Here is a 109232-nt window from a genome sequence, read left to right on the forward strand (position 1 = left end):
AAGACTAGCTTGTCGCTGGCCGCGGGCTGAATGCCACTGGGCGCCTGCAATCCGGCGAGATCGTCGTGTTCATCATCTTAAGCGATGAAGACCACCGCACCCTAGGTCGGCAAGGCTCGCCTGCCGCGGGTCGTTTATTGGACCCGCATGAGTCTGCTTGTGGCCCATCGCGACATACTGCGCTGCCGCACGAACTTGGTCGCTATAGGAGCAAAGCGACGTAGTCACCAGTCACATGAGGCCCCGGGTTTATAGGTACACGACCTAGCCAAATCCGTAATCAGCTCGATACGGTCGTTAGTCCGAAGTCTAGGCTGACCAAGCCGATCAGGAAACACCCGGACAGCGACATGGGTTGAGCCGAAGTTCTGCGCGGACGTTCAGTACCGGGATATTACGTCCGAAGGGTTACTGCGGGCCAGCTCGTTCAAAGGTCTGTTGAAGCGTTAGTAGGAACCAGCTCTGGGACAGCGACGTTACTTCAGCGAAACTGTCACTTTTGCAAACCGTCCGGCCATAGCGCTACCTTCGGACCAAAGCACAAGCCGTAACATTTTTATTCTGGGATAGAGCCAATGCCGGACAACTTAACCAACCGCGTCCAGCCTGATCGCTCGAAAATTAACATGCACGAGCCATACGAGGTGAAGTATTGGACCCATGCACTTGGTGTGTCGAAGGATGACCTTCAGAAGGCCGTCGAAAAGGTCGGCAACTCCGCTGCTGCGGTCCGTAAGGAATTGGGACTGCCCGACAAAGCTCAAGAATGACCAAACCCAACCGTCCAATCAGCTTCGGCCTAGGTTGGGTTTGCGAAAACCATCCACATCTGTCGTGGATGGCAGATGCGCATGGCTGTCAGTGCGGTGCTGGCATGCCTTGCTAGTGCAATAGTGCGGATGGAATCGATGAGCTTGACGTGAGCAAGGTCATAGAGCAACCCGAGTAGAATTCGTCTCGGTCGTCAGGGCGATCAAAGAGCTACGCTGATATTCGGACTTACCGACGAGCTAGGAAGGCACCTAGCAAGAATGCAACAGCAAGGGACTGAAGTGGAGCTGCCCGGGTCGCTTCACTCAAAGAATGCACCCATCGATCATGCTGTGGCAACTGTTGTGACGCGTCGTCTTCGGCCATCCGCCGGACCGCTTGTGACGCTCGGTCTATTCGCTGTTCGGGCGTGGCAGTAGGTGCATCAGAGCTTTCGTCAGCCATGTGGCAAGCCTCCTCGGGTCGGTCGCACACCAAACGGACTTCTTGCATGGGTGCTAACGCCAGGTGAATGTCGACTGTTCCTAGGTTGCGCCGTCCGTTCGGGCTGATAACTCGAACGCGGCCCTGAGGAGGCTGTCGGATAAGGGCCGTTGGCGGAACGGCCAAGTCCGATGGTGATCGCCTGTACTGGTTCTGGCAATTGTTTAGCATGTGGCCACAACCCGCCAGAGAGATTAGGCTCGCCCAGTTTCACTTGTCCCGCTACAGAAGGCGGCCCCGACGGTGGTTAGCTAGTTCCTAAGCGACCACAAGCCAACTCACATAGATGATTTGATTTCGACGACGAACGATACCCGGGGCATCCCAAGAGCCTTTACTAGACACATCACTAGACACATCCCAATGACAAGAGAGCAGCGCCTTCGCGAGAATGACGCAAGCCGGCAAGGACCTGTTCGCCTTCGCTTCCCAGGGGACGGACCAACCATAACTTGCGGCACCGCCCAACTGCTGCGCGAAAAATCAGAACTGATCTATTAACATGCGATAATTCAAAAGCGACGAAGCCAGCCTGCCTGCGGTTGAGTAACGCACTTAGCAACCAATCGAATTGATGTTCATTTGTCCTCGGCAATTACCCAACCAGAGGACAAAAAGATGTTGCGAGTCTTTGCTATCATATCCACGGCAGTTCTGCTGAGCTCAGCGCCTGTCTCGGCACAAACGCCACCAGCGCAGAGCGGCCCAAACAATAGCGCCGTCAATCGTTCGGGTGAAAACAACTCGAATGCACGCGTGGCCGGCCGAAATAGCTTTACCGAGGGACAAGCGAAGTCACAAATCGAAGCTGCCGGTTATTCCGGCGTTTCCGACCTCAAGAAGGACGATAATGGCGTCTGGAGAGGAAAGGCCACCAAGGGAGGCAAGCAGACCGAAGTCAGCCTGGACTTCCAGGGCAATGTGAACCCGGCGAACTAGAAAGGAAGACCAGCATGACAACTACAATTTCTCGCCTCTATGACAACTATGGCGACGCTGAGCGTGTCGTCCAGCAACTCGAGCAGAGCGGGGTCCCCTCCTCCGACATCAGCGTCATCGCAAACAATGGGGAAGGCTGGCACGGCCGGGATAGTAAAGTTGATCGAGACCGCGACGGGGTTGACGACCGAGCAGAAGGAGCAGGCGCAGGTGCGGGCATCGGCGCAGGTCTGGGCGGAGCCGCAGGATTGCTCGCTGGCCTCGGCTTGCTCGCAATTCCTGGCCTCGGCCCGGTCGTCGCCGCTGGATGGCTCGTCTCCACCGCGGCCGGTGCTGCCGCAGGCGCCGCAACGGGCGGCATCATCGGCGCGTTGACTCAAGCGGGCGTTCCGGAAGAGGAAGCCTCGCGATATGCCGAGGGCGTGCGTCGCGGCGGAACACTCGTCTGTGCACGTGTCAACGAACAGGATCGTGCTCGAGCAGAGGCTGTGCTCGATCAATCGTCAGTCGACGTCAGCAAGCGCACAGCGGCATGGCAGCAGTCCGGATGGAAGGGCTTTGATCCTGCGGCACAGCCACTCAGCAGCGACCAGCTCCAACGCGAGCGCGAACTCTATGGCGAAGGAACCGGAATAGGTCGCTGACGCGCGAACCTCGTTTCCCAATTCGCCGACCGAAGGCCTCGACGTATGTCTCCTCAGCGTCGGGGCCTTTTCGCTGCAGTAGGAGGAAGGATCTCAAACATGTCCTGTTTTCCAGTCTGTTCTTTAAAAACGGGAGAAGGAAACGACCAAATGAAAATCGCAAAACTCGCCTTGGCCACCGCGTTCATGGCCGGCTCAATTGCTGCAGCCAGCGCAGGGCGGCGGTGGTGGTGGTGGCAGTGGCGGCGGAAATTCACCGGCCGCGACCACCGGTCAGGGGTAAGCGTCGTTCCGCTCCCACCTTCTCGCGGCACATGGGATAGGCGAGTTTCACGATCTCTTTGAAGGGATCGGCTTGTGTCTATGTTTGACCATACGCTTAAGTCGGACGTGACGGCGCGCCGGCTGGAAGTGATCACGGAGACGGGACGCCGTCGTTGGTTCTCCAAGGACGAGAAGGCCCGGATCGTCGAGGAGACGCTGGTACCAGGCGCGGTCGTTTCCGAGATTGCCCGGCGACACGGGCTGACCCCACAACAAGTGTTCACCTGGCGCCGGCAAGCACGCCGGTTGCCGACGCCGATGGCTGACGATCCGCCGTTTGTACCGGCGGTGGTAGACGCCATGGTACCGGCCGTGGCTGTTGGCCATGAGCGCAAGACAGCGCGACGCAAGGCCAAGCCGGATGTCGAGGGCATCGAGATCGAAGCCGAAGGCGTCACTATCCGGGTCGGCCGAGGCGCCGACGTGACGATGATTGCGGCCATCGTCCATGCGCTGAAGGCAAGCCGGTGATCGGCCCGTCCGGAACTGTCCGGGTGATGGTGGCAACCAAGCCGGTCGACTTCCGCAAGGGAATGGAGGGGCTTGCGATGTTGGTACGCGAGCACATGAAGGCCGATCCGTTCTCGGGTGCTGTTTATGTGTTCCGTGCCAAGCGGGCAGACCGGATCAAGCTGATCTTCTGGGATGGTACGGGTTTGTGCCTGTTCGCCAAGCGGCTCGAGGAAGGCGTCTTCCGCTGGCCGAAGATCGAGGATGGCGTGATGCGTTTGTCGGCGGCGGAATTGTCGGCGCTGCTCGAAGGACTTGATTGGCGGCGTGTCCACGCGGCACGGGAGACGGTCGTGCCGACGCAAGCCGGATAATTGTGGGCCGCGCTGCGGCGAAGTGAATCAGGGGCATCGAGCACGTCGTCAGGCGGGCGCGAATATGCTCTGATTTGCCTGTGAGCGATAACCTTCCTGATGATCCCGAGACGCTGAAGGCGATGCTGCTTGCCGAGCGGCACGAGAGCGAGCGGCTGCGCCAGATCATCAAGGAGTTGCAGCGTCATCGCTTTGGCCGGAAGGCAGAGTCGCTTCCCGAGGAGCAGATGCTGCTCGGTCTCGAGGACGTCGAGCAGGTTGCGGCCTGTACGGAAGCCAGCCAAGACGAGACAGCTCCGGAAGGCCGGGCGGAGCGCGCACGCAAGCGCCGCAACAATCGCGGAGCACTACCGGCGCATCTGCCGCGGATCGAGGTCGTGGTCGACCTCGATGCCAAGACCTGCCCCTGCTGCAAGGGCGACCTGCACCAGATCGGCGAAGACAAGAGCGAGCGGCTGGACATGGTGCCGGCGCAGTTCCGCGTTGTCGTCACCCGACGTCCCAAATACGCCTGCCGAGCCTGCGAAGATGGCGTCCTGCAGGCCGAGGCTCCGGCCCGGTTGATCGAGGGCGGACTGCCGACGGAGGCAACCGTCGCCCAGGTTCTGGTGTCCAAATATGCCGATCATCTGCCGCTCTACCGGCAGGCCCAGATCTATGCCCGCCAGGGCATCGCTCTCGATCGATCGACACTGGCGGACTGGGTTGGGCATGCCGCCTTCCATCTGCGCCCGCTGCATGAGCGCCTTCTCACGGTGCTTCGAGCGAGGTCCAAGCTGTTCGCCGACGAGACGACGGTGCCGGTGCTCGATCCCGGTCGAGGGCGTACCAAGACCGGCCAGCTCTGGGCCTATGCCGCCGACGACAGGCCCTGGGGCGGCCTTGATCCGCCCGGCATCGCCTATGTCTATGCACCCGACCGCAAAGCCGAGCGGCTGTTCAGCCATCTTGCCGGCTTCAAGGGCGTCCTGCAGGTCGATGGCTACAACGCCTACCCAAAGCTTGCCGGACGTGGCGAGGTCGAACTCGCCTTCTGCTGGGTGCACATGCGGCGCAACTTCTACGAACTCGCGACAGCCGGCCCCGCTCCGATCGCGAGCGAGGCGCTGAAGCACATCGCCGCATTCTATGCGATCGAGAAGGAGATCCGCGGCCGCAGCGCGGAGGAGCGTCGCCTCGTGCGGCAGCAGAAGAGCCGACCACTGGCCGATGCCTTCGAGGTATGGCTGCGCACCAAGCTGGCTCTCATCAGCCAGAAGATCAAGCTCGCCGAGGCCATCCGCTACGCCCTCTCGCGCTGGCAAGGCTTAACGCGCTTCATCGATGACGGCCGCATCGAACTCGACAACAATACTGTCGAACGATCAATCCGTGGTATCAAGCTCAGTCGCAAGAACGCGCTGTTTGCCGGATCCGACGGCGGTGCCGAACATTGGGCTGTGGTCGCGTCCCTGGTCGAGACTTGCAAGCTCAACGACGTCGATCCGCTCGCCTATCTCACCGACGTCCTGACCAAAATCATCAACGGGCATCCAAACCGCGACATCGACCAGCTACTGCCCTGGGCCTACCGCGCTCAAGCCCTCAAAGCCGTGGCCTGAGAACGACGCTTACGGTCAGGGCGCGTCCAGCACTCCCAGCGCTGCGAATCCCGGCGCGACCCAGAATGACCCGAAACTGAAGGAAGGTACGACGGACAAGAGTGGCGCGATGTCGAAGGATCACATGAAGAAATAAACCGCGGCTCGGAAGTAAAGCAGCGCTCCCAGCTGCCTTACTGGGCCGCTACTTTTGCTTCCTGACGACCGCGTCCGACGTGGCCGGTGGCGCCGATCCATCCCAGATTCTTCGCGAAGGCCGAGCCTTAAAGATGTCACTGAGGGTCGTCCTCTTCCTTAACGAGGGTTAGCAACCGGAGGGTCAGGAAGGTGAACAGCGCGATCGTCACCGCGACGTCGTAGCTGCCGAGCCCGACCGAGACTCCGGTCGCGCCGGTCGCCCACAGGCTGGCGGCGGTCGCGGTACCCTGTACCATATTGCCCTGCTTAAGGATCGCGCCGCCGCCGATGAAGCCGATGCCGGTGATTAGACCTTCGATGACCTTCGCCATCCCGTCGGGCGAGTGCGCCAGCAGGTGTTCGCTGGCCTGGACGAAGCCGCAGCTCGCCAGCGCGACCAGCGGAAAAGTGCGCAGCCCCGCACTACGCGCCCGCTTCTCCCGGTCCCATCCAATCGGCACAGCGAGCGCAAACGCTGCCGCCAGCGTGACGAAATGAATGCCTATCTCGAATCTGTTCAAGGCAGTGCCTGCATGAAAGCCAGGCGCCATTAGATCAAGCAGCCGGCACCTCGGCAATGCGGCGTAAGGTTTCAGCCCGTAGGCGTCAGGGGCTGAGAGACCAAGTGCGCTCCGCCCGCATATAGAACGGAGGCGCGCCGCCACTGGTCCGCTTCGATTTCCCTTTCACAGGATGCAGGTTCACCGTCTGGAGCAGGCTCAAAGCGAACGACGCATTGCTGAACAAGAGGAACGGATTGGGAGGATGGCCAGCCGGGGCCAGAACGCAACGGAACTTGAAGGACACTGGATAGCTTCTACGCAAGTCAGACGCTATTCATTCAGCACCGGAACGACATCCGAACAGCCGGGAGAGTGAGCCGCCAACGTTGGCGTCCTTCTCTAAACCCACCGTATGAACTAACGTCTTCCGGCGCCACATTCGAAACATCGAATTTTCGGTGCAGGAAAAGTCGACCATAGCTAAATGCCGTTCGGTTTCAGCTTTGGGCTACAAGTGAATACTAGTAATTTGGGCTCACAGGCGTGTCCGACCTGAATCTCTCCGTCCTTCCTGTGCTGAGGCTCGCGCCAAGGCAGCGCCGCCTCAACGCCTCCATCCAGGATTAGTTGCGCTTCGGCAATGGAAGGTGCACGGCCCGCGCAAGCTGGAGGGACCATGAGGCCGAAGATGTCCCCCGCGTGCTGGCGGGCCGCACTCGCTCGTAATCCTGGTGGACCGGGGCTGAGGGGCGATCCCCGGAAGTAACGCCGCGGAGGGACACCCATCCGCAGGGTCTTCGAGAAGGTCGTGTTCAGGTATCTGCGGATCGCGCCTTCGAGGTCGAGGCTCTTGAGTTGATCTTCCTCGAGGCAAAGCTGCTGGTCGCCCAGCGCTCTCGCCAACGCCTCGCGCACAAGCACGTTCTCGGACTCGAAGTGCGGAGAGAAGGCTCCTTTCATCAGGCCGAACTCGCCATAATCTCCGCAATCCCGTTGCGGAGATGACGTTCATAGGAACCCTGCCTACCGCGAAAAGTTGGCTCTCCAATCTAATGGGCAACCGCATGTCGCCGCGGATCCTCATACGTTCGGTGACCATTGCACCTGCCAACTTCTTCTCCGATGCCGTCTCCTACTTGAGGGGCGGATCGCTTTGGAACGGCTGCCAATCCCCGCCGTTCACTGCTCATATTCAATTTTCGGGATATGCACCGGGATATGCACGATGTCCAAGACCGTTGGCGATTTCGTAGTGCAGCGCCTCCAGGATTGGGGCGTGCGGCATCTCTTCGGTTATCCCGGCGATGGCATCAATGGCGTGTTCGGTGCGCTCAATCGCGCCGAAAGCAAGATCGATTTCATCCAGGCGCGCCACGAGGAGATGGCGGCGTTCATGGCGTGTGCCTATGCCAAATTTTCCGGCCGCCTTGGCGTCTGCGTCGCGACGTCGGGCCCCGGCGCCTCCCACCTGATCACCGGTCTGTATGACGCAATGCTCGACCATCAGCCGGTGCTCGCCATCGTGGGCCAGCAGGCGCGGAACGCGCTGGGCGGGCAGTATCAGCAGGAGCTCGACCTGGTCTCGATGTTCAAGGACGTCGCCGGCGCGTACGTCGCGCAGGCCTCCTCGCCCGCTCAGGTCCGCCATCTGATCGACCGTGCCGCGCGCATTGCCCTCGCCCAGCGTACCGTGACCGCGCTGATCCTGCCGAATGATCTGCAGGAACAGGATTACGAGGATCCGCCCCGCGCGCACGGCACGCTGCGATCCGGCGTCGGATACACTCCGCCGAGGATCGTTCCGGCGGAGGCCGAACTCGATCGCGCCGCCGACATTCTCAACGCCGGCAAGAAGGTCGCCATGCTCGTCGGCGCCGGCGCACTTGGCGCGACCAATGCGGTCGCCTCCGTCGCCGACCGGCTGTCGGCCGGATGCGCCAAGGCGTTGCTCGGCAAGGCCGTGTTGCCCGACGACCTGCCATGGGTGACGGGCTCGATCGGCTTGCTCGGCACCGAGCCGAGCTACGACCTGATGATGGAGTGCGACACGCTCTTGATGATCGGTTCAGCGTTTCCCTATTCCGAGTTCCTGCCCAAGGAGGTCCAGGCCCGCGGCGTCCAGATCGACATCGACGCCAGCATGCTCTCGATCCGCTTTCCGATGGAGATTGGCCTCGTGGGCGACGCCGCGGAGACGCTGCGCGCGCTGCTTCCGCGCCTGAAGCAGAACAGCGACGGCAGCTGGCGAAAGACGATCGAGGACAATGTCCGGGCCTGGTGGAAGACATTGCAGGATCGTGCACACCAGCCGGCCAAGCCGGTCAATCCTCAGCGCGTGACATGGGAGCTGTCGCCGCGCATTCCCGATCGCGCGATCATCACCAGCGATTCCGGCTCCTGCGCCAACTGGTTTGCCCGTGATCTGAAGATGCGTCCCGGCCTCAACGCCTCGCTGTCGGGCGGCCTGGCATCGATGGGCGCGGCCGTTCCCTACGCAATCGCCGCCAAATATGCAGCGCCCGATCGTCCCGTCATTGCGCTGGTTGGCGACGGCGCCATGCAGATGAACAACATGGCCGAGCTTATCACGGTCGCCAAATACTGGCGCGACTGGAGCGACCACCGCTGGATTGTCTGCGTCTTCAACAATGAAGATCTCAACCAAGTGACATGGGAACAGCGCATCATCAATGCCGATCCCAAGTTCGAGGCATCGCACCGCATCCCCAGCGTGTCTTATTCGCGTTTCGCCGACCTGAGCGGGCTGCGGGGGATTTATGTCGACGACCCCGCACAGCTCGGCTCGGCCTGGGAGCAGGCGCTCGCGAGCGACATTCCGGTGGTGCTGGAAGTCAAGACAGATCCGGAAGTGCCCCCGCTACCGCCGCATATCACGCTCGAGCAAGCCAAGAACTTCTCGATCGCGCTTGCCAAGGGCGACCCGAACGAAGTCGGCGTCATCCGCGGCGCAGCGCGTCAGCTGCTCGAGACGGTCTTGCCCGGCAAGGAGAAATGAAGGCCAGGAGCGATGCATCGCCAGTTGATGCTTGCCGTCTGTTTGGTCTGCGCAGCACTGGCGCCGGCGCGCGCCGAGTTGACCAGGTCCGATCTCGCCGGGGTCGAGGCATCGCCCCGGCCCGGCGCCGTGCTACCGCTGAGCGTCCGCTTGCGGGACGAAAACGGCGTCGCACGGCCGATCCGGCAATGGGTTGCCGGCGGGCCAAGCGTGTGGGTCTTCGCAGGTTTCACCTGCGATACGTTGTGCGGCCCGGTGGTCAGCACCATCTCCGATGCGCTCCGGCAGTCCGGCCTGCGTCCCGGTCAGGACTTCGATCTGAACGTCGTGAGCTTCGACCCGCAGGATACCGCGGAGAACGCGAAGGAGATGAAGCAGGCGCAAGTCGGCCTCGAAGCGCTGGGCGACGCCACCCACGTCCTGCGCGGAGATGCCGGCGATATCGCGGCACTGACACGAGCATTCGGATTTGAAGCCGTCTACGACCGCGACAAGGACCGCTACGCGCATCCCGCAGCCGCCTTTGTCGTCACGGCCGACGGTCGCATTGCGCGCGCCCTGCCCGGTCTCGGGCTCGATCCCGCCAATCTGCGCCTGGCGCTGGTCGAGGCCGGTCAAGGCCGCATTGGCGGATGGACCGATCATGTCAGGCTGATGTGCTACGGGTTTGATCCCGCAAGCGGTCTCTACACGCTCGCGGTCGGTCGCCTGCTCAAGGCGACCGGTCTTGCGACCTTGGTCTTGCTCGGCGTGCTCATCGTCGCTCTGCTTCGGCGCGAACGCGAGGTGGCGCGAAGTTGAGCCATCTGCCATGGCGCGGGCGGAACGCTACGCCCCAGGCCAATACCCCCATAAGCAGGGCGAGCGCGGTCACCAGCATGATGCCGGCGAGCCAGCCGTGGAGGCCATCAATGGCAGGGAATGCCAGGACCGAAGCCTCGCAAATCCGCATCGCGAGCGTGAGGGCGCATAGTCCGAGCAGCCAACGGATCGGCGCGGATGCGGTGACTGAGCAGCGCGAAGAACGGAAACACGAGCTGGCCGACGGCCAGGAGCGACAGGACGAACTGCCAGCCGTTCGACGAGCGATCGATGTACCAGGCCACCTCGTCCGGAATGTTGGCCGACCAGATGACGATGTATTGCATGGCGTGCAGATAGGCCCAGAGCAGGATCGTCGACAACAGCAGCGCGCTGTAGCCGCCGGCTCGCCTTATGCCGCACAGCAGAAGTCCAAGGCCGATGGCGCCGGCGACGCCGTCCAGTAGCACCATACCGAGATACAGCAGGCCATAAATCGATGAATGGAACTGCGGCTCCAGCGCTTCGATCCAATCCACACCGGCGAACGACACGGAGATCGCGTAGACGATCAGTCCACCGCACGCCGTCCTCGCCGTGCGATCCCGGTCCGGCCAGGCCGCCCGCAACTTCAGGGCAAGCCAGGTCCAGACGATGAAATAAACCACCGTTCGCGCCGCCACGAACCACGGAGCGAGATAGACCGCCTTGAAGGCCGGTAGCGCCGCGTGAGGTCCGGCCGCAGGATAGAGCGTAGCGAGGTCGAGCAGGACCGGCAGGAAGAGCACGCCGAAAATAGGAAGGGTGGCGCAGATCGCCGTCATTGCCGGCTGCAGTTCCTCCGTCCACGCCCGCCGCACCAGATAGCTCGTCATGAGCACGCCGAGCGTCCCGATCGGAACCGCACTGACTGCGATCCAGGCCACGAGATAGGCCGCGGCGGTCGAACGATGGTCCGCGAACGCACCAGCAACCAGCATGCCGGCCGCGCCGACCACGGCAATCATCAAACGGCGATCGCGCAGGTCGCGTCCGATCATGGTTGTTCCACAAGCTTGCCGCGCGGGCCGGCGGGCACATCGTCGATCGACGCATGACGACTGAACTGCAGCGCGCGAATATAGGCAACGATCGCCCAGCGATCCCGCGACGGCACGCGCGCGCCATAGGAATACATCGCGCCGTAGCCGTTGCTGACAACGTCGAAGAGATGCTGATCTTCGGCGTTCCGCAGCCGCTCGGCATGGTAATTGGTCGGCCGCGGCATGCCGCGCTCGACGATGATGCCGTTGCCGTCCCCATTGGCGCCGTGGCACGGCGAGCAGAAGATGTCGAAGCGCTGACGGCCCCGCTCCAGCAACGCCGCTGTCAATGGCGGCTTGGTCCGCACAGCGGCCTGTTCCGCCAGCGCGTCGCGGTCGACCGCGCCCGCTGGCGGTTTGCGCAATGCGCTGCCGCGAAACAGCGGCGCGCGGCTGTACTCACTGTAACGAGGCTGCGCGTCCATGTTTTGGTCGCACCCGGCGAGCAGCAAGGCCGACGCAAGAAGCCATGCGCCCTTCATGACGACACGAGCTCCACTGACAGCGCCCCAGCGCTCTGCAGGAAAGCCGCCGTCTTATCGGAATCGAACGCTGCGTCCTCGGCCAGCACGCACAGAAAGAACCGGTCCTTGCTGGCGCGGGCGACATGACGGGCGTTGAAGATCGGATGATTGAGCCGCGGCAGGCCGTTTTGCCAGAGCATGGCGATGATCATCGCGAGTGCCGACACCAGGATCGTCAGTTCGAACACCACGACGGCGAAAGCCGAGAGTGCGTAGAGTGGCCGCCCTCCGACATCGAGCGGATAGTCGTAATTCACATAGAGTTGCATCAGCAGCGCGATGGCAGCGCCCGCGAGACCGCCAACGAGACCAACGATGGAAAGCCGGGGCGTCGGCAGCCGCAGGACTCTCGCCAGCCCCTCGACGGGAAACGGCGTGAACGCATCGAGCTTGCGATAGCCCGCCTCGCGGGCCTTGCGCGCGGCCGCGAGCAGCGCCTCTGGGGTAGCGAACTCGCCGAGCAGGCCGAAGGAGTGCTCAGCCATGAGGCTCCTCCTGCTCCTTGTGCAACAGCTCCTCGGTCTCAAAGATCGAAATCATGGGAATGAAGCGGATCGCAAGCAGGAACGGCACCAGAAACAGACCGATCGTGCCGAGATAAGTCGACCAGTCCCAGAAGGTCGGGGTGAACGCGCCCCAGGACGACACCAGGAAGTCGCGGTAGAGGCTGGTGACGAGGATCATGTAACGCTCCAGCCACATTCCGATCACGGCCGAGATGGAGATCGACAGCAGCATCCAGCCTCTGCGCCGCACCGAACGCCACCACAGCCCCTGCAGCGGAATGAAATTGAAGACGACCGCGCCCCAATAAGTCCAGGCATAGGCACCGGTGAGCCGGTCCGACAGCGTCTGCATCTCGTGCGCTCCACCGGAGAAGAGCGCGTCGAAGACTTCGAAAAGGTAACCGTAGCCTGTCATCAGGCCGCACGCGAGCAGCACCTTGCCGAGTACATCGAGATGGTCATCGGTGACCAGATTGCCGAGACCGAACAGGGACCGCAGCGCGATCGCGATGATTGCGACCACCGCAAAGCCCGAGAAGGCCGCACCGAGCACGAAGTACGGCGGAAAGATCGTCGAGTGCCAGCCGGGGATCTGGCCGGCCGCGAACAGCAGCGAGACCTCGCTGTGCACGGACACGACGAGCGGCACCGCAAGCCCCGCTGTGAGGCGATAGGCCTGCGACCAGCGCTGCCAATGCGCGGCCGAGCCGCGCCAACCGAGCGACGTGATGCCAAAGAAGATCTGCCAGCCGCGCTTCCTCGACCGGTCGCGCGCGGCGGCGAGGTCTGGAATGAGGCCGGTGTACCAGAACGCCAGCGATACGGTCAGATAGGTCAAGACCGCCCAGATGTCCCATTCCAGCGGGCTGCGAAACTGCGGCCATACCCCCATCGTCGCGGGGTAGGGAAACATCCAGTACAGATACCAGGGACGGCCGAGATGCAGCACCGGATAGATGCCGGCGCAGATCACCGCGAACAGCGTCATGGTCTCGGCAAAACGATTGAGCGAATTACGCCATTCGCTGCCAGTCAGCAGCAGCAACGCCGAGATCAACGTTCCGGCGTGACCGATGCCCAGCCACCAGACGTAATTGTGAATCGCGAACGCCCAGTTGACGGGGATATTGATGCCCCAGATGCCGACGCCGCGGGTGAACAGCGCGGTTGTGGAGATCACAAGGAGGAGCAGCAGCGCCGATGCGATGATCATCGCAATCCACCAGCGCCGGCGCGCCGGGAAATGTAGGGGAATGCCGGTGAGCTGATCGCTGACCCGCCCGAGGCTCTGGTCGTGCGGCAGGATATCGGCGGTGCGATCGGTCATCCCTGGCCTTCCGGGGGTTTCCAGCGTGCCAGATAGGTCGTGCGCGGTCGCGTCCCCTGCTCTTCCAGCAACACGTAATGCCGTCCGTCACCGCGCAGGCGCGACACCTCGGAGTCGGGATTCCTGATATCCCCGAACACGATCGCCTTGGTCGGACACGCGCTCTGGCAGGCGGTCACCACCTCGCCGTCGCGGATCGGCCGGTTCTCCTTGTCGGCCGCGACATGCGCGGCCTCAATCCGCTGCGTGCAATAGGTGCACTTCTCCATCACGCCGCGCGAGCGCACCGTGACGTCCGGATTGTGTGCAGCATGTTCCGGCGCATCGGACGCAGGGCGATAGTCGAAGAAGTTGAAGCGGCGCACCTTGTAGGGGCAGTAGCTCGAGCAAGTCCGGGTGCCGATGCAGCGGTTGTAGACCATCTGGTTGACGCCCTCCGGACTGTGCGTCGTGGCGTGAACCGGACAGCCCATCTCGCAGGGGGCCTGCTCGCAATGCATGCAGGGCACCGGCTGGAAGAAACTGCGCGGCTCCTCGACGTCGCCGGCATAGTAGCGCGCAATCCGCAGCCAATGCATTTCGCGGCCGACCTTGACCTGCTCGCTGCCGACGACCGGCACGTTGTTCTCGGCCGTACAAGCGGCCACACACGCATTGCATCCGATGCAGACATCGAGGTCGATCACCATGCCCCAGGCGTTTTGCGCCGAAGGCTTTGGCGGATAGAGGCTCGGTTGCGACCTCTCGTGCTTGGGATGATCGGTGTCGGCTAGATTGACTTCACGGATGAAGTCGAAGCCCTCCATGCGGTGATGCAGTTGCGTGACGGCCAGCGTCTCGCGGGTTCCCAGCTTGTGCAGGCTGCCCTTGGTCTGCCAGGGCTGGTCGATCGGTTGGACCTCATAGGCATTGTAGCCGAGACCATCGCCAACCCGACCCGCTTTGCTCCGGCCGTAGCCGAGCGTGAGCGCGACCGTGTTCGGGGCCTGGCCCGGCAGGACCCACACAGGTCCCGTGATCGATCGATCCCGGACCCTAATCCTGACATGATCGCCATTGGTCAGATCCTTTCGCATGGCCAGCGCCGGACCGATTGAAATCACATTGCCCCAAGTCAGCGTGGTGAGCGGCTTCGGCAACTCCTGCAGCCAGGCATTGTTGGCGAAACTGCCGTCCCAGATCGTCGGATCGGGCCGAAAGACAGTATCCAGTCCGTCATCCGGCAGCGGCGGGACAATGGCGGTTGCCGCCGCGCGGATGTTCGGTGGGGCCGTCCTCTGCTCCGGGACATAGCCGTCATGCAGGCAACGCGTCCACTTCGTCTCGAAATCGTCGCCAAGCGCCGCGCGCCACGTGTCCCGAACCGGCGCTTCCGGCAACGGGTCCATATCTCCCAGCAGCAACGCAATGACGTGATGAACGGTGCGGACGTCGTAGAGGGGGGTAATCGTGGGCTGGATGATAGTGGCCGTTCCATCGATCGAGCGAGCATCGCTCCAACTCTCCAGCGTATGCGTCAATGGCAGATGCCATTCGCAAAGCGCCCCTGTCTCGTCCCGATGGATGCCGAGATGGACCGAGGATTTGACCTTCGCGATAGCGTCCCTGAAAGCCAGCCACGCCGACGCAGTATAGGCCGGGTTGGCGTCAATGATGACAAGCGTTTCTACAGCGCCGCCGCGAATGTCGCTCACCAAATCGCTCAACCTCTTGGCGTTCGCGACATTGGGGGCAGGCGCCGCAGCGCCGAGCAGCGCATTCGCGCCGAGCACCTCGTTAGTTCGCGCCACCCAGGACGCTGTCGCGTCGTCGCCGAAGCGGCTACAGGTCACGAGCGCTCGGCCACGCGCGGACCGGCACGCATGGACTGCGCGATCGAGCCATCGTTGCTCCTTCGCCGAAAGATCAGGTTTTGCCGCGCCGGCAACGCCATATGAATTGGCGAGTCCTTGGGCGATGAGCCAGGTGCGCGAGGCATCGACCGCCACCCTCGCCTCGGCCATCGCTCCTGTCGTGGACGGCAAGGCCTCCGCCATGTACAGCGCAAGTCCAGGCTTGTCGGCGGTGCGATGTCGCGCCGCCGACCAGGCGCGCGCGTTGGCGACCTGGTCAGGTCCCGCTCCCAAGAAATCATCATCGAGACTGACGACGACCTCGCAGTTCTCGAATTGTGGGCGAAGTTGCAGCGGCTGGCCATAGGCCGCTCTCGTGGAATCGAGCCATCGTCCGCCGCCAACCGCGGCGTGCTCATAGATCTGGGCCTTGGGAAACTCGCGAACCAGAGCTTCAATCTGGCGAATGAGCGTCGGCGAAGTCGAATGACCCAGCAACAATGCGAGCCCCTCGCCCTGGCTTTGCGCCCACTGCTGACGCAACAGGCCGATGTGATGCTGCACGTCGTTCCACGTCACCGGCTCGCCGCGGCGGTTAGGTGCTTGCGCGCGATCCGGATCGTAGAGATCGAGCACGGCGGCCTGCATGAATACGTCGCTGCGGCCCTGTGTCGCCGGATGGTCCGGATTGCCGTCCAGCTTGGTTGGCCGACCGGAATAGGTCGTCACAATGACCGGCTGGGCATAGCCATCCAGCGTCACCGCCGACGCCAAGGCGCTCGAAGGCGTGAAGGGTGACGCGGTGATCGACGGCGAGCTCGTCGCCATCGGAGAGGACGGCGTTTCGCACTTTCAACTTCTGCAGAATGCATTGCGTCATGAAGCGAAACTCCTGTATTGCGCATTCGACCTGATGTTCATGGGTGGCGAGGACCTGCGCAAATTGCCGCTGCTCGAACGCAAGAAGCGACTCAAGGCAATCCTTCCGCGCAACAAGCTGATCGCGTTTAGCAACCACCGCAAAGGCAGCGGAAAGAAGTTTTTCGCGGAGGCCGAACGTAAGCGCCTCGAAGGCATGATTGCCAAGCGCGCCGACAGTCCGTACGCGTCCGGCAGCCGGACCGCCGATTGGCTGAAGGTGAAGACCGCGCAGCGGCAGAAGGTCGTGATCGCAGGCTTCACGGCGCCCCGGCGGACACGGCCGTTCTTCGGCGCTCTCGTCCTTTCGGTGCGGGAAGACGGCGGATGGCGGTACATCGGGCACGTCGGCACCGGCTTCAGCCACCAGACCCTGGAAGAGCTCCATGGAAAGCTCGTGAAGTTAAAGGCGGCAAAGTCGCCCTTCCCTGTCAAGGTAAAAGACGAGCACGTCACGACCTGGGTTCGGCCGTCTCTGGTCGCCGAGGTCAAATTTGCGGAGTGGACCAGCAAGGGCGAACTGCGCCAGCCCGGGTACCTCGGCCTTCGCGCGAACGGCCGCGGGTGCGAGCGCGGTGATGATGCGTTTCCGTAGGCCGCTGGGAACCAAAACACCGATCGGACCTTTCCTGTCGGAGGCCTCGGATTCTCGGCTTACGGCAAGGACGAACGATGCTGCGGGAGAGTAAGGACGAAGAGCTACTGGCCCGTACGGCCGATGTCGCCGCTGCCATTGCGGAGGAAGGCTTGCGATACGTGAGCGACGCGACGCCGGGCTACCGCCGAAGGCGGACGGGGACTTCGTTCACTTACCACGACAAAGACGGCAAGCGAATCATCGACAAGGCGGTCATCCGCCGTATCAAATCGATCGGCATCCCTCCGGCGTATGAGTGCGTATGGATATGCCCATCTCCCAACGGCCACATCCAGGCGACCGGAGTGGACGCGCGCGGGCGTAAGCAGTACCGGTACCACCCGAAATGGCGGGAGCTTCGGGAGCAGAACAAGTACGAGCACATCATGCAGTTCGCGGCGGCGTTGCCGCCCCTGCGTGCCCGTGTCGTATCGGACATGAAGCTGGATGGCCTTCCCCGCGATAAGGTACTGGCGACTATCGTGAGTCTACTCGAAAAGACGCTCATCCGCGTCGGCAACGCCGAATACGCCGAGAAGAACAAATCGTACGGGCTCACCACAATGCGGCGTAAGCACGTGGCGATCGGCCCAGGCGTGCTGCGCTTCGACTTCACCGGCAAGTCGGGCAAGCAATGGAAGCTTCAGGTCGAGGACAGACGCATCGCTGCCATCGTGAAGCGTTGCGCAGAAATACCGGGGCACGAACTCTTCAAGTATCTCGATGACGGCGGGACCTCCCGAATGGTGGATTCCGGCGACGTCAACGGCTACATCAAGGAGATCACGGGACAGGATTTCAGCGCCAAGGACTTTCGGACCTGGGCCGGCACGGTGCTTGCGGCCCTCGCGCTGTCTGAGTTCAAGAAATACGACAGCCAGGCAGAGGCCAAGCGGAACGTCGTCGCAGCCATCGAGAAGGTGTCAAAGCAACTCGGCAATACGCCGGCCATTTGCCGCAAGAGCTATGTCCATCCGGAGATCCTGAGCGCCTACATGTCCGGCGACCTCGTCAAAATGATCGACGCCAAGATTGCGCAGAAGTTCAAGCGCCAATACGGCAAGCTCACTTCGGACGAGATCATGGTCCTCGCCTTCCTCCACAAGCGGCTTCGGACCCTCAAGTCCGCGGATCAGCCATAACGCTTGGTCTTGGCGTACCACGCGGCGTACGGGGTGTTCTTGACGGCGCATCGGTTGTAGTCGGGGGCGCCGTCGTCCCACCACACCGGCCCGCGCTCGCCCAAGCTGCGCTTCGCTTCGTCGACCCTGAGATGAGCTTCCAGTTCGGCGTCGCGATCTCCCGCGCTTTTCGAAACCTTGACGGCCCGCCGTGCATCCATAAGCGCCTTCACGAGACGCGCCTTCTCGCGCGGCCCGATGTCCGGATCGCTCAGGCGCCAGAGCTTTCCTTTCACGACGAAGTAGCGCCCATCCGGGGTGACGGGATGCTTGATGCCGGCCATCTCAGATGAAAGGCTTGCCCCCTGTGACCGCGACGGTCGTCCCCGACGTGTAGCTTGAGAGCGGGTCAGCCAGCATCACATAGGCCGTGGCAAGCTCCGCCGGTTGACCGGCGCGCTTCAGCGGCACCTGCTTGCCAAAGTTCTTCACCGCGTCGTCCGGCATCGTCGACGGGATGAGGGGCGTCCAGATCGGGCCCGGCGCCACGGCGTTCACGCGTATGCCTCTCTCGGCCAGCATCTGAGCCAGACCGCCGGTGAAATTCTGAATGGCGCCCTTCGTCGTGGCGTAGGCCAGCAGAATGGGGTTCGGCATGTCGGAGTTGACCGAAGCCGTATTGATGATGGCGCCGCCTGGCTTCATGTGCGGCACAGCCGCCTTCGCAAGGAAGAACATCGCGTGAATGTTGATCTCGAAGGTCATGCGCCATTCCTCGTCGCTGATGTCGCCGATGTCGGCGAAAGTCGCCTGGTGCGCGGCGTTGTTGACGAGGATGTCGACGCCGCCGAGGTCCCGTACGGCACGATCGACCACGGCGCGGCAATGGTCGGCCGAGCGCAAGTCGCCATCGACCAGGATGGCTTTGCGGCCCTCCTTCTCGACGAGCGCTGCGACTTCCTTGGCGTCATCGGTCTCGTCGAGGTAAGCGATCAGGACGTCGGCGCCCTCGCGGGCGAACGCGATTGTGATCGCGCGCCCGATGCCGCTATCGCCGCCAGTGATGATGGCACGTTTGCCTTGGAGTCGTCCCGATCCCTTATAGCTGGCTTCTCCGTGATCTGGACGCGGATCCATCTTCGCGGTCGTGCCCGGCATCGGCTGGTGCTGATTGGGAAAGGGGGGCTTGGGATAATCTGGCATGGGCCGACGCCTTAGTTCGTCCGGACGAGCTTGGCGCCGGCGCCCTTCAGAGCGTCGGCAACGCGCATCAGGTCGCCCTCGTGAAAGTCGACCGACGCCTCGATCGGACCTTTGAGCATTCCGCCCTGCTTCGGCATCGGGGCCGCCTTCGCGTCGGCGCCGGCCCGACGGTCGCCGGTAGATTTGGCAGCGCCTGCGGGCTGCACGAAGACATCTCCCCCCGGAACGCGGCACTCCTGCACGACGTGCTCGACCGCGAGCTCCGCCGCTCGCCGGGTATGGAATTCTGCGATGACGGTGCTTTCCATTCGAACTCCTTTCGGCAGGCGACTGCCGTCAACCGATCGCAGACGTGACAGTTCCTATATCCCGCCGCCTCCGCCGGCCCAGCAGCCAAGGAACGGCGCAGGGATCCGCTCGTTGCATTCGAAAACTCCGCCCGAATGCCGAGACTGACCGGATAATGACGGAAAAAGATCTACTGTGGACCGCCCGGGGACAACGCGATCCACCTCTGCGTCGACATGCAGCGAATGTTCACCGAGGACACGGAGTGGAGGACGCCATGGTTCGAGCGTGCTGCCCAACATCGTGGCCGTCACGGCAAGACGGCCCGAGCGGACGGTTTTCACCCGCTTCGTCCCGGCCCGAACGGCCAGCCAACGTGCGGGCATGTGGCGGCGGTATTATGAGCGCTGGAGCTCGATGACGGTCGAGCGCCTTGGCTCGGATATGGTGGATCTCGTCCCCGAGCTCGCGCACTTCTTCCTCCTGCGCGGATCTGCGACAAGCGCGTCTACTCGCCTTGGACAGGATCGGACCTCCATCTGCGGCTGCGGGAGAAATCGGTCGACACCATCGTGATCACGGGCGCCGAAACGGAGGTCTGCGTGCTCGCCACCGCACTCGGCGCGATCGACTGGGGTTTCCGCGTCATCCTTGTGACGGACGCCCTATGCAGTTCCGCGGACGAGACCCATGACGCGATGATGGCTGTCTACCTGAACCGGTTCGGCGAGCAGGTCGAGTGCGTGACGACCGAAACGTTGTTGGCTGCGTGGCTCGCTTAGCCATCGCCGGCCAGTTAGGAACGCTTCCTATTTGTCGTCGTTTGCCGTGCGGCAATTCAATAATGGGAGACATCCATGGGTTTCTTCACCAAGGACATCAAGACGCTGAACGACCTCTTCGTGCACACCCTGCAGGACATCTATTACGCCGAACAGCAGATTGCGAAGAATCTGCCGGATATGATCGAGAAGGCGAGCGACCAATCCTTGAAGAAGGGTTTCGAGACTCACCTCGCGGAGACCAAGAAGCAGATCACTCGGCTCGAAAAGGTCTTCAAGATGCACGGCGCCGAGGCCAAGGGCGTGGACTGCCCCGCGATTGACGGCATCCTCGAGGAAGCCAACGACGTAGCCGGCGACGTGGAGGACACGACGGTTCTCGACGCCGCCCTCATCGCAGCCGCGCAGGCCGTCGAGCACTACGAGATCACGCGCTACGGCTCGCTGATCGCGTGGGCGAAGAAGCTCGGGCGCGACGACTGCGCCTCCATTCTCCAGGAAAACCTCGACGAGGAGAAGGCAACGGACAAGAAGCTCAGCGACATGGCCGTCAACAGCGTGAACCAGCGCGCCGCATGATACTCGCTAATGCGAATGCCGGCTGCCGACAGAGGCGGCCGGCAGCCTTAGAGATCCAACGCCGGCGTGCCGGAACGCCGGTACACCGTGATGGGTGAACTCGCATCGTACGTCGGCGGCATCGCGGCCGTCCTGGCGTCGCTGTCCTACCTTCCGCAGGTTCGGAAAGCCTGGCCGCGCGGATCAACGCAAGATCTCTCTCTGGGCATGCTCGCGGCGCTTACTCTCGGCCTCTCGCTGTGGGTGGTCTACGGCCTGCTACGCTACGACTGGGTCGTCGTCGGCGCGAATGCCATCGGGGCCACCCTAGCCGCCATCGTGCTGGGTTGCAAAATCCGTGACCTCTAACCTAGATGCCTAGGCCGATCGACGGCATCACCACCTTCGGAGACCGCTTTGCTCAACTCCGTCGCCGCGGAGAGGCCGTGAGAGTCTCGGCACAGGCTACGCGCTGCGCGGCCAGTCCGACTGCCGCAATTCCGGGTCGCTCTCTCCGAAGAGCAGGCTTTCAAGAAGCGCTTTCAGATCGCGCGCCACGGCGAAAGAGCCGGCCGAAGCGGTACGGATAGTCCGTCAAGAACATGATGCGGTCGGTGCCGAGCACGTCGATGGCCCAACGCAGGTATCTCTTGCTTCCATGCCGCTCGGCGTCGCCGTGACGTTGCTTTGGAAGTATTCGGCGCTGGTCCTCTTGAGGCTAAAGTGCCTTCGCCAAATAGGTCGCTGTGCGGCTTCCGGAGGCGGCAACCTGCTTCGACGGCCCTGACGCCACGATACGGCCACCCTCATCGCCTGCTCCGGGCCCCACATCGAGGATCCAGTCGCTGTTCGCGGCGACCGACATGTCGTGTTCGACCAGGATCACGGTGTTGCCGGCGTCGACGAGGCCTTGAAGCTGCCTGCTCAACCTCCGAACGTCGGATGGGTGCAGGCCGGTCGTTGGTTCGTCGAGAACGTAGAGCGTCCCGCCGCGCTGCGCCCGCTGCAACTCAGTCGCAAGCTTGACGCGCTGCGCCTCACCTCCAGAGAGCTGGGTCGCCGACTGACCGAGCCTGATGTAGCCCAATCCCACCTCTCGGAGCACGCCCAGCGACCGGGAAAGCATTTCGTTTTCTCCGAAGAACGCGAATGCCACGTCGACCGTCATCGCCAGAACTTCAGCGATCGATTTGTCGCGAATTTTGATCTCGAGCGTCTTCGCGTTATAGCGAGAGCCCTTGCAGGTCGGGCACGGCGTGTAGACGCTCGGAAGGAAAAGAAGTTCGACGCAAACATATCCCTCACCCTCGCACGTCTCGCAGCGGCCTTTGGCGACGTTGAACGAGAACCGGCCGGCGTCGTATCGCCTGGCGCGTGCCTGCTTCGTCGCGGCGAATAGCTTGCGCACGTGATCGAGCAATCCGGTGTAGGTCGCCAGATTGGACCGCGGTGTTCGTCCGATCGGCTTCTGGTCGACAACGACGAGTCGCTTGACCCTATCGAGACCTTCGGCGATCTCGCCGCCCAGCGTGCGCACCCGCTCCTCGAGTTCGCCTTCGTCCGGATCCGCCTCCCGGCGTTGACCAAGCCGCTCGGCAACGGCCTCGACGAGAAACTGGCTGACCAGAGTGGACTTGCCCGAGCCCGAGACGCCGGTCACGCAGGTGAGGACGCCGAGAGGGAGATCGGCATCCAGGCCGCCGAGGTTGTTGCGCGTGACTCCCCGCAGCTTCAGCCAGCCAATCGGGTCGCGAACCTTTCGTGTCGGCTCAGCGGTTTCGCCGAAAAGGAAGGGCCGCGTCTGCGATGATTTCACTTCGGCCAAGCCCGCAAGTCGTCCGCTGTAGAGTATCTTACCGCCCTGCTCTCCGCGGCGGGCCCGACATCAACGATCCAGTCGGCCTGGCGCACCACGTCGAGCTCGTGTTCGACAACGAAGAGCGAGTTGCCCGAGGCTTTCAGACGCTCCAGCGCCCGCAGCAACGCTTCGGTGGCCGTCGGGTGCAGACCGGCCGATGGTTCGTCCAACACGTAGACGACGCCGAACAGGTTTGATCTGACCTGCGTCGCGAGACGAAGCCGCTGCAGTTCGCCCGGAGACAAGGTCGGCGTGCTTCGCTCGAGCGTCAGATACCCGAGGCCGAGATCCAGCAAAACCTCGAGACGCCCCGCAAGGTCTTTGACGATCCTTTGCACGACGAGCGCCTTTTCGGGATGGGACTCATTCGGCTCCGCTCGATCGATATACGGCTTGACGAGCGCGTCCAGCTTCTTCAACGGCAGGCGCGACATCTCAGCGATGTCCAGTCGGGCGAACTTGACGGAGAGAGCTTCCGGCTTGAGCCTCTTGCCCTTGCAGACCGGGCAGTCGTCGCTCGACAGAAATTGCGCCACGCGCCGCTTCATCATCGCACTCTGCGTATTGGCATACGTTTGAAGAACGTATTTGCGAGCCCCGGTGAAGGTGCCCATGTAGCTCGGTTCTTCCTTTTTCTTCAGGGCCCTGCGTGTTTCAGCGGGTGTGTATCCTGCGTAAACTGGAACGGTCGGCTGCTCCTCGGTGAAGAGGATCCAGTCGCGATCATTCTTAGGGAGTTCGCGCCACGGCCGGTCGACGTCGTAACCGAGCGTGACCAGGATGTCTCTGAGGTTCTGCCCCTGCCAGGCCGACGGCCAGGCCGCGACCGCCCGCTCACGAATGGTCAATTCGTCGTTGGGCACCAACGTCCGTTCGTCGACCCGATGGACACGCCCGATGCCGTGGCAATTGGGACAGGCGCCCTACGGCGTGTTGGGCGAGAAGGATTCCGCGTAAAGCAATGGTTGGCCGCGCGGATAGCTGCCGGCGCGTGAGTACAGCATCCTCAGCAAGTTGGACAACGTGGTGACGCTACCCACCGAGGACCTGGTCGTCGGCGATCCGCGCTGCTGCTGCAGCGCGACGGCCGGCGGCAATCCTTCGACGACGTCGACGTCGGGCACCTGCATTTGGTGAAACAGCCGACGCGCATATGGCGACACGGATTCGAGATACCGCCGCTGCGCCTCCGCATATAGGGTTCCGAACGCCAAAGAGGACTTTCCGGATCCGGAGACCCCGGTGAACACCACGAGCTCGTTGCGGGGAATGTCGAGCGAGACATCCTTGAGATTGTGCTCGCGCGCGCCTCTGACGCGAACGAAGCCGTCACGCGCCTCGGGCGGCGGTTCTTCCGGTCTTTTTACCTTGGCATCCATCCGGAAAGAAGCTCTGTCGGGGCGCAGGGTTCCGAGATTTTCAGATGCGCTTCGACAAGCCCACGCGGAGTGGATCCAAGCCACAGGCTCAGTGAGATAGCGCTTACGACAATCGGGCGCCGCACGGAACGTTTTCTATAAGCCTTCCATAGGAACGTTCCCTCTCTCCTCCCCGTTGTGTCGCGGACGAGGACCATTCTGGGATCGATGGCCGGCGAACGCGAAACTTCACGACCGACTTCGCCAGACGCGATTGGCGCCCGGCCTCTCGCGGCGGCGGGCGCGTTCGGTTGCACGTTCAGCATCAATCCCGACGCACATTCCATTCCGGAGCTCGACCACATGCACTGGGGCGTAGAGATGGCCCGCAAAGGCGGCGTCCTCGCGGACCGCGTCCTGAACGCGATGCCTCTCGCCGAAATCATGCGACACCTGAAGCGCAAGCGCCGTTTAGCGTCGCGCGCCGCCTGACGCCGGTAGCCATGGCGCTCGAAGGAATAGTCTTCGCCGTCTCGATCGACAGCAAGCACCGGTTCAGCAAAGTACCCCGACTGTCGGTGACGCTCGTCGCCGGTCATGGCATCGAGGGCGACGCGCACTATGGTCAATTCGTCAAGCATCGGTACTTGGCCCGCCGCCATCCTCGATCGCCCAATCTCCGTCAGATCCACCTTATTCCGAGCGAAACGCTCAATGCCCTGCGCGTCGCAGGCTACGATGTCGGTCCTGGTGAACTCGGCGAGAACATCACGACGACCGGTCTCGATCTCGAGACCTTTCCGCTCGACACCAGGCTCCGAATTGGCGCCTCGGCATGTATCCTTCTTACCGGCTTGCGGAGCCCATGCGTCCTGATCGATCGATTTCGACCCGGCTTGAAGAGTCGGCTCGTGAGCGACGAGCCCGGGCTGCCTTTCACGGCCGGCGTCATGGCAATCGTGACCAAAAGCGGCGACGTCTCGCCCGGCGACGCTATCCGGGTCATCCTTCCGGCGACGCCTCACCGGCTGCTTCCGCCGCTTTGATGCGTTGCCGCAGGGCGTCAGGCGGCTTCAAGATCGTGGATGAGAGGCCGGATCCCATCCGGCGTCACATCCAGCGTCGCAAGGGTGATCGGCAGCTTGAAGCGGCGCCGGCCGGCGCTTCCGGGATTCACTTTCAGAACCCCGCCGACCGTTTGTATCTTCGGTACATGGGAATGGCTCGATACGACAATGTCGATGCCCTGGGCGACGGGATCGATGGACATGGCCTCTAGGTCATGGAGCACGTAGACCGTCTTACCGGCGAGGCTCACTGTCTCGATTTCAGCGTAGTCGCGACCCCCAGTCAGCGGTGTCCTCGTTGCCGCGGATTGCGGAAATAGGCGCGATCCGGCGCAACGCCGCGATGATGCCGGGATCGCCGATGTCGCCGGCGTGGATGATGTAGTCGGCGTCGGCTAGCGCCTGCAGCGCCTTTGTTCTTAGAAGCCCGTGCGTGTCCGAGATGATGCCTATCCTAAAGAGCATTTTATACCATGAGCGAGTTGCAGGAATATTCTAACCTGTGCAGTGCATCTCGTCTCTTCGCATGCGATCTACGGCGGCCTCGGCTGGCTCTCGAGCGCCCTCGCGCTCACGTGATCGTGCACTTTTCGTTCGGCGATAGTTCGATGCAGCAGGAGCTCAATTAAGCCTCTACAGCGCAAAGCAGACGGCTTCCGAAGCCGACGACGGCCACATCGTAGTGGCTCGCCCTAGAGCTGCCCCCTTCGGCAGTATCGCGGTATCCACCAATAGCTAGAATGCTGACCATCCTAAACTCCGAGCAACAGGACAAATGTCCGCAGGTGCCCTGGTTCCTCCTGCCGCGGGAAGTGGCCTCCGCATACCGATGACCAATGCGGCGATCCGATCTATGCGGCCGAGGTGCGGCATCGGCGGCGAGGAACAAAGCCCGATCGATGCCGTTCCATCGCTTTGAACTAGAGGAGTAACGTCATGGGACTGTTCACAAAAGACATCAAAACCATGGATGATCTGCTGCTGCACGGGTTGCAGGACATTTATTATGCCGAGCAGCGGATCCTCAAGGCGTTGCCGAAAATGATCGGCAAGGCCACCAACCGGGATCTGGTCTCGGGGCTCAAGAACCATCTCGAAGAGACGAACAAGCAGGTCGAGCGCCTCGAAAAGGCCTTTGAGAAACTGGGCCAGTCGCCGAGCGGCACGCAATGCCCCGCCATCGACGGCATCATCAAGGAAGCGGATGAGACGGCCGGCGAAATCGAGGACAAGGCGGTGCTGGATGCGGCGATCGTCGCCAACGCACAGGCCGTCGAACATTACGAGATCTGCCGATATGGCACGCTGATCGCCTGGGCCGAGGCGCTCGGCCACGACGACATCGTGCGTTTTCTGAACACGAACCTGAACGAAGAAAAGGCAGCGAACACCAAGCTCAACACTGTGGCGTTGCGCAAGGGCGTCAATAAAAAGGCTTCCACCGCCGCCTGATCGCCAGCGCCGGATCTGGCGAATGATTTCGCCAGACCGGCTCCCGCCCGATGCCTAATGAGTAGTTGACTGTCGCTATGACCAATCTGACAAAATTGCCGAGCTGGGCTGACAAAGACAATATCTTTGCTGTTGTCGAAACGCCGCGCGGCAGTTCGTGCAAACTCGATTTCGATCCAAAGCTCGGCATTTTTGCCTTGGCGAAGCCCCTTATGGCGGGCCTGACCTATCCTTACGATTGGGGTTTCATTCCGTCGACCAAGGCCGAGGACGGCGATCCGCTAGATGTTCTGATCCTGCACGACGCACAGACTTATCCGGGCGTCGTGCTGCGCTGTCGTCCGGTTGGAATTCTCGAAGTCGAGCAGAAGAAAAAGGGCAAGACGGAACGAAACGACCGCATTTTTGCGGTCCCTGATCGGTCGCCGCTCGAAACGAATCTCAAGGATATCCGCGATCTTCCCTCCCATGCGCGCGACGATCTCGAACAGTTCTTTCGAGCGACCAACGCGCTGGAGAACAAGGAGCTGAAGTTTCTCGGATGGCATGGTCCCAATCGAGCGACCAAGGCCATCAAACGGCTGGCCCGCTGAGCCGAGCTTATGTCCGAATCGAACTAGAACTTCAGGGTCGTTCGTAGGCCAAGCACCGTTGCATTATGAAGAACCCTGCCGGGCACAGCACTTGACGGGCTGGTGGCACCTCCGCCCGGATGGAGGATATATTGAAAATTGGGCTGCAACGTCCACCCGTCCCTGATCTGGTATTGGTACACGGCGGTCAGGAGTCCTTCGAAACTTCGCATCGGCCAATTCGGATTAACGAGCGCACGATAATCGGCATCCAGCGCTTGTGCTCGTTTCGACACATGCGCGTAGCCGGCCGCAATGCCGAACTTGTCGTCGGGACGCTGGTCGCTGAGTCCAATGAATTCGATGCCGCTGTCCGCATAGAGATCGATGAGATTGCGGTCGGCGGGCGCGCCCGAGACGCGCGTAAAAATCCCGATGCCTCGATCATCGCTCTTCGGGACGCGATAGATCTTCCGCTCGAAGACCATCCAGCCGCCGATATCGCCGGATAGGAGCAAGGGTTCGCCGCTACTGGTTGGCGACGCGAGCGAAACACCATTGGAGTCTAGTCTCTGATCGGCGAAAGACCCAAAATGCCGCCAGCCGCCCAACTTGATTTGGCCAGCCGGGTTCGGATCGCCCTTCTTGTTGTTCCAGGCATATTGGATCTGCCCGAGCAGCAAGGGCGGATCATTGACGCGAAAGTTGACGCCATAGCGGTTGCGCTCTTGCGGATCGCCTAGGCCGGGGCCGGCCTGGTCGCCGTCGAATAAGCCGCCAAGAACAGATAACTGCTCGGTGACGTTGACAAGAAGCCGGGCGCCCATCGCAGCCAAGGGGGGCGATGGTCCGCCGCTCGGCAGATCAAGTGAGGTGATGGCGGGCCAGCCCATTGAGGCGTTTGTCAGCACGTCAGTGTATCTGGTGTTGAAGAACTCGCTGTCAGCGGCAAGCTGACCGGCCTTCAGCGAGATTTTCTTATCGCCCCACTGTTTTTCGAAATAGGCCTCATAGAGACGCGTGGATGGCAAAGCCTCGATGCCACTGACCACGAAATAATTCTGCAGACTGCCGCGCGATAATCCGCCGCCATGGATCTGGAACATGTTGGCGTGAAATGTCAGTTGATCGAGACCGGCGAGCTTCTGCAGGTCCAAATCAACGGCGAGATTGAGGCGCCCTTCATACACAGATCCTTGTTTCAGTCCGCCAGAGGGATTGCCTAGCACTTCGCCGATATAGGTGGCTGCGAATTTGACGCCGTATTTTTGTAAGGGATTGGGAAGGAGACCGAGCGTTTTTTCCTCTACGGTGCTTTCGCCCGTGTCCGGATCGGCTGGTTTGTCATCGTCAGTCTTCTTGTCCTCCTGGGCGCCCGCTGTCCCGGCCGCAAGCAGCATGGCAGCGAAAAGCAAACGACCAAGACGCTTTTTGGCATGGCTCACAGTTTTCGATCCTGCTCGGCGTGATGCAAGCATATCGGGCCATGTGATTGCTCGGAATTCAAGCCCGTTGATGGAGTTCGTCTTGCAGAGTCTAACTCGTGTTAATCTAGACTGCGGAACACGCGTGCGCTCGGTAACCCACCAACTTGCCAGAATAAGGGCAACGGGCGCCACCTCGATCTGCAAGCTGAACCGTTTAGTGGGAGATCGATTAAAGCATCAGGACTTTAATCGAACGAACTGTAGATCGCGTCTTCGGCGAGGATCACGCGGTAACCGATAGAGTCACCCCGTCTCCAATCGATTGCCTCGAAAACCGTTCCCGGCGAGGAACTGCGCGCCGGACGGACGCGTTGGGAAGCCGGGACAGACGATGGAGGAGAAAGCCATGGGCTTTGGACGAGGTGCCTTGTTGTGGCTGCTGGGCGTACCGCTGCCGATCATTCTGCTGCTGGCGATCTTCTGGCACCATTAGGCCAGTGAGCCGCGGCTCACGCGGTGCAGTCGTGCCGCATCGCTTTGAACCCTGACCGGTGAAGCCCTCATGGCTTCCTAACGTGGCGAGCGGGATGCGCCGCGGACAGCCCCCATTCCGAGGAGCACATGGCTAGGCCCGACGCCAAAAGGCCAGATCGAGGTACGGGCCTTCTCAAACGGCTTGGACCCGGCCTCATCACGGGCGCGTCGGACGATGATCCTTCTGGTATCGGCACTTACAGCCAGGCGGGCGCGCAACTTGGTTTTGGCATCGGCTGGACGATGCTCTTGAGCTATCCTCTGATGGTGGCGATCCAGGAGATTTCAGGCCGGATCGGCCGGGTGACCGGCCACGGCATCGCCGGCAATGTCTGTCGCAATTATCCCGGCTGGGTCATCTGGTCGCTGATAAGTCTTCTCTTTATCGCCAACACGATCAATGTCGCGGCCGATCTTGGAGCCATGGCGGATGCGGCAAAACTGGTGATCGGCGGATCGGCAATCGTCTACGTCGTTGCCTTTGCAGTCATCTCGGTCTTGGCGCAGATTTTCATTGCCTACAAACGGTATGTGGCGCTCCTCAAATGGCTGACTTTAGTGCTGTTTGCCTATGTCATCGCTCTGGCGGTTGTCAAAGTACCCTGGGCTGATGCGCTCAAGGGATTGTTCGTGCCGAAGATCGAATGGAGCGGCACCTTTCTGACGACGCTTGTTGCCATTCTCGGAACCACCATCTCGCCTTACCTTTTCATCTGGCAATCCTCGCAAGAGGCGGAGGAGCAGCGCATTCATCCTGACAAGAAGCCCCTCAAGGAGGACACGGGTTCCCACGAGCGCGAATTCTGGCGCATTCGCATCGATACGATGATCGGCATGGCCTTTTCGAACCTTATTGCGATCGCCATCATCATTACGACGGCAGCCACCTTGCACCAGCAGGGGGTGACCGATGTGCAATCATCGGCGCAGGCCGCTGCGGCGTTGAAGCCGATTGCGGGCCCGCTTGCTGAACTTATTTTTGCGCTCGGCATCATAGGCACGGGCTTGCTCGCCGTTCCGGTACTGGCCGGATCGACGGCTTATGCCATAGGCGAAGGCCGCAAATGGCCGGTCGGTCTTGCCCGCAAGCCGAAGCAGGCGGTCGCCTTCTATGTGGTGCTTGCCCTCTCCGTCGGCCTTGGGGTGGCGCTCAATTTCACGCCGATCGATCCGATCAAGGCGCTTTACTGGAGCGCGGTCATCAACGGGGTTCTGGCGGCACCGGTGATGACCATGCTTATGCTGCTCGTCAAACGGCGCGATGTGATGGGTAGGCTCGTTGTCGAAGGCTGGCTGTACTGGCTCGGCTGGGCATCGACGGCCGCGATGGGCCTCTGCATCGTCGGCATGACGGTCAGTATGCTGATGCCCGGATCATCCTAGGAATGGCGGGAGGCGTGGTGGATACGCATTGCGCTTTCTGATTGAGGGCTTGGTCTCTCCCTGTTCGCTATCCTCGGTGACGTGCTGCGACCCAAGAGTTTAGCTGGAATGTTTGGCGCTAGCCCTCGGTCGCGCTCGCAACGCTCGGCCTCGCTTTCTACAAGCATGGCGGCGACTATGTTGCAATCGAAGGACGCGCGATGATCCTCGGCTCGATCCCGCTCGCGGCCTGCAGTGTTGTTGTCTGTCAGTTGCTGATGCGGGCCGACTGGTCGGCGCTGAGGTACGCATCCGACGGGGGCCGTCTTGCGTGACGGATGGTAATTCGCGAAGCGTGTGGCCTTAAGTCTAGCTTTAAGGTCATCAGGCGATGCGGGTCGAGGTTTTGGGCGGGCTGGAGCGGCGGCGGCGCTGGTCGCAGGACGACAAGGCACGGATTGTCGAGGAGACGTTGGCGCCGGGCGCGAAGGTGACTGAGGTTGCGCGTCGCAACGGAGTAGCGGCCAGCCTGGTATTTACCTGGCGTCGACAAGCACGGACATCGGAACAAGTTGCACCATCTTTTACGCCGGTGCAGATCGCCGCCGTAGCGGCATCGGCTGAGGAAACTCCGAAGCTTTTGCCTACGGTTGATGGCCGAGTTCGCTCCGTAGCAGCCGCGCGTACTGGATTGATAGAGATCGATCTTGGCAACCGACGGTGCATCCGGGTGGATGCGCACGTCGATCCGGAGGCTCTGGCGCGGGTCCTCGATGTGCTTGGACGCCGATGATTGCTATACCGGGGAATGTGCGAGTGTGGCTCGCGACAGGCTACACAGATATGCGCAGAGGCTTTCCGTCGCTGGCACTCCAAGTGCAGGAGGTGCTGCACAAAGACCCGCTCAGCGGTCATCTGTTCGTCTTCCGCGGTCGCCGCAGCGATTTTGTGAAGGCGATCTGGCACGATGGCCAGGGAGCCTGCTTGTTCACAAAAAGACTCGAGAGAGGAAAGTTCATCTGGCCATCGGTTGCCGGTGAATCGGTAACGATTTCGCCGGCGCAGTTGAGCTATCTGTTGTCCGGGATCGATTGGCGTAACCCTCAAGAAACCCATCGGCCGACGCGGGTCCCCGAGCGGGCCTTTTTTGCGGAGCGTTCGCCAAGGCGAGGCGTGAACCCACCCCCGCCTTCAAGTTTAAGAAATCACAGACTGGTCGACCGGATGCTCGATTGCTTCTCGCTTACTTCTCGGGAACCCAAGTCGTGCTGGCCTTATCGTATTTGAAGCCCGGCGCGGCTTTCAAACCATCCTTCGTTTCGTCCAACGTGAGCCACCACTTGTCATCCTTCTTTTCGGTCCTGACCGCAGTGAACGGCACAATCACGTCCTTCTCGCCGGCCCCCAAGAATCCACCGACGCCGATGACAAACCCGGTCACCTTGCCGGATTTATCGACCAACACGTCGTCGATCGTGCCGATCTTGGACTCCTTAGGATCGTAAATGTTCTGCTTGTAGTAGTTGGTCACCGTCCAACTTTCAGGCGGAGCAGCCGTCATCGTGTCCGCGGCGAAAGCGGCTGAACCAGATGCGATGATCGCGGATGCTGCCAGGATAGTCCTTAGCTTCATGTTCTCTTCTCCGATAAGCCCTGAGACGGGCTCCGGAAACGACAGGCGCGATAGGCATTCGCAGGACCGGGCTGAGCGAGACTTCGTTCGCTCATCAACGGTGACGAGAGGTCAGCCGGATAGCTTAAGCGCAGCCGGGAGCATCCTCATTAGGACGGGTCAGCTTCGGCCTCCGTCACCTTGGATTCAATCTCGAGCATTTTGTGTGCTAACCATCCGACGCTACCCGGCGCTCTGCTCGGTATCATCAGTTTCGACCTTCCGATCTGCCGCGGCCTCGGCTGGTCTCGAAAACCATCGCGCTTGGCGTGCACTTTTCGTTTGGCGATAGTCTGATTGCACTAGGGAGCTCAGTTAAGGGTACAAAGCAAAGTTTAAAAGCGATGTGAACGCCACCCACCCGCGTACGGGATGAATAAGAGAGCCGCTGCCCGATTGGCTTGCCATTGCAGGCCTATGAAAAAAACAATCAAACCCAGCATCAGGAGGATGACCGAAAGGCCCATAGCCAAGTTGTGCAATCGGAAAACGATGGGAGACCAAAGAAAATTAAGCACCATCTGTCCGAGCCAAACTTGCAAGGCCAGGCCATTGATCTCCTGTAGGTACGTTCGCCATCCAGCGATTGCGATCAGTACATACAGGACCGTCCAGGTTGGCGCGAAAACCCAGTTTGGGGGATTGAATGACGGCTTCTGCAATGCGGCGTACCACTCACCAGGCAAGTTGGTTGCGCCGATCGGCCAACCAATACCCACTACAGCAATAAGAAATATTAGCAGACTTCGATTTCGGGTTTTCATGATCTGACATTGGACGTTAAGCGAGAGCCAGGACGAGCTATAAAGGCACTAACTGTCCTAGTGGTGCTACCCGTGGCCTCCTGCCGGACAAGAAATCAAGTTACGACCAGGCGAAGATTACACTAGGAACCATCGAGTACGATGTCTGTTTTGCTCCCATGAACGAGCCGTTGCCAATCCTAGTGGAGAAGTCGATCCATATAGCCTGGGACTTCCTCGAGCGCTCCGGCGAGATCGCAGATCCTGGCGACGCGAGCCGTTTCCTTCTGAGAAGCATCGACGACACGGCGCGGGCTGGTGAACATCGGCAACTCATGCTAGTGAACAGTGCCATTGAGGCCTACCGGCGCTACAAACGCTTGCTCGCGGCGTGATCAATCTGAATTGCCCGACCTGCCGCGGCCTCGGATGGGTTCGCGAGAATCATCCGCACTTGGCGAAACTCTACAAGGGCTGATCACGGAAGGCCGTTGCGCTATCGACATTGCCGTCGAGGTGAGCCGCAACGAAGCAGCGGTACGGCTCAGAGCCTCGGTTCTAGGTCGGAATTTTGCCGCCGCACCGCGTGGCCAAAGGCTAAGATGACGATGGTCATTGGACTTTCCGCGCCCGTCGCCATTCTTCCAAAACATGGCCGCCAAGCCTGGCAGATTTTTTCCCCCGCGATGGCATTTTGCAAGGATTCAAAGTAGCCGATAGAGGTCCACAAGCGGTCCTCCACGCGGATGGCGCGTCGTCGCATGTGCCATCCGCGCCTGCAATCGATCTCTTGCGAAGAAAAGAGCCTTAGGCCTTCAGGTCCGTGATCCGCATGATCGCGACCACATTCCCATCGTTGTACGCCTGCTCTTTTGTCTCCTTGTTACAGGTCCAGACAAAATTCTTCTTGCCCGTAAAGGTCTTTCCATCCTGCTCAAGCCGAAGCTCCCCTTCGGTGATATGGCAGATCATGGCATTCATCATCGGGGGGCCCATGGTCTTCGATCCCGGCTGCATGATGACATCGCGCATCGAGACCGTCTTGAATCCCGGGATCAGGGATGGTGTCTCGCCTTCATATTCACGCACCACGACACCTGGCCAAGGTGCCGTATCCTTGTAGCCCGTGGCCTGAGCCTCGGCGGGCTTGATCATGGCAGTCGAAACCGCTGCCAACGCGATTCCCAGTGCGGACCTTCGATCGACCTTCCTCATCGCTTTTCTCCCGACGTTACCGAACGAGCCGCCGCAAATGCGGCGCGCAAGGTTCGTGGTGAACGGTGGTGCGAAACCGAAAAAAGAACGGCCTCTAGGAGAGCGTGCCTGCCGATAGCACCAGTGCTGCTCGTTTGCCCGGACGGTAATTTCGGCACGTCCCGCTTCAAGGGCCGTGACATTCTACGTCACCCGACGCATCCGGGGAACAGTGGGCGTGACGCGAAGACAGCGTTTCGGGACGGCCGACTTTTGCTGAGAAGACCGCAAGTTCGCTTTCGGGAGGCGAGCCGACTAAGGTCAAACGGGCCGCCGTGGTCTGCTTGTGGCCGATTCTGTTGAAAAAGGCGGCTGTTGCGACGCAGAGATATCAGTGATTCAGTCTGTCTAGTGGGCAGGACTGAAGGTCATGATGGGGCATCGGTAAGTCGAACAGGCTCGTTGTTCTACGAGTTCTCGTTCGAAAGGCATATCCCGACTGATCACTTACTGCGGTTACAACGAATGCTGCCGGCCTTTTCAACGGAATCGGCCCAATGCGGTAGCGGGGTATTAGCAGTTCTCTAGGGCTGTATTCCTGACTCTATGGCTTTGGACCTGGCGAAGCGGGCGCCTGAGGCACCGGCGCTTGATTCAGAGATGTGATTGGCTGATCCGTCCCCGCATGCGGAATACAGGTCCCGGCATTCGCAACTTTTCCGGTCGTGTCCCCTCGAGTTCGGCGGTAGTGGCGGCTACGGCGCCTCTCCAACTGGTCGTCCTCCATCGAGCGTTGACTCAAAGTGGTGTAGGCGTTCGCATAAGTTTGCTGCAACTGCGCTTCAGCGGTCAGGCAATCCGACAGTTTCTCGAACACTAGATCGGTTTGAACTGGGGCTACGCCACCAACCAATACGACCAGAATCCATTTCATGTCTTGGCGATCCAAACTTCCGAGCCTAACTGCAAACGCCGGGCAGATGGGGGAGTTCCGTTTTACGTTATGCAGTTTGTGCCATACGACAACGGCGACAGCCGGCGCGCTCGAGAATCATTTCTTGCCTGAAGGTAGGACCAAAATTCGATCCGAATGGATGAATTTTGATGCTGAACGAAGCGGGCGGCGATAGCGTACTACGGCACGTACTCGATTGACGAGCAGGCCAAGGTGAACCTCGCATTGGACGGCTGAGATAAGCTAACCTGATCGCAATCTCCGTCCTCACTCCAGACTGCTTTCGCCATCTGGATAACAAAAAACAGCGTTTGGATGTACCGCTATCTAGCGATCGTTCGTCGAAAAGGGGTTCCTGTTGATGCGATCATGTTAGGAAGCGATCTAGGTCTAGCACTGCTTGCGCACTAACCGGATTTATAGCGTGGACACTCCTTCTAGTTTTGATGGAGACAATCCGAACCTACCTTGTGCTAACGGGGGCGGTTGCGGCAAACGGCTTTACTCCGGACAACGCCGGACTATCGCCGTTCATGAGACGTCTCGCGCGGGCGCACGCCAACTGCATTGAAGGTCTGCCGCTATTCGGTGGGTTGCTGGCGGTCGCGGTCATGACGTCAAGAACTTCAGTCACGGACACCATGGCGCTTTGGTTGCTTGGCGCCCGTATCGGACAATCGATAGTTCATCTTATCTCGACGAGCCCTATGGCGGTAGGCTTGCGCTTCATCGCTTTCGCCGTTCAGATAGTGATCGCAGTATACTGGTGCTGGCGATTGCTTAGCAGTTAGCCTGCGGCGGCGCGATCAGAAGGCTAACTGGCGCGGAATGGGATCGGGCCGATGATCGGTCGGTAAGGCGCAAACCGATTTGGGCAGTCTCACCGATAATCCTATGCAACTCGGGCGCGGCGTCGTCGGGGACCGCGCGCTTCTACCATCCGCGTTGAATGATCCTAGACCTGCCCGGTGACGGTCAGCAAAGCACGTGCCTGGTTATGTGTCATCAAGACCGTCGAACCCGCCTAGTTCGACAATCTTCTCGATGTCCTTAAGCGTGACGACCTTACGCTTGAGATCAAGGATGCCTTCGGTTCGGAATGATTGGAGGACTCGATTGACGTGGACGATGCTGAGGCCAAGCGCATCGGCCAGCTTGGATTGGGTAATCGGGAACTCAAACTGCTCATTGACGACCAGTCCCATTGCCGCCAACCGCTGTCGCAGCTCGCCAATCAAATAAGCCATCCGCCCCGAGGCCGATCGCGTTCCGAGATTCACGATCCACTGGCGAAACAGCATCGCGTCAACGAGCGTTTCGCGCTAGAGTGCTCGCGTCAGGACCGGCCGCGTTTCTAGGACGCGTTCGAGCGCGTCGTGATTTATGAAGCCCACCCGCGTTTCCGAAAGCGTCGTCAGATCATGATCCATACGTTTTAGCGGCAGGCCTTGCAGATCGGGTATGTCGCCCGCTATGTGGAACGACAGGATCTGCCGCTTGCCGTTTTCCGCAGTCTTGGACCGGTAAGCGAAGCCGCTCAGGATCACACAGCATTGCGTGCTGAGGTTCCTTCGCGCACAATGAAAGAATCTTCCGGCAATGTCTTGACGGGCGCCATGATCGACCGCAGCGCCTCGATATTCTCATCAGGCAACTCGGAGTGCAGTCGCAACTTGCGGACCATCATCTCGATCGGCATCTGAAGCTCCTTGAGGTTGCGTACTCCACCTTGCATGGCCCTGACCGGGGACCCGGAGGATAGAACTGATTCCACCAGCTTAAGCGCAACCTCTGAGTCTCAACGACGCGCATGCCTCGATATTTTTTCCATATCCAGCATGGCTTGCCAGCCCGGTGAGACCGGCGTGGACCTTCCCGCAAGGCCTGGGAAAGAGGCCGCTCTTACCGCCGCCCAACTTATTCAAGGCCTCGATGGTGCACTGCAACCTGGTCGGAAATAGCGATGAAGTGATCAATGAGGTGGCACCTCCTGCCCCCTGAACGCTTGAATCACCTCGCCAGTTCCGAGTACGAACGCGGCGCTGGGCTCCCGTTAAAAAAAGGACGCTGCCTGCCGAGTTAGAATGCTCGGACCATGAGCTTGGTATCGAAAGAGGAAATTTGTAAGCCCATCGAAAGCATCGGCAACTCTGCGGCAGCGGTCCGAAAAGAGCGGAGACCGAGTTATGACTAGAGAACAGGAAGTCAGCGCAGAATGCGCAAGAGAAGCTCGCAAGCAAGCCGAGCTCCTCCCTCCAGGTCCGGTTCGAGATGCGCTGTTGGAGAAGGCTCGCCAATACGAGTTGCTCCTTCAGGTTCACAATGTAGGAACCCAAGCCAAGTAGGGCGCGGTGGCACATTAACTTGCGACGAAACGGAGATATGATGACCATAACTTCAGAGTCGCTAGTAGCACCTGCCCCGATGGACCATGTTATTGCAGATTGGGCTGTGACGTCTCTCCAATTTGGTATCGATACACGGCGGTCAGCAGTCCCTAGAGACGCCGCATTGGCCAAGAGACGAACGTGCGATAGTCCGCATCGAGCGCCTGAGCAAGTTTCGACACCTGCGCGGAGCCGGCCGCAATCAGGACGAACTGGCCAAGAGGGCGGCCTTATCGAAGGTGAGTCACTCGAAGAGGGCGGTATACGCTTTGATTTCAAAAGTAACGTGCTCGCCTTCCGGGGACCGGCTCAGCCGTCGCCGGCGCTCGGCGACGCGCTCAACGCCGACTACCTATCTCGAGGTGAAGCGCCTCGGCTGCGGACCCATCGTATCTCTTCGGCGAAGGCCGCCTTGTGTAGTTTGCGAGGCGGCTGAGGATTTGACCCTTAATGTATGGTCCGGCCGTGCGTTGCGAGAAGATTCGTCGAATTGGCTGCGGCGGTCTTGCATCAATGTATCCGTCTTTTGATTGGAGCGCATTTATGCTCCGGGCCATCATGGATATCAGCGCGCGTGCGTTCTGATCAGTCTATAGGCCTCGAACGGGCAATGTGCGTGTTTCGGCAATTTCCGGACAGCAATTTCGGTAATTCGCGGACAGCGATTTCAGTAATTCCGGGACAGGGATTCCGCTAAAACGCGGACAGTTGCGGGAGGTTGGTTTTCGGGAGCGCCGTTCAGGCAATGTTCTCTCTCAAGCTGAGTTTGAGAGGGGCAATGCCGAGACGGAAGCAAGCGAAACGAACCACTGTGAAGGACCTACGATCGATCCTGAGAGGCTGACGTACGAGCAGGACCTGTCGGTTCGGGAGATCTCGGAACGGCTGCAGATCAGCAAGAGTTCGGTTGCCACTTACCTGCTGCGAGCGCGTGAAGCGGGTTTGAGCTGGCCGCTGCCGCCGATTTACGAGAGCGAGGCGGCCTTGCAGCGAGCCTTGTTCCGGCGGGTCGGGCGGCCCCGCAGGACTTGAGCGAGCCTGAGTGGCCACGGGTGGCGCAGGAGCTCAAGCGCAAGGGCGTGACGCTGACGCTGCTGTGGCAGGAATACCGGACGGCGCATCCCGACGGCTATGGTTACACGTGATTCTGCGAGAAGTTTGACGCCTATCGACGCCGGGCGAACCCGACCTTCCGTCATCGCCACGCGGCGGGTGCAGTGATGCAGACCGACTATGCCGGTCCGACGGTAGAGGTGATCGATCCGCAAACCGGCGAGATCCGTCAGGCGCAGATATTTGTCGCGGTGCTCGGGGCCTCGTCGCTGACCTTCGCTATGGGGAGCTTCGGTCTGCGACTACCAGATTGGATCGAAGGCCAGACCCGGGCCTTGTCGTACTTCGGCGGAGTTCCCAGGGCGGTCGTCTGCGACAATCTGAAGGCCGGGGTCGTCAAGGCATTGTGGTTCGAGCCGACGCTCAACCAAACCTTTGCCGCCATGGCCGAGCACTACGACACGACGATTTTGCCGACCCGCAACCGCAAGCCGCGCGACAAGGGCAAGGTTGAAGGCGCGGTGCTGATTGTTGAGCGCTGGATTCTGGCACGGCTGCGGCCCTTGGATTGCTCGATGCGAATGATCTTCTGCGCACTGTCGGTATGTTTGACCTTCAGCCGGACCACCTCGCCGGCGCGCAACCCGCAGCCATAGCCGAGACTGAGCAGAAGGCGAGCCTTGAGGCTGCGGGCGACCGCGAGCAGGCGCTTCGTCTCATCCGTGCTCATCACCAGCGGAATCTTCTGAGGCTCGCCGAGGTGATAGATCTCGGCCGCAAGGTCCAACCGCCGCAGCGTCACGCGGAACAAGAACCGCAGCCCGGTCATGATGCGGTTGCGGTTGCAGATGCTCGCGCCCATCTCGGCCAAGTGCAGCTGGAAACGGCGGATGTCCTCAAGTGTGGCCGTGTCTGGGGAGCGCTTGAGAAACGCAGCGAACCGCTTGCAACTGCTGATGTGGCCCCTCCGCGTGCCCCCGCGCACAGCTTGCGCGCGTTCATGTCCTCGATCATGCGCTGGCCAAGCGGACTGATAGTATCGGTGGTCATAGACGACTCCTGTCTGGAATGAGGTGGATCACACCTCGATCTTCAAGACAGGGCGTCACGCCCGCCACCGACGATCTTTCCTCTGGAAGCAGTGCTCGCGGTTAGGCCACCCGCGTCAGCGGGTTATCGCGCAGCGATTTAGTGCTTTGGCTCTTGGCCGACCTTTTCTCAGAATTCCGCTATGTCTGCTGCCGGGAGGGAAGCCGACGAGGGTCGAGCGGGGAGTCGTGGTCGCCTTGTGGCCCGAAGCAGAAGTCGCAGATCCCACCGAGACTTTTCTAGGTCAATTCGGTGAGGAGCGCAGCGGCTTCCTTGAGGTCGGGGGTATCGAAGCCTTCGGTGAAGGAGGCGTAGATCGGTGCCAGCAGCGCGCGGGCGTCGATGCACTTGGCTTGATCGCGCCAAAGGCGCGCCATGCTGGCAGCGGCACGCAATTCCCAATGCTTCGCGCCCTGTTTGCGCGCTGTTTGAAGGGCGCGGCGAAGCCAGCGTTCGGCATCGTTTCGATCTGAGCCGATGATTAATGTCTCGCCCATGAGCCGATACAGCTCCGCCTCGTACCATCGCTCGTCGGTGCGCTCCACCAGCTCAAGAGCTTCATTTAACAGGCTCATCCCGTCCGCGATCCGGTTTGCTCGGCGGTGTGCTTCGGCCAGGAGGCCAAGATAGTACGGCACCTTGATCTCCGCACCCGTCGCCCGCTTCGCCGCCAGTCCGCACCGCATCCGGTTGATGGTTTCCTCGATTGATCCTCCCATCTCGAGCATGGCCCATGCCCGAAAGCAGGCTCCCGTTCCCACGAAGTGCGGGAAGCGATGCTCGGTCGCGATTTCCACCAATTCATCGGCTCGTTCTTGGAGAATAGCCCCGTCGCGGCGAAGTTGGCGGAAAACACAGTTGACGTGCAGCGCAAATGCCAACGTGTAGGGATGTGACAGCTCTCGTGCCCAATCCAGCGCGCTCCGGCTTTGCTCAAGCGCCTGATCCGATTGTCCGAGCAGCAGATGTGTCCAGGCAACGAAGCTCTCGCAGGTGACGCGGACGTCGTGCGGCGTCAGCTTCGGAGGTCGATGCCTGGCCTGGTCATAAAAGTGTATTGACCGTCGCAGGTGGGCTAGCGCGCGGCTGAACTCGGCCCGGAACAGAAGGCTGATGCCCACATTCCGGTGCGCTATCAGCTTGGTCTCGCTGTCATTTCGGCGTTCAGAAAGCTGAAGCAGTTCGTTTGCCAGCTCGTGACTGCCACGGATATCTGCGCTGTTGTGCAGGTACGAGAGAGCGCCGGCCCAGGCTGTCGCCACCTGCGCTCCATCCGGCGCGTCGCGGCACAGCTCGCGGGCACGGGCATAGGCTTCACCGGCCTCGGGCGAGGCCCACCCTTTGGCCGCGGTAAGGGCCCCGGCGAGTGCGAGCTGCAGCGAACGTTCAATGGAGCGTTCCTCCGGACTCTTCGGCAGGCTGCCGAGCAACTCGAGGGCCTTGCGAAAGTGCGTGGCGGCCTCGGCCATCGTCGAACGCTGGACGGCCAAGCGTCCTGCTTTGTCCCAATACTCAACTGCCTTTTCGACCATGCCGGCGCTAGTGCAATGCTGCGCCACAAGTTCGGGCTGGGCCGCTGCAATCTCCGGAAACTTGCGTTCGAGCGTCGCTGCAATACGGCCGTGCAGTTGCTGGCGCCGGCTGCGCAGCAAGGTGCTATAGGCGGCGTCTTGCACCAGCGCGTGTTTGAACGTGTACGTCGCGTCAGGCGGCGTGCCGCGCCGGAACACAAGTTCGGCGCGGGTCAATTGCTCCAACGCGTTCTCCAGCCTGGCTGACGGCATGTCGGCGACCGCATTGATCAGCTCGTGGGAAAACTGGCGCCCCAGCGTCGCTGCGATTTGAGCCACTTCTCGCGTGGGCGCCAAGCGGTCGAGTCGAGCGAGAAGCGAGGCTTGGAGCGTGCTCGGGATCGCGAGATGCTCTCCCGCTCCGGTAATGCATCCGCTTTCGACGACAGACTTGGTCAGCTCCTCGATGAACAATGGAACGCCATCCGTGCGATCGATAATCTGATCAGCAATCTCCGTTGGCAATGTCTTGCCCCCGGTTACGTGAGCGATCATCTCGGCGCGGTGCCGAGGGGGCAGGCGGTTGAGACTGAGCAATGTCACATGCGGACGGCCGACCCAAGGCGGCGTGAAATCCGGTCGAAAGGTCAGAACCATCAGGAGCCGCAGCGTCGCGGCCCGATCGATCAGCAAATCCAGCGACTCCAGCGTGGTGGGATCGCTCCAGTGGATGTCTTCCCATAGCATCAGAAGCGGCTGCTGCGCCGCGAGCCCCTCGACCTGCGCCACCTGCATGCAAAGTGTTTTCTCCTTGCGTTTCTGCGGCGTGAGATTGAGCGGCGGGTAGCGGCCGCTGGTCGGTATCGACAGCAAGTCCGCCAACAGAGGAACAGCTTCGCCCAGCTCCTGATTTGCCACAGCCAGCACCGCCACAAGCTTGTCCAAGCGGGTCTCGGCCGTATCCTCGCGTCGAAATCCGGCCGCCTGCTCGAGTTGGGTGATGCTGGGATAAAGCGCACTGTGCTGATGATGCGGCGAGCAGAAATATCGTAAGCGCGTGTGCGGCTCGTTCCGCAACTCCTCCAGTAGGGTTTGCGCGATGCGCGACTTGCCGATGCCCGGCTCGCCGACGATTAGGACTACGGAACCATCGCCGGCCTTGGCTCGCTCCCAGCGCCGTCTCAACAATGCGATCTCTTCCTCGCGGCCAACCAACGGCGTGCTGGCGGCGCGCAGGGCCTCGAATCGACTGCCAACCTGGCCCGCGCCCAAGACCCGCCAGACCTGAACCGGATGGTCCATGCCCGCGATCGCCGATGGGCCGAGATCGCGATAGTCGAACAGGCCGCCCAGCAGGCGGCGCGTATTATCCGCAATGACAAGCGTGTTCGGCTCTGCAAGCCCCTGGAGCCGGGCGGCGAGATTGGGGGTCGCACCAATGACTGCTTGTTCTTGGGCCGCGCCCTCACCGAGCAGATCGCCGACGACGACGAGGCCTGTGGCAATACCGACACGCACCTGCAGCAGGGTTGACCCACCAGCGTTGAGCCTAGTCACTGCCTCGATCAGAGCAAGGCCTGTGCGAACCGCCTGTTCGGCATCCTCCTCATGCGCCTTCGGATAGCCGAAATAAGCCAGCAACCCGTCACCGAGATATTTTGCAACAAAGCCGCCCGAGCTGGTGATCACCTCGGCGCACCGCTGGTGATAGGCGCCAATGATGTCGCGCAGCTCCTCAGGGTCAAGCCGCCCGGACAAGGCGGTGGAGCCGACGAGGTCGACGAACATGACCGTGAGCTGGCGGCGTTCCGCGGCGTCGGTCTTTTGCGACGGCATGGAAGCAGCAGAGGGTTCGAATGCGGCCTGCCCCGCGGAAGAGGTCCCTCTGATGGCTGCAAGGATTTTCCGTCGGTGCCCGATCGGAATACCAATGTCTTTGAGGTCTTGCTCAGTCAGATGGGGGAGTACCGAGACATCAATTTCATTCTCGGCAAAGCGCTGCGCGTATTGCTCGAAACCAAGTGCATGAAGCCAGTGCGCAATCGACTGCATCCCGGCCACCTATTCTTTCGGTGTGGCCTTAAGCCAACCAGCACTATATCCAGATCTTTTCTCGATGACACTTCATCTGTCCCGTCATTGGGCTGTCCTGACGACCAAAATACCGCCATGCAAGTTCGACCCATCAGGGGCGTTTACGGCGGCGATGTCCGGTGTTGGCCCGAACGGGCGGTTCGACGACGGGCAGAGCGCGTCCGCCCCGCCCGGGTATTTCAGACATCAACTTGTTCCGCAATGGCGAGGGCGTCGACCTCAATGCCAAGGTATCGGACCGCGCTTTCGATCTTGGTATGCCCAAGTAAGAGCCGGACAGCCCTCAGATTGCCCGTTCGCCGATAGATTAAGGTCGCTTTTGTTCGCCGCAAAGAATGCGTCCCGAACAGCCTCGGGTCCAGCCCCACGCTCCCGATCCACTCAGACACGAGCCGAGCATATTGGCGCGTTGTTATGCTGCGGTAGGGTCCGCGACGGCCGGTGAACAAAAACTCGCCCTGCCGCTTTCTGGAGACCCTCAGGACGCGGCGGTGGCTTTGCGCCTAATCGACGCAGAGAAACGCCCCAGCACTCTTAGAGGGTGATGTTGGGGCCCCGGGCGCTTTGGACGTTCGGTTTGATAGGCTATTCGGGCTACGTGCATCCGGCACAAATTGCGCTTTCAGCGGGAGGCGACCTAGCTTAGTCTGCAATAAATGCCGCACGATCGAGGTGTGCCATGGCCGAAATATTGGTCCGCGTAGGCATCGTCTTTTTAGGTATCTGCCCTGTCGCGATCGCTGCGATTGCGATGTTCCTGTAAGGCTGGCAGCCTTTCATTGCGACTCGGCTGGCGTTGGACTGGCCGCATAGAGGGCCCCGGCGACCGCCTCCTTGGCCCCGAAAAATTGCCGGGGCTCTCGCCAATTCGTAGATTGAGCGAGGAAATACGTCGGCGACCGCCCCTACTCCGCCCCCAAGAAAGCCGCCCGCAAGCTCTTGGAGCATGCCCCCGCGCGTTCGAACCGATCCAGGACGGCCGGATCTAACATCGAGAAGATCAACGGCCCGATGATCTACCAAGGACAAGGCGACGCCCACCGAATACTGGCTGAACGGAGTTCCGCATTCCGGAACAAACCCGCTAGCAATGCGTTATCAATCATCATCGACCGAGGCTCTGTCCGTAGGCGTCGGTGGCTGAGACCGAGCGCGCTCCCGTCTGCAAGCCAGGGAGCCAGCCTGTTCGTCGGGTTCACGATGAGGCCGCCCAAATCGTCAAGCAGATCGCATTTGTCCGCAAACTCATCGAAGTGGCGGCCGAACTATTAAAACTGCCGCGGCCTGACACCTTCCTCGGCCGCAACACGCGGGAGCCTTTCCCGCAAGAGCAGAGCCAGTACGGGAACCCAAAATCCTAACCTCGGTTAAGTTGCCCGTCGGTGCTTTTTGGCGGAGAAAAAAGCATGTTGGACGACTACTGGTTTCGGCTCGCCAAGTTCGAGGCCATGAAGCGTCGAATTGAAGCGGGCGACGATCTCATCGATCGACAACTGGCTAAGTCTTACGCGCTGCTACGCGCATCGTACCAACTATTGAAGAAGCCCGAACCCGACCGATCCCAAGGCGACGCGGGAGAGTAAAGCCGTTTCAGTGAGTGTCTTGCATGGCTCCATTCCTGCAGCGGGACAATTTCCCGTAGCATCCCGGTGCAAGGACCGCACATCGATTTGCTATCACCTGCCTATGCCGAGCACCTTCACCCACAGGGGCGTCACGTTCGACGTAAAACGCCTATATGATGATCAGTTCGAGATCGTCATTGAGATCGGCGGAGAAACGACCCGCCATACTGTGCGCACGCGATTGGCAGAACTAGCAAAGCGCCGGGCCGAGACGCTGATCGATCGCAAGCTGAAGACGAAAATTAGGCCTGTGTAGGCCGCCCCAGTTGGCGGCCTCATAACAGAAATCGGCCCCAGCACCTATGGGGGCCTAGAGGCCGGTGCCAGTCGTCCTATGATGAATCGGGACGTGACCCGAGGCTTCAAAATTAACACCGGTGTCAGAAATTGCTACTCCTTCCCGAAGCGAGTGGATGCTTGGTTTGTCGCAGCAAAGTGTCTAGCTGGACGCCGAAATAAGAAGGGCTGCCATTCTTTCCTGATCGCCGGCGGTAAGGAACAAATGCGCGAAACGAACGTCAGTCAATACCTCTGGTCAGCCACCATGCCCCCCGACTGCTGGAGGAAAACCCGAATCTCCGTCGGGTTGGCGGCCCCCGGTTGGGGCCGTTTAATTCTTGAGGCATGAGAACCTTCAACTCATGATGCCGATTCACATAGTGAAATGACGGCGGCCGCGATGCGTGACCCAATTGCCGGGTTAATTTCACAGGTGGTGGTTACAATGGAATTTATTGGACGCCCGATGCGAGGACGGTTCCTCGTTCGGCAGGGTGGCAATGGATGGATGGTCTACGACAGCGAACTCAAAGGACCAGCCCAGATAGAGAAGAACGGTGCATTCGCCGAGAACCTGACAAAAGAACACGCTGAGATTCTGGCGGAGCGGCTGGCGCTCGAGCGGCATTTGAAGAATGGCCCCAGCGTCCGGGGAGAACGCTGAGGCCATCAAAGGTTGCGTATGTGCGACTGCAGAGCAAGCAGGCCTACGCGTCCAGCCTGCCTTCATCCCTCGTTTGTCGCGCCCTGCATCACCCTCGCTATTGCGCACCGAGTCCCTGTGTTGCCAATCGTTCGCCTGATCGCGCGAGACTTCCCCCTTCTCGACGGGCTCATCGGGATTTTTAACCTTGGCCATTTAGATCGCCTTCTGGATTCGGCTTCAGCTTCCGGGCAACGTGCACTTTTTCGATTGCTTTAGGCGGCTGCAGGCCGGGCGACATCAGCCAGTCGTTGATATGGGCTGCTGTCTCAGCCTGACGGGCTCGACGAAGATAGAGGTCGCGCTGTGTGCAGGGCTGGAGTTGCGCGGCGGCGTCCCTGAAGCGGGCAGCTTCCTCGGCCAGTCTCTCTTCGAACGTCTTGGTATGTTTGGTCCGGTTGCGACGCTTGATGACCATAGCGCGCTCCTTTCCGTTGGAGGAAGGCGGGAGCGCGGTGACAGCGATCTCATCACCGATAGATACCCGGGACTGAGCGGTGATGAGGATTAACTACGCCGGGCGGTGACGGGATTCCATATCCCACGTTAATCTCGTAAATAATTGTTTTCATTATAAAAATACTCAAGCGGCTCATAATACTAACTCCCCTCCTAATGACATTTCGCTATCTGGAATTGTAAGTCCCGGCCCCACAGCTGACGCTGCGACTCGTTTGAGGCCTCAGACATCACGCAGAGCTGGCTGTTAGAGAACCGAAACAAAAAGTCAGGCTAAGCAAGCATCTATTCGTTGGGCGGCGCTTCTAGAAACGCTCTAATCTCACCTCTTTACGGCATGTAGGTGGGGAATATGTCCTTTGACCCGATGGCCGCTGCGGTGGACTGGCTAGACGCCTACCGCGCTGGCGATATCGAAACCATCCTGGGCATGTATGCCGATGATGCAATGATCCATTGCTGTTGCGGTGGCGCGAAAACCCTTACAGGCAGAGAGGCGCTCCGCGCCTATTGGGTTGATCGCCTTAGACGTTATCCAGCCTTCGAACTGTCGGATGTCCAGCCATCACGCGACGAAACGCTTGTCTCGTATTTTACCAGTACAGGTTTGGTCAACGCGATACTGGCCTTCAACGCGATAGGTCAGATCCGGGTGCTAGACTGCGGCCCTTCCAACTGACGGGCCGCCTTCGCGAATGTGCCCCGGGCCTTCGGGCAAGAGCCGGGGGCACCTTCATTTCCACTTCCGCTCTGCCGAGGAGCGGCGATTCCCTGCTTACGGCCGCGCGCGGTCTGCTTCTTCGCTTTCTGTGCCATTCACGCCTCCCAATACGCCGCAGTTGCTTTGCGGCATCGGGAACAACGACTCATCATTCCGGTTCCTAACCATCATAGCGGGCAAAAGTGCTGGCATGAGGACGGGACCGTTTACGCTACTGGCGGTGTCGATTGATGCGAGACCACATCATGAAGAGCAATGGATCAGCCTAGTGTTGAGATCCATCAAGTGCGGACCGTACAGCAGCCGCAAATTCGGCCGGCCTAAACGGCTTATACAGCAACATGGCTTTCCCGACGGCTTCCTCGATTGCAGACGTATCAGAGTAACCACTGACGAAGAGAATTTTTAGGCCAGCACTTAACTGCCGGGCGTGTATCGCCACTCTGCACCATTCGCGCCAGGCATACCAAAATCCAGCACGAGCAAATCCGGTCGATAATCTCTCAAGAGCTGCAGTGCCGCCTCCCCATTTGCAACGTCTCTCACGCGGTAACCAAGGTCGGACAGAACGCCGGCCATGATCTCACGGACATCGGAAATCGTCATCCACGATTAAAACCGACTCGGAGCCTCACGGCACATTGCTCGGACCGGCATTCTCGCCTTGGGCTTCCGCGAGAGCGATAGGTAAAGCGATGCTGATGCGCGTCCCCTTGCCCACGGTTGTATCGATGGTAACGTCCCCGCCGATTTGCCGAACGATACCGTATACCTGAGATAATCCCAGCCCCGTCCCCTTGCCCGGCGCTTGGTCGTGAAGAATGGGTCGAATGCCCGAGCAACCACTTCCGGTGGCATGCCGGTTCCCGTGTCAGCCACGCAAACGACCACTCGCTGCGGATTGGTCGCATCTGATTTGGTCGATATCGTCAGTGTCCCACCACCGGGCATGGCGTCGCGCGCGTTGATCGACAGATTGAGGATAGCAAGCTCAAGCTGATTTGTATCAGCCAGCGCGTGCGGCAACCCTTCGAACAGGTCGGTTTCGACCGTAATTTCTGCACCCAGCGTCTGATTAACAAGCGCCCCCATGCCTGAAATCAAGGCACTCAGATCAACCGGCGCGGTCGCCAATTTCTGTGTTCGGGAGAAAGCCAATAATTGCGCCGTAAGCTTTGATCCTCGTTCCGCTGCCTTGAACGCGTGCTCCGCCTGGCGAACGATGCGAGGATCGGTTGCGCGCATACGGATCATGTCAAGATTTCCGACGACTGCGGTGAGGAGATTGTTGAAGTCGTGCGCTAGGCCGCCGGTCAATTGACCGATCGCCTCCATCTTCTGCGATTGCACAAGTGCAGCTTCAGCACGTTCGCGCGCTTCGATTTCGCCTCTCAGTTTGAGGTTTGCTGCTTCCAGATCGGCTACGCGATCCTTAATGCGTTGCTCTAAGCTCGCGTTGAGAGCGCGCATTGAATCTTCGGCGGAGCGTATCCGTGGCAGCGCATTAACGGCGGCAGCTAGTTCGAGGGGTTCTGCCGGCTGCACAAGATAGGTATCCGCGCCTGAATCAAGATCGCGCGTCCGGTGGACCGACGTCGTAAAGGTGGATGACGTCATCAACACCATTACATCCGGCCACTTCTTCTTGATGAAGGAGCAGACGTCATAGCCGGTAATTTCAGGAAGCTCGACGTCCAATAAAACTATTGGCGGCCGTTCGGCCTCAATCACCCGAAGCGCTTCCGCGCCGGTTCGCGCTTCAATGACAGTAAAGCCATGTTCCTGAAGATCGCGCGTCTTGACGTAGCGAGGTGCATCTTGGTCATCGACGTTAACAACGACAATGTTTCCGCGCTCGGTCACGATGCCCCCCTGCGTTGCGTCGCGAAGGAAGAGAGAAACGTTTTCGCGAGAAATGGTGTCCTTGGAAATCACGCGGGTGCCCGCCGGAAGTCGCGCCTTCAGCTCGGCATTCACATTAAGAGACGTCGATACAATTACCGGAGTTACACTCGTCCGGCTATCGCGCCAAGCTCCTGGAGGACGGTGAATCCGTCCACGGTCGGCATCTGCAGATCGAGAATGATGACGTCAGGTCGCTGCTCACGCGCGACTTTGAGGCCTTCGTCCCCGTCAGAGGCCTCAATAAACTCATAGCGAGGTTCATTGCTGATGATCTGACGCATTACGTAGCGAAACGTCTCATCATCGTCTATGAGCAGGACGCGTTTGCGAACGTTGTCGCCAGCGCGTTGACCTCGCAAAATATCGCCGCGCTCGGGTGGGATCGAGAGGGTGAAGACCGCCCCCTGCCCAAGCACACTTTCAAGGAGCAACTCGCCTCCCAGCAATTCGGCTAGCGACCTGGACAGCGGCAAACCTAGACCAGTTCCCTTGACGCGCTTCTGGATCTTCGTATCGACCTGAGAAAACTCCTCAAAAATACGACCATGATCCTTTGGCGCGATGCCAATTCCAGTATCTCGGACTGAGAGATTGACGCGCTTCGCATCGGCATCGAAGGATGCGGTTAGTCGAAGGCCTGAATCTTACGCACGTTGTGACCGGCCGTACCCGGCATCGAAACCATGCGCCGTAGCTCGCCATTAGCGGAAATGACTCCGGCGACGTTTCCTACTCCCGAATAGATTACCTTGCCCGCTGCAGGCTGATAGCGCGCCACCGAAACTGCCGCCCCACGGGTAGCCCTGAGGCCGCCGTGGATATAATCGAGCAGCACCGGGGCTCGGTGCCCGTTGAACCGACGAAACAGCCGGACCGCCTCGACAGAGGCCTCGGCGGCCTCCGGACCATCCTCAGGAATCGCCGCACACCCCTTCGCCGGGCTTCGCCACTGACACCGCGCCAATTCGACTTGCATCGATCGATCCGTCCGGTTGCCCGGGCTTAAGGCGCGCCAAAACCGCCGTACCTGCGCCGGGCCATGAAGCCACTTCGACGAAATGAGATTGACGGGACACGGCGCCGAGGCCTTTCCCCGCCGTTCCGGCGGTGGAATATCCATCCGCCATGCTGGCAGCCACGTTCGAAATTCCAGGGCCCTTGTCTAACGCAATCAGTTCGATGCCGCTATCCGGTCCCTCGCCGTACGGGCCGACGAGGGTTTCGCCACCTTTTCCGTGCTTGAGAATATTGGTTGCGAGCTCGGTTGCGACCAGCGCCACCCGTCCCGCATCGGAATCGCCGAACCTCTGGCGCTGCGCCATCTCTGTCGCCTTGCCGTGCTTCCGATACTTGGCTTTGGTCCTGCACGGCGAGAGCGATCATGAGGCTACTTCCAACGCGCAATGGCGACTTTGGTGCCCTCGCCCGGCTTAGAATGAATGAAAAATTCATTGGAGAGTCTTCGGGCACCCCCCCAGGCCGAGGCCCATACCCTTGCCGGACGTAAAGCCGTCCTTCAACGCCGCCTCGACGTCGGGGATACCGGGACCCTGGTCCTCAAAGGTCAGCCGAACGCCGCGGCGGCCGGCTCCTTCGATCAGCTCTGCAAGCACAAATCCGCCCCGCCATAGTCCAAGGTATTGCGCGCCAGCTCACTCGCCGCTGTGATGACTTTGGTCTGATCGACCAGGCTCAGACCAGCCTCCAGGGCCAACGTGCGAGTCAATTGACGAACGCGCACGGATGCGCATGATTTCGCGGGACTACGCTGCGAAGGCGGCAAAGCACCGTCCGAAGTCGGCGATCCGGTCGGCATCTCGGACGAACAATGGCGCAGCTCAAGGCGACGGATGCCGACTGAATATCTTCGGCTGCCGGCCGGCTTTATCCATCTCTCGAAATCTATAGTTCGATCGTGAATACTGCTTCGGTCTCCGGTACGGTAGCGATTGTGCGATGAGCCCTTACAAAGCCGCCAAGGGCCACCGCGCGCCTTTTGGCCAGCCCTCTCGCAAAAAAGGCCCGCTAGGGGAAAGCGGGCCTTTCGCTTACACAGCTTGCAGCTCAATGCATCTGACGACATGGTTAGCGCTCCAGGCCGTCTCAGAGCGAACCTACTGCTCGGTACAGATCTTGGTGGTCTTCACGGCAGACTCGGCTTCGGTCTTGGTCTTGTAGACACCGTCACCCACGACCGTCGTTGTGGTGGTCGTCGGCTTGGTGTCGACAACGGTGCACTTCTTTGTCGACGCGTCGCGCACAATGTAAAATTCGGCGGCGCTGGCGGCCTGGGTGCCGAGAGCAAATACGGCAAGAACGCCGCATACGATCAACTTCTTCATAATGTCCTCCTCCAGTGGATGCTCGTAGTGCGTCCCAACGGCGGATTTCGAGGGAAGTTCCACTTTTTCCCGATGCAATAGTTCTGGCGAACTTGAAGTCGAATTCAGCGTGCCTGCATCAGTAGTTTATTTTTCGAACAAGCTGCAGCTATTGCCAAAATATCCCGAGTTGGAACTAGCCGCGTCAAGCATTGTTGTTGGCCACCACATTCACGGAGTTTTCGGATGAACAGGCGTTTACTATTGGCCACTACTGCGGCGGCCGCGATCGCGACATCGGCTTTCGCGCAGACCCCTCCAGGCACTTCGAACTCGAATCCGCCAGCCGCGCAGCGTCAGCAGGATTCCACATCGACGACGACGCCCTCCTCGAGCACGACGCCGTCGTCGTCTGCCACGACGTCTTCGGGACACGCTCAGGGCAACGCCACTTCGACAAATTCTGCTCAAACTCAATCGTCCCCTTCCGCGGCCCAGAGTACGACTGGTCAATCATCCCAGACCGGCGCCAACACTGCGCAGACACCGGCCTCGGGCAACCCGCCAAGCCAGGCGCAGACCAGCCAGCCGTCAAACCAGGCCAACCCGCCGTCAAACCAGGCGCAGACCAACTCGCCTTCGACCGGTCAGACTCAGAGCGCAAATCCGCCGGCGTCGAACAACAGCAATCAGGCCCAGTCGCCGACCGGTAGCAGCTCGACTAACACGGCCCAGCAGCCGAACAGCCAGCGGGAATCGGCCGACCGTTCGTCGAATACCAACGTGAACGCTGCCGTCAACATCAACGACCGACAGCGTACCCGCATCAGCACGTCGATCTCGCACCTCAACCTCCAGCCGCTGACGAACGTGAACTTCTCGCTATCGGTCGGCACCGCCGTGCCTCGGGACGTGCGCCTGCAGCCGCTACCAACCGAGGTCGCCGAAATTGTTCCGCAGTATCGCGGCTACGACTTCGTTTTGGTGAAGGACGAGATCGTGATCGTAGAGCCGTCCAGCTACAAGATCGTTGCGGTCATGCCGTATTCGGGCCGCTCAACGGCGGCGGCACCGGCGCACTCCGAGCAGCGCAAGACGACCTTTAGCGATCGCGATCGCGAAGTGATCCGAAAGAACGCCAAGGCGCGCCCAGTTGAGCGCGAGCGGCGCACCACCGGCAGCACGGTTCGCACCGAAATCCGAACCGGCGAGCGCGTGCCGGACGACGTTGAGATCGAAGCATTCCCCGACGAAGTCTACCGAGACGCGCCGACCTTGCGAGAATATCGGTACATCAATCGCGACAGCCGTACCTACATCGTCGAACCGCACGAACGTCGCATCATCGAAGAGATCGACTGATCTCAGCAGAAGAGGAGACAATCATGAAGATCATCGCCATGGGCGTCCTCGGCGCCGCCCTTTTGGGATCGGCTGCGACCGCAGCTCCCCTCAGCCCCTCCGCCGTGAGCTCGCCCGAACTCTCCGGCATTCGCCAGGTCCGGCTCGTCTGCAACGAGTACGGTCGCTGCTTCCGCAGCCATGGTCCCCGCTACGTCCAGCGCTATTACGGCGATGACGGCTATGTGGTGCGCCGGAGCTACGGTTCCTACGGCGGACCCGCCTACTATGATCGCGGCTATGGTTATTACGGCAGCGGCCCGGGCGTTGGCTTCAGCTTTGGCGCCCGCGGCGTAGTTACTACAGAGGGGCCGCTCCTTTGGGGCGGCCCATCCTTTGCAGTAGCGGTGTGGCGGTCCGACCTCGACAAGAGATGACGTCTTGAGGAAGCAGCGCGATTCTTCGTCGGCCTGAATCCTAACCACACGGTCGGCATCCTGGGGAGCACTCGAGGTCTGCGCCACAGAGCGTCCGACTAAGTTACTAGGCGCGCGTGTCAGGAAAAACTGGAAACATCGGCCCGAGCGCGAGTTGCCTTCACGGTAGTTTTCTTGTTGGAGCCGATGCATGGTCGACGACGTCCCGCTCAGAAGCGTGGTGGATACGGTTTGGTGCCTCTATCGGGCAAAACATCGCGATGTCGACATTGCGGACAGTCGTCGTTGTCTGCTCGAGCGTCACCTTCAAGGGAGATGGGAAGCGAACGTGAGCGAAGCCGATGAACTCACTGGATTCGGCCTGCCTTATCTCGACCGTCTTCCCAAGGACGAATGTTGAGGCTGATGGAGGAGCTCGTCAGGCACGCGGTGATCGGCAGCGCACGACCGGAGTGGACGCTGCTGGTCATTGCTGAACTCGCTTCAGCGGCCATCGTCTTACTCCTCGGAGCGATGCTTCCTATCTAACGGATCCATTGATGCGCATCGCTCAACTTGCTCCCCTCGCTGAAAGCGTGCCCCCGAAGCTCTACGGAGGCACCGAGCGCGTGGTGGCGTGGTTGGTTGACGAGCTGGTCGGGCTCGGACACGACGTCACGCTGTTTGCAAGCGGAGATTCCAGGACGAACGGCAAGTTGCATCCCGTATGGCCGCGCGCCCTGCGGCTGGGACGTAAGGGCGTCGATCCCAGCGCAGCCTGTGCCATGCTCCTGGAATCCGTTGCGCGACGCGCGAAGGACTTTGATGTGATCCACGCTCACATCGATTGGCTGCCGCTTCCGCTGCTTGGCCGGCTCTCCGTGCCCTTCCTGACCACCATGCATGGCAGATTGGACCTCCCGGGCCTTCCTGACGTTGTGCGGCAATTTCCGGACGCGGGATTCGTCTCGATCTCTGAGCATCAGCGGCTGCCGCTTCCGGGGGCGAACTGGATCGCGACAATTCAGCACGGGCTGCCGCCGCATCTCTTCAACCCGTCGAATGAGCAGGGATCCTATCTCGCGTTTCTCGGTCGCTTCACCGCGGAGAAAGGTCCCGAAGATGCAATCCGAATCGCACAGGCGGCTGGAAAGCCGCTGCGAATCGCGGCCAAGATTCCTCGCGGTGAGACCCGATACTTCAAGAAAACCATTGAGCCGCTGATCGATGGCCGAGCGGTTCACCTGGTGGGGGAAGTCGATGAGGCAAAAAAGCAACCTTTTCTGGCCAACGCGGCGGCCCTCCTGTTTCCGATTGATTGGCCCGAGCCGTTTGGTCTCGTTATGATCGAGGCCATGGCTTGCGGAACGCCCGTGATCGCCTACCGATCCGGCTCCGTGCCGGAAGTTGTAGAGGACGGTGTAACGGGCTTCATCGTCGAGAATGTAGACCAGGCGACAAGAGCGGTGGCCGAGCTCGGTCGGTTGGATCGGAAGAGGATACGCGCCCGGTTCGAGGCGCGCTTCTCCGCGAGCCGGATGGCGAGAGAGTACGAGCAAGCCTACCGCGGCCTAATCGCCACCTGAAGGGCCCCCCCCTTTCACCTGCCCTGAGTGCGGTTAAGCGGCCACTTCCACCGGCGGCGCCGGGGTCTCCTCGGCGCGCTTCCGATTTATCAGGTTCAGTAGCCTGGCAGCGGCGCGGGCGTCGCACAGCGCGCGATGGTGATCCTCGAGCTCGATGCCGTAGATCGCGCAGAGCTTGCCGAGACCATAGGACTTATGGCCGGGATATCTGCGACGCATGCCAGCGCAAGTACAAAGCTTCGGAAAGCGGAAGCGCCGCTCCAGCCGTTCATATTCGTATGATAGAAAGCCATAATCAAAGTTCACGTTGTGGGCGACGAAGATGCCGTCGCCCATGAACGTCATGAAGCGGTCCGCGATTTCGGAGAATACGGGCGCGTCTCGAACCATCTCGTTCGTGATGCCGGTCAGTTGGACAATCCTAGCCGGAATCGACCGCTGCGGGTTCACCAGTGAATGCCACTCGTCGACGACTTCGTGATTCTGGACCTTCACTGCGCCTATTTCGATGATGCGATCGCCCGATGACCACGCGCCGGTAGTCTCAATGTCGACGATGACATAGTCCTGCTCCGGATCGAACCGGTAGTCCACGCGGCCGATTTCGGTCGGGATCCCGGCATGTGCGAGTTGGCGAAGGCGCGCGAGCTGGTTTCGCCGTATGGCGTCGCCTTCGGCCTTCACCTCCACGAACGTGACCTTGCCGTCGCGGACGTGCATCAGGTCGGGAAACCCGTCCCGCATGCCACGAAAGTCGTCACACATCGTTCGGAGGATTTCGGCAAGGCCGGACGCGCTTGTGCCCTCGATCAGGACCCGCAGCGCCGCCATCTGGACGTGGTCCCAGGAGAAGATGCCGTTGAGACGCCCCCATCTAGCGGCAACGGTGCGCAGAACGATCGGCATCCCACGGCCGGATCCGAGCGCCATGAGCTTAGCATCGATCTGCGTGGCAAACCGCTTGCGGAACGTGCGATCGCGCAGGCAGTGCGGGATCCAGTCGAATCCGCTGATCATCTGGCCGGACTCGAAAAGCTCGTCCCAAAAAAGAAGTCCAAACAGCGAAAGCCAGAGCGTGTTCTCGGCAAAGAACACCTGTCCGCCCTGACGCCGCAGCACTCCGGCCACGCCCGCCTCGGGATTTCCGCGATGCGTGTCGTCAACCGTGATCGTGCGTCCCGTCCGCAAAAGGTCGGTGCACAGCCCGGTCCGTCGTCCCCCGAACTTGCGGGCGTAGAAGTCGGCGGCGAACAGATGCTCGTCGTCGCTCTCCGGATCGTCAATCATCCGCCGCAGCAGATCCTCCGTCGCAGACTTATCGCCCCGCGCATGCAGGAGCCGGACGAGGCGCTCTCGGCACTCGGCGGAGCCGCCAAAGCGGTAGAGCCGCTCTGCGAGGTCCTTGTCGCCCTGCCTTTCAAAGAACTGCCCAACCTGGCAGGCCGCACGGCCCGCAAGATCCACGGCATATTCGGTCGTCCGTTCCGGTCCCTCCAGGATGTCTACAGCGGCCTTCTCGCATATCTCGGCGGAGCGGATTTCGATGCGGTCCAGCACCTGACTGTAGTGGAAGCACGCATGCGCCTCTTTGGCATCGGCGAAGCGTGCGCCAAACGAAGTTTCCCGATTGGTCCGCAGCACACCGAGGTCGCGAAGCGCAAAGTTCTTCAGATTCTCGGCGGTCTTCCCGAAATACAAGTACAGCAGGAACTCGATCGGCCGGGTATCGGCCAGCGCAACGAAGCTCTCGCCGCCGCAATGCTCGACCGCTGCGTCAAAGGGAATCCGAGCGACGAAGAAGTCGACGAGGACCGGCTTCGACCATGACGCCCGGACCTCGGACCCGAAGCCGGCAGCGCGGGCCCCGTCAAGAAGCGCAACCTTCGTGAGGCACGCGACGAAAGCCGAATAGTCCTGGCTTGCCAGGGCGCGGACGTGGCCGCAGTCCATGAGCGCATCGGTCGCGGCCTGAATGTCGGAGATCTCGGCGTATCTGAACAGCGCGCGGTTAAAAATCGCGCCGCGTCGGTTGACCATACGGATCAGAAGGCATTGCGCGTCGTGCGATAGGCCATGGAAGCACGCGACAAATGCGCGATGCTCCTCAGTCAAGATTTCGCCGTAAGTCCTCTCTGCAAACTGCATCATCTCGACGAAATGATCGCGATAGTAATACGTCGGCAGGACGGAAAGCGTCATCCGGGGACCTAATCTTCTGGCTCCGCATCGTCGCTATCGCGTGCAGGCACCGTTCCTTTTTTGTTCTAGCGCGCGAATTTGTCAAGTGGGCCGCGGTCTGGAAGCGTTCAACGGGTTCCACCAATGCGTGCACGCTTGAGGGTGGCCTCCAAGCGCGAGCTCTCCTTTTCCAGCGCTCGTCGTCGACCCGAAGCTTATTTTCCAGCACGTCGATCTGAGCGCGCACCTTGGCTACGCGCCGCTCGTGTCGTTCGCGCGCTACATCCAAAGTCCGCTGCGCTTTCTCCATCGCGACCCTGCGCTTGCGCAATCGGTCGCGCGCGGCCTGCTCCTTTGCTCGCTGGCGATCTCGGTGCCGCTCCCCACGCCATGACCCGGCGCGAACACGACCCTGGCGTTCTTGTGCTCGCCCGGGCCGAGCGGCAGCGGCTTCCGTGTCTCAGCCCGAGCGGTCACAGCTTTGGATTTCTTCGCGCCTGCTTTCGTAGCATCCACCATGGGCGGCGCATCTAACGCGGACCTTTAGCGCGGCGCGGCGGACGGTCGGCCGAAGAAACGGGCGATGACACCGAGCGCTTGCGCCGGCGAATGCGGACCACGAGGACTTCGCCGGCAATGGCCACGGGCCTACCGCCGCGCTTGCTGCGCCAAGCAGCCGCGTCGGCCTCCAGGCTGGGGGATCCGGCGGCCTCCCCGCCGCGGTCTTCGATGGTGGCGTGCATCTCGTCTTCCTTCCGCATTGCCCGCCGCATAAAACCGGCAGAAGCGCCCTATGTTCCAGCGTCCGGAACGTCCGTACGTCGTCGCAGTTAGCTCGGCAAGGAGACGTCCGCGCATGAGCCTGAGACGGTCGATCGAAGGTCTTGGACCCTACCCTTCGCTGCTGCTCTTGGCGCTTCCGATCGCGACGGTCGAGCCGCTGAAGCTTGCTGCCGTGGTGGGTCACTGGATCACCGGCACGGCGATGATTGCAGCCTGCTACGCCTTCAGCCTCCTGATCGTCGAGAGGCTGTTTGTCATCGTGAAGCCGAAGCTCTTGAGCATTTCCTGGTTCGCAAGGCTGTGGGAAGGATTCGTCTTCGCCCGGGCCCGCTTGTGGCAGGTCCTCAAGCATTGGATCGGACTTCGCCCTGACCGAGGTTCTTCCGCGCCCTCCCCACGGCCCAAGCACACCCAGCCGTTCTCCGACCGACGGTCTCCCCGGAGATGAGCCGCAAGTCGACACTGCCAAAGCGCCTACAGCCGATGCTGGCCAGTTTGACCGACGCGCCCTTTGACGATCCCGGCTGGGTGTTCGAGGACAAGTATGACGGCTTCCGGATGGTCTCGGATACCCGCGGCAACGCTGCGCTATCTACCGCCGCGCCCGCGCCATCCTCATCCCACCCTGGTCGCCGCCCTCACTGACCTCGACAACAGCGTCGTCGGCGCTCGGCTCGAAGGCGATAAATCGAGGCCGCGCCCACCCTTCTCGCCGTGGTGGATCATTAACCGCATCCTGGCGGCTGGCGCACTGGAGACGATGAACGAGGAAGAGCGGGCGGTCGTCATGGTGATGATTAATACCGGCGCCCGGCCGAGCGAGATCATCAATCTACGCCGCAAGCACATCATGCTCGATGCGCCGATCCGTTCATCCGCGTCCGGCCGGGCGATCGCGTTCTGAAGACCGCCTTCTCCGATCGCGACATCCCGCTGGTCGGGATCTCGCTCGAGGCCATGCGGCAATTCCCCGATGGCTTCCCGCATTACCGAGATAAGGGCGATACACTCTCGGCCGCCGTGAATGCTTATTTTTCCGATCATGGACTGCGCGAGACGGACAGCCACACGCTCTATTCGCTGCGGCATGGTTTTAAGGACAAGCTGCGCAGCGTCGAAACGCCTGACGAGCTCAAGGACGAGCTGATGGGCCATGACACCAAAAATCCGAAGTACGGCGACGGTCATGGGGTCGATCTGAAGTGGAAGTATATTCAGCTAAGTCCCCGCTCCGCTGCCGCTGGCGGCGGCAGCAAGTTAAGCCGCTCTTATGTCAATGCCAGACCGCGCCGTCTTGAGCCCGATGCCCCGTCTCTCTCAGGCCGGCGGCCGAACTGCTGCAAGGCTGGCAGCCGCCCTCTTGGCAGAGGCGACCGAGCTCACCCGGGGTGCACAAGCGAGGCCGAAGTTTACGTGTCAGCCGATCAGCAGCCACCCAATGGCGAGAGCAAATGCAATGAATGACACTCCGACTAATCCGAGAAAGCTATAGTCTAATGCGTCCAAATGGCTCGGCTTGAGCATGGGCTCCCCCACTTCCGGAGAAACCGGCCCCAGCGCCCCGGGGAGAGCGCTTAGGCCGATAGGTTGGTCCCACTCCTCATCGTACCGAACTAAACTACGTTACTTGCAAGTTGTTCCCGAACGGAGACGGCCCCAGCGCTTGGGAGCACGCTGGGACCATCGGTCTTCCGCTCACACTGTCCGAATGCGGTTTGGTCGGGGGGGATGGTGAGAGCTGCATTCGGATGACAGACGAACAAAGCTCTGCCACGTTCGTTCCTAGCTGCCATAGAAAACAAATGCTTAACGGGCGCGCCCGCAGGCTCGCCCTGCGGCGAACTGTGATCGGCGACAACTCAAGAACGACTTCGTGGTTATCCATCGGGGAGAGCACGATGGGATGTTCGACGTGCCGGACGTCTGCGACAGTCCTCAAGACAAAAACTACCTATGCCCGGTTTGCGGTGAGATTGCTGTGACCGTCTCTGCTCAGGGGGCCGCGTTTTTGTCTCGTGCGCTATCTGACCTCACCTGCCCCAATGGACACAGACTTATAATTACACCAGGGGGCAAGGTCGTGGCTGCCCGAAGCTCGAGAACAGATCAATGGCAGACCGCAATGCAGAACGGCGCGCCTGATGAAGGTAACGGAGGCAATCGTCGCTGAGCTGGCGCGCCAAGGGGCGGCAGAGGCTGTGGCCGACCTCGGCTTCAACCCGCTCGAGCTGGCCCGGGTTGTCATCCGCGCAGCCGACGGTTACGTGGTGCCATTTCGGAAGCGGAGATGGATCTGTTTCTCCGCCCCACCGTAATAGTCAGCGAGACGATCCCGACGACTTCGTGGCGATCCACGAGGGCCGGAAAGTCGGCAGGATCAGGCTGCCGACCGGGCGCAGTCCGCCGTTCTGGACCTACAGCATTACGGTCTCGCTGCCCGTCCCTCCCTACGCGACCGGCGGCGCACCCGACTTAGAGGCACCAAGGCCCGCTTCCGGTAAGCCTCGGAGCGGTTCTACTCCGGCTTGAGCCTGAAGAGCATCGAGCACTGGCACCACACCCACGACGCGGCTAAGGGGCGGTTTGGACGAACCGAGGAACACTAAGCAGGCTTGATTGTTGTGCTGCCATTATGGCGCCAACCGTCACTGTTCATTTCACCTGTCCCGGCTGCCGCATCGTCTATTCGGCGATCCAGGAACGCAGCGCAACCCATACGAATACTTCTGGGGCCTTCGATTGCCGGCAATGCGGAATGCTTGTTCACCACTGGGCCGGGCTCTACGACTATAACGAATGGAGAATCGTTTCCCTGCCGACGAAGCAACCCAAGATGAGAAATGAAATACATGGGTGATCGCCCCTACTCCGACCCCGAGAAAGCCGCCCGCCGGATCATGGAACACGCCCGGGCGTTTGAGCCGATCCGGGATGGCCGGATCTACATCGAGAAGATCAACTATCCGATGGTCAACCAGGACAAAGCGACGCCTGCGGAATACTGGGCTGGCCTAAAGTACGCCAAGGATCAGGGCTGGCTCGAGTACCACGAGAGCGGGACGTTCGTGAGGATGCTGCCGGCTGGAAACGATCTGTTCGCGTGATATTGTAGGCGGATTGAGCCAAGGCTTTGTGGCAGCTAATGCCTGCCCTAGATGAACAGATAGCAATTGCCCAAAAGCATGTTCAGGAGATCGTGGCGAAACAGCGCGAGCGGATTGCGAGTGGCACGGTTTATATCGAGGCATGAGGCTCGGCAATTGCTCGAAATGTTCGAGCTAGCGCAGGTATTATTCGAGAGCGAACTGAAGCGGCTCTTGGCGCTGCGAAATTCAAGCCGAGACCTGATCGCACCGCCGCATCAGTTCCTAATGGATGAAAAAATTTCGAGCGCCCGAGATTTCCTAGGACAATGCAGGTCCATTCGTCTGGTGTTCTGACGGTCGGCAGTTGGAATATCAGGCGAAACTGTCATGGCAAAGACACGGCGCAAACGGACGATACAAACGATATCGCTCACCGCTCGGCTTGGTCGGCTTGCTCAGGACTCGAGGGCGAAGGCGGCGGGTCTTCCCCCCGGAGCAGAGCGCGAGCATTTGCCGAGAAAAGCGCGCGAAGCCCGGCGGGCCATTGAGATCGAAGACCTGCTCAAGCGGCGAGGTGTCGAACTGCCGGTTTGATCTTCGGCGGCGGGATAGCACCGGTCTATAGAGAAATAGGACGCGCCCCAAAGAAACGGCCCCAGCGAGGGTACACGCTGAGGCCAAGGCGGTTGATCAATCCATGAGATGACAGGCTCACCTGCAAACAGAGCGCCGATGCCTACGATGAGCGCTACGAACGATGTCGCCGCCAACGCCATGAAGCTGTACTCGACGCCGCGTGGTGGCTGAGCCTGAACATGCAAAGAGGATGCAGTCCGGCCTCGATGTCTGCATTTTCTTAAGCGCGTCAGGAATATTGCCCCATTAGGTTCCAGCCCTATCGTATGTGAAGGTCCTTGAAAAAATTCCCGCGGCGCTGCTTTTATTGCTCATGAAACAGGCGACCGAAATTCATCTAGTCCGCGTGACGACCGATGACGGCGAGGTCCAAATTTGGCTCGCTGCGACCTTGCGCGAAGAAGCTGTTGGCCGAGTGCTGGAGCAGATCCCGGAAGGGTGGGCTGTTAGCCTCATTCAGCGACAGCTTGCCGCCGAGCACATCCCGGCGCTCAATATGGCCACCGGAGAAGTGCGTAGGCACTTGGTGTCCTAAAGAAACGGCCCCAGCACCCTTGGAGGTGATGCTGAGGCCGTTCCTCATTCCAGCCTTGCCGAGCCGCCGATGCAATGATTAGGCGCCCCTCTGGGCTCAGTAAATTGTCCTTGATGAAACCGCCGTGCCCAGTGTTCGCATCATCGAATCAAAGCGTGAGCCAGTCAGTTAACTTGGGTGAATCAAAGCGTAACCAAATCGTCCGCATACTTAACCTTGGGTGTCCTCATTCCCGTCTGCGAGTGCCATACCTAGGAGAGCACCAAGGACAGTCCCCCCAACCGAGGCGGCCTTTCTCTAAAACGCGACAAAGAAAAAACCCAAGAGCAATAGGGTGAGCAAAACGGACACTCCAGCTGCCATCTTTAGAGCGATGCTGGGCTCTGCGGATCGGTTCATGTCGTGGACCGCTGTCCGGGAGAGCGCAGCCATTCCGCCATACGCGCTCCCATGTCCGCCTGTCGCGCCAGCTTCAATAGGGCTTCCTTCTGCGCTCCTGGGTTCGATGCGCTTGCCCGCTCGCGTAGCTCTTTGGCCCGTTTTTCAAGCCGCGCTTCAAGTGTCTCCGTTTGCTTTACGCGGTGTCGAATTGATCCCATGCCGACTCCCTCAGGTTCCTTGACCGGAACGGGGACTCTAACGTCGGCCTAGCGTAACGTTCCTATTTCGAGTCAATCATTGCGCGCTCGACTTCGTCAGCGAGCGCTCGGTGATGCGCTGCCAGTTTGGCGAACAGCGCTTTCTTTGCCGCGTTGGTCGCGAGCTTGCTGATTCCAGCGACAATCTGCGGCCACACTCGCTCGCGGGCCCGACATCGGGTCAATCGCGCCTACCGGCGCCTAGATCGAGCCCCCATAGGTCCGCGCTCACAAGACGCGGCTTCGTTCAATCCAGCTTCAAATAGGTCCCGCGCTGGACTTGCGGCGAGATCTGCGACGCGGGACCTATTTGAACCCTCCAGTATTCCGAGATGATCTCGCCCACCGTTCCGATTTGAAGTCGGCCACCCATTCCGAGATGATGTCGCCCACCGTTCCGGGATGATGTCGCCCGGGTGACGAGGCCTCTTCTGGCTCCGACACGGTCCCACCTTTCGGCTTTGCGAAGGGGGACCTGGATGCCGACGGAGAGGCTTGCGATGCGCCGTGTGCGCGATGTGATCAGATTGAAGGCGGCCGGGATGCCGACCCGCGAGGTTGCGCGGCGGGTGGGGACTGCGCCTTCGACGGTGCGGTTGACGATCCGGCGGTTCGAGGCGTCGGGGCGACAGAAACCGAAAATGATCGCAGCCTCAAGTTCGTTGAAGGATCGAAGACTAGCGCCGCGCGTTGATTAGCCAGCCCAAATGGGAGGTCAACAATCATTAAAGACCGAGACCGACGGGCGCCGACGGCCGCGGAACGCAAAGCCAAACAAGGCATTCAAAACGGTCAGGTCGAAGGATGCTATGACGGATTACGCCAAAGCGCAAAAAGCGATCCACGATAATCGAGAGCGCCTAAAGGCCGAACGGCTGGCGCGGGAGGCGGACGCGGCCAACCGCACAAGAGCGGGCTAAGCGTCCCATCTGGATGATCACGGAGGACCAAAGTTTGTGGAGGGTGAAATGGCCCTGCACTTCCGCCGAGTCGATACTGAACTGGAGATATGGATCGCAAGCAGCGAAGACTATTCATTCGTCATCAGCAACGAGAGCCGGAGTGGACCTGGATTGCATGGAGAGCCGGGCTTTGTTGCATCATATCGCCCCGACTTTCTGAATATGCCAGCGGCTCACGTATCCGGGTCTCCCTTCAGTTCGTTCGCTGAAGCCGAGCGGGCCTGCAATGCGTTCCTGGGGCGCCTCATCATTGAGGGATGACTACCGCCATCCGCCCTCTGCGCGGCGGCAAGGACGACGCGATCGGTGGGCTAGGAACATGGCCGCGTCTTCGGAGTTGCCATTGGCGTGAATAAATAAGGAGGGAAGCGAGATGGGACGAGGCGTTTTGCTTTGGCTTTTGGGCGTGCCAATTCCTGTGATCATCCTGCTGTGGTTGTTCTTTGGGCACTGACTACGGCGTAATTGCCGGGCGACGTACACCAACGCAGTCTGCCGGCGCAGCTAACTAGGATCCATTTCGGGCGGCACGTCGAGCGATCGAATGATCGAGCCTGCCTTTCAAGGCCGTGCAGTTAAACTGTCTGGATCTAAACGGACGCGGCCAAGAAAATCGGCGACGAGGACCACATCAAGGTCTTCGCTTCGATCGTCCAGGGCGAAGCAACCACAGAGCCAAGTTCCGAGCCGCGCCCCCAGTTGTCACCGCGGCCGGATCTTCTTGCCTCACGACCACGAAAGGATCGGCGTGACATTTAATTTAAGGGTCGCACGAGCAAAAAAGATGGAGGTGTGGCAGGATCACTGGCTTGTAGCTAGCCACCGTCGGCGCATAGTCAACAAATGATCGAGCAGCGACCAGCTTTCTTGGCTTGTAAAAATCCCGGCACCGGCTGGAGGATCGACATTCTGTGGCCCGATGGCGAAACGGAAGTGATCAAGGGTTTTACTACTGAACACGACGCCGCGAAGTGGATTTCAGAGCACTCGAAGACGTGGCAAGAAATCCCGGACCAACCGCGCTAAGCGGTTCGCTGGCGTCCACTCATCGCGACTCCTAGCGGCTTCTCAGCGTGCGATCGGCCCGATTGATCGAGGCACGCCCTGGCGTCCGTCATTTCGCGGTCGCGGCTTTGGCTTCAAAAGAGCGGACACTGCTTTAGCGTCGGAATGAAGCCTCGTCCGCGTGGGTATGAGGTTTCTCGCTCGGGCCTCCCTCCCTTATTGAGCAAGCCGGCGTTCGCGGGCTCGGCGGCGCATCCGTAAATCCACGGGTCGCGACCTTAACGTTAAACCGAAAAACGATGAGCGCGCCCGGCGTGGCAGTCTCTGAGATACTCTCTTCGTCAAAAGCCAATTTGCCAATTTCAAAGTTCAGCGATTTGAATCGATGATCCTTGAATTCGGTATCGTGACCACGATCGTGGGATCTACGCTGGCCTTGTATGCAAGTCGACGTCGTTCGATCATCCTGGAGGCGTGCGCAGGCATGCTACTGATTGCTGGCCTTAGCTGCATTGGCGCCGGACTCCCGCGTGTTTGACCGCTTCGCAGACTGGAGCGCGCCGCGCTCCAACCGTCGGATATGCCTTCGTGGCCTGGGCCCGAGCGCTAGATGCTCTGCGAATTCCGATGGAGGTATTTCTTTGACGCAAGACCATATTTCGCAATCCGAACAACTAGCGAGCGTCGCAGCTCTGACGCCGAAGGCCGTTGACTTGCTAAATCTTCAAAAAGAGGCTTTCCGCTGTCCGTTCGGTTAGGATCGCGGTGTCACTCGATGGCTGCGAGGCGGATACCTTCGACGAGAAGCGCATAATCGTCTGGCCGCATCCACGGTCGCTTTTCCCGGCCAACGCTCAAGCTGCTCAAAAGACTGGGCGCGCCTCGTCAAACGCCAAGATAGGCGGCGCGGCAATGGATTGGAAGGTAACTACATAACCCGGATGCAGGCGAGCAACTTGGCGCAATGCCTGCAGCGCAGGCCGTGACATCGCGTGGAAGGAACTTGTAAGAGCCAACGCCAGATCAACCAAAGCCACATCAGCGGATCGTGCGGGCTGGCACGCATCGCCTGCTACAACCTTTCGAATGCTCTCTCTCGATATCCGCCGCCCCCGAGCAACCTCTATTACTTTCGGCGCGTGGAACAAAAACATCGGCAGCAGAAACGGCCCCAGCGAGGATACCGAGCTTGCCGCTTTCCCGGATTCCTACGGACGCGTTAACCACTTGCTGTTCGCAGCTAAACAACTCGTTAACAGGGAGGTGCGATTATGCGGTCTTTGAGCGGAGAAATAGTGAAATGCCCAAGGGCATGGTCAAGCTGTTCAAGGAAGACAAAGGCTTTGGATTCATAAAGCCGGATACCGGTGGGGAAGATATCTTCTTCCATGTCACGTCCCTTCTGCCTGGAGTAACACCTAGGCCAGGTGATCGTGTTACTTTCGAACTCGGGGTTGATCGAAGAACCGGACGTAGCCGGGCTGATAAGGTTATGATGGGCTAAGACGCTCCAACGCGAACAACCGACCTTTGCAAAAAATCGCAAGCCTCTACCATAAGTTACCGTGCCCGTTTCACGACTCGGGGATGCGCCCATGAGTGCGCATGGGCAGCCCCGCCCGCACAAGACATTGATTTCATTTCGGATAACACGCCCCCTAGAAACGCAAAATTTGGCAGTTCGGACCACATTAAGCTGACGATCGGCTGTCCTTCGAACGCGCAATGAGACCGCGCCTGCGAAGTCGCGCGGTGAGCGCCCGTCAAGAGGGGCGGGTTTGAAGTTCGGTCACTCAGCGCCGCTCGGATCGTGACTGATCACGAGTTCATAACCCCACAGGGTCGGCCGGCTGACGACATGGCGCAGGTCGTACGCAAACTGTTTGAACAGCGAGAGCAGCCATTCTTCGTCGGCGACTGCTATTCCTAGCAGCTGGATGGACCGGTTGTGGCCGAGACATTTCCGCAGTTCGCGTAGAAGCCGGTCGAGGTGAAGCAGAGTTCGTGAGCCGCTAGCGCTCGCGCCAAGCGCGCATCAGCCGATCGGAGAACGGCTTGAAGAGGTAAGACATCACTGTGCGCTGCCCGGTCTGACCGGCATGCCAGCGATCAGTTTCACATTGCCGAGGCGGGCCATCTCGGCCTCCGTCACCGCAATGCGGGTGACATAGAAGCTGGTTCCAGTCTTTTGGTCGTTCGTGACATCAGCGGACACGTGGTTCATTTCACCGTTGAGCTGCGGCGTTGTCCGTTGAAGGCGGTGAAGCGCAGCAGAACCGGCTGGCCGACAGACACGCGATCGATCTCGTGTGGGGCGATGCGCACCTCAACGACGAGCAAGTCGTGAGCGGGGACGATCAGCATGATCGGCTCGCCGGCGGTGACGACGCCGCCTATCGTGTGCAGCGCGAGCTGCTGCACGGTGCCGTCCTGCGGCGCGCGGATATCGATGCGCTTGAGCTGATCCTCGGCGGCTACCCGCTTCTCGACCAGTTCCGAGGTCTTCGCGAGAATCTCGGCAAGCTCCTTCCCACCTCGGTACGGAGATCCTGATCGATCTGCATGATTTGCAGCGCGGTCTCGGTGATCTGGCCTCGGCGATGGAGGCGACCAGCGCGCCGCGTTCGCCGTGCAGGCGCACCGCATCGCGCTCAAGTGTGGTCACGCGCGTGATCTGGACCAGATTCTTGCGCCACAGATCGCGCACGCCGACGAACTCCTGGTCGACAAACCTCGTCTCGCAGTCTTTCGCCGCGATCTGCTCTTCCAAGCCGCCGATCTGCTCTCGCAATTGGCCGATGCGCTCGTTGAGCTGGGCCTTCTTGCCTGCTCGGGCGGTGCCGCGCAGCTCGAACAGCTTGTGCTCGCCGACGAGCACGCGCGCCACGTCCGTGTCGGAGATACGCGCGATAAGGTCCGCCGGAAAGTCGACGCGCTTTTGGTCGTCGCGTTCCGCCTCGAGCCGGGCCTGGCGCGCCGATAGCTCGTCGAGGCTCTTGAGAATGACCAGAAGGTTGGCCCGCGTCACCGTCTCGTCGAGGCGCAGCAGCACGTCTTCGGCCTTCACCCTCGAGCCCTCTCGGACATTGAGTTCGCCCACCACGCCGCCGGTCGGGTGCTGCGCCTTCTTGCTGTAGCTGTCGACCATCAGCGTACCTGCGCCGATGACGGCGCCCGCGAGTTCCGTCGTGGCAGCCCAGCCGCCGGCGGCGCCGGCGAGAAGGATGACACCCACCAGTCCCGCGCCAAGGTGCCGGCGGATCGAGAGCGGCACGACGTTGACCGGCTCGCGGTTCATGGGCTCGCTCCCTCGCTCACGACCTTGAGCGGCACCGGCGCCGGCCGCGGCTGCATCATCTGGGCCAGCAGCGCGCCCTTCGGCCCGAGCACACGTCCCTGCGACATCACCATCAACTGGTCGACGCCGGCAAGCGCGCTGGTTCGGTGCGCAACGACGATGACAATGCCGCCGCGTGCGCGGACGCCCAGATGGCTTGCGTCAGGGCCTGGTCGCCCTCCATGTCCAGGTTGGAGTTGGGCTCTTCGAGAACCACCAGGAAAGGATCGCGGTAAAGATTGCGGGCGAGCGCGATGCGCTGGCGCTGCCCGGCCGAGAGCGCCGCTCCGGCCTCGCCGATCTGCGTGTCGTAACCATCCGGCCGTTGCAGGATTGTCTCATGCACACCGGCTGCTGTCGCGGCGGCGGTGGTCGCCGGCACGTCGGGTTCGGGATCAAATCGGGCGATGTTCTGGGCCACCGTGCCGGTTTCAGAACGGACCTCTAAGCTGGAATCGGCGTTCGAATTTTGGACGCCGATCCCCCGGCTTAGGAGGGCAATATTGCCCGCCTGGGATAGAGTAACGAGATGAACTTCGCCCCCGTCAGCACGCTTACCAACCTCGAGTCGCTCGACGAGGAACAGATCGTCGAAGACTATCTTTCGGCCGAGCGCGGCAATCCCGAGCCCGGACCGAACCGCGGCCGTTCCTATTGGTGGCCGGCGGAACAGGATGATTGATTTGGGGCGACGAGGCGTCCAGGTCTTTGGCCCTCGAATATTTGTCTGCTCAGCGGCAGCAGCGGGCATCGGAGGAAATGATAAAAATAGCCCGCGAAGTCGCGCGGGAGAAACACGCGCAACAGCTGCGCAACTACTCGAAGAGCCGTATGGCCAAGCAAACGGCTCCCGACTTGAGCCGAGAGCCTTGCACACCTAATGATGCCAGAACAGTGCGAGCAGCAAGATAATCGGTAGCGGAACGCCAAGCAGCCACAACAGCGCGCCTCTTCCAATTCCCACGTTCTCCTCCTCTCAGCAGTCGTCGGATATTCAACGCTGAGGATCACTTTGCGGTTCCGCTCAGTGGCGCGTCTTCCGGGCTCGCCCTTAATCTCTTCGATGATACCCTCTACGTCCGGATGTGTTCGCCGACGATTCTGCTGCATTCGCAAGCCATGCCAGCGCCACACCGGCACCGAGGCCGGACCGCTCGCCGGTCGACGTACTCTGATGACACCCAAACCGATAGGATTCGCTAGCGGTTCTGCAAACGAAGTGGATGGAACTGGTCGCCTTCATCGGAGTTCCTTAGCACCACTTTTTGCCGTTTGGGAGCCCAGATTTGACGGAGTGTGGAGACGGGCCAAAGGGATTTAGGATCGCCTATGTCAACTGAAGACCGTGAACCCAACGATCTACCGAGAACTTCAACTGGCAGCGATGGCCTGGATGACATCCTGGGCGGCGGTTTTGATGCCAACCGGATGTATCTCTATGAAGGAAGGCCAGGCACTGGCAAGACAACCATCGCCTTGCAGTTCCTCCTCAAAGGCGTGCGCGACGGAGAACGCGGGCTCTATATCTCCCTCTCAGAAACCAAGCGCGAGCTGGACGTCGTGGCCCAGCGGCACGGTTGGTCTCTGGAGGGCGTCGATATTTTCGAGCTGGTTCCGCCGGAGACGAGCCTCGATCCGGACCGCGAACTCACGGTCTTCCATCCCGCCGAAATGGAGCTGAGCGAAACAACCAACCTAATATTCAAGGAGGTCGAGCGAGTGAACCCCACTCGCGTCGTCGTCGACAGCTTGTCCGAACTGCGCCTCCTTGCCCAAAATTCTCTTCGGTACAGACGCCAGGTTTTGGCTCTGAAGCATTTCTTCACTCACCGCAATTGCACGGTAGTTCTCCTGGATGATCTTTCATCGTCCCAGGACGACCTGCAACTGCATTCGATAGCGCACGGTGTCGTTATGCTAGAGCAGCTCGCTCTGGAATATGGCGCCGAGCGGCGACGGCTCCGCGTGATCAAGATGCGCGGTATCCGATTTCGCGGCGGCTTTCACGACTTCACGATCGAGAAAGGCGGCGTGCGAATCTTCCCGCGTCTTGTAGCAGCTGAACATCACAGGCCTTTTTTTGGTGAGTTTACGCTTAGCGGCAACTCCGAGCTCGATCAGCTTCTGGGAGGCGGCCTCGAGCGCGGCACAAATGCACTCCTCATCGGCGCGGCCGGGGTGGGTAAGTCTTCCCTTGCACTGACCTATGCGATAGCCGCTGCTAAACGGGGCGAGCACGCGGTGTTCTTCGCGTTTGACGAAGGGCGCAGCACGATCGAAGCTCGCGCTAAGACTCTGGGCCTGCCGCTTGAAAGATATATCGAATCGGGAAACCTTCGTTTTCAACAGATCGATCCGGCCGAGCTCTCGCCTGGCGAGTTCGCCGCGAATGTGAGGAAGAGCGTCGAGAGCGACAATGCGCGTATCATCATCATCGACAGTCTGAATGGGTATCTGAAAGCGATGCCGGACGAGCGGTTTCTCGTCTTGCAAATGCACGAACTCCTGACCTATCTGGCGCAGCAAGGTGTCCTGACCATCCTGGTCCTCGCGCAACACGGACTGGTTGGTCCGATGGATACGCCGCTCGACATAAGCTATTTGAGCGACGCAGTGGTTATGCTGCGCTATTTCGAAGTAGCAGGAACGGTGCGGCGCGCCTTATCTGTCGTGAAGAAGCGCAGTGGCCACCATGAGCATACCATTCGTGAATTTCGTCTCACCAGCGCCGGTATAACGCTCGGTCCTCCTCTCACGGAATTTAGTGGTATTTTTTCCGGCAATCCGCGCTATCTCGGCACGGCAACGCCCGAAGGATCGGCTGAATGAGCGCTGAACGGGATCACTGTGTTCTCGTCTTCGCTCCTATTGGACGTGACGGATTGGCTGCGACGGAGCTTTTCCGTGGCTCGGGTCTGCAAGCGATTAATTGCCGAAGCCTGTCTGAACTCGTCGTCGAGATGGCCGCTGGCGTAGGCGCAGTTTTCCTCGCGGAAGAAGGTTTGTTCGGAAAAGACACCGCGCAGCTGGCGCAGTGGATAGAGAACCAGCCGCCATGGTCGGATCTTCCCTTCGTCGTGCTCACAAGCCATCGCGAGCAGCCGGCTGTGGTTGCCTGGCGGCGCAGCATCGTCGCTCTCCTCCGTAACGTTTCGCTCCTCGAACGGCCGGTCCAACCGATGACGCTAACCAGCGCCATTCAATCGGCAATGCGGGCACGTCGGCGTCAATACGAGATTCGGGCCTTGCTCCAGGCGCGCGAGCAGACCGCGCAGCAACTCGAACAATTGGTGGTCGAACGCACGCAGGCTCTGGAAGAAGCGAACGAGCAGCTTCGCCTCGAGATGGAGGAGCGAGCGCGAGTCGAGGAAACGCTTCGTCAAGCGCAGAAGATTGAGGCCATCGGCCAGTTGACCGGCGGAGTGGCGCACGATTTCAACAATCTACTGATGGTTATTTCGGGCGGTCTGAATATGCTCGATCGTCAGGCCGACGCCAACCGCCGTCGCCGCTTGATGGACGGAATGATCCAAGCCGCACAACGCGGCGCCAGCTTGACCAGGCAGCTTCTCGCGTTCTCTCGCCGACAGACACTTCGGCCAGAGCCGGTAGACGTTGCTTCGCAAATGGGCGGCATGCGCGAACTGCTCGATCGAAGCCTGAGAGGGGACGTCCACGTTGAGTTTGATTTTCCAGAGTCACTGTGGCCTGTAGAAGTCGATCCGGGTGAGCTCGAACTCGTCATCCTTAATTTGGCTGTCAATGCCCGCGACGCCATGCCCAATGGCGGCACGATCCTCGTCCAAGGGGAAAACCTGCCCAATCTGAATGACGAAACGATCTCTGGAGACTACGTTCGCCTTTCCGTTGTCGACACCGGAGTCGGCATGGGGCCCGAGGTTCTGTCGCGGGTTTTCGAGCCGTTCTTCACGACAAAGGACGTCGGCAAAGGCTCAGGGCTCGGCCTTGCCCAAGTCCATGGATTCGCGACCCAATCGCGCGGTACCGTGCGTATCAAGTCGGGGATTGAAAAAGGAACGAGAGTTGAGTTGTACCTCCCACGGTCCCGGAAAGTCCCTTCGAAAGAGCTCCATCTTATCGATTTGCACAAGGCTCGGCCGAAGGAAAGAAACCATGGCCGAGTTCTTCTGGTCGAAGATGATGACGAGGTCGCCGCCCTGGTGAGTGAGATGCTCGACCAGCTTGGCTACGAAGTCACGCGCGCCTCCAGCGCCGCAGCCGCGCTAGGCGCTCTCGCCGACGGTCGCTCCGTCGACCTAATTTTTTCCGATATCATGATGCCGGGTGGCATGAATGGCATGGAGCTCGCGCGCGAGATCAAGAGAAGACGAAGTGACATTCCGGTACTGCTGACGAGCGGATACTCGGAAGCCGCCGTTCATGAGGCGCAAGTTGAAGGTCTTCGGATTTTGGCGAAGCCATACCACATCGACGAACTCGCCACGGCGCTTAACGCGACCAAGGCGAAACTCCAAAACGATACGGACTCAAAGCGCTCGCATACTTGCTGAGCTGCCGCAGCCAGGCGTCTGAGGGCTTGGGTTTTTGCTACGCGGTACTTAAACGCGCTGTTCCACGCCCTCAGTCAGTCAGGATTGGTTCGGTCCAATATTTCGCGAACCCGCAATGCCAGTTTTGCCGGCGTGATTGGCTTTTCCAGAAGATCGACACCTTCGTCGAGCTGCCCTTGGTGGACAACCGCATTTCGGGAATAGCCGGTCATGTACAATATCCGCAGGTTGGGTCGAATTTGCTGCGCGCGCCTACCCCAGCTCGCGACCGTTGATTCCAGGCATCACTACGTCAGTCAAAAGCCGATCAACCTGTTGCTCTTCCTGCAACATGATCGTCAGCGCAGCCTGAGCGCTGCTTGCTGATACCACTCGACAGTTTAGATCACGCAGAACATCTGCAACATAAGCTCGAAGATCCGCGTCGTCCTCGACGACGAGAATGGTCTCTACTGATTCCCCTTCGGCAATAGTCTCTTCTGGTGTCATTCGGCCTGCAATATTGCCCCCTAAGCCGGGGGATCGGCGTCCAAAATTGCCCCCCTGTAGGTTGGTCTGTTGCGCTGCCTGCTTTGGAATGAAGCACGTGGTCGGGGATGCTGGTCGTGGAGACGATTGCGCGGATTCGGCGCGAGCACTTCATCAAGGGCAACACGATCAAGGAGATCGCCCGCGACCTGAAGGTGTCGCGGAACACGGTCCGGAAGGTGCTGAGGTCCGGAGAGACCTCCTTCGAGTACGAGCGGCAGGTGCAGCCACGACCAAAGCTGGGGCGGTGGGCATCGGAGCTCGATAGGCTGCTGGCGGCGAACGCGACCAAACCGGCTCGTGAACAGCTGACGTTGATCCGGATCTTCGAAGAGCTGCGCGGGGGCGGCTACGACGGCGGTTACGATGCCGTGCGGCGTTACGCCAGACGGTGGAGCAACGCGGGCAATCGCCGCTTATGTCCCGCTGAGCTTTGCCCCCGGCGAAGCCTACCAGTTCGACTGGAGCCACGAGGTGGTCTTGCTGAGCGGCACCACGGTGATGGTGAAGGCCGCCCATGTCCGGCTCTGTCACAGCCGCATGCTGTTCGTGCGGGCCTATCCGCGGGAGGCGCAGGAGATGGTGTTCGACGCCCACGACCGGGCGTTCGCCCTGTTCAAAGGCACCTGCACCCGCGGCATCTACGACAACATGAAGACCGCCGTAGAGACGATCTTCGTCGGCAAGGGGCGTCTCTATAATCGCCGCTTCCTGCAGATTTGCAGCCACTACCTGGTCGACCCAGTGGCCTGCACGCCGGCCTCGGGCTGGGAGAAGGGCCAGGTCGAGAACCAGGTCGGGCTGGTCCGGGAGCGCTTCTTCACCCCACGGCTGCGGTTCAAAAACCTGGAAGAGTTGAACGCCTGGCTGCTCGACAAATGCATCGCCTACGCCAAGGCACATCGCCATCCGGAGTTGGTCGATCAGACGATATGGGAAGTGTTCGAAGCCGAACGCCCCAAAACTCGTTCCCTATACCGGCCGCTTCGACGGCTTCCATGCGGTGACGGCATCGGTCTCGAAGACCTGCCTGGTGCGCTTCGACAATAACAAATAAACGATGCGTCCGTCCTGACGGATCACAATGCGATCGGCATAGGCTTGAACTTCGACCGGTCGTCCGACTGCGCTGGCTGCGACCGAGTCGTCAATCCGCGCCTTGCCCGGAGCCAATGCACCGGCGGCATGGTCGGCGGCATCGGCATGGCGCTGATGGAGCGCACTGTACTCGATGCTCGAGACGGCCGCCCGGTCAACGCTCACATGGCCGACTACCTGATGCCCGTCAATCTCGACATTCCACGGCTCGAGGCGCACTTCGTCGACGAGACGGATCCGCACGTCAATGCACTCGGGGTCAAGGGTCTGGGCGAAATCGCCCTGGTGGGTATCGCCCCCGCGATCGCCAACGCCGTCTTTCATGCGACCGGCAAGCGCGTCCGCACCCTGCCGATTCGGATCGAAGACGTGCTGACCGCTTAGAGCTGCAAGAGGGTGGCATGCGCCGCCCTCCTGGATATGTGGTTGCGCTTCATCGAAGCGAACGAAAGCTAACTCGGGATTGTGAAACGTCAGCTTCGGGTCGATCGCTACAATTTGGTCCGACCTCGGTGAGGTCCGGTCTGCATCTCAGAGCAGACGAGTAGGTGGTCGGGCGCATTGGTCGCGATGGGCCAGCTGTATGCGCCGCAGCATAACACGATTCCTCACGGCACGGCGGAGTAGCGAAGAAGCCTCTAAGGAGCGCCAGATCTCACGTTGGATGTTCTACTTGTAAGCCACCGCTGCACTTGCAGGTCCTGCCAAGCGAATAATCTCACAACGGCTAAACCCTGCCTCTTTGCACCACTCGGTGAATTGGGCGCCGGTGAAGTCAAACGCTTCGCCAAATTCGATCAGCATGTTCAGCGACATCATGAGACCGAAATCGTTTTGCCTACGCTCATCGTCGATGATGTTCTCGATGGCGATCAGCGCGCCGCCGACCGGCAACGCGCGGTAGGCCTTCGCGATCAGCATCTTCTTGTTCTCGAGGTTCCAGTCGTGAAGAATCATCCCCATCGTGATGATGTCTGCTTTGGGAAACTCGTCAGCAAAGAAGTCGATCGTTTCGGCAGTGACTCGGTCGCCAAGATTGCGCTCCCTGATCCGCCGCTCGGCGATCGGCCGCACATCGGCTAGATCGCACGTCCGGCATCGCATATGCGGATGCCGCGCCGCGACGGTGGCCGAAAGCTGCCCGGTGGCGCCGCCGATATCCGCCAGGGTCTTGTATCTGGAAAAGTCGAATTTCTCCGCGAACGCCATGAAATTGCCCATGGAGATGCCGCTCATCGCGTCCATGAACTGCTCCAGGCGCGCCGGGTCTGAATAGAGCGCGTCGAACATGGACTTGCCTGTCTCCTTGATCTCGTTTTGAGGCTTTCCGGTTTGCAGCGCCGGCGTGAGATCGCCCCAGAACCGATACAGACGCGCGTTCGCCATTTCGAGTATCCCGCCGATGTATTGGGGACTCTGCTTGACCAGGAACAGCGCGGTCGAAGGGGTATTGCTGTATTTGCCGGTTTCACCGGCGCCATCCCTTTGCAGCAATCCGAGCGCGACCAGGGTGTCAAGAAAATCATACGTCCCACGCGGATGCAGCCCCATGGCGTCTTGCAGTTCAAGGCCAGTTTTGGGACCGTCGGCAAGCCGCGAGAAGAGCTCCAGTTCCACGGCGCTCAGTAACGTCTTGGATGGCCAGAATCCAAAGCCAATTTGCAGTATGTGATCTGGAGTGATTTCGCCTTGCAATTGGGCCTCCCGCCACTGCCCCGATATGCCCCAGCGAGCAGTATCACCAATACTAAATTACGTAATTGAACCATAAAAACGCTGCGCTTTTACGAGAGAAAAGTCCATCAAAAAATTGCCAGGGGCTACGGCGGTCGGCAATTCGAGCATCGAGAGCTTCGCAGTAGTTCGTCCGCTGTGGGTCTTGGTCGTGTAAAAACACCTTCCCCTGGAGGGCGGTGGGAAGCCAGGACGGTTTGGTCTCAGGCAGCGATCGCGGCCATCAGCGGCTTGGTCCCGACGATGTTCATGACCCGTGTCAGATTATAGGCCTGGACCGAGAGGGCCATCTCGGCGGCTACCTTTGGGAGAGTTTTGGTCAGGAAGTGCGTCGCTCCCATGCGTGCCTTCATCGTGCCGAACGGATGCTCGACAGTCTCGCGACGCACGCGCATGGCTTGTGCGTTTGCATCGAGGCGCTGCTGCACGGCTTCGAGCAGATGCTCATGCTCCCATCGTGGAATCCGTCGCTCCGGCCCTGTCGTGCATCGCGATTTGAGCGAACAATTTTGACAGGCTGTGGTCCAGTAGCGCCTTAACCGCTTGCCATCTTCCTCGTTCGTAAAGCGATACGGCAGTTGCTCACCAGCCGGACAGCGATAGGCGTCCTCCTCCGGCAAATAGACAAAGTCCTGCTTGCCGAAGCGGCCATCTGACTTGGCACCCGACGTCTGCGGCTTGGGCAGAGTTACGGTGATGCCGGCCTCATGGCACGCGAGGATCTCCAGGCTGCTGAAGTAGCCGCGATCGGCAACGGCCTCGAGCGTCTCGGTTTTTAGAACAGCCTTCGCCTGCTTGGCCACATTGGCCAGTTGAGCCCGATCCGAGCCGCTGTTCGTCACCTCATGCGTCACAATCAGATGGTGCTCGGTATCGACGGCGACCTGCACATTGTAGCCAACGACGCCGGAACCGCGCCCGCTCGTCGCCATCGAGCGGCTGTCGGGATCGGTCAGCGAGATCTGCTGGTCAGCCGAAGCAAGCATCTGCTTCTCGTAAGCGGCAAGCTTGCCCATTTCCTCCTTCAGCTTCGTCAGTTTTTCGGTAAGCCTCGTCGCCTTCGCGGCCAGTGCCTCCGTCGGCTCTTGCCGGTCGGCCGTGTCAAGTTGGCTCAGATAGCGCGAGACGCTCTCTTCCAGTTGGGCACGCCGCCGTTCCACCTTCGCCCGTGTGAAGTTCTTGTCGCGGTTGTTCACGGCTTTGAACTTGCTGCCATCGATGGCAACACTCGCCGTCGCGAGGAGGCCCATCTCACGGCAGAGTTCGACGAAGCGCGCACATACCCTGCGCAGCGCCAGGCCATTGTCCTTTCGGAAGTCCGCGATCGTCTTGTGATCTGGTGCGAGCCGACCCAGCAGCCACATGACCTCGACATTGCGTCCGGCCTCTCGTTCGAGCCGCCGGCTCGACTGAACCCGGTTCAGATAGCCGTAAATGTAAAGCTTGAGGAGAACCGAGGGGTGGTACGATGGCCGACCAGTAGCCGCTGGCTCCACCCCCTCAAATCTCATCTCGGCCAAATCGAGCGCATCGACAAACACGTCGATCACGCGAACAGGGTTACTCTCGTCAATGAAATCATCGAGGCACCCGGGCAATAGCGTCCACTGCCCACGATCCGCCTGATTAACGAAGCGCCTCATCTGCTTCCCCCCGCAGAATCACGAGGGAATCATAGCAAAGCAGCAGCGTTTTCACACAGCCAGGGTCATTCTCGACGGGTCGTAGCCCCACCCAGGCCGGCAATATCCGCCATGCCCCCAAAAGCGGAAGTGAATTCTGAGCATTGCCGCCTCCGCGACGGGCCGTTGTGGGTTGATGTACCGCCGCGACTCCCGAACCCCAGCCCTCGGATTATGCGCTTCCGAAACTTAGTGACTAACCATGGGACAGGCTAAACAGATTCGCGTTGCGCCGATCGCCAAGAAGGACGCCGACGCGCTGATCATTCGGATGCACTACAGCCACAAGACCGTCAACAATGCGTTCCTCGCGCTGGGCGTCTTTATCGGCGGGCGCCTCGAAGGCGCGATGACGTTCGGCCCATCGATGGACAAGGGGAACATCCTCGGGCTGGTGCGCGATACGAAATGGAACGGTTTTCTCGAGTTGAACCGGCTCGCCTTCTCGGAGGCGTTGCCGCGCAACAGTGAAAGCCGCGCGCTCTCGATCGCGCTGCGCATGATCCGCAAGCGGTATCCGCACGTCGAGTGGGTGATCTCGTTCGCCGATGGATGCTAGTGCGGTGACGGCACGATCTATCGCGCATCGGGCTTCGTGCTGACCGGGCTCAAGTTGAACAAGAGTCTGCTGCGGCTCCCGGACGGCCGTCCCGCACAAGATGACGCCAGTCACCGGCAAGAACTGCGCTGCGCATTTCGCCAAGACCGGCGGTTCATGGTCAGGCCAAGGCGTGCCACTGGATGGCTACCAGATGCGTTATATCTATTTTCTCAATCCCGGGGCGCGTGCGCGGTTGGTGCCGAAAGAAATCCCGTATGCGGAAATCGAGCGGCGCGGCGCCGGCATGTATCGCGGAATTGCGCGTGGTAAGCAGGCGATGACCGATCACCAACCGGAACAACGGCGCGGCAGCGGCGACCACCACGCTCCGGTTTGAGCCGACCGCGAACCCGAGGAAGCGCTTGGTCCAGTCAGCGCATAGCCCTGTGGGAAACTTGGAGCGAACAGCCTCTCATGGAACCCGGGAAGCCCGACGATCGTACCGGCCAGTCATGCTTCCAACGCCGAAATTGCACTACATATTCTCGCCACGCTTCGTGCAGGCTATATGTTGGTCAATAGAATGTAAGTTACAAATTTACGCTTGTACCCGCCTTGCATCGGTGGATAACTACTCCAGCTGAACGACAATAAAAACCAAGCGACAATAACAATTCAGCGCAACGATGCTGTGCAATGCAGCGAGAATGCGCGATGGGAGGAATTCGACATGGTCAAGCAAGAACCATCACTTCAACCTTCCTGACACATGGACCACAACGGCGTGGCTAACGCGCAAAACCCAATATCGAAGCCAAGCCCATAGGTTTCCTGCCTTGCGAGGCGGGCTGAGCGCTTGCGCGTCAGGGCGCCAGCAGGGAAGCCTTTGCCCAAGCGAAAGACGGCCGCCGGTTGGGGGCCGCCCCGATGAAGTGTGATCCATAGCCCGGGAGACAAGCATGGCCCGTGAATTCAGCCCCTCGCACATCGGCAGCATGCGCCGCAATTTCATCATCGGTCGCAGCTGTGACGGCAGTTGGGTCGTCCGCGCGATCGACGGCTTCGTCGAAGCCACCTTCCCCAATCGCAGCGAGGCGATCCGCTTCGCCCATTGCGAGAGCGGCCGCCCGCATGGCGCAGTCGTCTTGATGACTTTCACCGGAGACCAGGCTGGGGAGTTCGAGGCGCGGCGGAGCGTGAATCGTCCTGACCAGCCGCAATCCAACTGAGAGGAGACCAGGCCAGAATGACGCGCGCGCCATGACATTCTTAAAACGCGATGGGCTGCAATGACCGCCAGCGGTACCGAAACAAAGACCGATGGGGACGCGATCTATCAATCGATCCGGCTCCTCATGGCATTCATGAAAATCAAAAGCATGACCGCACGAAACGAAGTGATCGCACTTGCCGTGCAGTACGCCGAAGCCGAAGCGAAGACGCGGCGACAAAAGGAAGACTGCTGATTGACGTAAACGTCGTATTTTTCAACATTAATCGGTGATCACCATGAAACCGCACACAGTGGAAATGCTGCAGGCGACGTTTGTCTCACTGATTTCGGAGGTGGTGGTTGTCGTCGTAATCGTCTTATTCGTCGGCATGATTATGGCACCAAGTTGAAAGACCTCTAGCCGAACAGCAGGCCAGCCGTGCCCTAGCCCATCGCGTTCGTTAGAGAACGTCGCTATTTTGTCGCTTGTGGGTGTTGAGCGGACATCCCTACGATTTGAGGGAAAGCAGTTTTGCAGTGAGCGCGGGGGTCTGCAGCTTGGCGTGACCGGCGGTCGCGATGGCGTAACTCATCGGGACGTGCGCTTGACCTTTCCTAGGCGGTCGTGGAAAGGACGGCTCACATGGGATCACCTACTGCATCATGGGCAAAACACACGATCGGGTCGTGCCACTTGAGAAATATCTCCTCGAGTTCGTGACGCAACGTCTGTGACATTCGCACGCCATCGCCGCGAGCCGCGATCGGTCGATCTCGATCAGGCCGCGTCGATCAGATCTAATCCCTCCGGACGCACGCAGATTGCGCATCAGGAGCGTCACCGTCGTTCGTCGCACACCGAGCATTTGCGACAGCGCCTCCTGCGTGAGCGGGAGCATGTCGTGATCGATGTGGTCGCGAAAATGGAGCAGCCAGCGTGCCAGGCGGGCTTCGACCAGATGCAGTGCATTGCAGGCGGTGGCGACCTGAAACTGCATCAGCAACACCCTGAGGTGAATCTGGACCGCGTGCCGGATCGCGGGGCTCTGGGTGAAAGCGGCGTGAAATCGCAATGCAGGGATGCGCGCGGCGGTGCCCGCCGCGCGCACAACTGCTGTCGCTGTAACGGCCGAAGGTGATGGCCCGAGCAGCGAAAGAATGCCGACCGCCCCCTCGCGCCCGACTACGGCGCTTGCGACCGTCTCCCCATTCGCCATCTCGAACATTAGCGTGATGGCGCCGCACGAAGAAGACATGCTCGATCTGGTCACCCCCTTGCGCGAGGACCGCGTCTTGATCGAGCGCTACCGTTTTCAGCTCGGACGCCAAAATGTCGAAGTCCGCCGCCGGCAGGGCTGCTATAAGACAGTTACTTCTTGCGCCAGGACGCGTCAGTGGGTAACCCGCTGTGAGGCGCAGCGGACGTGCATGCGCGTAAAGCGCGGCATTAGCCGCACGGCGGCTTCGCGACAGCGATCATGACCCGCTGGGCGGAGACGGCGCGGGCGGCTCCGTCGCCGCAGGAGATAGAGCGCGGCGACCGCGCAGCGGGCGGTTGCCAGAACATCATTCCGTACTGGCGGCCGCGCCGCAATTTGACATTTTATGAATTTTGTTTGGGATAGCCGGATTCCCAGCCGGCCCAGGGGACAACGACTGTCCGCAGGTCGCGTTCAGCATTCCGTCGAAGTCGACGCCTCACGTCATACCGGGCCGCATGCTCACTCAGTGCGGCGCGCCATCGACGGCATAGCGGAGACCCAGATGGGCCTCGATTACCTCGGCCCCATCGAGGCATAACTCATCCTGGAAGCGCCCTGCCACGACCTGGACACCGATCGGCAATCCCTCACAGAGTCCGGTAGGCACTGAGGCAGACGGGAGGCCGAGCGCGGACAGGGGCGAGCAACGGCGCCTGAGCATCGATGAGCTTCCGCATGGAATCGAGGTCGCGAATGTCCTCGTCGAGCCTGAAAGGAGGCTGTGCCGAGACTGGCATGACAGCAATCGGCCAGTCGGCCAGGAATAGCTGCCACTCGCGCAGCAATCCGATCCGGTCCTCGAGCGCCTGGAGCGTGTCGGTTGGGGTTGTCGCAGGAAGGCAACTACGTAGCAGCTCCAGGGAACGTATGGCATCTGCATCACCACATTGCGTGACGTACGGGGCCACACGAGCCAGGATATCTGTTGCGGCCAGCCGATGCCAAAGGTCCGCCACATCCTTCGGCTTGGGAGGAGCGACCTCGTCCACTTCGTAACCAGCTCTAGCCAATACACGACCTGCCGACCGTACCGCCTCCTGTATTGCCGGATGCGTCGGGTGATCGGCCGGAGAAGTGCTGCGCGCTTTGGCCGCTTGGGTGTCAGCGCCCTCGAGCCGATGGTCAGGCGTGGATCGCGCAGATCGTCCACGGACAGAGGATGGCGCATACTTTCACGACCGAAAGGGAAGCGGTTGCGTTGTTCCTCAATCTGCTTTGCCAGAAGCGCAAGCGTGGCTATCGGCCGACGGGACTGCCGGCACGCGAACCTTCTTTTACCGTTGACTGCGAATCGCGTTTGCGCTCGCCGTTTGCGGACGCCGCCCCCGACTTCGATTGAGAGGATCTCACCAATTGACAGCCACTGCTGGCGGTCACCGGGCTGACTTCGATCGAAAGTGCGAGCGTTATCACCCAGACCAAGCTTGAGCTTTCGCGGAAGTTGCAGCCTGCCTGGCGCCGGCTCCGGGGCCGGCGTGCAGCTCGCGACCGCCGAATTCATGCGGGAGGGTCACTATATTCGCCATCTCCGCCGCACGAAGCGCGCTTATGTCGCAAGGCGCGAGGCGTTGATCGAGCAGCAGGCGAGACCGGACTCGGGGACATGGTGAGCGCGATGGGAAACGTCTGGGACATCAACGCCTCCAGCGCTGAGCTCTCCTCCGACAGGCGCAGCTCGATGAACTGGCGCCGGATGTCCGACAGCCGTGTCGCCAGCAGGCTGCGATAGCGGTGGATGTTGTTGCGGTGCACGGATGCGGGCAAGTTTCTCATCAAGCATCTTCGTCACTCGTTCGTCTCCTAGGCCGCGGTCCGCTCGAGCGGCCGCAGCCGCATCGGCTTGCCGCCAGGGGGATTCCGCGGTCCTTCATCCAGCGCGCAGAGCGCCTGCAGGATCTCGTCGATGGTGACCGGCGCCTTCAGCCCGTCGGGTGCCCGCAGCGAGGGCACGACGCGATCGCGGAAGCGTCGGAAGCCCATGACGCCAGGACGGCGCGCTTCTCGGAAAGACTGAGGGTCGGATCGGAGACCACGTCCCGGGGATGTTCTGAATACAATGCCGGGATGAAGCAGAGCATCGAGATCGACTATGTTGTCGAGAAGAGCAGTCGTCGGCCGCATGGCTGCCTCCATCCATTTCGAAGACGAGTTGAAGGATTGCCGCGCGGGATTTCCCGCGCGGCTCGGATCGATCCTGGCCGTCTAGTCCGGTTCAGGCGGCCTTGGCTTCGATCTGGGTCACGTTGCTCGGGGCGGCGCCGTTGATCTCGATGCGGCGCGGCTTCATCGCCTCGGGGATCTCCCGCTGCAGGTCGATGACGAGCAGGCCGTTCTCGAAGCGGGCGCCCTTGACCTCGACGTGGTCGGCGAGCGTGAACTGGCGCTTGAAGTTGCGCGCCGAGATGCCGCGATGCAGGAAGGTCCTCTTCTCCTTCTCGCTCTTGCGACCTTCGAGCGTGAGCACGTTCTGCTCGACCGTCAGCGCGACCTCTTCCGGCATGAAGCCGGCGAGCGCGACCGAGATCTGGAAGCGGTTCTCGTCGAGACGTTCGATGTTGTAGGGGGGATAGGTCTCGTCGGCGGTCCGCTGGACCTCATCGAGAACGTCGAAAAGGCGGTCGAACCCGATGGTCGACCTCCAGAGGGGAGTCCAATCATACCTCATATCCAAATCCTCCTTGGAGCAAGATGGGTACGAGCAGGCTCCGGACACCGTCCGGCGCCCGACTCAAGTCGCGGGACCCGAAGGCGTCCCGGCCGCCGCGATGGCGACGCCGAAAAAATTTGGAAGCCCGGAAAAGTTTCAAGACCCCGGCGCGATTTTTTTGCGCAAGGAATCGGGATGGTTAATGCAGCCTTGCCTGATTCAGTCCCCCGGATAGCGGCCTGCAGTCGTTCTCTTCCCTTTCCGGCCCTCACGCTCATGTGTCCGTGCGCCTGTTGCAGTACGATCGTAATTTAATATTATGCCCGTAATTACATTCGATCGCTCTGGGGCGACGAGATGCCCCCTCTCCGCTCTTTTGGAGGATTCCATGGACCACACGACCGCCGCTTTACGCCGACCCGCTCTCCGGGAAACCGCCGACCTGACCTCGCTCGGGCTTGCAGCGGCTGCCGCCGCAGTCCGCAACGGCGACATCACGTCGGAGGCCTACACCGCGGCACTTTTGCAGCGCGCCAGGACCCTTGCTGACTTAAATGCCTTCATCACCATCGACGAGGCCACCCTGCTCGCGTCCGCGCGGGAAGCAGATAAGGCGCGTGCCGCCGGGTCGGCGGCCCCGCTTCTGGGCGTGCCGATCGGAGTAAAGGACAGCTATCTAACGAGAGGGCTTTCAACAAGTCTTGGTCTGGAAGGGCTCGCGAACTTCGTGCCCCACGAAGACGCGGACGCCGTTCTCGCCATCAAGGACGCGGGCGCCCTGGTCTTCGGCAAGAACAACCTGGTTGAGATGTCCTATGGCTTGACCGGCCACAACGCGCGCTTTGGCCAAGTGAAGAACCCGCACGCCCGCGATTGCGTCTCGGGTGGATCGTCGAGTGGCTCCGCCACCTCCGTCGCCGCCAACATCGTACCCGCATCCCTCGGGGGCGATACTGTCGGATCAATTCGGGTGCCCGCATCGTTCTGCGGCGTGGTGGGGTTCAAGCCGACGACCGGGCGATGGCCGCGCGGCGGAGTCGCGCCGATCTCCCATACGCTCGATACCACGGGCGTGTTCGCGCGCAGCGTCGAGGACTGCGCTCTCGTCGATCAGGTCGTGACCGATGAACAGGCCGCGGAGCTCTCGAACGGCGGCTACGACCTGAAGGGAGCCCGGCTGGCCTTCGCGCCGCGACAGTTTCTCGATCTGGTGGACGCGGAAGTCGAGGCCCGCTTCCGCGAGGTGGTTCGGCGGCTGCAGGACGCCGGCGCCGAAGTCGTTGAGGTCGATCTCGGCGACGATTTCAATGCCCTCATCCAAACCGCGACATGGGGCATCTTCGCTCATGAGACGATGGGTACGATTTCGGAATTCCTGCGCCACTACGACATTCCGACCACTTTCGAGGCGATCTACACGGGTCTAAAGCCACAGCTTCATCAAGTGTGGGGGCACATCGTATTGCCAGGCGGTGCGGGCGCTACGTCGGCAGAAGCCTACCAGACCGCGCTCAACGTGAGCCGCCCGGAAATCCGGCGCCGCCTCGACAAGGCGTTCGTCGCCCAAGGGGCGCAGGCGATCCTGCAGCCGACGACGCCGTGCCCGGCACCTTTGATCGAGGAGCAGGCGACAGTCCATATTGCGGGACAGGAAGTCAGCTACCTCGCTTTGGCGAATCACACCGTGTCGGCGAGCAGCGTGGGACTGCCGGGTATCAGCCTTCCTGTTGGCTTGTCTCGCGGTGGGCTGCCGATCGGCCTTGAGCTGGACGCCCCCTTAGGAGGCGACCGTGCGCTTTTGAATCTCGCGAGCCGAGTCGAAGGCGTTTGGAGAGACTAGCGCTTAGGGCCGATAAACTGGAACAACCAATGCGTTTCGAGAAAGGTCACAAGGCGGCGACGCGACGGCATATCGTCGATGTAGCATCAAAGTGCATTCGCCGAGACGGCGTCGCTGCCGCCGGGATCGGCGGGATCATGAGCGAGGCCGGTCTGACCAAAGGGGCGTTCTCTCCCCATTTCGAGTCCAAGGAGGCGCTCGTCCGCGAAGCGCTGGCGAGCGCACTCGCCGACCAGCAGGATCGTCTCGACGGAGATCGACAGCGCGGCGCGGACCTTGAGGCTTTGATCCGGAGCTACCTCAAGCGCGTCCACCTCGGAAATCCGGCGGAAGGGTGCCCCTCGGCGGCGTTGCTTCCGGAAATCGCCCGGCAACCCCTGCCTACTCGAAAGGCCTATGAGAAGGGACTGCGGAGCTACGTCTCGGCGCTGGCCGCGCTGCTTCCGATTACGGATGCCGAGACGAACCGTCGCCGCGCGACGGCCATCTTCGGGCTCATGGTCGGAACCCTTCAGTTCGCACGGGCGGTGCCAGATGCTGCCTATGCGGAGCAGATCCTGGAAGGCGGCATTGACGCCGCGCTGCACCTCGCGCGAGCTCCATATTCCAAAGATTGAGCGCCCCTTGGCAGGCTACTCGCGCCCGCGCCGCAGCGCGGCGTGCAGCCGTTCTCTTTCCTTTTCTCACCGGTCGTCCTCGGCCCGCGAACGCTTCTCGAGAGCCTCGACCTCGGCCTGGATGGCCGCGGCGGTCTCCGCGTACTTACGCTCGGCCCTGTCCAGCGCGGCCTGCGCTTTCGCCGTCGACTTCTCGCGCCGTTCGCGATCCTTTTCTCGTGCGGCGTCCTCGCGCCGGCGCTCGGCTTCGCGGCGCTTCTGCTCCTTCTCGAAATCGGCGGCGGCCCTCCGGGCGTCCCGTTCGCGGATCTTGGGAGCGGCCTTGGGAGTGGGTCGCTTCGCCGGCTTCACCCGACGCCTCTCCCGCCGAGCCCCTCCTCCTCGCCGGACCCGAGATCGGACGGCAGGTCCGAGTGCTCGCCGAAGCGCCCGTTCGATCCGGCCGGTCGCTTCAGCACCACGCCAGGCTTGGAGATGGTCGCGGCGACCACGTCCGGATCGTCCGACTCCTTGGCGACGCCCTGATGAAAGAGATTACTGCCGGCGCCCCACGCTTTGAGCGCCGCCTTCATCGAGGGTGCTGCGATCGCGAGATCGTAGAAGCCCATCTGAAAGGTCTTGAGCTTCCTGGCCATCAAGCGTGCCGGCTCGCGGCTCTCCTACCGCCTGCGCGCGACCCAGATGCCGAGCAGGAATGCAACGAACAGCGACGGCAACGGTGCCTTCACCGCCACCTCTCGCAGCCGCTCGGCCCAGCGCAACGCGACGTCCTGCGAAGGCTGCTGGAGAGGTCGCCGGCGCGCTCGGGAAATCCTATCGTTGCCATCCTGCTCGTCGATCAGCCCGGAGGCTTCTGTCATCGCCGAGGCTTCTTTCATGTCCATGCGGGTCACTCCTCCGAAGATATAGGCCCGGCTCCAACCGCCTCCAGGACATCCCGGTTCCCGCGAAAGAGGCAGCAGGCGGCTGAGCTTGCGGCCGGAAGGTCAGTCCAGCGCCAGTCGCGTCTTGAGGCGCGGCGTCATCCAATTCAGGAATGCTCGTAGCTTCATCGGAACGGGCTTTCGCGGAGAATAGACGATATGGACGGGAAGCGGCTCAGGTTCGAAGTCGTCGAGCACGATGGCAGGCGTTCCAGCCTGCTTTGCGGCGTCCATCTTGTACGACATCACCCGTGTCAATCCGGCGCCAGGAAGGAAATAATGTCCGAGTGTAAGGGCGCGCCTGCGCTTGACGCCGGGCGCTCTTAGGCGTCCTTGCCCGCATACGACTCCAAACCGGACGGCAGCGCCTGGCTTCAATGCAGGCTCGGGGATGGCACAGCGGGAATCAAGCGACCATCCTCATCGTTAATCGTGACCGAACGTCCCATCTCTGATGCGAACTTGCGCGCGGCTAGCCGTCGCAGCGTCCGCATATTCCAGCATGATGATGCTGCCTCGCCCCGAAGGCAGCAGGATTTGAAACTTGAGCGTGACCAGCGGCGTTTTCCTCATGACGTCAATCCCAGCATGGAGCCAAGACGGCCGAAACGACGAATGTCCAGCGCTTCCTCGCGAGGGGTCGCGGCAAGCTGGACCTCGCCGCTATCCGTTGTCACCCGTACTAAATGAACCTCGGAAGCCTGTTGCATGACGGCACAAGCAAGACTGAGAGGACTGTTTCTCTCCGCATTCACAAAAGCCGAGATGAATGCGGGATAGGTCAAAGGTCCTGACTAACAAATACCATGTTTAGGACCGACATGGACGCCGTCGAGTTCAGCCTCATAGGCATGGCGGGGGTATCGTTCATCGCGTTTGTCATTGTCGCCAGTTCGCTGCTGATGGGATAAATGACACACCTTTAGGTATGAACGGAACTCCAGTTAGTGGTTGAGTCCTGACCATTTTCGTCGGCTGCCTCGCAAGCTTTCTCCATTCTTCTGCTGCCTGCAACCAAGCTTCCTTCGCGCTCGCAGTCGTGGCCTTGGCCGCCTCGACGTCGCATTCAGCGGCCTTCTGTCGGTAACGTTCAGCGTCCTGTTTGGACATGTGCTTGGCGGCTATTTTGGCGAAAGGATCGATCCTAACGTTAGCGTCCCGGAGCGCTTTCGCGCAGCCGTATGACTACGGTGCTGTCGCCCCGGGCGCATGAAAACTGCCGCGTGCCCTTAGGAACCCACCGCGCGATTCTTTCGTTGTTTCGTATCCCGGACAGCAAAGGAACAAGACCATGGATCGTGAACACGTGAAGGGCGTTGCCGACAAGGCAAAAGGCGCCATCAAGGAAGGTGCCGGTAAGATCAGCGGTGACAAGGACCTCGAAGCCGAAGGCAAGATTGATAAGGCCAAGGGTTCCGCGCACAAGGCCGCAGGAGACGTAAAGGACGCAGCGCGCGACGCAGCTGATGCCCTCAAAAAATAGACAAGATCAAGCCGCCTTCGGCGGCTTTTTTGCCACCTGGATTAGCGGCTCGGAAGACAGAAATTGATGCAAGCCCTGTTCGTTGAACGGAATGAGAAATTTTCGCTGGAATGACGAGGAAATAAATCGGCTGAAGCATTGATTGCTTCAGGAGCAAGCGCGGCTCGGGCCTCTGCTGCCCTACGCCGTCCACTCGCGTCGGTTCATCGACAAGCCCGGAAATTGGGGATGCGATTTCCATTAATCCCTGAAGAGCGCAGGCGAATAAAACTGTTGCTCAAGGATTAACCGGTCAATCGAACGCCAGCGCCGATCGACGGCGCGAGCTCGGCCGCGGCGAGCGTCACTGCAGCATGCCGCTGATGACCTGATCGAGGGTTGCGATCCGGTCCGCCATGCCGCGCGCAACGGCCTCGCGCGCGCCGACCATGCGGCCCTGACCGAATTCCTCGCGGACCTTGGTCTGCGAGACGCGACGGCCGCCCGCGACCGCCTTGACGAAATCGGCGCCAGCCTCGTTTGCCCGGCCTTGCAGATAGGCTCGAGCCTTGTCCGACAGTGGATGCGCCTCGTTTTTATTCGGCGATTCTCGGAACGAACGATCGCCATCTTGATCCCCACCCGGTCGAGCCAGCCGGAAATATCCTGGTGCATGATGATGGCGCCAATCGAGCCGACGTCGGCGGACGGCGTAATCACCAGCTCGCCGGCCTGCGAGGCAATCCAATACGCCGCCGAGACCGCGAGCGTATTCGCGACCGCGATGCAGGTTTCTTTGCCGACGCCACGGCGACCGCAGCTGCGGCCTCGTTGCCGAGACCGTTCCGCCTGGACTGTCGACGTCGAGGATGATGCCGGCGACGTCATGGTCATCGGCTGCGCGCGTAACCTGCGCGGCAATGCCGGTAAGGCTCGAACCGGACCAGCTGCCGCGCGGCGTCAGGCCGCCGGCGACCGAGACCAGCGCGGTCTTGCTCGCCGAACTCGAGGCCTGCGCCGCGGCGGCTGCAGCTGCGGCCTGGCGCTGCTTGGCGCGCGCAAGGCGATCGGCCTGCGCCGAGACCTCGAGCGGGACCAGCGCGTCGATCGTCGTGATCTGCGAAAGCACCTGACGCAGATCCACCTGGGACGGACGGTCGGGCGCATCCGGCTAGCGACCGAGCGCAGCCCGCCTTCTGGACCTCCAGCATCACAGTGCCGCTGCCCGCGCCGCCTTACGCGACCGGCGGCGCCGGACCCTGGTGGACGCCAAGGCTCGCTGCCGGGAGGCCCCGGAGCGGTTCTACGAAGAGCATCGAGCACTGGGCATCATACCCAGGACGCGAGTGAGGGGCGGTTTGGCCAATCTGAGGAACGCTGACTGGCCTCGATTGTTAGGATGCATTGTGGCGCCTCCCGTCACCGTTTATTTCACCTGCATCGGCTGCGGCATCGTCTATTCAGCGAGCCAGGAACGCAGCGCAACCCATACCAATATTTCCGGGACCTTCGATTGCTGGCAGTGCGGGAAGCTTGTTCATCACTGGGCTGGGCTCTTCGACTATAACGAATGGAGAATCGCCTACGTGCTGCCCAAGCAACCCAAGATGAGAAATGAAATACGTGGGTGACTGCTCCGCCCCTGAGAAAGCCGCCCGCCGGATCATGGAGCAAGCCCGAGCGTTCGAGCCGATCCAGGACGGCCGGATCTACATCGAGAAGATCAACTACCCGATGATCTACCAGGACAAGGCAACGCCGGCTGAATACTGGGCCGGCTTGCAGTACGCCAAGGATCAGGGCTGGCTCGAGTACCACGAGAGCGGGACGTTCGTGAGAATTCTCCAGCCGGGAAAAGACCTCTTCGCCTGACCGAGAGCTACTGGTGTTGCGCCTATCGCCTTCGCCGTTCTGACATGACGTACCAATATCCGGTCCCGACCGCAGCGGCCGCGCTGAGCACTCCAACGAGTGCGACGATCCCTTCCACCAGTTCCATGGGGACCTCATTGTCCCAAAGAACGGCCCCAGCGAGGCGGGCACGTCACCGGGGCCTGGTCTTCCGTTGGTGTTGTCCAATGCCATGGGGGGTAGCATCTGGACGCCCCAATAACTGCCCCGGCGCCGGCCTGTTCCAAAAATGCGCCTGAAACAATCCGCCCAGGCATCGCTACGGTTATGCAGCTCGCTACCGAAATTCATCTCGCGTGACGGCCGATGACGGCGAGATCCAAATCTGGCTCGCTGCGACTCGCGTGACGAAGCGGTTGACCGAGTGCTGGACCAAATTCCGGAAGGATGGGCTGTTAGCCTCATGCAGCGACAGCTTGCCGCCGATCACATCCCAATCCTCAACATGGCGGTCGGAGAGGTCCGCCGTCACCGCCTGGCCTGAAAGAAACGGCCCCAGCACCCTTGGAGGTGATGCTGAGGCCGTTCCTCATTTCCAGCCTTGCCGAGCCGCCGATGCAATAACTAGGCGCCCCTCTGGGCTCTAAGTAAATTGTCCTTAATGGAAACCGCCATGCCCAGTGAGCGGATGATCGAATCAAACTGTGAGCCAGTCAATTAACTTGCGTGAATCAAAGGTAAATAAGCTGCTGCTTTTGCCCGGATGCTTAACGGGTGTCTTAATTCACCGCGCGAGTGTCCTAATTGGCGGTGCCAGACTTGAAAAATTCGAAATGCGTCGTGATGCCACCTTCTCGTCATGGCTGCAGCGCTCTTTGCGAAGCAGCTCCAGCGCATGCCACATCTCTGGGGTGAAGCTGGCGCCGAGCGCGAGCGATGCAATAGTCACTTCCGCTGGCGTGCGTTCACGTAGGGAGGCTACCAGCTCCGTCACGCGCTCGTTGTTAAGGCCGGTCGCTTCCACGTTGTTCGCTCGGATGGTTGCAGTCGCGGTGAGCGGAGCCATTCGCTCATGCGCGCGCCGGCTTCGGCTTGCCGGGCTAGCTTGAGAAGGGTTTCTCGCTCAGCGCCTGCGGAAAGCGCTTTGGCACGTTCGCGAAACTGACTCGCTCGTTCTTGGAGCCGCTGTTCCAGCGAACGAGTTTGTGGCTTGTACCGGCAACGATGCTGCATGGCACACCTCGAAATACGGGGTCCTAATCCGTAGGGTTTCAAATAGGGAACCATCCCTAATATGCCTCAGCAAGGCTGACCGTTCCCTCCCGATCTACATTAAGTACAGGACCGTGGCCTCCTAACCGGAGGCGCCGGTTATCCCGGCGCGCGGCGAAGTGAACCAGTGAGCTGAAAGGGCAAGAGAACCGGGGCAAAATGTGCTTTGGTCGGGTCAATGACGCCGCCCGATCTCAGCCTCCCGAATGACGTAGAGACGCTGAAGGCCATTCACGCAGCGTGCACCACAACGTGCGTTACCTTCGGGAAACTCCCTTGAACGAGCTGGCGCGGTGCAATCGCTTTGACGCTAGTCGCGGGATTCGGTTTTCGCTGTAAACAGGCTCGACTGACGTTGCTTTGGGATTTCTGAGTGGCTTACTGAATCTACTCTTTGGACTGGCAACGCACCTGATTGGCGATGGCCGGCGCTTGAGGATGCGGGAGCGGCCCGCGGGATTCCAAGCAAATCGCTGACGCCGCCGTGGCGCGCAATGGCCTTCGATAACGTCGTTCTTAGTCTTCGTCAGCGCGAAGCGGCCGATTTTTTCACCAGGTAATCGCCCGAGCCTACCTTCTGGTAATCTGGCCCGGAGCGCTGAGCGCTTGGTGGCTCCTTGCGTCGCTTGACTGCGATCGGACAAAAGAAGTCAGTGCCGTTCGGCGAATACGTGGACGACGCAAATCGGGTTTGCGGCCTCATCGGTTACTTCCAGCCGCCATTCCTGGCCGGGCTTCAGCGCGCCATCGAGATCTTGGAGGAGTTGTCCGGCGGTGAAAGTAGCCTCCTTCCAGGCTGCGTCCTTGCCGGGAAGGTCCACGCCGGTTTCATCCGCATAGCGTTTCCCATGCTCAATGTGAAAAAAATACCGGGGCATTCCAGACTGTTTCGCGGCTCACTGCGTTGAAGCTGCAGAAACAATTGACCACATTGAAGGTCGTTCCATGTGTATGTCGGCGGAACCGGGCGGCCTCTGCCCGAACGCTCTTTCAAGGAGCCTCGGATGCCCATCGAGATGATGATTCGCAAGTTGCGGCTCCACTCCGAGTTGCCTGATGAAAATATCGAGGCGTTACGCTCCATCGTGACGCCGGTGAAGGATTTACCGGAGGATTCCGTCATCGTTCGCGAGGGCGACCTCAGCACCCAATGCTGCGTTGTCATGAGCGGGTTTGCCTACCGGTCCAAAGTTTCGGAAACCGGCAAGCGGCAAATCCTGTCGTTTCACATTGCAGGCGACATGCCTGACCTTCAGGGCTTGCCCTTGAAGCGGATGGACCACGACCTAACGACGCTCTCGCAGGCACGGCTTGGCTTTATAAATCACGACGCGCTCGAGCGGATCCTTGATTCCAGGCCGGCTCTGGTAAGAGCTCTCTGGCGAGAGACGCTTGTCGACGCCGCGTTGTTCCGGCAATGGATCGTCAACCTGGGCACGCGCTCGGCAGCGGGACGAATGGCCTATTTGATTGCGGAATTGCGTCAGCGGCTGGCGGCGATGGGATTGGTCGCGAACGAGCAGTTTGATTTTCCCATTACCCAATCGAAGCTGGCCGATGCGCTCGGGCTAAGCGTCGTGCATGTCAACCGAGTCCTCCAGGCCTTCCGAGCCGACGGGGTACTTGATCTCAAACGGAGGGTTGTCACGCTTCGCGATCTCGAAAAAATTGTTGAGCTCGGAGGGTTCGAAACGCTTGATGACCATGGTGACACGGCCTAGCGCCGCGCAGCGGTCGCCTGCGTTGCACTTATCATTTGGGCGCGACCTGCAGAGTAGACCCTCCACGTTAAGAATGTGGCTGCTTGTAAGCATTAGCCCTGCTGATCCTCGATCTGGTCCGCGAGGTGCCCGAGACGATGAAGCCACGCCGGATCCAGATCGTGGGCGGCGCTTCTCCTTCGCAGATCGAGAAGAAGGCAGCCTGATGCCAGCCAAGGTTCGATGGCGGAACGCGGCCCGCAAGCGCACAAAGCTTGACGCGAGAGTTGGCTGTGTGACGAGCAACGTCAATGCGAACACCCGAGGGCGCTCGCGTACGACAGCGCACGACCGCGGCGGTTTGAATATTTCCGGACACCAAGGCGACGTAGGAAATTTTTTGCGAATGCGCAGCCACAGTGAGGCATCGCGGCCGAGGCTGGTCTGCCAATATCGAGAGCAAATTCCGCAAGCGTTCGCCGCTGTTCACCAGCGTCTTATTCAAGCATTATTCAACGAACGCGGTCGGAGGCTACCTAAGTGCCTGAGATTGCTGGCGCTCCCTAGGGGACGGCGCCAACTTAGCAAACACAAACACTTAGCCGATGATTTGGAAACTTCCTCGAGCATTGAAACTCAAAGCGTTTCTGAGGGCAAAGTTCGAACCTCTGCAGCATTCCGTTTACCTGGGCCGTTAGCGGTTGGGCGGGTATGGACATCATCCGAAATGAGATGCGTAGATGCGCAGACATCTCATCGCCACCTCCCGAATAACCGAAGTCTCGAAAGAATCGGCGAAGGTAACGCTTCCTTCCTCTTTATCATTTGGGGAGCCCGGCACGCCGCAATCCTTCTTCGTATCGCGAGATGTCTTCGGCACGCCGATAAGGTCCCAGCACGTTTTTGAGGTTGGAAACCCGCAGTGTAGGATTGAGTTTGCGCAGGCGCACGACCGCCTTCTGCGCTTGATCCAACCGTCCCGCCATCGCGTTGCTCGCAGCGCCAATACGAAGTAGAGGTTGAGAGTTTGGATTGTCCTGAACCGCCCCGGGTTTGCCGGAGGCTCCAACTCCTGAGAGGATGGAGCCATGACGAGCAAGACGACGAACAAGTTTTCGCCCGAGGTCCGGGACCGCGCGGTTCGGATGGTCCTGGATCACGCCGGCGAGCACCCTTCGCGCTGGGCGGCGGTGACATCGATTGCGGCCAAGATCGGCTGCACACCGCAGACGCTTCATGACTGGGTCAAGAAGGCCGAGATCGACAGCGGGCAGCGGACCGGCGTTCCGACCGAGATGGCCGAGAAGCTGAAGGCCCTGGAACGGGAGAACCGTGAGCTTCGGCAGGCCAACGAGATCCTGCGCAAGGCGAGCGCCTATTTTGCGATGGCGGAGCTCGACCGCCGTCCAAGCCATGATCGGCTTCATCGATGATCATCGGGGGGCGCATGGGGTCGAGCCGATCTGCAAGGTCCTGCCGATCGCCCCCTCGACCTACCACGCCCATGTGGCCAAGCGGCGCGATCCGGCCAAGCGGTCGGCGCGCCAGGCAGGATGCCGCTCTGAAGGTCGAGGTTCGTCGCGTCTTCGATCAGAACTTCTCCGTCTACGGTGTGCGCAAGGTTTGGCGCCAGCTCAAGCGCGAAGGCTTCGATGTTGCCCGTTGCACGGTATCGCGATTGATGCAGGACATGAGTTTGCAAGGGGTCATCCGCGGCAAATCCGTCAAGACCACGATCAGCGACGAGGCGGCGCCATGCCCGCTGGATCACGTCAACCGCCAGTTCAAGGCGCCACGGCCGAACGTCTACGTCGCCTTTGTCATCGACGCCTATGCTCGCCGGATCGTGGGCTGGCGGGCCTCGCGCACGGCGCATGCGGGCTTCGTGCTCGAGGCGCTGGAGCAGGCCCTACATGATCGACGGCCGGTCCATCGTGGCGGGCTCGTGCACCACAGCGACAGAGTCAGCCAAGGCGGATTAAGTACACCGAGCGCCTGGCTCAAGCTGGCGTCGAGCCTTCCGTCGGCAGTGTCGGAGATTCCTACGACAACGCTCTCGCCGAAACCATCAACGGTCTCTACAAGGCCGAGGTGATCCATCGGCGCGGGCCATGGCGCAGCTTCGAGGCCGTCGAGTTCGCCACGCTCGAATGGGTCGATTGGTTCAACAACCGACGGCTCCTGGAGCCCATCGGAAACATCCCGCCGGCCGAAGCCGAGCAACGCTACTATGCCATGCTGGAACAATCGGCCATGGCGGCATAACTTAAACCAAATGGCCTCCGGCAAACCCGGGGCGGTTCAGTGACACCAGCAGCGGCAACACCGAGCGAAGCAAAGCCGCCCATTGTGGGTTTAGATTCGCGAATGATTGCTCAATGCGAGCGACCGCTGCGTCCGCGATGTCACCGACTTGATTCATGTCGCTTTGGAATTGATCCAGCTTTGCACCGAGCTGGACCACAAGGTCATTAGCCAAAGGCATTACTCCATGATTAATTAATGCGCGTCCGACCGGGCTTGTAGCCCAAATGGGCCACGACGCGCCGCCGCCGATGCAATACACTGCTTCCTCGCCCAATGGTTGTGAGTGGGAATTACTGATGCGTGTCGCGTTCGTTGCAATCGTCGTTTCAGCCGGTTTATGGGCGCTCTTGCGTTTACCCACGTAGGCCAGTGATCGACTTTGAAATTTGGTTTGGCTTGGCCGTACCCTTCAACCAGCGCCATCGGCAGTTTCTCGAATATCTTCGGGCTGGCGAATGGGTACGCTCTATTAACTTACCCGATCAGCCGAAACTGAAACTGACGTTGCTCCGCAATCAATGGATTGAGGCTCAAGAATCCGGCTGTGACGTCAGCTATCGCATCACAGCAAAAGGTATCACTGAGATGGGCAAACCTCGGAGGCTTCGCTAGACTTACGCGGTAGCCCCTCCATCACGACCGAAACGCGTCAATCGCGTGAGCGACGGGAATGCCGAAGTGAACCTCCTCCGAATTGATGGACACCTGTAGTAGGCTCGAAGAGCCAGGAGGTGTCGGATGGAAGGACGTCAACGTCGGTCGTTTACGGACGACTACAAGCGGCAAGCGGTTGATCTTGTAGCGTCGAGCGGGCGCTCGATCGGATCTGTTGCCAAGGAGCTTGGCCTGCGCGATTCCGTGCTGCGGCGGTGGGTGGAGCAGCGCCGGGCCCGGCGGACCACGCGGCAGAGATCGCGCGTTTGCAGCGAGAGAACGAGCGGCTGCGCATGAAGCGCGACATTTTAAAAAAGCCGATCGCGATCTTTGCTGGAACACGGACATGAGATTCCGCTTCATGCAAATCCCTGGTCACCGGCAAACGGCGGGCTCTTTTCCCAGCTTTCAGAAAGGAGCCCGAGACCACGGATCGAAGGCCGCGTCGTCGACCGAGGCCGCATGCAGTTCGGCGAGCGCCGCGTCGCGGCCGGCGGCATGGACTTCTAAGCCCGACCATTGAGCTCGCAAAAGATACGAGAAGGGCCCGGTATCGCTGTCGGGCCTTTCCGCATCATACTCCGCCTCGGCCATCTTGCGCATAACAGTTTGCAAACCATCCGCCGTCTCAGCCAAGCTCGCTAACGATTTTGAAAATCGCCCGCTGCACATTCACTACCAGCAAACGAGGACATTCGATGAGTGCCAACGCTATCCTGGAAAACGTACGACGATATCGCACCATCGCTTCGCTATGCCGACAGACCGCCGCGTTCCGTTCAGCGCAAAAATGGACGCTATTGGAGCAGGCATATGAATGGGAGCGTCGGGCGATCAGCGAACTAGAAGGCTACTTTGCAATAGCGATGGCGGATCCCGTTGGGATATTGCTGCCGCTGCGTGATGTGTGGCAGGATTGAATGGTGGTTTCACCTTACTACCCGTTTGCATACCTGCCGGCACCCCTTGGTCCCCGCACAATTATTCTGCCAGCTCGTCGAGCAGGGACTCGGCCTGTTTCAAGTCCAACGTGTCGAAGCCCTCGGTGAACCAGCCGTAGACCGGCGCGAGGAGATCGCGTGCTTTGCCGTGTTTACCCTGGTCGCGCCAGAGCCGGGCGAGGCTGGAGGCGGCGCGCAGTTCCAGCAGGCGCGCATTTTGGCCGCGCGCGATTTCGAGCGCGTGGCGGTAACTGCCTTCCGCCTCGGCAGCGTTCCGATCCGATTGTGCCAGCAGCACGTCGCCGTAACACCGATGCACCTGGGCATCGAAAACGCGCTCCTCGGATCGTTCGACGCACGCGAGAGCCTCCGTAACGGCCGCGAGCGCGTCGTTAGCCTGTCCAGCTCTCAAGCATGCCTCGGCCAACACCACGAGATGCATGGGCATGAGCAGTGACGCTTCGGCTGCCCGCCATTTGGCAAGTCCGTCGCGTAGCTGTCTCAGCCCGGCCTCGATGTCGCCGCCTTCGACCTTCGACCAGCCGGCATAAATGCCGCCGCCCGCGAGCCAAAACGCGAAACCCTGTTTCGAGCATTCGGCGATGAGGGCCGCCGCGCGTTGACGCAGCAGCCCCTCGTCGCGACGGAAGAAATGGCAATAGCACGCATGCAACAACGCAAATGCTGTGCTGGGGCGATGCGACAGCGTTTCGGCATACGCGATTGCCTCGTCAATTCTCCGAAGCGCCTGATCGAGATAACCCATCTGCGTCAGCGTGAGCGAAGCCAGATAACCTTTGCACGCGACGAGCGGATCGTAAGCGTATCTAAACGCGAGATCGCGGTGGGTGTCAGGGTCATAATGCCCGATCGCCTGTTCTAGATGCGCGCGCGCCGCGTCAAGCTTGCCGAGATGGATCAGACTGATACCCACCGAGCGGTGGCCAATCACCAGCGCGGCGGCATCGTGCGTGGATTGCGCGGCGTCGAGCGCCCTCTGGGCCACCTCGTGGCTCGCTCGCAATTCGGCTCGAACCAGGTGAAACACGTATTGGCCATACAGCGTCGGGAGAAGCTGAGACGTATCCCGAAGCCGCTCACAAAGCTCAAGGGCACGCGCGAAAGCAAATCCGGTCTCCGGCGCCGCCCAACCCCTGGTCGCGATCAGAGTGCCGCCCAACGCGACTTGAAGATCGAGTTCCAACCGAGACCACTCCGGCGTCTCCGCCAAGGTGCCGAGAAGCGACAAAGCGCGCGTCAATTGGTTCCGCGCCTCGATCATTGCCGAGCGCCGGATGGCCAACTGGGCCGCCTTGCCCCAGTACATAGCCGCCTCGTCGATTGCTCCCGCTTCGGCGCAGTGATGCGCGAGCAGTTCCGGTCGCGCCTCGATCTTCTCCGGGAACCACTCCGCCAAACCTCTGGCAACGCGCGCATGGAGGTCCCGCCGCGGTTTTCGCAACAGGGTGGCGTATGCCGCGTCCTGCAGCAGCGCGTGCTTGAAGAGATAGGTGGCCTGCGGCGGCGTACCTCGCCGAAACACCAGCCCGGCATCGGCGAGCTGATCGAGCGCGGCATGCAGTTCGGCGTCACGGCGATCCGCCACCGCTGCGAGCAACTCGTAGGAGAAGTCCCGGCCGATCGTGGCGCCGATCTGGGCGATCTCCTTGGCCCAGGGGCCGAGCCGATCGAGCCGCGCCATCAGCGAGGCGTGCAGCGTTGCGGGGATAGCAAGCGCTGGGTGTGGCGCTCTGGCTACGAAGCTCGCGCCTTCGTCGTTCGCGGCGCTTTCGAGCGCGGACTTTGTCAGCTCCTCGACGAACAGCGGGACGCCGTCGGTGCGTTCCACGATCTCATCCACGATTTCATCCGGCAGGTCCTTGTTGCCCGCGATCCGCCGCACCAGCGCGATGCCCTCTGCTCGATCGAGGCGATTGAGCGTCAGTGTCGTGACGTGCGCCAGGCCAACCCACGGCGGCGCATATTCGGGGCGAAACGTGACGACTAGGAGTATGGGCAAGCCACGAACCCGGTCGACGACGTGATCGAACACCTCCCGGGAGCTCGGATCGCTCCAGTGCGCGTCCTCAAAGATCATCAGCACGGGAAACTGGCGGGCCAAGCCCTGGAGTTGCCGGAGCAGCGCCTCAAACGTCTTCTCTTTTTTTTCTTGCGGCGCGAGGGAGAGAGGCGGGAAGCGGCCTTCAGTCGGTAGTAACAGGAGTTCGGCTAGCAGCGCCTCGTCTTCTGGCGGGGGCGCGACAGAGGCAAGTAGCGCCGCCAACTTCTCAAGCTTCGCCTCGGGCGTGTCCTCACGTTCGAAGCGCGCAGCCCGTTCGAGCTGCGCGATGATGGGCTGCAATGCGCTGTCCTGATGGTGCGGTGAGCAGAAATAACGCAACCGCGTGTGCGGCTCGAAAGCAAGTCGTTCCATGACTGCTGCAGAGAGCCGTGACTTGCCAATGCCCGGTTCGCCAGAGAGCAACACCACTTGGCCCTGGCCGGTCTTTGCTTTCGACCAGCGACGCAGCAGGAGTTCGAGTTCTTCCTGGCGCCCGATGAGTTCAGTCAGTCCACCTGCGTGCAGGGCCTCGAAGCGGCCCTCGGCTAAAGAAGGTCGTAGCGCTGCCCAAGCTCCGATGCAGCCCGGAATGCCTTTGATTTCCCGGGGTCCCAGGTCCTTTAGTTCAAACAGATTGCCCAGGAGCCTTCGCGTGCTCTCGGCAACGATCACCGCGTTCGGGTCAGCCATGGCTTGTAGGCGCGCGGCAAGATTGGGGGTTTCTCCGATGATTCCGCGCTCCTGTGCCACCCCCGATCCGATCAGATCGCCAACAACCACCAGCCCGGTCGCGATACCCACGCGAGCTTGCAGCGGAACGGAAAATTTGAGCGCGCGCACTGCAGCAATCGCTTCCAGTCCTGCGCGCACGGCCCGTTCGGCGTCGTCCTCGTGCGCCTGCGGATAGCCAAAATAAATCAGCACGCCGTCGCCCATGTATTTCGCGACGAAGCCGCCGAAGCGGCGCACAGTATCGGCGACGCACGTCTGATAGGCCGAAATGACCTCCCGCAGGTCCTCGGGGTCCATGCGTGCGGAGAGCGACGTCGAACCGACAAGGTCCGAGAACATGACGGTGACCTGGCGACGCTCCGCGGTGTCCTTGGCGGCTTTGCGAGTTTTCGGAGGAGCGTGGGATAGGGGCGCCGGTGCGCTCACTTCAGCGCGCAAAGCGGCGATGGCGTCGAGCAGCTTGCGGCGATGCCCGACAAATCCGACACCAAGCTCCTTCAAGTCCTCCGCGGTCAAATTCCGCAGGACCGTGTCGTCGATTTTATTGTCGCGGAATACGGCCTCATACTGTTCGAGGCCAAGCCTCCGCAGCCAACCTCCGACGTCCATGGCGGCCGCCCTAGTTCGCCTAACGCTGGATGATCCCTCAGACGAGAGCGCCTGTCTAGGGTTGCCGCTTTGGATGATCAGTCGTGGCGAGGCAAGGGCCACGGCACTGCCGGTTCGACTGTACTAAGAACTGATTAACGCGTCGAAAAATGGGTCCCAGATATTTTTGAGATACGTGTCGGCGCACGCGAGGCCCCGGCCCGGCCATGCATCCCCGCGGGGTGAAAAATCGAAGGCTCGCGGTCGGAGGACCCGACACGGCTGTAACGAGCGACCAACCGGTCGCATCAGTCACCGCCAGCGCGGCATCCCATGAAACGCGATCTGTACAGTGAAGTCTCGGCGCGCCTCGTTGCCGAACTGGAAACCGGCGCGGCATTTCTCTAATTAGCTCAGTTTGTTAGGTGGTGCCAGGGGCGGCGGCGTACGCTTTCAGCGCCATGGTACTGCCAGAGGCCGGGGCCGCGTTCGATTGGCGGCCGGTCGCCGGCTTCAGCGCGGGCGACGAGGTGTTGAAGAACCCCAATCTCAAGACTGTTTTCCAAGCAGCAATCAAACGCGGCTTCGCAATCGCGTCGAACGATTGATCGGCGGGCCGCGTCAGATGCCGCGCCGCAAATCAACTGCGTCGCGTGACGCAGTTGAAAGCGTGTCGGGAAGTCTCGGTGCCTGCATGCCAGAACGGTCTCGGCCTGCTTTCTGCGATCGATCCAAGCGCCGCTCGTAGTGGGCCGCCAGCTGCAAAGGCCGCAACTTGATGAAGGGATCAGCTTGTTCGGCGAGCGCCCGCACGGTCCGCGCCCGCTCCCTGCAAAACTCGTCGTCCATGGCGTCCCCGCTGAATGACCGCGGGCTTGTACCAGTTGAGCGGTTGGACTGTCTGTGACGCAAGTTACATTGCCTTGGAAGTTCTCTCCGCAATTCGCAGACGTTTTGGGAGGCAATCACGCATCTCACTCCGTAATGAATGCGACGCCAACCCATCCATCTTTGCGCCAGACGACGCTGCAAGAGAAGGCATTGCTGGGTGGAACGATAAGCGTGAACTGGTCAGGAAGAGACGATGGCGGATCATCTGCCTTCAACGCCGCGCCGTTCTCTGTGATGTCGCGCACGACACAGCACAGTGACATGTCACCAAACCTGATCAACGCATTATCCAGCGATGGATTGCGCACAGACTTTCGCCGGTCGGGAAAAGAAATCATTTCCGTGCCCATCAATAACTAATGCAAATAAGATCGATGCTGCACGAGAAAGCTTGCGTTTCTGCTAACGACGAAACTGGCTGTGCAATGTCACGCTGTTCGCCGATCGGATCGGCCTTTCCCGCGGCGGCGACGCGGCCTCTGACGACGGTTTCGGGGCGGATCAGACAATGTTGCCGCATCCGTCGCTGGCTGCCTGGCCGGTTCGCTCGTCGGCGGATCGTCGATTGATCGAAGCGGGGATCTTCGAACGGCGACCGCAGTTTCGAGCGCGGCCAAAAATAACTGCCCTTCCTCTGTAATTTCCCAACCCGCTTCACTGCGAAGCACGAACTTAGCCGAGAAGATATTCAGATCCGGTGCATGTTCGGCCAACCGTTTCATGCGATCAGTCCAGTCCTTGCCGCTGTTCATCAAGATCGCAACGGCGTGCCGTACTTCAGCAACGGAGGCTCGCCCGGCGGACTGGCCGGCCAGCACTTTCAAGACGGTCAGTTGGAAGGACACTTCCACGTCTCCGGTCTGGCTGGGTGCGAAGTCTAGGCGAGATCGGTCAACCGCCGGTCAAGTACTCTGACTGATCCGCGGCGACGGCGTGATCAATGTTACCCGTTAACCTCAAACAGCAAGGTTAAGAACTGAATTGCGTTGCTGCCACTCGGTCTGCGTCCAATCATCGTGCCAGCCGTGCGGATTGGCTTTGGTCATGCGTACCGCGCGGTCAGGGGCCGCCGTTCTCCGGGAGAGACTGTGGCCCCGCTTAATCTGGCGGCCCGATGACAGACACCAGCTGCAAGAAAGCGACGATGCCCGGCGCCGAACCCGTGAGGGTCATGTTCGTTTGTGAGGGCTGCATGGCCGTCTACGAAGCCAGCCAAGTATCGCGGCGGGCGACTATGTACTTCAGATGCGAGCAATGCGACGGCATCGTTTATCGGTGGTCCGGCAACTACGATTACGTGCAATGGAAGCGCTATCCAAAGGAGCACGGGGGTAGCGCTGACCCTGCCCCTCAACGCGGCCGATCATCCACTCGCGCGCGCTGAATGCCACGCAGCACTGGCAGCCGGCTGTAGCGACGTAGAGCCTCCTCTCAATCGCCTGGTCTGAGCGACCGCTTCGTGAAACCGTCGACCGTCCACGACGCTCCCAAGACCTTCTCGCCGTCAAATTTGACGATCAACGTCGTCTCCCGTGCGTCGTCGTCGACACGACGACGCAACGACAGCGACAGTTCATTGAACTGGAAATCCAATGCGCGGACGCGACCGCTCTCTGACAAAACAAGATAGCCGCCGTCGCCGTTGCGACGAAGAATGTCTACCGCAATTCTTACGAGCGCCTTGATACGCTCAATTCGTTCGACCGTGTTCATATTCGCCGTTGAGTAACTGAACTTCCGCCGCGATTTTCGCGATGCCCTCGCCGATCGTGATCAAGACTGAGTTTCGGGTTCTGATCAGAGAGATCGCGATTTCGTCGCCAAGCCTTGGGTGTTGATCGGCGCTGCTTTTGACCCCCAACCGGCGCCCAACATTGACCCCGCCTGATATGCAGTAATCGCCTGGATTCATTTCGAATTGAAGCAATGAGCCGGGGTCAATGTTGGAAGCCGAAAGGGGCAATATTCGGCGCCGCGACACAGGACGAACATGACCGAAGTAGCCAAACAAGCTCGCGCGAAGCAGTTGCGCTTCAGCGCTCCAAGATGACGGGCGATCTTCCATTCTGGCCAGCGGCGCTGCGGCTGGATCAGGCGGCCGCCTATTGCGGGCTCTCGACCGACACATTCAAAGAACTTTGCCCGGTCAAGCCGATCGAATTCACGCAATCGCCCCGCGGTCGGCGCCCTTCGCGCCCGATTAGACGCTTGGCTTGACCAGCTCGACTGCAAATAGCGGGGTCCCGCCGCGCCGCAAGATCGGCGACATAGATCGGTCCGACCGACTCATGACGAAGCGCTTCCGATCGCTACACGAATTGCTGCTTTTCGCCGGCGAGGAAGACTTGGCGATAGCCGTCTTGGGACTAGGCCAGCTTCGCCAGTAACCGCGCCCCCATGGTTTCAGAGCTTGGGATGGAGCAGAAGTGTCCGCAATTTCTCGCTCAATTGGTCGACCGAGAACGGCTTACAATCGCGGGCGCCTCCCGGAACTCCTGCTCAAGGGGCGGTCCGCCATAGCCCGTGCTGAACAGGAACGGAATTTTACGATTGCGTAAGATGCGAGCTACAGGAAACACAAGCTCTCCAGCGAGATTCACGTCAAGGAGCGCCAGATCGAAGGATGTCTTTGTCGCGAGTTCGCAGGCCTTTGATACGTGCGCCGCTGAGGCGATCACCTTCAATCCCAATTCCTCAAGCATGTCTTCGATCATGAGGGCGACCAAGCCTTCATCCTCAACAAGGAGCACTCTGGTGCCGGAGATCTCAGCCATTGGATGCCGGAAGTATGATGGGAAACACCAAGCGGCAGCGTGCACCCTCCGGCTCGAACTCCAGATCGAACTCTCCCGCCAGGTCATGCTCTATGCAACGCTCCATCAGCCGCGTGCCAAATCCACGCCGCTTGGGAGGCGTGACTGGTGGCCCCCCACGTTCGCACCATTCGCACTCGAGCGTGCTTTGGACGCCCCCGTCCATCCGCCAAGTGAGCGACACGGATCCATCCGGCAGGGAAAGTGCGCCGTATTTCACCGCGTTCGTCAGAAGCTCGTTGAAAGCCATGGTGACACTCAACGCGGTGCGCGCGTCCAAGTCGACGTGCGGCCCCTCTGTCACGACCCGCCCGCCAGACACGGGAGCGACGATATCGTCAACCAACTTTTCGAAAGGGGCATCCTGCCAGTTTCGTTGAGTGAGCAGGTCGTGCGCTCGGGCAAGCGCAAGGAGCCGTCCCGTGAACGTCGGCAGAAACTCCTGCAGATCAGCGGCATGGCGGGCGGTCTGGCTCGCGAGAGACTGCACCGTTGCCAAAGTGTTTTTCACACGGTGGTTCAACTCGTCGATGAGGACCTTCTGAGCGTTTCTCAGCTCGCTTGCGCTCGCTGATGTCGACCAGCATGTTGATAGCCCCGACCAAGTTGCCCGCGGCATCTCGCAGCGGGGTCGGATAAGGAATGAACGGCACGCGTCCGCCGTCCGGACGCTCGGCCACCGCCTCGGCACCGCGAACCGGTCGGTTTTCGCGGAGCGCTACGGCCATCGGGCATTCGTTGTGCGGCAGCGGCGAGCCGTCGGGCCAATAGAGTCTCCAGGTCACGCACCACTCGTCGCCCGGCTGTGGCGTTCTCCCAGCCATCTCCACCGCGGCGCGATTGTAGAAATTGATCCGGCCCTTTGCATCGGTCGTGTAGATCGCAGCCGGCAACGCCTCGAGAAGATCGCGCATGCGCTGCTCGCCTTCGCGCAGACGGTCTTCCAGCTGTTTGGTCGCGGTGACATCTTGGGCAACCCGTACACCGTACAGAAAGCGACCTTGCGTATCGCGGACGGACGAACTGAAAATGTCGAGATGCCGCACTGACCCGTCAGGCCGGAGTGCGCGCTTGCGAATGGTGTAGTTCCCGATGTCGCCGCGCACCTGCCGCGCGTACAGCTCGGCATCCTCGGCCTGGTCATCGGGATCGGTGTAGTCGAAGAACGTCATTCCGAGCAGCTCGTCGCGTGAGCGGCCGGTGATACGGCAAAGAGAGTCATTCACCCGCAAGAAGCGTCCGTTCTCGTCGATCTCGGAGATTCCGACGCTGGCCGCCTCATAAATTGCAGCAAGCCGCGCTTCACTAGCTTGTCTCGCTTCCTCAGCAGCATGCAATTTGCTGACGTCAATGGTGAAGCAACGCGTGTTGGCGAACTTGCCCTCCACAAAGCGGCTGTTCGATGTAATCAGCACATGCTTGACGGAGCCGTCACGCGCGCGAAGCCGGGCAGGATAGCGGTCGAGCCGCTCGCCGCATGAGAGGCGCTGAAGGATATCGCCGATAATCGGAGCGTCGGCATGGAAATCCGCAACATGGCGGCCGACGTACTCCTCCGGTCTGTATCCCAGCATATCCAGCTCGGCTTTGTTGGCGCGAAGGATGATCCCTTCGCTGCTGACGATATGCAGGCCCACGGCACCGTTCTCGAAAAAGTCCTCCAGATCCTGCGTCTTCTCCTCCTCGACCTGCTTGCGGGCCGTGACGTCTTGGAAGCAATTGATGGCGCCTTGGATACGGCCAGAGTGGTCGCGCAAGGCGCGGATATTGACCAAGGCTGTAAAGCGAGAGCCGTCCGGCCGCGCCATGAGGACTTCGGCATTGCGCGTGGGCGTACCGAGACGAACGGCCGTGGCCATGGGACAGTCGTTGCGGGCGAGCGGCGTTCCATCGAGCAGATAAAGTTGATGCGACCCGCAGAAGCGCTCCTTCTTGGAGATATCCGGTGTTCGTCCCCACAATTGAGCGGCCTCGGTATTATGGGCGACGAGGACCCCGTCTGCATCGCAAAGGTACACCGCACCGGGAATGGCATCGAGAGCGGCACTACCGGCAGCGACCAGCGCCTCGAACTCGGTCGGCTGCCGACGAGCAGAGAGCGGAAATTCTTCGACATTCGACATGAAAACTGCTCTCGGGGGGTCGGAACCGCTGTTCGAAAAAGGATATGGGCAGACGCCCCCGTTGGCCCGCCGAACCCTGCCCAACGTCCGGAGAGCCGGAGGGTTCCTGAGTAGTCGTCACTTAGTTCGGGAATAGGCATGTAGGTGGCGGCGACCGGAGGCGTGATCGCCGGCGCGGTCATCGGAGGGCTTGCCTCCTCGGCGTATGCCGGGGACCACGTCCGGGCTACTATGACTACGGTCCAGGGTACTATGGCGCCGGGTACTAAGGCGGACCATACGCCTACGACGGCGGACACGATGCTCCGTAATCACGTGCCGAGATCTTTAGTTTCGGCGATGACCCACACACCGCCCTCGCCCGTTCGCACTTTTGACGATACGGCCGATGTCGTTCGCGCCGATCTCGAGCTGCGCCGTGGCGCGTGCCCTATCCGATGGGGTTCTTTGCCAAGCAGATCGATGGGCGGATCGATGAGCAGCGGGCTGGAAAGGCCGTTCGGGTGACTTCCGGCAACCGCACACCGTTTCATATCGAGGCCATCGACGCGCCACATCCGGGAGCGACGGACGCCACACTATCGAGCCCCCCGGTGGTCCAGTTCCAGCTTCGTCCGGACGCGCTGGCCCACTAATCCGCTGGTGACGTGCACACGCCCGAGTTCGCGTACTGTCTACTTTTCAAGGTACCGAAGGAAGGCAGCCGCAAAATCATTTTCCCAAGGTGCAGTTTTCTCATACGAGACCTTATCCCCGAGGCGCAAGGCTGTGACCCACTGCCGCGCCTCGAACCGGTTCAAGGGGACCTCGTTGCAACGCAGCTCGCCTTTCGACGATGGCATGGTTCAACAGTTCAAGCACCAGGCCAAAGGCTGCCAGCTCTTCTTCTTCGATGGCGGCATCATCGTAACTTTCGAGCGTTTCCGCGATGATTGCGTCAGCCTCGCGCTGCAGGGCTAGCAGTTCCTGGTTGGTTTCCGCGGTCCGCGCGCTGGAAACCATGGCCAGGAGCCTGTTGCGATGGCTGGTGTTTTCCTCCCTTTCGTCCCGATTCAAATAGCGACGCAACCAGGCACCGGCCGAACCGATCGCAGAGAGAAGCAGGAGAGCGAACCAGAAGTAGTCGCCGTATCTGTCAAGAAAGCTGCGTTCGTTACCTTCGATGACGGCCGCCGCTCCCCGGTGCACCGGCAGCTCGGCATCTTTCTCGGTGTCAGGCTTGGTAATGTGTGCAGCTCCCGGCACTTGTCTGGCAATCGCCTGACGGATAGCGAATAATTGCCGGAAAAAGGCCGCCACCGTCGTTTCAGACAAGGTCTTTCGCGCCACGATCAGATGGCTGACGCTAACCGTCTCAACCTTGTCATCTGGCCAAGCCGGATCGGCATTGAAGACGCCGGGCGGAATTTCCTCGGATTCATACCGCGGGTGCTTCAGAGCGATGGCTTCCGATGTCTCGATCGCGAGAAACTTCGGCGCGCCTCGCACGCGGGTCGTTGCAGCGATGGCGTCGGAGGTGATTTTACTATCGAGCGGACCGACCGCCATGAATGCATCGAGGGTCGGGTCGCGTGCCAGCTCCTCGATGTGGTCCGTGCCAAAGTTCATAATTGCGACCGTGTCCGCCTGCACGCCGGAGGCGCCAAGGATAACCCGCAGGAAAGCGGCATTCGCCGGGGTCCGCCCGATTACGCCGACACGATGCCCTGCGAGATCGGCGATCTCCTTGATTTTCGGCGCGTGCTTTCTTTTGGAGGTCTTGCCCGCGGGTCCGGAAGGCGCCCACAGCACAACCAAGTTCTTACGCAGCGTGGCGACGGACTGCGCGTCGGCGGGCATATCCAGGTCGCCGCGACCGACCGCAAGATCGGCCTTTCCAGCACGAAGCAACGCGAGGGATTCGACCGCCCCGTCGGCTTTGATCGGGGACAGCTTGACAGTTCTGCTTTCGCTGGCGAAGGCATCGGCCATCGCCTCAACTACTTTGTGATCATCGCTTCCGGGAGGTCCAACCGCGATCCGGAGAACTTCCGGCCGCAGCGCATAATACAGCGCGCCCGCTGCGGCGCCAAAAACAAGAAATCCAACGACCAGGACGAGCAGCAATGAATTGCTCCTTCTCCGCCGTCGGCGGGCAGCGTCATTGGTTTTGTCTGTGTCGCTTGACGAGGACATGTGCCACTGCCAGCCAGAGATCAAAGCGCGTCCTGCTTCCTAGGATATCTGCCGCGAGCGCTTGTGGAACAGCGAGTGATGAACAACTAGGCAAATCACGATACTCGCCGTCTTTCTTCGCCTGCAGCGGTGGAATCCTGGGTGCCGAGCAACTTCAACGCGGTCTCGATCTTGGCGAGGAGCGCCTGGATTTCGGCTCGCTCGTTCGGGCCGAGATCGGCTTCGAGCCGCGCCAGCAATTGCTCCTTCTGTCCCAGGAGCTTCACAATAGCAGACATCTCATCACCGCGAAAACGTAATCGACGGCGAAAGGGCCGCTCAGAGAGCGGCCCCTTTTCTAGTTCACCAGCTCCGGGTGCCGAAGCTGAAACCGATGCTTGGGCCACCGCCGTAGTAGCCGTAGCCGCGACCGTAATAGCCTGGACCACTGTAATAGCCGTAGCTGCGGCGGACCACGTAGCCGTCGTCTCCGCCGTAGTAGCGTTGGACATAGCGGGGACCGCGGGTCCGGTAGCAGCGGCCATACTCGTTACAGACAAGACGGACCTGCTCGATGTCCGAAGCCTCATTCGACGCGATGGCTGCAGGTGCAAGAGGGGCCGCACTCGCAGACGACGCCATCAAGGTCGCGGCGAGAGCTCCAAGCGCGATGTTCTTCATGGATATTCTCCTTCCTTGGCGAGATCAGTCGATCTCTTCGATGATGCGACGTTCATGGGGTTCGACGATGTAGGTCCGGCTGTCCCGGTTGATGTACCGGTATTCGCGAAGGGTCGGAGCATCCCGATAGACCTCTTCGGGAAACGCTTCGATCTCCACGCCTTCCGGCACGCGCTCTCCGGTGCGGATCTCGGTACGAACCGAGCTGCCGGTGGTGGTGCGCCGCTCGCGCTCGACCGGCCGCTCCTTGGCGTGCTTGCGGATGACCTCGCGGTCCCTGTCGCTGAAGGTCGTCTTGCGCTGTTCGGTGCGCGCCGGCGCGGCCGCCGTGGAGCGGCCCGAGTACGGCAGGACCGCGACGATCTTGTAGCTGGAGGGCTCCACGATCACGATCTCGTCCCTCACCAGCACGAAGTTGTAGCCCCGGTACTGGGGCACGATCTCGACGACCTCCGCAGGCAGCGGCTGCAGACGTACATCGCGCGGCACGGCCGTACCGACCGATAACGAGAAGTTCACGTTGTTGAGCGGTTGCACATTCAGGTGTGAAATCGACGTGCTGATCCGGGTCCGCTGCTGATCGTTGATGTTCACGGACGCATTCACGTCCGTGCTCGACGAGCGATTGGCCGTGTTCTGCTGGCTGTTCGGCTGCTGGGCCGTGGTGGTCGAATTGCTA

General features: G+C 60.6%; 106 protein-coding genes, 21 pseudogenes and 1 other annotated feature (1 of these 128 cut by a window edge). Of the genes and pseudogenes, 60 read left to right on the plus strand and 67 right to left on the minus strand.

The features are described 5' to 3' along the window. Positions 1–384: 384 nt before the first annotated feature. The 7 genes and pseudogenes from ACE10X_RS30140 to ACE10X_RS30170 form a co-directional block, all read left to right on the plus strand. Positions 385–450 (plus strand): annotated as a pseudogene (locus ACE10X_RS30140) (hypothetical protein); the annotation flags it as partial. Positions 451–575: 125 nt separating this feature from the next. Next, on the plus strand, positions 576–770 hold the full coding sequence (locus tag ACE10X_RS30145) for a DUF3606 domain-containing protein (RefSeq protein WP_038387005.1): 195 nt from the start codon (positions 576–578) through the stop codon (positions 768–770). A gap of 1102 nt (positions 771–1872) precedes the next feature. Continuing rightward, positions 1873–2193: a hypothetical protein gene (locus ACE10X_RS30150; RefSeq protein WP_375763288.1), complete on the plus strand. Its 321-nt coding sequence runs from the start codon at positions 1873–1875 to the stop codon at positions 2191–2193. 14 nt (positions 2194–2207) lie between these two features. After that, the gene (locus ACE10X_RS30155) at positions 2208–2837 is read left to right on the plus strand and encodes a hypothetical protein (protein WP_080583494.1); all 630 of its coding nucleotides are present in this window, start codon (positions 2208–2210) and stop codon (positions 2835–2837) included. A gap of 363 nt (positions 2838–3200) precedes the next feature. Further along, positions 3201–3632, plus strand: coding sequence for a transposase (locus tag ACE10X_RS30160; protein WP_375762907.1), 432 nt, complete (start codon positions 3201–3203; stop codon positions 3630–3632). After that, positions 3629–3985, plus strand: a complete 357-nt coding sequence (gene tnpB, locus ACE10X_RS30165; RefSeq protein WP_063980520.1) for an IS66 family insertion sequence element accessory protein TnpB — start codon at positions 3629–3631, stop codon at positions 3983–3985. Before ACE10X_RS30160 ends, tnpB (ACE10X_RS30165) begins: the two co-directional genes overlap by 4 nt. 122 nt (positions 3986–4107) lie before the next feature. Continuing rightward, complete coding sequence (locus tag ACE10X_RS30170; protein WP_375764599.1) at positions 4108–5586, plus strand: IS66 family transposase; 1479 nt, start codon at positions 4108–4110, stop codon at positions 5584–5586. Between the two features lie 272 nt (positions 5587–5858). Here ACE10X_RS30170 and ACE10X_RS30175 read toward each other — a convergent pair whose 3' ends face one another. Next, entirely contained in the window at positions 5859–6284 is a 426-nt protein-coding gene (locus ACE10X_RS30175; protein WP_038387019.1) for an MgtC/SapB family protein, read from the minus strand. A gap of 1207 nt (positions 6285–7491) precedes the next feature. Here ACE10X_RS30175 and ACE10X_RS30180 point away from each other — a divergent pair. Next, positions 7492–9282, plus strand: coding sequence for a thiamine pyrophosphate-requiring protein (locus ACE10X_RS30180; RefSeq protein WP_375763289.1), 1791 nt, complete (start codon positions 7492–7494; stop codon positions 9280–9282). A 12-nt stretch (positions 9283–9294) separates the two neighbouring features. Beyond that, complete coding sequence (locus tag ACE10X_RS30185) at positions 9295–10083, plus strand: SCO family protein (RefSeq protein ID WP_209910704.1); 789 nt, start codon at positions 9295–9297, stop codon at positions 10081–10083. Positions 10084–10190: 107 nt separating this feature from the next. Here the strand turns inward: ACE10X_RS30185 and ACE10X_RS30190 are convergent, their stop codons facing one another. Genes ACE10X_RS30190 through ACE10X_RS30210 form a run of 5 tightly spaced genes read right to left on the minus strand, consistent with a single transcriptional unit; the run spans position 10191 to position 16116 of the window. Beyond that, positions 10191–11123: a hypothetical protein gene (locus ACE10X_RS30190; RefSeq protein WP_375763290.1), complete on the minus strand. Its 933-nt coding sequence runs from the start codon at positions 11121–11123 to the stop codon at positions 10191–10193. Next, the gene (locus ACE10X_RS30195; protein WP_375763291.1) at positions 11120–11647 is read right to left on the minus strand and encodes a c-type cytochrome; all 528 of its coding nucleotides are present in this window, start codon (positions 11645–11647) and stop codon (positions 11120–11122) included. The genes ACE10X_RS30190 and ACE10X_RS30195 overlap by 4 nt, the downstream gene beginning before the upstream one ends. After that, positions 11644–12174 carry a DUF3341 domain-containing protein gene (locus ACE10X_RS30200; protein ID WP_209910695.1) on the minus strand — a complete coding sequence of 177 codons (531 nt, stop codon included), beginning with the start codon at positions 12172–12174 and terminating at the stop codon, positions 11644–11646. Before ACE10X_RS30200 ends, ACE10X_RS30195 begins: the two co-directional genes overlap by 4 nt. Next, a complete protein-coding gene (gene nrfD / locus ACE10X_RS30205) occupies positions 12167–13522 on the minus strand; it encodes an NrfD/PsrC family molybdoenzyme membrane anchor subunit (protein ID WP_209910692.1) in 1356 nt (451 codons plus the stop codon). The genes ACE10X_RS30200 and nrfD overlap by 8 nt, the downstream gene beginning before the upstream one ends. After that, entirely contained in the window at positions 13519–16116 is a 2598-nt protein-coding gene (locus ACE10X_RS30210) for a 4Fe-4S dicluster domain-containing protein (protein ID WP_375763292.1), read from the minus strand. Before ACE10X_RS30210 ends, nrfD begins: the two co-directional genes overlap by 4 nt. Positions 16117–16123: 7 nt before the next feature. On the opposite strand from ACE10X_RS30210, the pseudogene ligD reads away from it, so the two are divergent. Then, a pseudogene (gene ligD / locus ACE10X_RS30215) lies at positions 16124–16867 on the plus strand (non-homologous end-joining DNA ligase); the annotation flags it as partial. 77 nt (positions 16868–16944) lie between these two features. Then, complete coding sequence (locus tag ACE10X_RS30220; RefSeq protein ID WP_038387010.1) at positions 16945–18051, plus strand: DNA topoisomerase IB; 1107 nt, start codon at positions 16945–16947, stop codon at positions 18049–18051. Here the strand turns inward: ACE10X_RS30220 and ACE10X_RS30225 are convergent. From ACE10X_RS30225 to ACE10X_RS30235, 3 genes are read right to left on the minus strand one after another with little or no spacing between them, the layout of a single operon-like run. Then, positions 18042–18374 carry a hypothetical protein gene (locus ACE10X_RS30225; protein WP_038387011.1) on the minus strand — a complete coding sequence of 111 codons (333 nt, stop codon included), beginning with the start codon at positions 18372–18374 and terminating at the stop codon, positions 18042–18044. The two genes, ACE10X_RS30220 and ACE10X_RS30225, sit on opposite strands and share 10 nt — an antisense overlap. Position 18375: 1 nt before the next feature. Continuing rightward, complete coding sequence (locus tag ACE10X_RS30230) at positions 18376–19233, minus strand: glucose 1-dehydrogenase (RefSeq protein ID WP_038387012.1); 858 nt, start codon at positions 19231–19233, stop codon at positions 18376–18378. Between the two features lie 11 nt (positions 19234–19244). Next, positions 19245–19541, minus strand: a complete 297-nt coding sequence (locus tag ACE10X_RS30235; protein ID WP_038387013.1) for a hypothetical protein — start codon at positions 19539–19541, stop codon at positions 19245–19247. Positions 19542–19757: 216 nt separating this feature from the next. On the opposite strand from ACE10X_RS30235, the pseudogene ACE10X_RS30240 reads away from it, so the two are divergent. The 3 genes and pseudogenes from ACE10X_RS30240 (at position 19758) to ACE10X_RS30250 (ending at position 21230) form a co-directional block, all read left to right on the plus strand. Then, positions 19758–20303: pseudogene (locus tag ACE10X_RS30240) on the plus strand (cysteine hydrolase family protein). Positions 20304–20378: 75 nt separating this feature from the next. Beyond that, complete coding sequence (locus ACE10X_RS30245) at positions 20379–20882, plus strand: ferritin-like domain-containing protein (protein WP_038387014.1); 504 nt, start codon at positions 20379–20381, stop codon at positions 20880–20882. A gap of 90 nt (positions 20883–20972) precedes the next feature. Next, positions 20973–21230, plus strand: a complete 258-nt coding sequence (locus ACE10X_RS30250) for a SemiSWEET family sugar transporter (protein WP_038387028.1) — start codon at positions 20973–20975, stop codon at positions 21228–21230. Between the two features lie 349 nt (positions 21231–21579). On the opposite strand, the pseudogene ACE10X_RS30255 reads toward ACE10X_RS30250, so the two are convergent. Then, a pseudogene (locus ACE10X_RS30255) lies at positions 21580–24098 on the minus strand (excinuclease ABC subunit A). 273 nt (positions 24099–24371) lie between these two features. On the opposite strand from ACE10X_RS30255, the pseudogene ACE10X_RS30260 reads away from it, so the two are divergent. Then, positions 24372–24569 (plus strand): annotated as a pseudogene (locus ACE10X_RS30260) (DNA polymerase/3'-5' exonuclease PolX); the annotation flags it as partial. 11 nt (positions 24570–24580) lie between these two features. Then, entirely contained in the window at positions 24581–25123 is a 543-nt protein-coding gene (locus ACE10X_RS30265; RefSeq protein WP_038387022.1) for an MOSC domain-containing protein, read from the plus strand. A gap of 17 nt (positions 25124–25140) precedes the next feature. Here ACE10X_RS30265 and ACE10X_RS30270 read toward each other — a convergent pair. Continuing rightward, positions 25141–25609 (minus strand): annotated as a pseudogene (locus ACE10X_RS30270) (metallophosphoesterase family protein). A gap of 471 nt (positions 25610–26080) precedes the next feature. On the opposite strand from ACE10X_RS30270, the gene ACE10X_RS30275 reads away from it, so the two are divergent. Together ACE10X_RS30275 and ACE10X_RS30280 are read left to right on the plus strand one after the other, a co-directional pair. Next, positions 26081–26596 carry a ferritin-like domain-containing protein gene (locus tag ACE10X_RS30275; RefSeq protein WP_038387023.1) on the plus strand — a complete coding sequence of 172 codons (516 nt, stop codon included), beginning with the start codon at positions 26081–26083 and terminating at the stop codon, positions 26594–26596. A gap of 77 nt (positions 26597–26673) precedes the next feature. Then, positions 26674–27189, plus strand: coding sequence for an inorganic diphosphatase (locus tag ACE10X_RS30280; RefSeq protein WP_038387024.1), 516 nt, complete (start codon positions 26674–26676; stop codon positions 27187–27189). A 23-nt stretch (positions 27190–27212) separates the two neighbouring features. Here the strand turns inward: ACE10X_RS30280 and ACE10X_RS30285 are convergent, their stop codons facing one another. Next, the gene (locus ACE10X_RS30285) at positions 27213–28568 is read right to left on the minus strand and encodes a carbohydrate porin (RefSeq protein WP_038387025.1); all 1356 of its coding nucleotides are present in this window, start codon (positions 28566–28568) and stop codon (positions 27213–27215) included. Between the two features lie 648 nt (positions 28569–29216). Between ACE10X_RS30285 and ACE10X_RS30290 the strand changes: the two genes are divergently transcribed. The 3 genes from ACE10X_RS30290 (at position 29217) to tnpB (ACE10X_RS30300) (ending at position 31778) form a co-directional block, all read left to right on the plus strand. Beyond that, complete coding sequence (locus ACE10X_RS30290) at positions 29217–30512, plus strand: Nramp family divalent metal transporter (protein WP_051003180.1); 1296 nt, start codon at positions 29217–29219, stop codon at positions 30510–30512. Positions 30513–30882: 370 nt separating this feature from the next. Then, positions 30883–31284, plus strand: coding sequence for a transposase (locus ACE10X_RS30295; protein WP_209910630.1), 402 nt, complete (start codon positions 30883–30885; stop codon positions 31282–31284). Between the two features lie 50 nt (positions 31285–31334). Beyond that, the gene (gene tnpB, locus ACE10X_RS30300) at positions 31335–31778 is read left to right on the plus strand and encodes an IS66 family insertion sequence element accessory protein TnpB (protein ID WP_369529440.1); all 444 of its coding nucleotides are present in this window, start codon (positions 31335–31337) and stop codon (positions 31776–31778) included. Here tnpB (ACE10X_RS30300) and ACE10X_RS30305 read toward each other — a convergent pair. Together ACE10X_RS30305 and ACE10X_RS30310 are read right to left on the minus strand one after the other, a co-directional pair. Beyond that, positions 31735–32124, minus strand: a complete 390-nt coding sequence (locus ACE10X_RS30305; RefSeq protein ID WP_038387026.1) for a PRC-barrel domain-containing protein — start codon at positions 32122–32124, stop codon at positions 31735–31737. The two genes, tnpB (ACE10X_RS30300) and ACE10X_RS30305, sit on opposite strands and share 44 nt — an antisense overlap. A gap of 374 nt (positions 32125–32498) precedes the next feature. After that, positions 32499–32927 (minus strand): TspO/MBR family protein, encoded by a 429-nt coding sequence (locus ACE10X_RS30310; RefSeq protein WP_100213618.1) that lies wholly within the window; start codon positions 32925–32927, stop codon positions 32499–32501. A gap of 158 nt (positions 32928–33085) precedes the next feature. Here ACE10X_RS30310 and ACE10X_RS30315 point away from each other — a divergent pair, with 158 nt between their 5' ends. Next, a complete protein-coding gene (locus tag ACE10X_RS30315; protein WP_038387027.1) occupies positions 33086–33301 on the plus strand; it encodes a hypothetical protein in 216 nt (71 codons plus the stop codon). Between the two features lie 412 nt (positions 33302–33713). On the opposite strand, the gene ACE10X_RS30320 is transcribed toward ACE10X_RS30315, so the two are convergent. Further along, positions 33714–34121 (minus strand): hypothetical protein, encoded by a 408-nt coding sequence (locus tag ACE10X_RS30320; protein WP_209910627.1) that lies wholly within the window; start codon positions 34119–34121, stop codon positions 33714–33716. 583 nt (positions 34122–34704) lie between these two features. Then, on the minus strand, positions 34705–35034 hold the full coding sequence (locus ACE10X_RS30325) for a hypothetical protein (protein ID WP_080583651.1): 330 nt from the start codon (positions 35032–35034) through the stop codon (positions 34705–34707). A gap of 467 nt (positions 35035–35501) precedes the next feature. Here ACE10X_RS30325 and ACE10X_RS30330 point away from each other — a divergent pair, with 467 nt between their 5' ends. Continuing rightward, positions 35502–35846, plus strand: coding sequence for an MAPEG family protein (locus tag ACE10X_RS30330; protein WP_375764626.1), 345 nt, complete (start codon positions 35502–35504; stop codon positions 35844–35846). A 204-nt stretch (positions 35847–36050) separates the two neighbouring features. Here ACE10X_RS30330 and ACE10X_RS30335 read toward each other — a convergent pair whose 3' ends face one another. The 3 genes from ACE10X_RS30335 to ACE10X_RS30345 are packed head-to-tail and all read right to left on the minus strand — an operon-like array spanning position 36051 to position 36754. Further along, entirely contained in the window at positions 36051–36356 is a 306-nt protein-coding gene (locus ACE10X_RS30335; RefSeq protein ID WP_375763293.1) for a Crp/Fnr family transcriptional regulator, read from the minus strand. Positions 36357–36377: 21 nt separating this feature from the next. Next, positions 36378–36602, minus strand: coding sequence for a cyclic nucleotide-binding domain-containing protein (locus tag ACE10X_RS30340; RefSeq protein WP_375763294.1), 225 nt, complete (start codon positions 36600–36602; stop codon positions 36378–36380). Beyond that, positions 36599–36754 carry a hypothetical protein gene (locus tag ACE10X_RS30345; protein ID WP_244436097.1) on the minus strand — a complete coding sequence of 52 codons (156 nt, stop codon included), beginning with the start codon at positions 36752–36754 and terminating at the stop codon, positions 36599–36601. The genes ACE10X_RS30340 and ACE10X_RS30345 overlap by 4 nt, the downstream gene beginning before the upstream one ends. 1466 nt (positions 36755–38220) lie before the next feature. On the opposite strand from ACE10X_RS30345, the pseudogene istA (ACE10X_RS30350) reads away from it, so the two are divergent. Beyond that, positions 38221–39055 (plus strand): annotated as a pseudogene (gene istA / locus ACE10X_RS30350) (IS21 family transposase); the annotation flags it as partial. Here istA (ACE10X_RS30350) and ACE10X_RS30355 read toward each other — a convergent pair. The 3 genes and pseudogenes from ACE10X_RS30355 to ACE10X_RS30365 form a co-directional block, all read right to left on the minus strand. Beyond that, positions 38950–39480 carry a tyrosine-type recombinase/integrase gene (locus ACE10X_RS30355; protein WP_375763295.1) on the minus strand — a complete coding sequence of 177 codons (531 nt, stop codon included), beginning with the start codon at positions 39478–39480 and terminating at the stop codon, positions 38950–38952. The pseudogene istA (ACE10X_RS30350) and the gene ACE10X_RS30355 sit on opposite strands and share 106 nt — an antisense overlap. A gap of 343 nt (positions 39481–39823) precedes the next feature. Beyond that, positions 39824–43147 carry an adenylate/guanylate cyclase domain-containing protein gene (locus ACE10X_RS30360; protein ID WP_209910612.1) on the minus strand — a complete coding sequence of 1108 codons (3324 nt, stop codon included), beginning with the start codon at positions 43145–43147 and terminating at the stop codon, positions 39824–39826. Between the two features lie 221 nt (positions 43148–43368). Then, positions 43369–43650, minus strand: a pseudogene (locus ACE10X_RS30365) (tyrosine-type recombinase/integrase); the annotation flags it as partial. Positions 43651–44325: 675 nt separating this feature from the next. Here ACE10X_RS30365 and ACE10X_RS30370 point away from each other — a divergent pair. Beyond that, positions 44326–44550 carry a hypothetical protein gene (locus ACE10X_RS30370; protein WP_375763296.1) on the plus strand — a complete coding sequence of 75 codons (225 nt, stop codon included), beginning with the start codon at positions 44326–44328 and terminating at the stop codon, positions 44548–44550. A gap of 45 nt (positions 44551–44595) precedes the next feature. Beyond that, positions 44596–44772: a hypothetical protein gene (locus ACE10X_RS30375; protein ID WP_162832455.1), complete on the plus strand. Its 177-nt coding sequence runs from the start codon at positions 44596–44598 to the stop codon at positions 44770–44772. A gap of 748 nt (positions 44773–45520) precedes the next feature. On the opposite strand, the gene ACE10X_RS30380 is transcribed toward ACE10X_RS30375, so the two are convergent. Continuing rightward, positions 45521–45952, minus strand: a complete 432-nt coding sequence (locus tag ACE10X_RS30380; RefSeq protein WP_209910609.1) for a hypothetical protein — start codon at positions 45950–45952, stop codon at positions 45521–45523. Further along, positions 45939–46214: a hypothetical protein gene (locus ACE10X_RS30385; RefSeq protein WP_244436083.1), complete on the minus strand. Its 276-nt coding sequence runs from the start codon at positions 46212–46214 to the stop codon at positions 45939–45941. Before ACE10X_RS30385 ends, ACE10X_RS30380 begins: the two co-directional genes overlap by 14 nt. 393 nt (positions 46215–46607) lie before the next feature. Between ACE10X_RS30385 and ACE10X_RS30390 the strand changes: the two genes are divergently transcribed. Next, positions 46608–46934, plus strand: coding sequence for a nuclear transport factor 2 family protein (locus ACE10X_RS30390; protein WP_038388691.1), 327 nt, complete (start codon positions 46608–46610; stop codon positions 46932–46934). 459 nt (positions 46935–47393) lie between these two features. Here the strand turns inward: ACE10X_RS30390 and ACE10X_RS30395 are convergent, their stop codons facing one another. The 7 genes and pseudogenes from ACE10X_RS30395 to ACE10X_RS30425 form a co-directional block, all read right to left on the minus strand. After that, complete coding sequence (locus ACE10X_RS30395; RefSeq protein ID WP_245376364.1) at positions 47394–47582, minus strand: response regulator; 189 nt, start codon at positions 47580–47582, stop codon at positions 47394–47396. Between the two features lie 25 nt (positions 47583–47607). Further along, positions 47608–48602: pseudogene (locus ACE10X_RS30400) on the minus strand (ATP-binding protein). Positions 48603–48982: 380 nt separating this feature from the next. Beyond that, the gene (locus tag ACE10X_RS30405; RefSeq protein WP_245376363.1) at positions 48983–49312 is read right to left on the minus strand and encodes a PleD family two-component system response regulator; all 330 of its coding nucleotides are present in this window, start codon (positions 49310–49312) and stop codon (positions 48983–48985) included. Beyond that, a pseudogene (locus ACE10X_RS30410) lies at positions 49313–49450 on the minus strand (ATP-binding protein); the annotation flags it as partial. It abuts the gene before it with no gap. A 56-nt stretch (positions 49451–49506) separates the two neighbouring features. Then, positions 49507–49716 (minus strand): hypothetical protein, encoded by a 210-nt coding sequence (locus ACE10X_RS30415; RefSeq protein WP_375763297.1) that lies wholly within the window; start codon positions 49714–49716, stop codon positions 49507–49509. Positions 49717–49792: 76 nt separating this feature from the next. Next, complete coding sequence (locus ACE10X_RS30420; RefSeq protein WP_375763298.1) at positions 49793–50203, minus strand: hypothetical protein; 411 nt, start codon at positions 50201–50203, stop codon at positions 49793–49795. A gap of 792 nt (positions 50204–50995) precedes the next feature. Next, on the minus strand, positions 50996–51223 hold the full coding sequence (locus ACE10X_RS30425) for a hypothetical protein (RefSeq protein WP_038388689.1): 228 nt from the start codon (positions 51221–51223) through the stop codon (positions 50996–50998). A gap of 225 nt (positions 51224–51448) precedes the next feature. On the opposite strand from ACE10X_RS30425, the gene ACE10X_RS30430 reads away from it, so the two are divergent. From ACE10X_RS30430 to ACE10X_RS30445, 4 genes are all read left to right on the plus strand, one after another. Next, positions 51449–52564, plus strand: a complete 1116-nt coding sequence (locus tag ACE10X_RS30430; RefSeq protein ID WP_051003377.1) for a DUF1236 domain-containing protein — start codon at positions 51449–51451, stop codon at positions 52562–52564. 23 nt (positions 52565–52587) lie between these two features. Beyond that, positions 52588–52980, plus strand: a complete 393-nt coding sequence (locus ACE10X_RS30435) for a hypothetical protein (protein WP_338132115.1) — start codon at positions 52588–52590, stop codon at positions 52978–52980. A gap of 190 nt (positions 52981–53170) precedes the next feature. After that, a complete protein-coding gene (locus ACE10X_RS30440) occupies positions 53171–53380 on the plus strand; it encodes a hypothetical protein (RefSeq protein ID WP_080583634.1) in 210 nt (69 codons plus the stop codon). Between the two features lie 139 nt (positions 53381–53519). Next, positions 53520–54545: a glycosyltransferase family 4 protein gene (locus tag ACE10X_RS30445; RefSeq protein ID WP_038388687.1), complete on the plus strand. Its 1026-nt coding sequence runs from the start codon at positions 53520–53522 to the stop codon at positions 54543–54545. Between the two features lie 33 nt (positions 54546–54578). Here the strand turns inward: ACE10X_RS30445 and ACE10X_RS30450 are convergent, their stop codons facing one another. Next, positions 54579–56744: an exonuclease domain-containing protein gene (locus ACE10X_RS30450; RefSeq protein WP_375763299.1), complete on the minus strand. Its 2166-nt coding sequence runs from the start codon at positions 56742–56744 to the stop codon at positions 54579–54581. A gap of 509 nt (positions 56745–57253) precedes the next feature. Next, positions 57254–57466, minus strand: coding sequence for a hypothetical protein (locus ACE10X_RS30455; protein WP_157788199.1), 213 nt, complete (start codon positions 57464–57466; stop codon positions 57254–57256). 113 nt (positions 57467–57579) lie between these two features. Between ACE10X_RS30455 and ACE10X_RS30460 the strand changes: the two genes are divergently transcribed. From ACE10X_RS30460 to ACE10X_RS30500, 9 genes and pseudogenes are all read left to right on the plus strand, one after another. After that, entirely contained in the window at positions 57580–57954 is a 375-nt protein-coding gene (locus ACE10X_RS30460; protein WP_375763300.1) for a hypothetical protein, read from the plus strand. After that, a pseudogene (locus ACE10X_RS30465) lies at positions 57951–58097 on the plus strand (DNA ligase); the annotation flags it as partial. The gene ACE10X_RS30460 and the pseudogene ACE10X_RS30465, both read left to right, overlap by 4 nt. After that, the gene (locus ACE10X_RS30470) at positions 58051–58410 is read left to right on the plus strand and encodes a hypothetical protein (protein ID WP_193375465.1); all 360 of its coding nucleotides are present in this window, start codon (positions 58051–58053) and stop codon (positions 58408–58410) included. The pseudogene ACE10X_RS30465 and the gene ACE10X_RS30470, both read left to right, overlap by 47 nt. A 53-nt stretch (positions 58411–58463) precedes the next feature. After that, positions 58464–58970: a hypothetical protein gene (locus tag ACE10X_RS30475; RefSeq protein WP_193375464.1), complete on the plus strand. Its 507-nt coding sequence runs from the start codon at positions 58464–58466 to the stop codon at positions 58968–58970. A gap of 1385 nt (positions 58971–60355) precedes the next feature. Then, positions 60356–60610, plus strand: a complete 255-nt coding sequence (locus tag ACE10X_RS30480) for a hypothetical protein (protein WP_338132063.1) — start codon at positions 60356–60358, stop codon at positions 60608–60610. Between the two features lie 886 nt (positions 60611–61496). Further along, on the plus strand, positions 61497–61763 hold the full coding sequence (locus tag ACE10X_RS30485) for a hypothetical protein (RefSeq protein ID WP_375763301.1): 267 nt from the start codon (positions 61497–61499) through the stop codon (positions 61761–61763). A 1180-nt stretch (positions 61764–62943) separates the two neighbouring features. Continuing rightward, positions 62944–63099, plus strand: a complete 156-nt coding sequence (locus ACE10X_RS30490) for a hypothetical protein (protein WP_244435743.1) — start codon at positions 62944–62946, stop codon at positions 63097–63099. A 270-nt stretch (positions 63100–63369) separates the two neighbouring features. Then, positions 63370–63624, plus strand: coding sequence for a hypothetical protein (locus ACE10X_RS30495; RefSeq protein ID WP_080583281.1), 255 nt, complete (start codon positions 63370–63372; stop codon positions 63622–63624). A gap of 2044 nt (positions 63625–65668) precedes the next feature. Next, positions 65669–65872 (plus strand): cold-shock protein, encoded by a 204-nt coding sequence (locus ACE10X_RS30500; protein ID WP_038383590.1) that lies wholly within the window; start codon positions 65669–65671, stop codon positions 65870–65872. A gap of 508 nt (positions 65873–66380) precedes the next feature. On the opposite strand, the pseudogene ACE10X_RS30505 reads toward ACE10X_RS30500, so the two are convergent. Together ACE10X_RS30505 and ACE10X_RS30510 are read right to left on the minus strand one after the other, a co-directional pair. Further along, positions 66381–67666: pseudogene (locus tag ACE10X_RS30505) on the minus strand (HlyD family type I secretion periplasmic adaptor subunit). Then, positions 67663–68132 (minus strand): annotated as a pseudogene (locus ACE10X_RS30510) (ATP-binding cassette domain-containing protein); the annotation flags it as partial. The pseudogenes ACE10X_RS30510 and ACE10X_RS30505, both read right to left, overlap by 4 nt. Positions 68133–68234: 102 nt before the next feature. On the opposite strand from ACE10X_RS30510, the gene ACE10X_RS30515 reads away from it, so the two are divergent. From ACE10X_RS30515 to ACE10X_RS30525, 3 genes are all read left to right on the plus strand, one after another. Continuing rightward, a complete protein-coding gene (locus tag ACE10X_RS30515; protein ID WP_162136636.1) occupies positions 68235–68387 on the plus strand; it encodes a hypothetical protein in 153 nt (50 codons plus the stop codon). Positions 68388–69034: 647 nt separating this feature from the next. Then, positions 69035–70534, plus strand: a complete 1500-nt coding sequence (locus ACE10X_RS30520; RefSeq protein WP_038383588.1) for an ATPase domain-containing protein — start codon at positions 69035–69037, stop codon at positions 70532–70534. Beyond that, complete coding sequence (locus tag ACE10X_RS30525; RefSeq protein WP_038383587.1) at positions 70531–72237, plus strand: response regulator; 1707 nt, start codon at positions 70531–70533, stop codon at positions 72235–72237. The genes ACE10X_RS30520 and ACE10X_RS30525 overlap by 4 nt, the downstream gene beginning before the upstream one ends. Before the next feature lie 74 nt (positions 72238–72311). Here the strand turns inward: ACE10X_RS30525 and ACE10X_RS30530 are convergent, their stop codons facing one another. Both ACE10X_RS30530 and ACE10X_RS30535 read right to left on the minus strand, forming a co-directional pair. Further along, positions 72312–72449, minus strand: a complete 138-nt coding sequence (locus ACE10X_RS30530) for a hypothetical protein (RefSeq protein WP_244435742.1) — start codon at positions 72447–72449, stop codon at positions 72312–72314. A gap of 40 nt (positions 72450–72489) precedes the next feature. Further along, entirely contained in the window at positions 72490–72726 is a 237-nt protein-coding gene (locus ACE10X_RS30535) for a response regulator (protein WP_051002885.1), read from the minus strand. Between the two features lie 107 nt (positions 72727–72833). On the opposite strand from ACE10X_RS30535, the pseudogene istA (ACE10X_RS30540) reads away from it, so the two are divergent. Together istA (ACE10X_RS30540) and ACE10X_RS30545 are read left to right on the plus strand one after the other, a co-directional pair. Next, positions 72834–73819: pseudogene (gene istA, locus ACE10X_RS30540) on the plus strand (IS21 family transposase); the annotation flags it as partial. A 77-nt stretch (positions 73820–73896) separates the two neighbouring features. Then, positions 73897–74247, plus strand: a pseudogene (locus ACE10X_RS30545) (molybdopterin cofactor-binding domain-containing protein); the annotation flags it as partial. A 285-nt stretch (positions 74248–74532) separates the two neighbouring features. On the opposite strand, the gene ACE10X_RS30550 reads toward ACE10X_RS30545, so the two are convergent. Both ACE10X_RS30550 and ACE10X_RS30555 read right to left on the minus strand, forming a co-directional pair. After that, positions 74533–75558 carry a methyltransferase gene (locus ACE10X_RS30550; RefSeq protein ID WP_038383585.1) on the minus strand — a complete coding sequence of 342 codons (1026 nt, stop codon included), beginning with the start codon at positions 75556–75558 and terminating at the stop codon, positions 74533–74535. Positions 75559–75800: 242 nt separating this feature from the next. Further along, on the minus strand, positions 75801–77240 hold the full coding sequence (locus ACE10X_RS30555; RefSeq protein WP_375763302.1) for an IS1182 family transposase: 1440 nt from the start codon (positions 77238–77240) through the stop codon (positions 75801–75803). 241 nt (positions 77241–77481) lie between these two features. On the opposite strand from ACE10X_RS30555, the gene ACE10X_RS30560 reads away from it, so the two are divergent. The 4 genes from ACE10X_RS30560 (at position 77482) to ACE10X_RS30575 (ending at position 79286) form a co-directional block, all read left to right on the plus strand. Continuing rightward, positions 77482–77838 (plus strand): hypothetical protein, encoded by a 357-nt coding sequence (locus ACE10X_RS30560; RefSeq protein WP_051002884.1) that lies wholly within the window; start codon positions 77482–77484, stop codon positions 77836–77838. Between the two features lie 100 nt (positions 77839–77938). Then, positions 77939–78217: a hypothetical protein gene (locus ACE10X_RS30565; protein WP_051002883.1), complete on the plus strand. Its 279-nt coding sequence runs from the start codon at positions 77939–77941 to the stop codon at positions 78215–78217. A gap of 562 nt (positions 78218–78779) precedes the next feature. After that, complete coding sequence (locus ACE10X_RS30570) at positions 78780–79049, plus strand: hypothetical protein (RefSeq protein ID WP_038383583.1); 270 nt, start codon at positions 78780–78782, stop codon at positions 79047–79049. Positions 79050–79109: 60 nt separating this feature from the next. After that, complete coding sequence (locus ACE10X_RS30575; protein WP_157787902.1) at positions 79110–79286, plus strand: hypothetical protein; 177 nt, start codon at positions 79110–79112, stop codon at positions 79284–79286. A 400-nt stretch (positions 79287–79686) separates the two neighbouring features. Here ACE10X_RS30575 and ACE10X_RS30580 read toward each other — a convergent pair whose 3' ends face one another. Continuing rightward, positions 79687–80259, minus strand: coding sequence for a Crp/Fnr family transcriptional regulator (locus ACE10X_RS30580; RefSeq protein WP_244435741.1), 573 nt, complete (start codon positions 80257–80259; stop codon positions 79687–79689). 623 nt (positions 80260–80882) lie between these two features. Further along, positions 80883–81284 carry a hypothetical protein gene (locus ACE10X_RS30585; RefSeq protein WP_375763303.1) on the minus strand — a complete coding sequence of 134 codons (402 nt, stop codon included), beginning with the start codon at positions 81282–81284 and terminating at the stop codon, positions 80883–80885. Positions 81285–81454: 170 nt separating this feature from the next. Here ACE10X_RS30585 and ACE10X_RS30590 point away from each other — a divergent pair, with 170 nt between their 5' ends. Together ACE10X_RS30590 and ACE10X_RS30595 are read left to right on the plus strand one after the other, a co-directional pair. Then, a complete protein-coding gene (locus ACE10X_RS30590; protein ID WP_038383582.1) occupies positions 81455–81634 on the plus strand; it encodes a hypothetical protein in 180 nt (59 codons plus the stop codon). 92 nt (positions 81635–81726) lie between these two features. Beyond that, a pseudogene (locus ACE10X_RS30595) lies at positions 81727–81872 on the plus strand (PLP-dependent aminotransferase family protein); the annotation flags it as partial. Positions 81873–82095: 223 nt separating this feature from the next. On the opposite strand, the pseudogene ACE10X_RS30600 reads toward ACE10X_RS30595, so the two are convergent. Together ACE10X_RS30600 and ACE10X_RS30605 are read right to left on the minus strand one after the other, a co-directional pair. Next, positions 82096–82416: pseudogene (locus tag ACE10X_RS30600) on the minus strand (hypothetical protein). A gap of 91 nt (positions 82417–82507) precedes the next feature. Beyond that, positions 82508–82960 carry an Hsp20 family protein gene (locus ACE10X_RS30605; RefSeq protein ID WP_038383580.1) on the minus strand — a complete coding sequence of 151 codons (453 nt, stop codon included), beginning with the start codon at positions 82958–82960 and terminating at the stop codon, positions 82508–82510. A gap of 370 nt (positions 82961–83330) precedes the next feature. Here ACE10X_RS30605 and ACE10X_RS30610 point away from each other — a divergent pair, with 370 nt between their 5' ends. Both ACE10X_RS30610 and ACE10X_RS30615 read left to right on the plus strand, forming a co-directional pair. Beyond that, positions 83331–84782, plus strand: coding sequence for an amidase family protein (locus ACE10X_RS30610; RefSeq protein WP_212056261.1), 1452 nt, complete (start codon positions 83331–83333; stop codon positions 84780–84782). Between the two features lie 29 nt (positions 84783–84811). Continuing rightward, the gene (locus tag ACE10X_RS30615; RefSeq protein ID WP_209910593.1) at positions 84812–85399 is read left to right on the plus strand and encodes a TetR/AcrR family transcriptional regulator; all 588 of its coding nucleotides are present in this window, start codon (positions 84812–84814) and stop codon (positions 85397–85399) included. 66 nt (positions 85400–85465) lie between these two features. On the opposite strand, the gene ACE10X_RS30620 is transcribed toward ACE10X_RS30615, so the two are convergent. The 5 genes from ACE10X_RS30620 to ACE10X_RS30640 all read right to left on the minus strand — a co-directional run bounded on the left by ACE10X_RS30620 (position 85466) and on the right by ACE10X_RS30640 (position 86895). Next, on the minus strand, positions 85466–85750 hold the full coding sequence (locus ACE10X_RS30620) for a hypothetical protein (protein ID WP_338132061.1): 285 nt from the start codon (positions 85748–85750) through the stop codon (positions 85466–85468). After that, on the minus strand, positions 85747–86034 hold the full coding sequence (locus tag ACE10X_RS30625; protein WP_338132060.1) for a hypothetical protein: 288 nt from the start codon (positions 86032–86034) through the stop codon (positions 85747–85749). Before ACE10X_RS30625 ends, ACE10X_RS30620 begins: the two co-directional genes overlap by 4 nt. Before the next feature lie 24 nt (positions 86035–86058). Then, entirely contained in the window at positions 86059–86283 is a 225-nt protein-coding gene (locus ACE10X_RS30630) for a hypothetical protein (RefSeq protein ID WP_038383573.1), read from the minus strand. A gap of 102 nt (positions 86284–86385) precedes the next feature. Continuing rightward, the gene (locus tag ACE10X_RS30635; protein ID WP_157787901.1) at positions 86386–86556 is read right to left on the minus strand and encodes a hypothetical protein; all 171 of its coding nucleotides are present in this window, start codon (positions 86554–86556) and stop codon (positions 86386–86388) included. A 192-nt stretch (positions 86557–86748) separates the two neighbouring features. Continuing rightward, on the minus strand, positions 86749–86895 hold the full coding sequence (locus ACE10X_RS30640; RefSeq protein WP_162136635.1) for a hypothetical protein: 147 nt from the start codon (positions 86893–86895) through the stop codon (positions 86749–86751). A 718-nt stretch (positions 86896–87613) separates the two neighbouring features. On the opposite strand from ACE10X_RS30640, the gene ACE10X_RS30645 reads away from it, so the two are divergent. Beyond that, positions 87614–87805: a CsbD family protein gene (locus ACE10X_RS30645; protein ID WP_038383571.1), complete on the plus strand. Its 192-nt coding sequence runs from the start codon at positions 87614–87616 to the stop codon at positions 87803–87805. Here the strand turns inward: ACE10X_RS30645 and ACE10X_RS30650 are convergent. The 3 genes and pseudogenes from ACE10X_RS30650 to ACE10X_RS30660 all read right to left on the minus strand — a co-directional run. Next, a complete protein-coding gene (locus tag ACE10X_RS30650) occupies positions 87795–88046 on the minus strand; it encodes a hypothetical protein (protein WP_157787900.1) in 252 nt (83 codons plus the stop codon). The genes ACE10X_RS30645 and ACE10X_RS30650 overlap by 11 nt on opposite strands. A 102-nt stretch (positions 88047–88148) precedes the next feature. Beyond that, complete coding sequence (locus ACE10X_RS30655) at positions 88149–88532, minus strand: S49 family peptidase (RefSeq protein WP_276325846.1); 384 nt, start codon at positions 88530–88532, stop codon at positions 88149–88151. Then, positions 88457–88678, minus strand: a pseudogene (locus tag ACE10X_RS30660) (S49 family peptidase); the annotation flags it as partial. The gene ACE10X_RS30655 and the pseudogene ACE10X_RS30660, both read right to left, overlap by 76 nt. Positions 88679–89398: 720 nt before the next feature. On the opposite strand from ACE10X_RS30660, the gene ACE10X_RS30665 reads away from it, so the two are divergent. Continuing rightward, complete coding sequence (locus ACE10X_RS30665) at positions 89399–89656, plus strand: hypothetical protein (RefSeq protein WP_375763304.1); 258 nt, start codon at positions 89399–89401, stop codon at positions 89654–89656. A 763-nt stretch (positions 89657–90419) separates the two neighbouring features. Here ACE10X_RS30665 and ACE10X_RS30670 read toward each other — a convergent pair. After that, the gene (locus ACE10X_RS30670; RefSeq protein ID WP_375763305.1) at positions 90420–90701 is read right to left on the minus strand and encodes a hypothetical protein; all 282 of its coding nucleotides are present in this window, start codon (positions 90699–90701) and stop codon (positions 90420–90422) included. 856 nt (positions 90702–91557) lie between these two features. Further along, positions 91558–91785, minus strand: a complete 228-nt coding sequence (locus tag ACE10X_RS30675; RefSeq protein ID WP_080583277.1) for a DUF6894 family protein — start codon at positions 91783–91785, stop codon at positions 91558–91560. Positions 91786–91911: 126 nt separating this feature from the next. Between ACE10X_RS30675 and ACE10X_RS30680 the strand changes: the two genes are divergently transcribed. Continuing rightward, complete coding sequence (locus ACE10X_RS30680) at positions 91912–92628, plus strand: Crp/Fnr family transcriptional regulator (RefSeq protein ID WP_038383567.1); 717 nt, start codon at positions 91912–91914, stop codon at positions 92626–92628. Between the two features lie 1067 nt (positions 92629–93695). Further along, positions 93696–94872 (plus strand): annotated as a pseudogene (locus ACE10X_RS30685) (IS3 family transposase). Next, positions 93980–94095 (plus strand) — a sequence feature (AL1L pseudoknot). Its footprint overlaps the pseudogene before it by 116 nt. A 1-nt stretch (position 94873) precedes the next feature. On the opposite strand, the gene ACE10X_RS30690 reads toward ACE10X_RS30685, so the two are convergent. Continuing rightward, positions 94874–95275 carry a hypothetical protein gene (locus ACE10X_RS30690; protein WP_157787898.1) on the minus strand — a complete coding sequence of 134 codons (402 nt, stop codon included), beginning with the start codon at positions 95273–95275 and terminating at the stop codon, positions 94874–94876. Positions 95276–95283: 8 nt separating this feature from the next. On the opposite strand from ACE10X_RS30690, the gene ACE10X_RS30695 reads away from it, so the two are divergent. Next, positions 95284–95526, plus strand: a complete 243-nt coding sequence (locus ACE10X_RS30695) for a hypothetical protein (protein ID WP_375763306.1) — start codon at positions 95284–95286, stop codon at positions 95524–95526. A gap of 126 nt (positions 95527–95652) precedes the next feature. After that, positions 95653–95885: pseudogene (locus ACE10X_RS30700) on the plus strand (transposase); the annotation flags it as partial. Positions 95886–95976: 91 nt separating this feature from the next. Here ACE10X_RS30700 and ACE10X_RS30705 read toward each other — a convergent pair. After that, positions 95977–96171 (minus strand): hypothetical protein, encoded by a 195-nt coding sequence (locus ACE10X_RS30705; RefSeq protein ID WP_157787897.1) that lies wholly within the window; start codon positions 96169–96171, stop codon positions 95977–95979. 95 nt (positions 96172–96266) lie between these two features. On the opposite strand from ACE10X_RS30705, the gene ACE10X_RS30710 reads away from it, so the two are divergent. Further along, complete coding sequence (locus tag ACE10X_RS30710; RefSeq protein ID WP_080583276.1) at positions 96267–96488, plus strand: hypothetical protein; 222 nt, start codon at positions 96267–96269, stop codon at positions 96486–96488. A 61-nt stretch (positions 96489–96549) separates the two neighbouring features. Here ACE10X_RS30710 and ACE10X_RS30715 read toward each other — a convergent pair whose 3' ends face one another. From ACE10X_RS30715 to ACE10X_RS30770, 12 genes and pseudogenes are all read right to left on the minus strand, one after another. Continuing rightward, a complete protein-coding gene (locus ACE10X_RS30715) occupies positions 96550–99912 on the minus strand; it encodes an adenylate/guanylate cyclase domain-containing protein (RefSeq protein WP_209910583.1) in 3363 nt (1120 codons plus the stop codon). A 600-nt stretch (positions 99913–100512) separates the two neighbouring features. Next, complete coding sequence (locus ACE10X_RS30720) at positions 100513–100740, minus strand: hypothetical protein (protein WP_038383561.1); 228 nt, start codon at positions 100738–100740, stop codon at positions 100513–100515. Between the two features lie 125 nt (positions 100741–100865). Further along, positions 100866–101132, minus strand: coding sequence for a PilZ domain-containing protein (locus ACE10X_RS30725; protein WP_080583275.1), 267 nt, complete (start codon positions 101130–101132; stop codon positions 100866–100868). 78 nt (positions 101133–101210) lie between these two features. Then, the gene (locus ACE10X_RS30730) at positions 101211–101627 is read right to left on the minus strand and encodes a hypothetical protein (protein ID WP_157787896.1); all 417 of its coding nucleotides are present in this window, start codon (positions 101625–101627) and stop codon (positions 101211–101213) included. 586 nt (positions 101628–102213) lie between these two features. After that, a complete protein-coding gene (locus ACE10X_RS30735; protein ID WP_038383560.1) occupies positions 102214–102495 on the minus strand; it encodes a hypothetical protein in 282 nt (93 codons plus the stop codon). Further along, a complete protein-coding gene (locus ACE10X_RS30740) occupies positions 102473–102847 on the minus strand; it encodes a hypothetical protein (RefSeq protein ID WP_157787895.1) in 375 nt (124 codons plus the stop codon). The genes ACE10X_RS30735 and ACE10X_RS30740 overlap by 23 nt, the downstream gene beginning before the upstream one ends. A gap of 379 nt (positions 102848–103226) precedes the next feature. Continuing rightward, a complete protein-coding gene (locus tag ACE10X_RS30745) occupies positions 103227–103556 on the minus strand; it encodes a response regulator (protein ID WP_375763307.1) in 330 nt (109 codons plus the stop codon). Further along, a pseudogene (locus tag ACE10X_RS30750) lies at positions 103549–105718 on the minus strand (PAS domain S-box protein). The gene ACE10X_RS30745 and the pseudogene ACE10X_RS30750 overlap by 8 nt, the downstream one beginning before the upstream one ends. Positions 105719–106465: 747 nt before the next feature. Beyond that, positions 106466–107893, minus strand: a complete 1428-nt coding sequence (locus tag ACE10X_RS30755; RefSeq protein ID WP_038383557.1) for a TAXI family TRAP transporter solute-binding subunit — start codon at positions 107891–107893, stop codon at positions 106466–106468. Positions 107894–107988: 95 nt separating this feature from the next. Further along, positions 107989–108171, minus strand: coding sequence for a hypothetical protein (locus ACE10X_RS30760; protein WP_038383556.1), 183 nt, complete (start codon positions 108169–108171; stop codon positions 107989–107991). Positions 108172–108235: 64 nt separating this feature from the next. Then, positions 108236–108553: a hypothetical protein gene (locus ACE10X_RS30765; RefSeq protein WP_038383555.1), complete on the minus strand. Its 318-nt coding sequence runs from the start codon at positions 108551–108553 to the stop codon at positions 108236–108238. Between the two features lie 24 nt (positions 108554–108577). Beyond that, positions 108578–109232, minus strand: partial view of a DUF1236 domain-containing protein gene (locus ACE10X_RS30770; RefSeq protein ID WP_375763308.1) — the 3' portion only. Its footprint extends 458 nt past the window's final position; 655 of the gene's 1113 nt are visible here — the last part of the coding sequence; its start codon lies beyond the right edge, outside the window; it ends in the stop codon at positions 108578–108580.

Origin of the sequence: Bradyrhizobium sp. Pha-3 (assembly GCF_042258325.1) — a bacterium.
In the GTDB taxonomy this organism is placed as follows: Bacteria; Pseudomonadota; Alphaproteobacteria; order Rhizobiales; family Xanthobacteraceae; genus Bradyrhizobium; species Bradyrhizobium elkanii.

Excerpts from the sequence above, each read along its gene's own strand:
- ACE10X_RS30145 (WP_038387005.1), top strand. The coding sequence starts at position 576 with ATGCCGGACAACTTAACCAACCGCGTCCAGCCTGATCGCTCGAAAATT.
- ACE10X_RS30150 (WP_375763288.1), top strand. The coding sequence starts at position 1,873 with ATGTTGCGAGTCTTTGCTATCATATCCACGGCAGTTCTGCTGAGCTCA.
- ACE10X_RS30155 (WP_080583494.1), top strand. The coding sequence starts at position 2,208 with ATGACAACTACAATTTCTCGCCTCTATGACAACTATGGCGACGCTGAG.
- ACE10X_RS30160 (WP_375762907.1), top strand. The coding sequence starts at position 3,201 with ATGTTTGACCATACGCTTAAGTCGGACGTGACGGCGCGCCGGCTGGAA.
- ACE10X_RS30170 (WP_375764599.1), top strand. The coding sequence starts at position 4,108 with ATGCTGCTTGCCGAGCGGCACGAGAGCGAGCGGCTGCGCCAGATCATC.
- ACE10X_RS30180 (WP_375763289.1), top strand. The coding sequence starts at position 7,492 with ATGTCCAAGACCGTTGGCGATTTCGTAGTGCAGCGCCTCCAGGATTGG.
- ACE10X_RS30185 (WP_209910704.1), top strand. The coding sequence starts at position 9,295 with ATGCATCGCCAGTTGATGCTTGCCGTCTGTTTGGTCTGCGCAGCACTG.
- ACE10X_RS30190 (WP_375763290.1), bottom strand. The coding sequence starts at position 11,123 with ATGATCGGACGCGACCTGCGCGATCGCCGTTTGATGATTGCCGTGGTC.
- ACE10X_RS30195 (WP_375763291.1), bottom strand. The coding sequence starts at position 11,647 with ATGAAGGGCGCATGGCTTCTTGCGTCGGCCTTGCTGCTCGCCGGGTGC.
- ACE10X_RS30200 (WP_209910695.1), bottom strand. The coding sequence starts at position 12,174 with ATGGCTGAGCACTCCTTCGGCCTGCTCGGCGAGTTCGCTACCCCAGAG.
- nrfD (WP_209910692.1), bottom strand. The coding sequence starts at position 13,522 with ATGACCGATCGCACCGCCGATATCCTGCCGCACGACCAGAGCCTCGGG.
- ACE10X_RS30220 (WP_038387010.1), top strand. The coding sequence starts at position 16,945 with ATGCTGCGGGAGAGTAAGGACGAAGAGCTACTGGCCCGTACGGCCGAT.
- ACE10X_RS30225 (WP_038387011.1), bottom strand. The coding sequence starts at position 18,374 with ATGGCCGGCATCAAGCATCCCGTCACCCCGGATGGGCGCTACTTCGTC.
- ACE10X_RS30230 (WP_038387012.1), bottom strand. The coding sequence starts at position 19,233 with ATGCCAGATTATCCCAAGCCCCCCTTTCCCAATCAGCACCAGCCGATG.
- ACE10X_RS30235 (WP_038387013.1), bottom strand. The coding sequence starts at position 19,541 with ATGGAAAGCACCGTCATCGCAGAATTCCATACCCGGCGAGCGGCGGAG.
- ACE10X_RS30245 (WP_038387014.1), top strand. The coding sequence starts at position 20,379 with ATGGGTTTCTTCACCAAGGACATCAAGACGCTGAACGACCTCTTCGTG.
- ACE10X_RS30250 (WP_038387028.1), top strand. The coding sequence starts at position 20,973 with ATGGGTGAACTCGCATCGTACGTCGGCGGCATCGCGGCCGTCCTGGCG.
- ACE10X_RS30265 (WP_038387022.1), top strand. The coding sequence starts at position 24,581 with ATGGCGCTCGAAGGAATAGTCTTCGCCGTCTCGATCGACAGCAAGCAC.
- ACE10X_RS30275 (WP_038387023.1), top strand. The coding sequence starts at position 26,081 with ATGGGACTGTTCACAAAAGACATCAAAACCATGGATGATCTGCTGCTG.
- ACE10X_RS30280 (WP_038387024.1), top strand. The coding sequence starts at position 26,674 with ATGACCAATCTGACAAAATTGCCGAGCTGGGCTGACAAAGACAATATC.
- ACE10X_RS30285 (WP_038387025.1), bottom strand. The coding sequence starts at position 28,568 with ATGCTGCTTGCGGCCGGGACAGCGGGCGCCCAGGAGGACAAGAAGACT.
- ACE10X_RS30290 (WP_051003180.1), top strand. The coding sequence starts at position 29,217 with ATGGCTAGGCCCGACGCCAAAAGGCCAGATCGAGGTACGGGCCTTCTC.
- ACE10X_RS30295 (WP_209910630.1), top strand. The coding sequence starts at position 30,883 with ATGCGGGTCGAGGTTTTGGGCGGGCTGGAGCGGCGGCGGCGCTGGTCG.
- tnpB (WP_369529440.1), top strand. The coding sequence starts at position 31,335 with ATGCGCAGAGGCTTTCCGTCGCTGGCACTCCAAGTGCAGGAGGTGCTG.
- ACE10X_RS30305 (WP_038387026.1), bottom strand. The coding sequence starts at position 32,124 with ATGAAGCTAAGGACTATCCTGGCAGCATCCGCGATCATCGCATCTGGT.
- ACE10X_RS30310 (WP_100213618.1), bottom strand. The coding sequence starts at position 32,927 with ATGAAAACCCGAAATCGAAGTCTGCTAATATTTCTTATTGCTGTAGTG.
- ACE10X_RS30315 (WP_038387027.1), top strand. The coding sequence starts at position 33,086 with ATGAACGAGCCGTTGCCAATCCTAGTGGAGAAGTCGATCCATATAGCC.
- ACE10X_RS30320 (WP_209910627.1), bottom strand. The coding sequence starts at position 34,121 with ATGAGGAAGGTCGATCGAAGGTCCGCACTGGGAATCGCGTTGGCAGCG.
- ACE10X_RS30325 (WP_080583651.1), bottom strand. The coding sequence starts at position 35,034 with ATGAAATGGATTCTGGTCGTATTGGTTGGTGGCGTAGCCCCAGTTCAA.
- ACE10X_RS30330 (WP_375764626.1), top strand. The coding sequence starts at position 35,502 with ATGGAGACAATCCGAACCTACCTTGTGCTAACGGGGGCGGTTGCGGCA.
- ACE10X_RS30335 (WP_375763293.1), bottom strand. The coding sequence starts at position 36,356 with ATGCTGTTTCGCCAGTGGATCGTGAATCTCGGAACGCGATCGGCCTCG.
- ACE10X_RS30345 (WP_244436097.1), bottom strand. The coding sequence starts at position 36,754 with ATGCCGATCGAGATGATGGTCCGCAAGTTGCGACTGCACTCCGAGTTG.
- ACE10X_RS30360 (WP_209910612.1), bottom strand. The coding sequence starts at position 43,147 with ATGCAGTCGATTGCGCACTGGCTTCATGCACTTGGTTTCGAGCAATAC.
- ACE10X_RS30375 (WP_162832455.1), top strand. The coding sequence starts at position 44,596 with ATGTTGGACGACTACTGGTTTCGGCTCGCCAAGTTCGAGGCCATGAAG.
- ACE10X_RS30380 (WP_209910609.1), bottom strand. The coding sequence starts at position 45,952 with ATGGCCAAGGTTAAAAATCCCGATGAGCCCGTCGAGAAGGGGGAAGTC.
- ACE10X_RS30385 (WP_244436083.1), bottom strand. The coding sequence starts at position 46,214 with ATGGTCATCAAGCGTCGCAACCGGACCAAACATACCAAGACGTTCGAA.
- ACE10X_RS30390 (WP_038388691.1), top strand. The coding sequence starts at position 46,608 with ATGTCCTTTGACCCGATGGCCGCTGCGGTGGACTGGCTAGACGCCTAC.
- ACE10X_RS30395 (WP_245376364.1), bottom strand. The coding sequence starts at position 47,582 with ATGACGATTTCCGATGTCCGTGAGATCATGGCCGGCGTTCTGTCCGAC.
- ACE10X_RS30420 (WP_375763298.1), bottom strand. The coding sequence starts at position 50,203 with ATGGCGCAGCGCCAGAGGTTCGGCGATTCCGATGCGGGACGGGTGGCG.
- ACE10X_RS30425 (WP_038388689.1), bottom strand. The coding sequence starts at position 51,223 with ATGAAGAAGTTGATCGTATGCGGCGTTCTTGCCGTATTTGCTCTCGGC.
- ACE10X_RS30430 (WP_051003377.1), top strand. The coding sequence starts at position 51,449 with ATGAACAGGCGTTTACTATTGGCCACTACTGCGGCGGCCGCGATCGCG.
- ACE10X_RS30435 (WP_338132115.1), top strand. The coding sequence starts at position 52,588 with ATGAAGATCATCGCCATGGGCGTCCTCGGCGCCGCCCTTTTGGGATCG.
- ACE10X_RS30440 (WP_080583634.1), top strand. The coding sequence starts at position 53,171 with ATGGTCGACGACGTCCCGCTCAGAAGCGTGGTGGATACGGTTTGGTGC.
- ACE10X_RS30445 (WP_038388687.1), top strand. The coding sequence starts at position 53,520 with ATGCGCATCGCTCAACTTGCTCCCCTCGCTGAAAGCGTGCCCCCGAAG.
- ACE10X_RS30450 (WP_375763299.1), bottom strand. The coding sequence starts at position 56,744 with ATGACGCTTTCCGTCCTGCCGACGTATTACTATCGCGATCATTTCGTC.
- ACE10X_RS30455 (WP_157788199.1), bottom strand. The coding sequence starts at position 57,466 with ATGCACGCCACCATCGAAGACCGCGGCGGGGAGGCCGCCGGATCCCCC.
- ACE10X_RS30460 (WP_375763300.1), top strand. The coding sequence starts at position 57,580 with ATGAGCCTGAGACGGTCGATCGAAGGTCTTGGACCCTACCCTTCGCTG.
- ACE10X_RS30470 (WP_193375465.1), top strand. The coding sequence starts at position 58,051 with ATGACGGCTTCCGGATGGTCTCGGATACCCGCGGCAACGCTGCGCTAT.
- ACE10X_RS30475 (WP_193375464.1), top strand. The coding sequence starts at position 58,464 with ATGCGGCAATTCCCCGATGGCTTCCCGCATTACCGAGATAAGGGCGAT.
- ACE10X_RS30480 (WP_338132063.1), top strand. The coding sequence starts at position 60,356 with ATGGGTGATCGCCCCTACTCCGACCCCGAGAAAGCCGCCCGCCGGATC.
- ACE10X_RS30490 (WP_244435743.1), top strand. The coding sequence starts at position 62,944 with ATGCCGACCCGCGAGGTTGCGCGGCGGGTGGGGACTGCGCCTTCGACG.
- ACE10X_RS30495 (WP_080583281.1), top strand. The coding sequence starts at position 63,370 with ATGGCCCTGCACTTCCGCCGAGTCGATACTGAACTGGAGATATGGATC.
- ACE10X_RS30500 (WP_038383590.1), top strand. The coding sequence starts at position 65,669 with ATGCCCAAGGGCATGGTCAAGCTGTTCAAGGAAGACAAAGGCTTTGGA.
- ACE10X_RS30515 (WP_162136636.1), top strand. The coding sequence starts at position 68,235 with ATGAACTTCGCCCCCGTCAGCACGCTTACCAACCTCGAGTCGCTCGAC.
- ACE10X_RS30520 (WP_038383588.1), top strand. The coding sequence starts at position 69,035 with ATGTCAACTGAAGACCGTGAACCCAACGATCTACCGAGAACTTCAACT.
- ACE10X_RS30525 (WP_038383587.1), top strand. The coding sequence starts at position 70,531 with ATGAGCGCTGAACGGGATCACTGTGTTCTCGTCTTCGCTCCTATTGGA.
- ACE10X_RS30530 (WP_244435742.1), bottom strand. The coding sequence starts at position 72,449 with ATGACCGGCTATTCCCGAAATGCGGTTGTCCACCAAGGGCAGCTCGAC.
- ACE10X_RS30535 (WP_051002885.1), bottom strand. The coding sequence starts at position 72,726 with ATGACACCAGAAGAGACTATTGCCGAAGGGGAATCAGTAGAGACCATT.
- ACE10X_RS30555 (WP_375763302.1), bottom strand. The coding sequence starts at position 77,240 with ATGAGGCGCTTCGTTAATCAGGCGGATCGTGGGCAGTGGACGCTATTG.
- ACE10X_RS30560 (WP_051002884.1), top strand. The coding sequence starts at position 77,482 with ATGGGACAGGCTAAACAGATTCGCGTTGCGCCGATCGCCAAGAAGGAC.
- ACE10X_RS30565 (WP_051002883.1), top strand. The coding sequence starts at position 77,939 with ATGACGCCAGTCACCGGCAAGAACTGCGCTGCGCATTTCGCCAAGACC.
- ACE10X_RS30570 (WP_038383583.1), top strand. The coding sequence starts at position 78,780 with ATGGCCCGTGAATTCAGCCCCTCGCACATCGGCAGCATGCGCCGCAAT.
- ACE10X_RS30575 (WP_157787902.1), top strand. The coding sequence starts at position 79,110 with ATGACCGCCAGCGGTACCGAAACAAAGACCGATGGGGACGCGATCTAT.
- ACE10X_RS30580 (WP_244435741.1), bottom strand. The coding sequence starts at position 80,259 with ATGTTCGAGATGGCGAATGGGGAGACGGTCGCAAGCGCCGTAGTCGGG.
- ACE10X_RS30590 (WP_038383582.1), top strand. The coding sequence starts at position 81,455 with ATGGCGCATACTTTCACGACCGAAAGGGAAGCGGTTGCGTTGTTCCTC.
- ACE10X_RS30605 (WP_038383580.1), bottom strand. The coding sequence starts at position 82,960 with ATGAGGTATGATTGGACTCCCCTCTGGAGGTCGACCATCGGGTTCGAC.
- ACE10X_RS30610 (WP_212056261.1), top strand. The coding sequence starts at position 83,331 with ATGGACCACACGACCGCCGCTTTACGCCGACCCGCTCTCCGGGAAACC.
- ACE10X_RS30615 (WP_209910593.1), top strand. The coding sequence starts at position 84,812 with ATGCGTTTCGAGAAAGGTCACAAGGCGGCGACGCGACGGCATATCGTC.
- ACE10X_RS30625 (WP_338132060.1), bottom strand. The coding sequence starts at position 86,034 with ATGGCCAGGAAGCTCAAGACCTTTCAGATGGGCTTCTACGATCTCGCG.
- ACE10X_RS30630 (WP_038383573.1), bottom strand. The coding sequence starts at position 86,283 with ATGGACATGAAAGAAGCCTCGGCGATGACAGAAGCCTCCGGGCTGATC.
- ACE10X_RS30635 (WP_157787901.1), bottom strand. The coding sequence starts at position 86,556 with ATGGACGCCGCAAAGCAGGCTGGAACGCCTGCCATCGTGCTCGACGAC.
- ACE10X_RS30640 (WP_162136635.1), bottom strand. The coding sequence starts at position 86,895 with ATGAGGAAAACGCCGCTGGTCACGCTCAAGTTTCAAATCCTGCTGCCT.
- ACE10X_RS30645 (WP_038383571.1), top strand. The coding sequence starts at position 87,614 with ATGGATCGTGAACACGTGAAGGGCGTTGCCGACAAGGCAAAAGGCGCC.
- ACE10X_RS30650 (WP_157787900.1), bottom strand. The coding sequence starts at position 88,046 with ATGGAAATCGCATCCCCAATTTCCGGGCTTGTCGATGAACCGACGCGA.
- ACE10X_RS30665 (WP_375763304.1), top strand. The coding sequence starts at position 89,399 with ATGAAATACGTGGGTGACTGCTCCGCCCCTGAGAAAGCCGCCCGCCGG.
- ACE10X_RS30670 (WP_375763305.1), bottom strand. The coding sequence starts at position 90,701 with ATGGCTCCGCTCACCGCGACTGCAACCATCCGAGCGAACAACGTGGAA.
- ACE10X_RS30675 (WP_080583277.1), bottom strand. The coding sequence starts at position 91,785 with ATGCCCCGGTATTTTTTTCACATTGAGCATGGGAAACGCTATGCGGAT.
- ACE10X_RS30680 (WP_038383567.1), top strand. The coding sequence starts at position 91,912 with ATGCCCATCGAGATGATGATTCGCAAGTTGCGGCTCCACTCCGAGTTG.
- ACE10X_RS30705 (WP_157787897.1), bottom strand. The coding sequence starts at position 96,171 with ATGCGCAAGATGGCCGAGGCGGAGTATGATGCGGAAAGGCCCGACAGC.
- ACE10X_RS30710 (WP_080583276.1), top strand. The coding sequence starts at position 96,267 with ATGAGTGCCAACGCTATCCTGGAAAACGTACGACGATATCGCACCATC.
- ACE10X_RS30715 (WP_209910583.1), bottom strand. The coding sequence starts at position 99,912 with ATGGACGTCGGAGGTTGGCTGCGGAGGCTTGGCCTCGAACAGTATGAG.
- ACE10X_RS30720 (WP_038383561.1), bottom strand. The coding sequence starts at position 100,740 with ATGGACGACGAGTTTTGCAGGGAGCGGGCGCGGACCGTGCGGGCGCTC.
- ACE10X_RS30725 (WP_080583275.1), bottom strand. The coding sequence starts at position 101,132 with ATGGGCACGGAAATGATTTCTTTTCCCGACCGGCGAAAGTCTGTGCGC.
- ACE10X_RS30735 (WP_038383560.1), bottom strand. The coding sequence starts at position 102,495 with ATGAACACGGTCGAACGAATTGAGCGTATCAAGGCGCTCGTAAGAATT.
- ACE10X_RS30740 (WP_157787895.1), bottom strand. The coding sequence starts at position 102,847 with ATGGAAGATCGCCCGTCATCTTGGAGCGCTGAAGCGCAACTGCTTCGC.
- ACE10X_RS30745 (WP_375763307.1), bottom strand. The coding sequence starts at position 103,556 with ATGGCTGAGATCTCCGGCACCAGAGTGCTCCTTGTTGAGGATGAAGGC.
- ACE10X_RS30755 (WP_038383557.1), bottom strand. The coding sequence starts at position 107,893 with ATGTCCTCGTCAAGCGACACAGACAAAACCAATGACGCTGCCCGCCGA.
- ACE10X_RS30760 (WP_038383556.1), bottom strand. The coding sequence starts at position 108,171 with ATGTCTGCTATTGTGAAGCTCCTGGGACAGAAGGAGCAATTGCTGGCG.
- ACE10X_RS30765 (WP_038383555.1), bottom strand. The coding sequence starts at position 108,553 with ATGAAGAACATCGCGCTTGGAGCTCTCGCCGCGACCTTGATGGCGTCG.